This is a genomic window from Frankia sp. ACN1ag, from assembly GCF_001414035.1.
Lineage (GTDB): Bacteria > Actinomycetota > Actinomycetes > Frankiales > Frankiaceae > Frankia > Frankia torreyi.
In genome coordinates this window covers 1-83,818 of record NZ_LJPA01000033.1, presented here as the reverse complement: position 1 = coordinate 83,818, position 83,818 = coordinate 1, and the positions used below count along the sequence as shown (strand labels likewise).

The window sequence follows — 83,818 nt, the reverse complement described above, 5'->3', positions numbered from 1 at the left end:
CACCACGCCCTTCACCCGCCCCGAGAACACCCCGCAGCCCGGACACGCCCGCGCCGCCTCGTCTGCGGTCACCAGCCACGCCACCCGCGACCCGTCGGCCAACCGCTCGACCCGCTCCACCGCCATCCCGTCGAGGTCCAGCAACAACGTCGCGTCACTCGTATGATCGTCCAAGCCCGTAACCCCACGGTGTCCTGATTGCGTCAGAACAACCAAGATCACCANGGGTTGNGGGTCTTTTCACGCCACGACACGCCAGCGTCCTACACCCAGGCCACACCAGACCAGCATCACGCACAGCCACCAAGCCGGACGCGAGCCCCACACCTCNCCCCGGTCAACTTCGAAGACCCATATATGTAGCTGGTCACGGGTGACATCCTCGGCCTGCGCGCGCTCGGTGGACTTGAAGTCGACGATGGAGATCTCGTCGGTGTCCAGGCGGCGGATGAGGTCGATGCGGCCGTCGACGGTAATGCCGGGGGCGATGCGCACCTGGACCTGCTGCTCGCTGTGAAGGGTGCGCGGCAGCGCCTCGGCATTCTCGACAAGGTAGCGCCGGACAGCCTTACGCGCCGCGTTACGCAGGTCCTCGCGCAGTGCGGGGTAGGCGAATGGGACGGACAGATGGCGGTCCACGAGCTCGGCGACCTCGGCGTCGGTAGCGAACGTGCCCTCGATGGCTTTCTTGTGGATTTCGGCCATCACGTCGTGGACCGACTTGCCGTAGCCGAGCGCCTCGTGCAGCGGCGGGTTGAAGCCGTAGAGGAACCGGAGCTTGAACTGGTAGGGGCACTCGAACAGGTACTTCAGCTCGCTGAAGCTGAGCGTCACATCGGGCAGTTCGTGGCGGGGACGCGGCTCCAGCCGCAGGCCGCGGTACGGGACAGCCGCGGTGAGGACCTTGTCGTTGCGGGTGGCCAGGTCGAAGAACGGCGAGCGAGCGTTGTACAGCCGCGATCCGCCCGGCGAGAATGTCAAGGCGAGGTACTTCTGCGCCCTGGTGAGCGCGACGTAGAACAGCCGGGCCTCGTCTTCGGAGGTGCCGCGGTAGCGGTCAGCGTCAGGAACTGTCGACGCCGGGATCACGTGGAAGACGTTTGTCCCTCCCTGCCGCTTCGAGGGGAATCTGTTCCTGCGCAGCGCCGGGATGAACACCGCTGGCCACTGCATGCCCTTCCCCTGGTGGACGGTCGCGATCGTGACCGCGTCGGGGGTGGCGTAGCCGACGTCGGCGTCGCTTTCCGCGTAGTAGTCCGGCGCGTGGAAGCGCAGCCACTTCACGAAGGTCTGGTACTTCTGTGCCGGGTCGGACTGGAAGTAGATCTGCTCGAAGTCCGAGATCGCCTGGCTGAACTTGCCGAGGTTGTAGAAGACCAGCTCGCCCCGCACGGCGCCGTCGGTGGACGGCACCGTCTCCTCCCGCAGGCCGAGCGCCTCGAGAAAATTCAGGTAGGTCCGCTGGATGTTGTAGGAGCCCCACCGGCTACCCGGCTGCCAGTCCTTCGCCTCGTCCAGAATGCGCAGCCCGGCGGCAAGTGCGGCGTCACCCAAGCCGAGGTCCGCGGCCCGCCACGCGGCTTGGACCGCCGCGGCGTCGGTCTCGTCGGTGATGTACTCGAAGCAACTGACGCAGGCCTGAATCTCCGGGGCGTCGAATAGCCGCGCCAGCCCCTTGATGATGTAGGGGATGCCGCGCCGCTTGAGCTCGTCGACCAGGGGGTCGGCGTCCCTCGACACACTGCGGAACAGCACCGCCATGTCCGACCAGCTCAGCCCGCGGGGCGGCGCGTCGGCGGTGTCATGGAAGGCGGTGCCGCGCAGCTCGGTGATCCGGTCGCAGATCCAGGCCGCCTCCGTCTGCGGGTCGGCGAAGTCCAGCGCGAGCAGGTCGCCGCGTTGGAAGACCTGGTGGCCGCCGCCGACCATGTTCTTCGGCAGCCGCTCCGCGACGAGCGATTCGATGGCCGACTTGGCGAGCGAGACGACCGCGGGGCTGGAGCGAAAGTTGGCGTCCAGGGTCACACTGCTTACACCCGGGTAGCGTCGGGTGAACGTCTGAATGTTGCCAACCGTGCTGCCACGCCACTGGTAGATCGTCTGATCGTCATCGCCGACGACGCACAGATTCGCCCCGAACCGGCACAGTCCACGGATGATCCGCTCCTGGATGTGGTTCGTGTCCTGGTACTCGTCAACGACCACATAGCGGATCGTGTCCCGGACGTGGCGCACAAGCCCTCCGGCCACATCGTCGTCGGGCTGCGACTCGAGCATGTCGACGGCCGTACGCAGCAGCTCAGGGTAATCGAAGAAGTCATGGTCGTGGATCAGTTTGCGGTAGAGGCCGAGTGCCTCGTCCAACGATTCGGGGACCTCGTCGACCTTGACGTCCTCCTCCCGCAGGATGCCCATCACGTGCAGGTACAGCCGGGACTCGACGTAGCGCTTCATAGACCGCGACGAGCCGTTCGCGACGACCCGCGCCGTAGTCATGCCGGACTTCCGGTAGTTGCGATCCGCGAACAGCCGGCCTTGGATCTCGTCGAGGATCGAGTACTTGAAGGTCTCGGACACCTTGTCCTGCAGGATCGCCCGGGCGAAGCCGTGCATGGTGCCGATGTACATGTCGGCCAGGCCACGGACCTCGCCGAGCTGCTCGGCAATCAGGGTGAGTGTCCGGTCCTTCAGCTCGGCCGCAGCCTTCTCGGTGAACGTGAAGGCGACGATGTTCCTCGGCTCCACGCCGGGCTGGCGCAGGATCTCGACGATCCGCTGCGAGATCACCTGCGTCTTACCGGACCCTGCGCAAGCAATGATCAGCAGCGGGTCGTCCAGAGTGGCGATCGCCTGCCGCTGCGCGTCGGTGTACTTCATGCGCTGTTCAGTGCTCCCCCCGAGAGGCGCCGGCCGGTCGGCCGGTCAGAGCTCGATGACCTTGAGGACCTCGTCGCCGTAGTTGTTGATGACCTTGACTGCGAACCTGCCGGTGGAGGGGATCGGGAACGGGCGAGAGCGGGTCGAGTTCAGGCTTGCCCAGGCGTCCGCGTCGATGTCGGCCTTCAGCGCCTTCGACAGTCGCTCGTAGGGGTCTCTACCACCAGTGAAGTAGCAGTGCCGGACGAAGAACGCGTCCTCGTTGTACTCGGTGTCGATCATCCACAGCGCTATCCGCGACGGGTCGCTGGCCCGGATCTGCCCCGTTGTCGGATCGTAGACATCGACGCCGAGCAGTTCGACGACGACCGACCCATCGTCAGTCCGGTCCACCTTGATGTCAGGCTCACCGAAGATCGTGAACAGGTTGGCGGCACGGGTCTTCTTCAGTAGCTCGCTGCCCATCGCCAGGTCGGGGTTCATTCGCACCGACTGAACCTCGATCTTGCCGATCTGCCGAGTCCGGCCGGTGGTCGCGAAGTCACCTCCGTCGGGACGGAACTCCGATGCGGTCTCACCCACCTGGCTGTCGAACACGAAGCCGAGGACAAGCAGCAGATCATGGCCCTGGCCGCGTAGCGCTTCCCGGGCCGCGCGCCGGACGAAGTCCGCCGTGACCGTGCCGTACTGCGGACCGATCGCGACGGCAATCCGCTCCGGCGCCCCGTTCCCCGCGCCGGCCCGAGTACCGACCGCCTGGATGTAGTCGCCGCCCTGACGCTCCAGCGTGTCGAACTTGAGACGCTCCTGCTTCACCCCGTTCTGTACACCTGCCGTGCGCAGGTTCTCCAGGATCGTCGTCTCAAACGATTCCGCCTCAGCGGCCTGCGCGCCCTCACGCTCGCTGCGTGGCCGCTGATCGTCGTTCGCGGGGATCAGCGAGCGGTACGGCGAGAGGCTCTCGACGGTGAAGGGGCCGGCGACGCGAATCTTCTTCTTGTCCTCGTACGGCCGGTCGTAGAGCAGCTCGGNCTCGGCGTGCCGCGCGATCGCCGCGTCGATCTCCTCCCGACTCATCCCCGCTTTGATGTCCGGGTTGTTCGCGATCGACTTCAGCGTCACGTGCGGAACCCGCTGGTAGACGAAGCCCTGCCGAATATCGCCCACATTCGGACCGCTAGATGGCGCCCTGCCAGCGAGGTCTGCTTCCTTTCGCCGCCCGTCCGAGGAGTCCGAGAGGAGGTAATAGGGCAGCCTCGTCGACATAATTCGCTGGCGCGCAAGGGCGATCGCTACCCGAGATGTATCAACAGTGATCCACCGTCGACCCCATTGCTCGGCCACCACCGCCGTCGTACCTGATCCACACGTTGGGTCGAGGACGAGATCTCCCGGATCGGTGGTCATCAAGAGGCAGCGCTCGATGACTTTGTTGCCAGTCTGGACTATGTAGATCTTTTCGTCGGTAAAACTACCCGTTCCAGTGTCATCCCAAATATTTCCTCTTGCTACAACGGGAAAATCGTCTAGGAATCGAACATATCGCAGCGTTTGACCCGTCCGGGCAACCCGGGAAGCGAGTTTAAGTTTCTCAAACCCTTCAGCCCCGGTCTTCCAATACCCCGTGGTCGGCCGGTGAATTCTTCCTTCAAATTCTACAGGAAAGTCGCCCGGAGGTCGCTGGCTTGTCAGATTATCGTTGGTATAAAATCGAATTTTGTCGCCCGAACGATCCGCCGGAAGAGCCTTGCGTCGACGACCGGACGGCTCTTCGATAAAATTGTAGGATGCCGCCCCCTCCTCTCCGGGGATCTTTTGAGTATACAGTTCTCGATACTTGACGGAGTCTTTTTCCTTGGCATACCAAACTAGATAGTCGGATACATTTGCCAGTAGATCACTACTGGCTCCAGAAGTCTTTCGAATGGTAATAATTGAGACGAAGTTTTCCCGCCCTAGAATCTCATCAAGAAGGCTCCGTACGAGATGGACATTTTCGTCGCCAATCTGAACAAAAATACTGCCGGATGCCGCCAGTAGGTCGCGGGCAACCGTCAGACGATCTCGCAGGTAAGACAAGTATGAATGAATTCCGAGCCGCCAAGTATCCCGAAACGCCTTGATCTGTTCTACTTCGCGGGTCACGTCTTCAAGATTTCCATCTCTCGGCTTACTATTTTCGACCGAGGGCTGCCAGTTGGAGTTAAACTTGATGCCGTACGGCGGGTCGAGAAAGATCATCTGGACCTTGCCGCGGAGATCCTCGCGTTCGGACAGGGACGCCATCACCTGCAGCGAGTCGCCGAGGATCATGCGGTTAGACCATTTGGCGGGGTGCTGGTAGAACTCAACGCTCTCGAACGAGTCGTTGTCGAGGCCGTCGAAGTCGGCGAACAGATCCGGCTGGTCGCGGCTGGTTCCGGCCCGGCGGGCGGTATCTGCACGCAGGTCCTCGATCAGGTACTGAGGCTCGACCTTCTCCTGAATGTAGATCGGGGGTGCCGCGATCTCCAGGTCGGTCGCGTCCTGCTCGTCCTTGCCTTTCCAGACAAGCTGCGGATCGAGCGTCCGGTCACGCGCGGCGCGGTCGGAAAGCGGCGGGGTGCGCGGGTAGACCACCGGGATCGGCCGCTCGACCTCTTCGGTAACCATGTCGTGCGCGTGCGCGTCGGCCGTCGGGATGTTGAGCCGCTTGTCGGCATGCCGGATCGCGCCGACCTCCTGGCCGGTTGACGGGGTCGGTGCTTTGGCGGGCTTACGCGGCGGCATGGCGGTGGTTCTCCTCGGCTGCTGCCTGGCCTACCAGGCGGAATTCTCGTGACGGCTCGTACGCGCGGGCTCTCACGTGGGCAGCCCGGTGATCGCGGCGTCTGCGTACAGCGCTTCGATCGCCTCGCGCAGGTCGGCACCGGCCGTCACCGGATTCTTGATTTCCATATAGCCCCAGCGACCGAAGCCACCGTGGTTGTTGACCGCCGCACACCAGCGCTCGCGGGCGGTCAGCGCCTTGCTCGACGTCATCGCCGCCATCGTCGTGTTGGACGACTTGAACGAACCGGACACCTCGACGATCAGTGTCCGGTCCACGTCGCCCTCGCGGCGCCTGAGCCGGACCAGAAAATCTGGCCGGTAACGACGGGTCTGGGCACCGTGCAGGTAGGGGATCTCGAACTCAAGGTGGTCGTTTTTGACGTAGGAGGCGACCTGCGGTAGCATCTCGAGCTCCTGTGCCACCTCCTGTTCCCAAGTGTTGCCCTCGCCGTGCATCCCATCGAGCACGACGTAGTTCACCGGGGACTTCTTCGGATCGGTCGGCCACACCTTGCGTGAGGTAAAGAAGTCGACGTTGTCTGTCGAGCCCTCCGGGTCGAAGGCGCGGAAGATCGGGGTGATCCGCGGCGCCTGGCCGCTGGTGTCCCAGTTCACCGCAAGCTGGATGAGGTTTGCTGCCTGCTGGGCGCGCTCGGCGAGTAGTAGCTGGCCGAGGAAGGCGTCGGGCGCGAGCGTCACGCACTCGTCCAGCCAGTCCCGGGCGATGCGCGCCATGTGCGGGAACATCCACGTCCGCACGCCGCCGGCGCCGTCGGTGAAGTGGCTGTGGACCAGGCGTCTTGCCAGCTCAAAGGCGATCTGAGCCGGCCGGGTGGAGCGGTAGTCGTCCAGGTCGTGCTCGGCCTGCGCGCCGACGATGCCGCTGCTTTTCGTCCACGACGCGACGTCCGGTTCAAGCCGCATCAGATGTTCGTCCCCGAACTCCGCGTATGGCCAACTGTCGGACTCCTCCTGCCGGTAACCGTCCAGGCGCGGGAAGCGGATCCGCAGCTCAGAGCGGTCGTCCAGCGCCCGGACGTGCACCGGGGTCCGGCGCGGCGCGGTCTCCCTGGGGTCCGCCTCGGTACGGATGAACGAGAACGGCACGCCGTATACCTCGGCGTACTCGGGATCAAAGAAGCCCTGCGCGTTCACCGTGTACGAACGGCGGCGCAGGCCGCGACCAACGACCTGCTCGCACAGCAGCTGCGATCCGAACGCCCGCACGCCGAGAATGTGGGTGACAGTGTTCGCGTCCCAGCCCTCGGTCAGCATCGACACCGACACGACGCAGCGCACTCCGGAGCCGAGTCGGTCCGACTTGCCGACGGTGTTCATCACCTCGCGCAGCAGGTCACCGTCGTCGAGGTCCTCCACGTCCCGCCGAGTGCGGGCTGCGTACTCCCGCTTGAACGCCTCGATCTCGGCGGCGGCCACCTCACGGAAGTCCTTCTGCAGGCCTTCCCCGGACTCCAGTTGGACGGAGTCGACCAGGATCGTGCGCGGACGCTTCACCCACCGCCCGTGCTCCGCGTTGGAGAACAGTGGAAGCTGGCCCGGCGTGAGTGACTCGCCGTCTTCGCCGGCGGTGGCGTAGCCGGCGATGTAGTCGAAGACCAGCTTCGAGACTGCGGTGTTGTTACACACGACGATGAAGACCGGCGGTGTCTCCCCGGCGATGCCGTCCCGTTCCCATCGCTGGTACGCCTTCTCATAGTGGCCGTAGAGGCTACGCAGCGCACCCTCGAGCACGCCCGGCAGGCCCTGCGCCGCGGCAGGCGGCTGGCCGCCCTTCGGCGCCCGCTTCGGCAGGAGAGTGCCTACCTTCGACCACAACTGTCGGTAGGCGACGTCGTCCCCGGCCGCGTTGTCGTCCACCGGCACCCTTGGGATCTTGACGATGCCAGCCTCAATCGCGTCCATCAGCGAGAAGTCCGAGACCACCCACGGGAACAGGTACCCCTCGGGGTAGCCGGAGCCTTTCAGGAAGAACGGGGTCGCGGACAGATCGTAGATCGTCTTGATCCCGGTCTTGCGCTGGACGTCACGCAGGCCAGCGAACCAGCGCTTCGCCTCGTCGTTGCGGGCCGTCGCCTCCTTCTTGTCGTCTCCCTTCAGCTCCTGCTCGATGGTCGCCGACTCATCGACCGGGACCGTGCGGCCGCGGTAGCAGTGGTGGGCTTCGTCGTTGATGACGATGATCTCGGACGACCGGCCGCCGCTGAACTCGCGCAGCACCCTGTTGACCATCTGCTCCGAGGTCTCGGTGAACACCCCGGCCACGTCACCGACCGGCCGGTCGCCCTTGAGGTAGAGCTTGGTGTTCGTCGAGATCGCCTTCCCCTCCTTCGTCGCCCTGTACAGGAAGGAGTGGAAGTTGGTGATCACGATTTCGGCTCGGCGCAGCGGCACCACGAGGTCACCCGGAACAAGATCACGCAGTTTGTAGTAGTTGCCCTCGTCNCTCGGTATCAGCACCCGCAGCCGGTCACGGATCGTGATACCCGGAGTGACGATCAGAAACCGGCGCGTGAATCGGGCATCCTGCGGGCTCGCCACCTTGTTCAGGGTCTGCCAGGTGATCAGCATCGCCATGACCACGGTCTTGCCCGAGCCGGTCGCCATCTTCAACGCGACACGCGGCAGCCCGTCGTTGTGGTCATCGTTGCGCTCGGTGAGGTGGTTGCGCACCCAGGTGTCGCCTTCGCGCTGCGCCGCCTCCGCGATGTAGATCGCAGTCTCGACGGCCTCCCGCTGGCAGAACAGCACTTTGTTGTCCCGCTCGGGGTCCGACCAGTACTCCAGCAGCCGCCGCGTCGTCGGCGTGACGTTCGGGTACCCGAGCGCCCGCCACCGATCCACCCGAGTGCGGATCTGGTTGATCTCCTCGTTGACCTTCCGGCGCTCACCGGTGACGTTGAGGTCCAGCTCGCCCTGGACGGCCTTGCCCTTGACCTTGCGCACGCCGGGTACCGGGCTCCAGTACTCGCTCGGACGCCGGCCAGGCACTGTCTCATCACTGATCAGCCCGTTGTCGTCGAACCGCCAGTGCAGAGCGGGCGCCTCATATGGCTTATTGATGATCGGGTTGTCGATCACCGCGCTCACGAAGCCCCCACCTCCTGATCAGTCCCCCTGATCGGTCCCCACCCCTGCGGAGCCGCAGCGTCATCCGCTGCGTCACCTCCTGACCGGCCGATCCATGCTGAAGCTAGAGCTTAGTGACCCACTGCGACAAAACTGCAACCCCTCCGACGGCCGCAGGACCGGCTCGAGCACATCTCCGAGTGCGACGAGTCCTCGGCTCAGACGAGGCCGACCCCTGCTCTTCCTCCCGCAGCCGCGCTTCCTCCCGCGTCGACTCCGCGTTCATCTGCTCCACCGTCTCCTGCCGAAAACACCGGAACTCCTCGTCCTCCCACTCGCGTTCCTGCTCGGCGGTGAGCTGGTTGGTCCAGCCGCGGCCCGTAGCGGGAGTTCCAGGTGCGGCTGAAGGAGCCGTCCCAGTCGAGCGGGCGGGTGGACTTCCGGTCGTCGTCCGTCGGCTCGGGCGCGCCAGGCTCGGCGTCCGGCTCTGAGTCCGCGTCCACCGGCGGCGCCGCGGCGGCGTCTATGGCCGGCTGGGGATCAGGCGGCGACGGACGGCCCGGATCGCGTCCGGTGGCGGCGTCGCCTGTCGGGTCAACCGGTTCCGCTGACATCGCCGTCCTCTCCCCACTCAGGGACCTTGCCCGGCACGGTCATCTGACTGCTCTCCGCCCTGCGATCACCTGCGGCTTGATCGGTGACGGTAGCCGGTCACACCGGAATGTTAAGGGGTGGATCGTCTGCGCGATCGGGCCTGGACGGGGACGACATCGTCAGCGGCCATAGGGGCCGCTACGTGAAGGTGCGCAACGTGGAACGCGATCCCCGCGTGGTGCTTTCCTTCTCCGCGCCGAGGGCGCCGGAAGCCTACCTGGCCGAGTACACCGTCCTGCGCGCGACCCTACCGTCACGACCGGCGGCGCCTGGGACCTGCTGAACGACCTGGCGAAGGTCTACCTAAGCCCGGAGGCCGAATTCCCAGGCTCGAAGGGCGAGGGCCTCATCCTGCGCTACTCGATCGACCGCGTCGGCGGCATCGACCCCCGGGGCGGCGACGCGCTGAACCTCGGCCGCCGGTATCAGTCCGGCGGATGAAGGACGGCATACCCGCGCCCTCACCGAACTCATCGGCCAAAACCAGGAGCCGCGAACGAACTTTCGTTGCGACAGGTCCATTCCGCGGGAAACAACATTGCGCTCGTCCGGAGCGGACATCAGCCCGCGATAGCTTGCCGACTGGCAGAATACTGATGTTCCCGACAAGGAGGCTGGATTCATGTCGAATCTCGCCGACGGCGACGCGCCCCTGGCCGCTATCCAGTGGACCGTGCGCACCGATCTACGACAATTACCGAATGAGCCAGTTTCGCTATCAGATGGTGACCGGTGATGCCGAGAGTCTCGTGGAGACACTGAACTCGCTGGGCCAGGCGGGTTGGCGGCTGGTGGCCGCGACGCCGACGGGCGGGGCCTGGTCGGCCCTCCTGGAGCAGGAGGTGGAAAGTCTCTCGCGCCGCGCGGCTGGACCGCGGGCACGGGTGGAGGTCCGCGTCAGCGGTGAGGTGGTGGAGAAGTTCGTCGAGGCGGACGCGCTGTCGGTCCTGGACGGTGTGGTCTACCTGCGCCGGGACGACGAGGTCCTGGCCACCCATCCGGTGGGCGATCTCGTCGCGGTGGACTGGTCGCCCGCGCCGTCGTCCACGCAGGCGCTGGATCGGAAGCGACGGGACCATCCCCGTCACGGGGAGCCGTGGTCACCCGAGGAGGACGACCAGCTCCGCCAGGAGCATGAGGCGCACTGGACGTTGCGGGAAATGATCGCCGGCCATCAGCGTGGCCGAGGCGCGATCGCAGCCCGGTTGGCGAAACTCGGACTCGACGGCCCTGGAACGCCAGGCTGGTCCGGCCAGGGGACCAGGCCACGTCGCGGCCATGATCTCCCACGTGGCCCTCTGGCAGACGGCAGTGACGATGCCTGAAACTCCCCGGTGGCCGCGGACGGCGGCGGTGTGGACGTCTTCCGCGGCAGCGCCGAGGGCACTGGTGTGGTGGGATTCCTCATGACGGCGGAGCCGGGCACGCGTGACGTGGAGATCAAGGTCCTGATCGACTACACCGCCGACGAACTCGACCATGGCAGCGACTACTCGACGACGTCCTCGGGATCGGCGGCCTGCTCGTGCGGCGGCACTGGCGACTGCCACCGCATGAGGACCACGGGCCGCCGGAGCAGCCTGACCCGACTCGCGGACGTTGCTACGGTCCAGGAGCGGACCGGGGAAGCCCTCACCGTCGAGGCCATCTGCGGGTAGGCGCGGGAGGACCAGGCTCGGCGGCGGCTGGACGAAGCCAGCCGATCGTAAACGCCTAAACCAGGGCGTGGTTCTGCCGGCCATCATCCNCGGCGAGCTCTACGAGGCACCCCCAACCAGGTGACGCGGGCGGATACCGCACCCTGTCGCCTTCGATCCCGAGCGCCGTGCGGTCCCGTCCCCGAAGAAGCACCAGAGGTTTTCGCCTCGGCAGCATTGTCCTTCTTCGGCGCGGGCATCAATGTCGCCATGCGCGGAGGTGATGCCTGATGCTGAACTACGACCTCGACGTGTCCGAGGTGGATAGCGGCCCAACCGCGCTCGGTGCTTCTGCACCGGTGGCGCGCCGGCCGAGCCGGCGTGCAGGCGGCCCTGCAGGACGTACCGCCAGACCACGAGTTCCCCTGGTTCGGGTCCACCCTCACCCCGGCGCTCATGGCACCGCTGCGCCTGATGGAAACCTGGGCCCATGGCCAGGAGGACGCCGCCCAACGCGTGCAGGGCAGCGCGTTCGACTTCTGTCTCCGCGTCACCCAACGCCGGCCCCGCGGCGACACCGACCTGACGGCAACCGGCGAGGACGCGCGGACCTGGCTGGACATCGCCCGCGTCTTCCTCTGAACCGAGGTCGCAGCAGGTCGGTCACCTGATCAGGCGCACACCCAGCCCGGCGACGGCCAGGCCCCGACGGCGAGGAGACCGAGGATCCCGGAGGCGGGGCCGGCGAGCGAGACGTCGATCCCCTCACCGAGGCGCTGCGAGAGTCGCCGCCGACGGCGGCGGCGGCGCATCCGATCACTCTCAGCTTGCGCACAGGTTGCACAGTGAGTATCTGACGTATGACGCAGCCAGAGGACACCTCCAGCGCGACGGTCCTGCCCAGCGCCGCGGTCAGCGGCGACGCCCCGGCGGTTCCGGCGACGCGCGACGGTCGCGACGGCGATCACGGCGATCACGCCGCTGCGCCGGGGGCGCCCGTCGGCGCGGGCGATCCGCCGCCGGGGAGCCGGTGGCGGCGGGCGGTGCGCGGCCGGCCGGCGGATCCGGTGTGGGCCCGGCCGGCGCTCGTCGGGCTGCTCGCCGCGGCGGCGGTGCTCTACATCTGGGACCTGGGCGCCTCGGGCTATGCGAACAGCTTCTACGCGGCGGCGGTCCAGGCCGGGACGAAGAGCTGGAAGGCGTTGCTGTTCGGATCGCTCGACTCCGGGAACTTCATCACGGTCGACAAGCCGCCGGCGTCGCTGTGGGCGATGGCGCTGTCCGGGCGGATCTTCGGCTTTTCGAGCTGGAGCATGCTCGTTCCGCAGGCGCTGGGCGGCGTGGCCGCGGTCGGCCTGATGTTCGCGGCCGTGCGCAGGTGGTTCGGCCCCGTCGCCGGCCTGCTGGCCGGCTCCGCGCTGGCGCTCACCCCGGTGGCGGCGCTGATGTTGCGCTTCGACAACCCGGACGGCCTGCTCACCTTCGTCCTCGTCCTGGCCGGATACTGCCTGGTCCGCGCGCTCGAGGAGGCGTCGACGAAGTGGATGGCGGCGACCGGCGCCGCGCTCGGCCTGGCCTTCCTGACGAAGACGCTGCAGGGTTTCCTGGTGCTGCCCGCGTTCGCGCTGGTCTACCTGATCGCCGCGCCGACCGGCTGGTGGCGGCGGGTGTGGCAGCTGCTCGCGGGCGGGCTGGCGATCGTGGTCGCCGCCGGCTGGTGGGTGGCGACGGTCGAACTGTGGCCGAAGGGTTCGCGTCCTTACATCGGCGGTTCCACCGACAACAGCGCGCTCGGCCTGGCCTTCGGCTACAACGGCGTGGGCCGGATCTTCGGCGGTGACGGCAACCGCGGCGGTGGCGGCGGTGGGTTCGGCGGCGGCCGGGCGAACCTGAGCGAGCTGGCCAGGCGCGATCCGCAGCTGACCGAACGGGTGCAGGCCGCGCTGGGCGGCCGCGGTGGTCGTGGCGGGGGCGGCGGCGGGTTCGGGGGCGGCGCCGGCTGGGAGCGGCTGTTCGGCGACCAGATCGGCGGCCAGGTCTCCTGGCTGATCCCGGGCGCGCTGATCCTGCTCCTCAGCGGCCTGTGGGTGACCCGGCGGGCGCCGCGCACGGACCGGACACGGGCCGCGCTGCTCCTGTGGGGCGCCTGGATGATCGTGACGTCGATCGTGCTGAGCTTCGCGCAGGGAACCTTCCATCCCTACTACACGGCGTCGATCGCGCCGGGCATCGCCGGGCTGGTCGGCGTCGGTACGTGGACGCTGTGGGACACCAGGCAGCAGTGGACGAGCCGGCTGCTGCTGGCCGCCGCGGTCGCGGCGACCGGAGCCTGGTCGTTCACCCTGCTGGACCGCACCCCGTCCTGGTATCCCTGGCTGCGGGTGGTGGTGACGGTGGCCGCCGTTGCCGCAACGGCGGCGTTGCTGATCCGGCGCGCGCTCGTCGGACGGATGGCCATCGCTGTCGCGGTCTGCGGAACCGTCGCCGTCCTCGGTGGCCCGGCGGCGTTCGCGGCCGTCACCGCCACGATCCCGCAGTCCGGAGGCCAGCCGACGGCCGGGCCCGTGGTCCGCGGCGGCCGCGGTGGAAACAGCGGTTTCGGTCGCCTCGGCGCGTTCGGCGGCTCCGCGGCGGCGGGCGGCCGACGCGCCGGCGGGTTCGGTGGCGGGTTCGGCGGGTTCGGCGCCACGAACGCCCGGCTGGCGTCGCTGCTGAAGGCCAGCCACGGCTACCGGTGGGCTGCCGCAGTGCAGGGATCCTCGGCCGCGGCCAGCCTCGAACTCGCCTCGGACACCTCGGTGATGGCCATCGGCGGCTTCACCGGGCGCGACCCGGCGCCCACCCTGACCCAGTTCGAGAACGACGTCCACGCGGGCCGGGTGCACTACTTCATCGGCGCCAGCCAAACCGGCGGCGCCAGCGGGTTCGGCGGGTTCGGTGGCCGGTCCGGCGGGCCGGGCGGCACGATCAGCACCTGGGTCCAGCAGCACTACAAGGCGACGACGATCGGCGGCGAGGCCGTCTACGACCTCACCGCTCCCGCGACAGCGTCGTCCGCCGGCCCGGCACGATCGAGCACGTGAGACGAGTTCCTCGCGCGTTCGCCTACGCCGAGCGTCGTCGGAGGCGGTGCATGGCTGTTTCCGAGCCTGGCCTGAACCGGCCTGAGCTTCACCATCCCCGGCGACAATTGTGTGGTGCCGAACCACCATGACCGCGCCGACATCGGGCAGATCGTCGATCTGCTCGTCGGCCGGCTCGTCGCCCGCCTGCGCACCGAACAGGGCATCGATCTCACCCTCGGCCCGCGCGCCCGTGCCCGCCTCTTCGTCGAGCTCACCGCCGACCCGCACCTCGACGACCACAGCATCGGCTCCGCACTCGAGGACATGCTGATCACCCCGCTCGATCAGGCCCTGAGCACGCACGACCCGACCCGGTCGGGCACCCTGACAATCACCGACGTGGCCCGCGAGTACGGCGCCTGGACGGTGTCCCTCAGAGGTTGAGGCAAGGGCGAGGCTGCTCATAGCGGAGAACCGCGCACATCGGCTCGCCGAGATGCGCTGGCGTCAGAGCCTCACCCAGGCGGATGTCGCCGACCACATGCACGTCCCACGGCAGGCTTGAGGCTTGCTCTCCCACGCATCCAGCCCGAACACCCACCCCCGGTCGCCACGCTCCGCGATCGCCCCCAGCGACCCGCTCGACCCCGGATACCACCGACGCGCCGCCGGTGACCTCGGACCGGTCCTCCCACCGCACCAACCCACCACCTCGACCACGACCACTTGACATGGTCATGCAGATTCCACGGAACCGCGGCGCGCCCTGATGACCCAGAGGATGTCGCTGAGGGGATGACAGCTCGTCGCATCCCTGGGAGCTCGGCGAAGCGGGCTCGACATAAGTCTGACTGAAGGAACAGGAGGGATCATGACCACACCGTCGAACTGGCGTGATATCAAGGCCCGCGCCCGCGCGACCGATCCCGAGTGGGACAGCGCCGCGCGGACAGCCCGCCGCGCTGAGATGCGAAGCCAGATGCTCGCCTCCGTCAGCGGCGCGCAACTCGCCGAGATCCGCAATCAACTCGGCCTCACCCAGGCACAGCTCGCCGAAGCCACCGGCCTGACCCAGGCGAGGATCAGCCAGATCGAGAACGGCACCGCCACGGGACTGGATGTTCTGCGCACCTACATCACCGGCCTCGGCGGCCACCTCGACATCGTCGCCCGCATCGGCAACATCCACCTCAACATCGCCTAACCAGCAACCGACGCACTGGCGGACCGGGACGGCCTGTGCCCGCGCGTCGATCCGATCCTCCGCGCTCGCCATGGTCGGGTTAAGATCGACTCTCGAAGATCTACTGGTGGGCCGCGAGCGCCAGCATAGACAATGCCCGGGATCAGCGTTGAGCCACGTCCACCGGACGGGGCGACATCGCCACGGTCGCCTGGACCAGACCTGCCTGCGGGCAGCGCGTCAGCGGTGGGTGGGCCGCTGGTCGGCCCACTCGGCGGCGGTGAAGAACGCCCCCGGCGGCGGGCGGAAGCCGAGGGTGTGGGCCAGCGGGGTGGCGATCACCGTCTCGTCGCGGAATGGGCTGAGGGCAGGGGCGTCACCGCTCAGCGCAGGCCGGTGGCGGCACACGCCTCGGGCAGCGTCGACCAGCCGGTGCCGAGCATCAGCCAGCCGTCGTGGCCGGCGAGACGGTTGGTCGGATCGTGGACCTTGACCTGCCAGCTCCCGGCGCTGGTCTCCCGGGCGTAGGCGGTTTTGCCACGGTACGTTCCGTAGTAGCTGCCGAGCTCCGCTAGCGGTTCGGGCCGCACTGAGGTGGGCACGTGTTCGGACGGCATGGGTGGCTCCCGCGGGGCGGTCACCGGGATGCCCGGCGGTGAGCAGTCATGCTCGCGGGGTGCGGCGTGGGCGGCAGTCCCCGACCCGGGTCGGCTGGTTCTCAGCATCCTCAGGCTACGCCCCCTCCTCCACCCGAGACGTTGATGGCCTTCGCGCTCGGTGACGAAGGTGCCTCGTCCGGCGCCGCGTGCGGGTGACTTTCTGGTCTACGGTTCGAGGCGCGGCGAGGTGATTCGGCGCTGACCGGTGAGGGGCTGCTGCTGTGGACGACGATCTGGCGGCGAGCCTGGCGGGACTGTCGGGGCTGTTGGCGGGGCTCCGGCCGGTGCGCGAAACGCTGATCAATATCGCGGAGTTCGCGGTACAGGCGATTCCGGGGGCGGAGGGTGCCGGCCTCACGATGCTGGAGGACAACCGGGCCCAGACGGTGGTGGCCAGTGCCGAATTCGTGCAGGCGGTGGACAACGTGCAGTACCGGCTGGGCGAGGGACCGTGCCTGCTGGCGGTCCAGTCGGGGCGCACGCAGTGGTCGGGGTCGCTGGGTGGGGAGACACGCTGGCCACGGTTCGGCCCGCGGGTCGGGCGGATGGGAGTGCACAGCGTGCTCTCACTGCCGTTGCTGCTGCCTGCTCGGGTGGTGGGAGCGATGAACGTCTACGCCCATGCCAAGGACGCGTTCGGGCCCAAGGCGATCCGGATCGGTGAGCTCTTCGCCCAGCCGGCGGCGGTATCGGTACACAACACCCAGGTCCTGGCGCAGTCGCAGCGACTGGCCGCCCAGTTGCAGGAGGCGTTGACCAGCCGTGCTGTCATCGACCAGGCGCTGGGGGTCATCATGAGCCGCACGGGGAGCGACCCCGAGGAAGCGTTCGAGCGGCTGCGGGCGATGAGCCAGTCCCAGCACCTCAAGGTTGCGCAGTTGTCTCGGATGCTGGTGGACGAGGCGGTGCGCCGCGCCCGCGCCCGGAAGGCCCCCGGGGTGCAGGACAACACCGCGCCCTGATCCCCGGAGACGCTGGACGTCGGCCGGTTCGGAACGGGATCGCCGCGATCGGCACCAGCCAGTGAACACGGCACGGACGTGTCCGTGGCGGCGTTACGGTCGGCAAGTGACGGTGCCTGTCTTCTACGCACGGCCCCACCCCGGGGACAGCACGCTCGGTGTTGATCCCGCGCTCGCGAGCTGGGACAGGGCGGGGTCGCCCGGCCAGGCACGGTCGGCCGCCTTCATCGACGGTGTGTACGCGGCCGTCGCCGAGAACGTCCGCGCGACCTCCGGCCCGCTCGCCTTACGACTCGATGTCGGGCTGGCCGACACCGTGCCGCTGTACGCGCTGAACGATCTCGACAACTACCTGTTCCCGCTCGTGCCGAAGCTGACGGAACGGACGGGCCGGGCCTTCGCCTCCATATGGGCGACCAAGCGTCACGCGGCGACGTCGTCAGTAGGAGTTGGTGCGGCGGTCCCCGTCGACGACCCGTGCGGGACGTACACGTTCGAGGTGACCACGACGGCGTCGGCCGACACAACCGCTTTCAAGGAGCAGGTACGCGACCAGATCACCGCCGCCAGCCCGTTGTCGGGCCGCGGTGTCGCGCTCCAGCTCGCGTTTGTCGTCGGTCCTCGCCGCGCCTGGCCCAACCTGTGGAAGGCGACGATCGACGCGCTCGGCTCGATCCTCGGCCGCGACGACGGCGCCCGCGAATGGAACGCCCGCGACGGCCGCATCATCGACCTCGGGCTGCACTGCGCCGTCGATCCAGCCGCGGGCGACGGGGTCACGATCGCGATCCGCGCGTCAGCGATCGGCGAGGAGGTGACTGCGTGACGGAGATCCTGCCCGAGGTGCCAGCCGGCGATACCGCCGCGGTCGACTGGACGGCCGGCAAGTCGGGCTGGCCGGCCGAGCCGGGTGCCGAGCGGCCACCCGGCTCGGCCTGGTCACTGCGCGAAGTTCAGGTCACTGCGCGAGGTTGATGAGGTCGAACGGTTGGTCCTGCCAGTGCTCCGGGGTGGCGGTCGCGACCGCGGCGCCGTCGATGCGCTCCGGCGTCGGCGTGGCCGCGTAGCGGGTGTGGGCGGTGGCCCAGTTCTCCTCGCGGGCGACGGCGAGGGCGGCGGGCAGGTCGAGATCCAGCACGATCACCGCCGCCAGGGAGGCGATGTGCTCGGCCACGCCCCGACGGGCCCGGTCCGCTTCGACCAGTGCGCACGCCGGGGCGTACAGGTACAGATCATCCCCGCGGTCGGCCCGGGCGACCAGACGCGAGGCGGCGACGTTGCCGCCGCCGAGGGCGAGCATCGCCGTCTGGTCGAGCACGACGTGTGCCGGCGCGCTCACCGGCGGACTCGGTCGAGCATCGGATCGAGCTTGGCATCGATCTCCGCGATCTCCGCCTCCGTCGGGTTGTAGCCGTTCCAGGCACGCAGGATGTCCCGCGTGCGCATGGACCGCTCGGCGCGCTCGCCCGGGGTCATCGCGGAGTCGGAGAGGCGGGTGAGGTAGGTCCGCAGGGACATTCCCTCCGCAGAGGCGATGCGGGCGAGCCGGTCACGTACCTCGATGGGAACCCGGATGTCGGCGTCGGTCAGGGCCATGTGTCCTCCGGTCATGTCTGCAGACGGACAGTGCTCGGTCAGCGTACGCCGCGTCGGAGCCATCTGGATCATCTTTGAAGCAAATGCTGTCCGCCGCCTGCAGACCACCAAGAGCAACAGGGAGACCACCGCTGCCGCCAGATCACCGCTGCCGCCAGACCGGCGCGGTCGCGCTATCCGCGTGGGTCGGCGGTCACCTCCTCGCGGGTGTGCAGGGAGGCGAGGTCGGCGGCGGCCCGGCCGGAGGCCCATCCCTCGCCGTCGGTCGCGCTCACCGCGCGGGAGATGATCTCCGGGAACATCGTCTCGGTCGCCTCCCGGACGGAGTCCGTGCGGGCGGCGAGCACGGGCAGCAGGCGGCCGTCACCCGTCTCGGCCGCGGCCTGCTCGCTCGCCTGCTCGGTCGCGGCCATCAGGCGTTCGCCGATGCGGACCGCGAACGAGGCGAGGAACGACTGGCGGAACGACCGGGTGCGGGATCGTCCCGCGCGGTCCTGGCGGGACCCGGCCCTCATCATCGCCGCGGTCGCCTGGACCAGCAGCGACGTGTAGAGCAGCTCCACGGCGTCGAGGTCGGGCTGGAAACCGACCACCGTCGCGAACCCGAGCTCCTTGGCCCACACCGAACGGCACCGGTTCGCGCCGGCGACCACGTCGAGCAGGCTGGCCTTGGCCGCCTCGTAGGGATTGTCGATGCCGACCCGGCAGCCGGCCGGCTGCTCGCGGGACCCCTCCCCCGCCGCGAGCAGCGCCTCGTCGATGCTGTGCCGGGCCATGAACTCCTGCGCCTTGGCGGTGAGCGCCTCGGCCTCCTCGGCGAACTCGGTCGACTCGGCCTTCGCCAGCAGCGCGCGGACCTTGTCGAGCATGCGCGGGTTGGCACTCGGGTCGGCGCTCGGGTCGGACGTCGATCCGGCCGGCTGGCCACCCTCGGCTCGCCGAGCGTTCCCGTTCCCTTGGCCGTTCCCGAGGCCGTGGGGGGCGCGTCGCGCGGTGCCAGGTAGGGGGCAGAGAAGTTCGATCCTGGGCAGGGAGTGCAGTTCGGCGAGCAGATCGAGCATGTCGACGAGCACCTGCGCCCGGTCCCGCCCCTCCCGGTCGCCCCAGGCGTCCAGCCACGCGTCGTCGTGATCCCACCACACGGTGGCGTCGAGCACCTGAAGCTGCGCCTTCCACCGCTCGTCGACAGTCGCGGCCGCGTACTGACGCATCTGCAGAGCGATGGCGTCGACGACGAGCCGCGCGGGCCGCTGGCCAGCCCGACGGGTCACGATCCGGTGCAGGTCCACCGGCTGCCAGCCGCCCTGCCAGAGCCCCCCGACGGCGCGGTCGACCCAGCCGGTCAGGGATCGGTTGACGGCCCGGCGTCCGATCGGCCCGCCCGGCGCGGCGACCAGCGCCCCCAGGCACTCCGCCACCACCGCGTCATCCTGGTCGCTCCTGGCGTTCAGCGTCGTCGCGACCANCATGTCGATCGCCTCCGCGAGCGACTCCCGCTGGCTGCGTTCCTGCTGGAAGAACGCCCCCGGGCCAGAGCCGGCCGCCTGAGCGCGGCCGCGGCTCGCGCGGGCCTTCTGCTTGGCCTTACGTCGTTCACGGTTGCGGCTGCCCACCATCACCTCGCATGCTCTGGCGCCCTGGACCAGCCTGCCGGTCGCTCTCGGACCCACCTGCCGGCTCCGCGTGCTTCAACCTTCGCATGCCGGCCGGAAGCAGGTCAGCGGCGGGATACCTGTGCATGCACGTGCTCTCGGTACTGCTCCGTCGAGGCCGCCACAGGCTCAGCTCGGAGCCCTCCAAATCCCTGCCTTGAGGCCCTCCAGCCTGCCTTGAGGCCCTCCAGCCTGCCTTGAGGCCCTCCAGCCTGCCTTGAGGCCCTCCAGATCCGGCATTCGAGCGGCTCCAAGTCCGTGAGTCCACTGGACTTGCGGCCATGGGCACCCGGCTGCACGGACTGGTGCCGCGACGACTGGCACGGATCGTCGCGAGCAGGATGGCGGCGGAACCCGTCGTACTCCTCCAGGGTCCTCGATCCGTGGGGAAGTCGACTCTGCTCAGGAGCCTCGCCGCCGATATCGGTGCGGAGCTGGTCGATCTCGACGACCTGGCCAACCGCGACGCGGCGGTCAGAGATTCTGCACCGGCTGCCCGTCTACCCGCTGTCGCAGGGTGAGCTCCGCGGGATTCACGAACATCTCCTCGACGACCTGTTCGCCGACCCGGCCGCCGCCGTGGCCGCAGCGCGTCCGTCGGCGACGACCCGCGAGGAGTACATCGACAGCGTGACCGCGGGCGGATTCCCGTCCGTGCTCGCGCGAGCCTCCCTCACGTCGCGCAACCGCTGGTTCGACGACTACGTCAGCCTCAGCCTCGAACGCGACGTCCGCGACCTCAGTAAGATCCGTCAGGCCGCCTCGTTACCGGGCCTGCTCGAACGGCTGGCCGGCCAGACCGCACAGATACTCAACATCACCCGAGCAGCCTCAAGCGCCCACCTCGACGAGAAGACCGCGCAAAGCTATGTACGACTTCTCGAGGCGGTGTTCCCTATCTGTCAGCATCCCTCGGGCCGCCGCGGCACCGCCCGGACCAGACCACGACCACGGGCCCTTCGGGGGAGGACGATGGCGGCGTCGTTAGCATCGGCGTTCATGGGTGACGCTGAACTTCGGGATCGGGTGTCCGCGCTGCGCGGCGAGGGGAAGTCGCCGAAACAGATCGCGCGCATCCTCGGGGTGCCGCCGTCCGTGGTGGCCCCGCTGGTGCGGGCCGCCGCGGCGCAGGCCCAGGCCGTGGCCGGTGAGCCGCCGGTCGTCGGGTGCTGGATCAGCGCGGGTTGGAGCCAGGGCCTCACGGTCGACCCATCGCGCGGCTGGGTGGACGAAGCACCCGAGCCCGATGGCACCGGCGGGCTCGTCAGTGTGCTGGTCGCCCGCAGGCACCGCTGGGACAAGGTGTCGACGTGCGGGTACCTGGCGGACGTCTACTGCCTCGGAGTCAAGAATGCCCTCGGTCCCGACATCAGGACCGAGGTCGAGCTGGCACGCTTCGTACCCGAGTACTTCGCCGCCCACCCGGACGGCTGGCAGGCCGCACCGATCGAGCTGGCCGCCGACCTGGTCTTCGGCTCCGTCGAGTACGNCCGTGGGCTCGGTTTCGAGCCCCACCCCGACTTCGCCCCGGCCGCCGGCCACCTCGGACCCTGGGATGGGCCCTCAGCGATCACCTTCGGCAAGGACGGCAAGCCGTTCTACCTGTCCGGCCCGTACGACAACCCCCGCCGGGTCGTGGAGACCCTGCAACGCGCGGTCGGTCCTGCGCCCAACTTCGACTTCGTCATCGGCCAGGCAGTCTGACGGCCAACCTTACTGACGAGCCATGTAACTGACGGCAGGTGTAAGTTACAGGAGATGTAAGTTGTGGCCGGCGGAGCTGAGGCAGGCATGGCATTCGTGAATCGCACCGAGGAACTCGCCGCCCTTGATGCGTGGTGGAACTCGAGCGATCCACGGCCCGCGGTGATCTGGGGACGGCGCAGGGTGGGCAAGACCGCGCTGGTACAGCGCTTCGCGGAGGGCCGGCGGTCGGTGTTTCACACCGGGGCCGGCCGGGCGGCCGCCGGGGAGCTGGCGCAGCTGTCCCGTCAGGTGGCGGCCGCCGCGCCCGGGCGCATCCGGGACCTTACCGCCCGTCCCTACATCGACTGGGACGACGCTCTCGACGACCTCGCCACCGCGGCCGAACAGGAGCCGCTTCTCGTCGTCCTGGACGAATTTCCGGAGATTGTCACCACCTCACCCGACCTGCCGGGGATCCTGCGAGCCTTCCTCGACCGGACGATCGGCAGGACCAGGCTGCGGCTACTGTTGTGCGGGTCGGCCGTGCGGCACATGACCGCTCTGCAGGAGGAGCGGGCACCCCTCTACGGCAGGTTTGACCTGTCACTTTCGCTGTATCCGTTCCGTCCGCACGAGGCCGCGCTCATGCTGCCGGGTCTCACCCCGGCGGACCGGGCGCTCGTGTACGGGCTGGTTGGCGGAATGCCGCTCTACCTGTCGTGGTGGGACCAGGATTCCGGCGTCGCCGACAACCTGCTACGGCTGGCCTGCCGGCCCGGGGCGCCCCTGCTCACCGAAGGACAGTTGGTGCTGGCCACCGAGGTGGAGCACGGTGAATTCCCGGCGGCCGTACTGCATGCCATCGCCGCGGATCGCACACAGTACAATGAGATCAAGGACTATATCCGCGCTGAACCGGCCCGCACCCTGGATCGGCTCGTCGAACTACGGCTGGCTGAACGGATGACTCCGGTCACCGACACAGCTCGCAGTCGGCGACGCGTCTACCGAATCGCCGACAATTTCCTGGCCTTCTACCTCGGCGTGCTCTCTCGCTTCCGGGCGGAGATCGAACGCGGCCTGGGAAAGGCACTGCTTCCAGTACTGATCGACAGTCTGGACGATCATCTCGGCGCGCCGTGGGAGGAAGCCTTTCGCGAGCATCTGCGCCGGCTCGCCGTCGGCGGCACACTGGGCCCCGACGTCGTCGCCGTGGGGTCGTACTGGAGTGCCGGCGGCCAGGACGAGATCGACGCGGTCGTGCTCGCGGGCAGGGACAGACGTCCCGTGCTGGTAGGCGAGGCGAAGTGGGCCCGCACGGCCGATGGCCACAGACTCGCGGGCAGACTTCGCCAGAAGGCCCACGCTCTGCGGCCCGCCGCGCCACCGGCCATTCCAGCGGGTTCGGACGGTTCGGAGGGGACGGACGGGACGGACGACCCCGGCTCGGTTCGCCTCTCCCTCTGCGCTCGCGAGGAGGTCCGCGACGCCCCGCCGGGGACCCTGGTGGTCACCGCCGCCGACATCTTCTCCTGACGGAGATCAAGCATCGCGCGACGACGGCCTCCAGGGATCATGTTTCCGCTGTCCACGGCGGCTGTCCACGGCGGCTCTCTACGGCGGCGAGGTGCGTATGGTGATGGGCACGTCGAGACGATGTCCGCGTCCGCCGAGGTGGTGTCTTTCGTGAGCGAGGGGTCCTCGGACGAGCGCCCANGACTTGGCCTGGTGCTCGGTGGCGGGGCCGCCCTGGGTGCCGCGCATGTCGGCGTGCTGGAGGTTTTCGAGCAGGCTGGTATCTCCTGCCCTGTCGTCGTGGGTACCAGCGCAGGCGCGCTGATCGGCGCCGGCTACGCGGCCGGACTGAGTAGTGAGGTACTCACCGCGACGGTCCTGTCCGCGAACTGGGCCGACTTCGCGCAGTTCAACATGCGGCGACGGTGGGGCCTGCTGGACACCTCTCCGCTTGAGCTGAGCGTCGAGAAGCACATCGGTGTGGAGAGGCTGGAGGATCTCGGTCGCCGTTTCGGCGCGCTGGCGTGGGACATCCGGGCCAGTGAGGCGGTCCTGCTGACCGAAGGGCCGTTGAGCAGCGCGTTGCGGGCGTCCAGTGCCGTGCCCGGCCTGTTCCCCCCGGTACGCATTGGACGCCGCCTGCTGGTCGATGGGGCGCTGGCGGACAACGTGCCGGTGTGGGCGGCACGCGCACTGGGAGCTGATCTGGTCATCGCCGTCAGCCTCAACGGTGACACGGACAGCAGGGTGCAGACCGCCGGGCGGATGTTGGAGACGCTGCGTGCCCCGCGCGGCGAGCATGCGGCGGTCAGGCGAGACGAACGTGCGCCGGAGGTGCTGATCCACCCGGCCACGGTCGGGGTTTCGCGTTGGTCACCCAAAGGTGTGCAGGGGCTGATCGCCGCCGGACGCCAGGCCGGCGAAGCTGCGCTGCCTGCCGTCGCCGCGGCGGTCGCAGCCGCCGACATCCCCCAGGGCTCCGGCTAGATCGTGTGAGGTCATAGCCGGGATCAGGTCATAGCCGGGATCAGACAGCTACGCGGGATCAGACAGCTACGCGGAAGCCGATGGTGCCGGCGGGAGCCCGAAACGCCTCGCTCAGCCGATGGGCGCCTCGTACACGAGCAGTTCGGTGCCGGCGGTCTCTTCGCCGTCGTCGGGCGCGGCGAGCAGACGCAGCTTGTCGCCCACCTGCTCCAGGGCGACCGGGTTGCGGGTCACGGCGTGCCCGGCCATTGCACAGGCCGAGTGTGCGGGTCCGTCCTGGCCAGGCGATGGCGCGCAGATGTCCTCAGCCTGTCCGCTTACCCCGCGGCCACTCATCGCGGAGACGGCAGCAGCCGCGCCACGGCACTCCGCCGCAGGACGACCCGGCGAGGACGATGGTCATGGCCGTCGCGACAGCGGTTCCCCAAAACGCCGGCAACACGACTCCGCCTGGCCGTTTGGCCAGCTAGCGTTCGACCTGACGTCATGCCATCGACCGCGCGCGGGGAGCGACGGTGGGCACGGGACGGGGGATCCGTGGACGACGATGTGGCCGAGCCATGGCCGGATGTCGGCTCGTTCGGCGAGGCCGATGAGCCAGCGGCGGCCGCCTGGCCCGAGCATGGCCCGGACCGTGGCTTCGGGGACGGGTCCGGGACGCCCCCGCGCCTCGATCGTCCGGGGCTCGGCCGCCGGGTCGGCGACCTGCTGATCTTCCTTACCGGCACGCCGCCCGGCACGGTCGAGGCGGACGACCGGTCCCGGTTCGTCACGGCCGGCGTGCTGATGCTGCTCACCGCCGGGCTCGCGGTCTACGCGGGCGCGAACGTCGCCGCGCTCGGCTTCCACACCTCGCTGGTCGCGACGCTGCCGTTCGGCCTGGTCTACGCGGCGTTCATCCTCTTCATCGACCGGTCGGTCCTGCTGACGGTCGCCGGCTACCGGGCGCGCCGCAACCGAGTCCGGATCCGCCACGTGAGCGGAACCCACTGGGTGCGGATCCTCATCGCCATCTGCGCCGGGCTCCTGGTCACCGAGTCGATTCTGTTGTCGTTCTTCGCCGACTCGATCGAGCCGAAAAAGGACGAGATCAAGTCCGAGCGCCTGGCCGAGGCGATGGCGAAGTGGGACGCGGGCCGCGCGGCAGAGGACAAGGTGCGCAGCAAGGAGCGGGACGACGCCGTCGCCGCAAAGGAGAAGGCGGACGGCGCGGTGACCGACGCCCAGACCTGGGTGAACTGCCAGCAGGTCGGGGGCACCTACAAGGGTCAGCCGTGTGAGCGCGGCCCGGGCCCCATCTTCCAGCAGGCGCTGGACTCGCTCCAGAAGCGGCAGGGCGAGCAGACGACCGCGCAGGATGCGGTCACGGCCGCACAGAGGAGCCTCACGACGTTCCGAGCCACTCGTGACACCGACCGGGCCACCTACCTGAAGACCGAGACAGCCAAGATCGACGGTGGCGACGACCTGCTGTTGCGCGAGGCCGGATTCTGGCGCCTGACGATGGACGACCACTCGGTGCTCGCCTGGCGGATCATCCTCACCCTGCTGCTTTTCGGTATCGACCTCGCCCCGCTGATGTTCAAGCGGACCCTGGACAGCACCGCGCAGGCCGAGCGGGAACGCAGCGTCCTGTGGGCCCGCCAGCTCGACGGCAAGGCGAACGCCCTGCAGCTGTGGCGCAACCACACCGCGCACCGTGCGAAGGCAAAGGACATCGCCGCCGGGCTCCTCGAGTACTACGAGAAGCGGGCGGTGAACGCCTTCCTGGCCCAGCAGAGGATCGCGGAGGCCCGGCAGGAGGCCGAGGCCGAGCTCGAGCTGATGAGGATCGAGCTGGACAAGGCGGCGAGGCTGCGTGACCTGGCGTACCGCTACCGGATGCCCCTGCCGCCGACCAGGCCGATGCCCACGCCGATCCCGACGATCCCGAAGCCGACACCGCCGCCGGATGACGACGTCCTCGTCGTCCCGATGCCGCCCCCGGAGCCAGGGCCCGACCCCGACCCCGGCCCCGGCCCGGAGCCGGAGCCTTCCCCTGTTCCGATGCCCGGCCCGGACCCTGCCCCGGACCCCGGCCCGGACCCTGCCCCGGATCCCGGGCCGGACCCTGCCCCGGACCCTGGGCCGATCCCCGACACGGTGCCGGAGCAGCCGCTCATCGGTCAGGTGATCAAGAATCGCTGGCGGATCGACCGGCCGCTGAGCAACGCCGATCTGGGTGGCCAGGGGGTGGTCTGGCACGGCACCGACCTGCAGGGCCGCGAGCCGAAGATTGTGATCAAGACGGTCCATGCCGTCGACAGACGGCAGAGCAGCGCGGCGGAGACTCAGCTCGCCAAGGCGCGGGCGCTGCAGCGGGAGATGGACGTCGCGGACGAGATGCCGGGCGGCGCGGGCCGGAATCGGAGGTTCATCGGCGAGATCCTCGACTACGGGACGTTCACCGACAGCGTGCAGGGGCAGCGCTACCTGTTCATCGTCATGCCCGAATACCATCCCGGGAGCTTGGAGCGGCACTGCACGCTCCGGCCGACCCGACCGCTGGGCTGGTGCCTGCGGACGACCGACCAGATCCTCGCGGGAATGGCCGCCGCGGCCGAACGCGGCCTCGTCCACCACGATCTCAAGCCGGCCAACGTCGTCCTCGACGGGGAGACACCGCGGATCATCGACTGGGGGCTGGCCCGGTTCTACCAGCGCACTCCGGGACCATCCGCCCTGCTGCGGATGGGAACCCCGTTCTTCTGCGCACCGGAACAGCTCTCCCACGAGGGTGACTGGTCGACGCCGCTGGCCGACCTGTTCTCGATCGGCGGGATCCTCTATCAGCTTGTCGGCGGCGAGGCGCCGCTCCTGCGGGAGTACCTCGCGGCCGGCGTGAGCGACTTCGACCTGTTCTCCTACTACCAGCTGGCCGAGCGCGTCCGGCCGGTTCGCCTCGACGCGATCCACCGGGAGCTGCCGGCCCCGGTCGCGGACCTCGCCGACCGCTGGCTGTCGTACGACCCCGACCGCCGCGCGGGTCAGGGGGTCGTCCCGAGACGGGCGCTGGAGGCGGCCCGCGCCGACCTCGGCCGCGTCCACGCGGCGGTCCGCAGCGCGCGACAGACGAATCTTCCGGTGGGCCGCGTCGGTCGGTAGCCGCGCCGGGCACACTGGGATCATCCATGCCGACAGGACGCCCCGCCCGCGCCGGCCGGCGCGGGCCCGCGGAGGGAGTACGCCATCAATGCCGTCCTGGTCCTCGTCGCCCTTGGCGTCCTCGCCCTCGGCGCCATCGTCGTTCTTGTCGTGCTGCGCGGCCCGCGGCTGCCGGACGGTCCCGTCGACCTGACCCTGCTACGGCCCGGTCGCCGGCTCCGGACGGCCAGCCGGCCCAGGGCCGCCCTGCCGACGGCCTACCGCCCCGCGCCCCGGACTGACACCGCGACGGACGGCGACGCGGACGGTCACGACGCGGATGGTCACGACGCGGACGGTTCGGCCGCGGACCCCGCCAACCCGTTGCCCGGCGGCCGAAGCCTCGCAACAGCCGATCTGGGTGCCGCTCCCTCGCTCCCGCCGCCCCCGTTCACGTCCCGCGTCCCGCGCGTCCCGCGTGCCCCGGCGGTCAGCCCGGCCGTCACGAAGCCGCTGGCGGTGGCGGTGGCGGAATCCGCCGGCCGGCCGACTCCCGCGCCGTCTGCGCCCGGAGCCGTCGTCGCCGGCGCGGCCACCCGTGCCGGCGGCCGGACGAACGAGGACTTCCACCTCGTCGGCGACAACTTCGCGGGCGTGGCCGACGGTGTCGGCGGCGAGGCGGCTGGGGAAATCGCCTCGGCACTGGCGCTGACGACGATCGCCGCGCTGCGGCCGGCGCGCCAGGTGGACCTGGCCACCGCCCTCGAGCAGGCGGTCCGCGCCGCGAACACGGCGGTGCGTGCGCGGGCCCGGGCCGATGCCCGTCTGGACGGGATGGCAACCACCGTTGACGTGCTGGTCGTCCGTCCGTCCGGCCGCCAGCGGACGGCGGTCGTGGCGCACGTCGGGGACGGGACCATCTGGCACCGTGGCCCGGACACGCCGTGCGCGGTGATCACCCGGCCGCATGCCATCGACGGCGGGCCGCTGCTGCGCGCCGTCGGCCAGACGGACGCGCTCACCGTAGAGACGATCACGGTCTCGCTCGGCGCTCACGACCGGTTCGTGCTCGCCACCGACGGGCTGACCGAAATGCTCACGCCCGAGGGTGTCGCCGCCAGGATCGACGGCATGGGGGCGCTCCCGCCCGCGCAGGCCGCGGCCGCGCTGCTCGCCCTCGCCGAAGCCGCCGGCACCCGCGATGACACCACGGTCGTGGTCGTCGACGTCGGCTGACAAAGCCGGAGTCCGACACCGGTGTCGGGCGGGGACGGCTACCCACAGCCGGATTGTGCGGGCCCGGCTCCCACTGGCGAGGGCCGGGCGGTCGGGCTGGTCGGTGCTTCACTTGGCACAAGCGTCAAGAAAGGGCAGTGTGTGGTGTGGGGCACGTCGAGCGGACGGGCCGGGTGGACGAGGAGAGTGCGTTGCGGTTCGTGTACCAGTATCCCGAGACCAACGGCACCGAGGGTGACCTGCTGGACAGCGGCGACGTCGGCGAGCTCGCCGTCGCCGCCGAGGCCGCCGGTTTCGACGGGTTCGCCTTCACCGAGCATCCGATCCCCGGCGCCCGCTGGCTTGCGTCGGGTGGCCACCAGTCGCTCGACCCGTTCGTCGCGCTCAGCGCCGCGGCCGCCGTCACCACTCGGCTGCGGTTGCTGACCTATCTGGCCGTGGTGCCCTACCGCAACCCGTTCCTCCTGGCGAAGTCCGCCGCGACCCTGGACAAGATCTCCCACGGCCGGCTCACGCTCGGTGTCGGCACCGGTTACCAGAAGGCCGAGTTCTTCGCCCTCGGCGTCGACTTCGACGAGCGCAACGAGCTGTTCGACGAGGCCCTCGAGGTGCTGCCGCTGCACTGGAAGGGTGACCCGTTCAGCTACACCGGCAAGCACTTCTCGGCGCGTGACGTGATCGCCCGGCCCCGGCCGGTGCAGGACCCGATCCCGATCTGGATCGGTGGCAACTCGAAGCTGACGCTGCGCCGGGTCGCGCAGAAGGTCCAGGGCTGGATGCCACTCGGGGGGCCGGCGGAGCTGTTCACCACCACCAGGACCGCTCAGCTCGCGACCACCGAGGCCATGGCCGCGAAGATCCGCGAGCTGCGTGATTTGGCCGGCGAGCGCGGCGCACAGCTCGACATCGCCCCGGCCTACCTCGACGCCACCATCAACCGCCCCGACCAGGAGGCCGACCGCCACCGCGAGGCATTCCAGACCCTCGCCGACGCCGGCGTCACCAACCTGATCATCTCCGCGCCGGGCGGGTCACCGAAGGAGTCGCTCGAGTTCATCGAGGCCTTCGGCGCCACCTACCTCTGAGACGTGCCCTCGTTCCGTCCGGCCCGGCGGGCGGAACGAGCAGCACACCGGCCTTGCCGCGTCGCTTCGCCGCTCTTCTCGCCGCCGTCTCCATGCCGCAGGGGCGCTGGAGGCGGGCGGAGAGTCCTTGATCTGCCGAATTGTGCTGCGCGAGAAGGTCCTTACCGTATGTCCGCGGAGGTGGCGGACCGGTGATCGGCTTAGGGGTGGGCTGCGGTGGACGCGGGAGCATCGGTGTTCGGGCGGGACGATGTGCAGGGGGATCCGCCCGACAGGCTGCCCGCCGGCAGCGCTGGGACAGGGAGCCGAGCGCCGCAGAGGAAGCCCGGGTGGGGGAAGGCGCAGCTCCTGACCGCGCGGGCGAGCAGGCGACAGGTGAGGCGCACCATTGTCGCCGCCGCCGTCTTCACCGTCGGCCTGGCGGGCTGCGGTGGGTCGAATGGTGGCGAAGAGCCGAACGGGCGGCCTGCGGCCCCGCCTTCGGCGACGGCCAGCCTCGCGGCGTCGGGCGACACCTCCGGCCGGGGAACGATCGACGCACGGCAGCCGGCGGCGGTGGCCGCGTCCGCAATCCCCGCGCCCGCCGCGGGGGGCGCAACGCACAGCGCCCCGGCCAGGGGCAGCATCGGTACAGGCAGCGTCGGGGCCGGCAGCGTCGGGGCCGGTACGCCGGTACGCCGGGCCGCCGCCACCCAGCCTGCCCGGATCCCACCGTCTCCGATCCCGGCCGGTAGCGGTGGCGCCGCGCCGCCTCCGGCCGCCGCCGCCGGCACCGGCACCGGCACCGGCACCCCTCAGGGAATCAGCCGGACCTTCTACGGTGCCAACAGTCCGGGCGAGAACCTTCCGCAGCGCACGGCCGGGCCCAACGCGAACTCGGGTGGACCGGGGCTGGTGGTCACCTACCCGCCGGCGTCGCCGTTCGTGGTGCCACAGTGCTACAAACCCGAGCGGTGCCACGGCGACTCCGAGCGGCAGCCGACCCCCGCCCCGTCATCCCCCACGGGGGCGACCACCCGATGAGGCTCGCACCACGCCCTGGGCGTTGATGCGGACGAGCTCATCGCCCGCCTCGTACGGGCGGGCGATGAGCTCGGGCATGTCCGCGGGCCCGGAGGTCCGGGTGCGGTCACTGAGCTGACGGTCGGTCAGCCGAGGAGCGCGAGGGCCTCGTTGAAGCTCTTCGAGGGGCGCATGATCTCGGTGGCCTTGACCGGGTCGGGCTGGTAGTAGCCGCCGATGTCGGCGGGGTTGCCCTGCACGGCGAGCAGCTCCTCGGCGATGGTCTGCTCCTGCTCGGTGAGGGTCTTCGCCAGGGTGGCGAAGGCCTCGGCGAGGGCGGCGTCGTCGGTCTGGGCAGCCAGCTCCTGGGCCCAGTACAGGGACAGGTAGAAGTGGCTGCCGCGGTTGTCGATGCCGCCGACGCGACGGGCGGGCGACTTGTCCTCGTTGAGGAACGTCGCGGTCGCCCGGTCGAGGGTGTCGGCGAGGACCTTCGCCCGGGTGTTGCCGGTGGACAGGGCGAACTGCTCGAAGCTCACCGCGAGCGCGAGGAACTCGCCGAGGCTGTCCCAGCGCAGGTAGTTCTCCTTGACGAGCTGCTGGACGTGCTTGGGCGCGGAGCCGCCGGCGCCGGTCTCGAACAGGCCGCCGCCGTTCATCAGCGGGACCACCGAGAGCATCTTGGCGCTCGTGCCGAGCTCCAGGATGGGGAACAGGTCGGTCAGGTAGTCGCGCAGCACGTTGCCGGTGACGGAGATGGTGTTCTCGCCGCGGCGGATCCGCTCCAGCGAGAACGCGATCGCCTCCTCCGGGGACTTGACGAGGATCTCCAGACCCGTCGTGTCGTGCTCGGGCAGGTAGGCCCGAATCTTCTCGATCAGCCGGGCGTCGTGGGCGCGGGTGGCGTCGAGCCAGAACACCGCCGGGTCGCCGCTGGCGCGGGCGCGGGTGACGGCGAGCTTCACCCAGTCCCGGACCGGGGCGTCCTTGGTCTGGCAGGCGCGGAAGATGTCGCCGGCCCCGACCGCCTGCTCCAGCACGGCCTCGCCGGCGGCGTTGACCACGCGGACGGTGCCGGTGGTCGGGATCTCGAAGGTCTTGTCGTGGCTGCCGTACTCCTCGGCCTTCTGCGCCATGAGGCCGACGTTGGGCACCGAGCCCATCGTCGCCGGGTCGTAGGCGCCATGGGCGCGGCAGTCGTCGAGCACGACCTGGTAGATGCCGGCGTAGCTGGAGTCCGGCAGCACCGCGAGGGTGTCGGCCTCCGCGCCGTCCGGGCCCCACATGTGGCCGGAGGTGCGGATCATCGCGGGCATGGAGGCGTCGACGATGATGTCGCTCGGCACGTGCAGGTTGGTGATCCCGCGGTCGGAGTCGACCATCGCCAGGGCCGGGCCCTCGGCGATCTCGGCCTCGAACGACGCCTTGATCGCCGCGCCGTCGGGCAGGGACGCCAGGCCCTTGAGGATGCCGCCGAGGCCGTCGTTCGGGGACAGCCCGGCGGCGGCGAGCGCCTCGCCGTGGGCGGCGAACGTCTTCGGGAAGAACGCGCGGACCACGTGGCCGAAGATGATCGGGTCGGAGACCTTCATCATCGTGGCCTTCAGGTGCACGGAGAACAGCACGCCCTCCGCCTTCGCCCGGGCGATCTGCGCGGTGAGGAACTCGCGCAGCGCGGCCACCCGCAGGACGGCGGCGTCGACGACCTCGCCGGCGAGCACCGGCAGGGCCGGCAGCAGGACGGTGGTGCTGCCGTCATCACCGGCCAGCTCGATGCGCAGGGTGTCGTCCGCGGGCAGGATCACGGACTTCTCGGTGGAGCGGAAGTCGTCGGCGCCCATGGTGGCGACGTTCGTCTTCGACTCGGAGCTCCACGCGCCCATCCGGTGCGGGTGCGCACGGGCGTAGGCCTTCACCGAGGCGGGGGCGCGACGGTCGGAGTTGCCCTCGCGCAGCACCGGGTTGACGGCGCTGCCCTTGATCTTGTCGTAGCGGGCGCGGATGTCGCGCTCGGCGTCGGTACGCGGGTCGTCGGGGTAGTCCGGCAGCGCGTAGCCCTGCTGCTGCAGCTCGGCGACCGCCGCCTTGAGCTGCGGGATCGACGCCGAGATGTTCGGCAGCTTGATGATGTTCGCCCCGGGGGTCTTCGCCAGCTCACCGAGCTCGGCGAGCGCGTCGTCGATGCGCTGCCCGGGTTCGAGATGCTCGGGGAAGCTGGCGATGATCCGCCCCGCGAGGGAGATGTCGCGGCTCTCCACCGGGACGCCGGCCGTCGCCGCGTACGCCTGCACCACCGGCAGGAACGAGTACGTGGCCAGGGCCGGGGCCTCGTCCGTGTGGGTATAGATGATCGTCGAATCAGTCACCGAGACTCCGCTTCACGTCTACTCCGTCTGGGTATCAACATATGCCGCGCCGGGACCCGCCACCGTGATCACAGCGATGGGTGCGGGCGGGTGCTCGTCGACGGGCCGGCGCCGCAGTGGTCACGATCAGGCCGTGGCCGGGCACGCCATGGCCGGCGCGCAGGTGGAGCGCGTCGATCGAGTTCGAACGCGGAATCGACACCGAGAGGGTCGGCGAGTCGCCGCCGGGATTCTACGGCACCCGGTTCGCTCGGGTGTCGTCCCAGACGGCCGACCTGCGGCATCCCGGCCCCCGATGGCTGCCTTCGTGGCGGTTCGACCGGGCTGACGTCACCTGTGGGTGCCTGTCCCGGGCGACGAGATGAGCACGTGGGCTGCCGATTTCCAGCCCACCACCCGGTGTGAGCTAGTTCACTGGGCGGATGAGTGGACGGCCGTCGCCCGATGGGCCATGCACCCGGTCGGCCGGTTCGTGTGGGGCGGGGTCAGCGGGGTAGATCGTCCGCCATGACCGCCAGCACCGACCCACCCGATCTGCCCGGCCCGGGCCGGCGCGCCGACCAGGAGGACGCGGAGTCCGCGCAGGAGCGACGCAACCGCAACTGGGCCGACATCCTGCAGGAGCTGCGGGTGGCCCAGACGGGCGTGCAGTTGCTGACCGCCTTCCTGCTGGCCCTGCCGTTTCAGAACCGCTTCGCCGACCTCACCGACGATCAGGAGTGGCTCTACCTCGCGATCGTGCTGCTGTCGATCACGGCCACGGGGCTGCTGATCATGCCGGTGAGTCTGCACCGCGCCCTGTTCCGCAGGCGCGAGAAGGAGACGCTGGTCCAGATCGCCAACCGGCTCGCCCAGGTCGGGCTCGCCGTGCTGGCCCTGGCGATCTCCGGGGTGGTCCTGCTGATCTTCGACGTCACCAAGGGCCGGACCACGGCCGTGGTCGCCGCGAGCGCCACCCTGGTCGTCCTGACGGTGCTGTGGGCGGCGATCCCGGCGCTGATCACCCGGGTGGGCACGGCGGACTGACGCCGCCCACCGCCGGCGTTTGCGCAGGTACGGCCGGGACACTGGCGACAATGACGACCGAGGGTGTACGGACGGTCGGAGTCGAGGAGGAGTTCGTCCTCGTCGACCCCGACCGGCACGCGGTGCGCGCCGCCGCGTCGCGGGCGCTCAGAAACCAGGGCTCAGAAACCAGGGCTCAGGGGCCGGGGCGGAACGAGGCGAAGATCGTACGCATCTGGCCGACGGCGGCGTCCCAGCCCTGCTCCGGGACCCGCCAGCGCAGCGCGTAGCCGTGCCCGTTGCGGACCACCCCGAAGTCGAGGACGTGGATGGTCTGCCCGCCGGAGGTGAAGGTGAACTCCCAGATCGCCGCACTGGTCCCGGCGCCGCCGTCCGCGGGGCGGATGGACAGGCGGCGATAGCCGGCGGAGCTCCCGCGGACCGCGGGCTCCTGGTCCTGCCAGGCGCCGATGGCGGACGGGCCCGCCTTCGGCTGCACGTCGATGAACAGATCCGGGTGGCCGGACAGCGCGGTGGTGATCACCCGCCCGTTGCCCCGCTCGGAGATCCGCCAGCCGGCGGGTAGCGCCGCCGACCAGCCGCTACCGTCCCGGTGGAGGGTGTAGCCGTCCGGGGCGTCGGCGGGGTCGGTCGTGTCCGGAATGAGCGCGCCGAGGTTGTCGCCGACCTGCGCCACGGCGGGCGACGCGGTGGACGCCGCGGACGGCGTGGCTGCCGGCGTCGGGCCGGTCGCGGGCGCCGACGTCGCCGTGGCCGGCGTCGCCCCTGCCGTGGCCGTCGCCGAGGCCCGCGGTGCCGGCGACGTGGCGGGGGCGGCCGGCGACGTCGCGGCGGCCGGCGGGGACGCCTGCGAGCCGTCGTCCGCGAGGACCAGGCCGAGCACGATCGCCGTGGCAGCGATCACCACGGCCGCGACGGCGGCGAGCACAGCGATGCGCCGCCGACGCGCCGGCCCGGCCGGATCGCGGCGCGCCGCGGCCGGGTCGACCCCGCCCGCGGCTCCGGACGCAGCGGCCAGACCCGCCGGAACAGCCTGGTCGGGTTCACCGGCGGAACCGGACCGGCCATCCCAGCTCGCTCCGGCATCGAGGCCGCCCGGCCCAGCCAGGCCAGGCTGGTCGGGCGGGCCGGGCGGGCCGGGCGGGCCGGGCGGGCCGGGCGGGCCGGCGGGGGCGGCCAGAGCGGCGGAGGCAGGCTGATCGGCGGGAGCGTGCTGGTCGGCGGGGGCAGGCTGGTCGGCGGGGGTGGATCGGGCGCTCGGGGCAGGCCGGCCTGGCGGCTCGGCTGGCGACCCGGCAGCGGGGGCGGGGGCGCCCACGGCGGGGCCGGGGGCGCCGGCCGCAGCGGGGAGCGCGGCCGGACCCGAGGTCGCCGCCGGCGGCGGAGCCGCGCCATCCAGGCCATCCAGGCCGTTGAGTCCGTCCAGGTCAAGCTGCGGGATCTCCACCAGCGTGCCGTCGAGGGTGTGGTCGGTCTCCTCCAGCCGGTCGGCGATCTCGCGCAGCCGGCCGCGGGCCTCGGCGAGCGACGGGCGCCGCGCCGGGTCGGAGTCGAGCAGCTCGGTGAGGACCCCGCGCAGAGGGCCGCTGTGCTGGAACGGCCGACGCCGGTCCTCCACCACGGCCGCGAGGATGGCCAGCGGCCCCTCGCCCTCGAACGGCGGCACTCCCTCGACGGCCGTGAACAGGGTCGCGCCGAGTCCCCACACGTCCCCGGCGGCGCCGACGCGGGCGCCGCGGGCCCGCTCGGGGGCGATGTAGGCGGGCGACCCGACGAGCGTCCCCGCCTCGGTCAGGGTCGCGTCACCCTCGGTGACGGCGATGCCGAAGTCGGTGAGCCGCGCCTGCCCGTCGACGGTGACGAGGACGTTGCCGGGCTTGACGTCGCGATGCACGACACCACCACGATGCGCGGCCTCCAGGGCGTAGGCGAGGCTGACGCCGATGCGGGCCACCTCCAGTGGCGGCAGCCGGCCGGCGCCGCGGATGAGATCGGCGAGCGAGGTGCCGTCGACGTACTCCATGACGATCCACGTGTGGTCGTCGGCGTCGAGGACGTCGTAGACCGTCACCAGACCGGGGTGACGCAGCCGGGCGGCGGCGCGGGCCTCGCGCAGCACCCGCTCGCTGAGCAGCGCCCGCTCGGCCGGGGACGCGACCGGCGGTCGCCGGACCTCCTTGATGGCCACCCGGCGGCGCAGCAGGGTGTCCTCGCCCTCGCGGACGACGCCGCCGCCGCCGCTACCGAGCACCCGCCCGAGCCGGTAGCGACCGGCGAGCCTACGTTCCTGGCCCGCGGCGCGGTCGGTCGCCATCGCTCGCACTGCCCCCTGATCGTGAGGATTTCCCCGCTCTACCCATCCTCTGACGTCGAAACCGGGAAGATGGGTGAAATGGCGCGTGGAGTTCGCCCACAATCCCACAGCCCGATCGTGTCGGGCCCCGGGCCGGCACCGCCGAGGCCCGGCGGCCACCGGCTTCGGCCGGCGCGAGAGGCGACCGGCGCCGCGCAACCCGTCCCGTCCGTCCGGGCAGGCCACCGCACCGGGTGCCCATCGGTGCTGAGCGCTCCCCGGTCGGGCGGGCCGATCTTCGGGGGTCCGGACGTTGCACTGCGGCGCGCTCGTGCCGCAGGGTGGAGGCCATGCCGAAGCACGCGCCGCCGCGGCCCGCGCCGCCACTCCCCGCGCCGCTGCCAGTCCCCGCCGCGGCGGATCGCGCCGCGGCGGCCGCGCTGCGCCGTGCCTTCCGGCGTCACGCCGCCGGGGTCACGATCGTGACGTTGAACGGCGCGCAGGGCCCGGTGGGGTTCACGGCGACGTCGGTGGCGTCGCTGTCGCAGAGCCCGCCGTTGGTGTCGCTGTCGCTGTCGGCGGGCTCGTCGATCGTCCCGACACTGCACGCGGCGGACACCCTGGTCGTGCACCTGCTCTCCCATGACCAGCACGACCTGGCCGCCCGTTTTGCGGCACCGGGCGCCGACCGGTTCGCCGCGCCGACGCGATGGCGGACGTTGGGCACCGGGGAACCGCTGCTGCTCGACGCCGCGGTCTGGCTGCGCTGCCGGATCCGTGACCGGATCCCCGCGGGCGACCACTGGCTGGTGGTGGCCGAGGTGGTCGAGAGCCGGGCGGAGCGGTCCGTCGCGCCGCTGGTCTACCACGACGGTGGCTACGGCACGTTCGTCGGTCCCGCCACCGGCGTCCCGCCCGTCGAGGCCGCCACTCCCGCGGCGCCGCAGGACGGGGGCGGCGACGGTGACGGCAGCGGCGACGGTGACGGCAGCGGCGGCAGCGCCGGCAACGGCCGCGCCGGCAACGGCCGCGCCGGCAACGGTAGAGGGGACGGCGGCAGGAGCGTCGGTGGCCCGCCCGCACCCGACGAGGGCGATCTGGGTATCCGCGCACGCCAGGCGACCCGCCCGGTCCGCCCGGGTCGGTCTACGCCGACGAAGGACGGTCGATGACGGTTTGTCTCCCCGTCGGCGGGCACCCAGCCGGCACGCACAAGGCACCGGACGCTGACGTGGGAGGGCATCGCCCGTCCCACCCCCGCCCTTCGTCTTTCCGGTAGCAGCCAGCCCGCCTTCTTGATCATTTTGAGTCCGCCGGCGATTCGTCAACAGCGTTGATTATCTTGTGGTTCCGGAGTCCGATCCTTCCGGCCACACCGGCCCGATCCTTCCGGCCACACCGGCCCGTGCCGCCCCGGTCACCCCGCCGGCACGGGGGCTGGCCGGCCGGCGGGTCCTTCTGCCCATCGAGGGCGACCCGCCCGTTCGGGGGCCCTCGGCAGGCCCGGCCGGGCACCATCATCGAAAGCGCCGACAGCCGCCCTCACCTGCCGTCCCCTTCTCCGCGCCTGGAGAAAGCCTGCGCGATTGGGCTACTCCCTTTTTGTGGGCTCTTTCCGGTAGCCACTTTCAACCTTCATCCCTCGGTCCATGGCGGACCAACAACCGGCGCACGGCGCACGGCGACGGGCCGAAATCCGAGAATCTCGTTGATTGACAGCCCGAAAGGGCTCTGTTCGACCCGTGCGGACGGCACTTGACACGCCTTCAGACGGAAGAAGGTTGCGCCACCAAGGGCGCGACTTCGATCGCAGTTTTGACCGAGGGTCGCCCCGGACGTCCCTCGTATCGCCCCCACCGCGGGGTACCTCGTCCGTCTGAGACGCCGGTTCGACCGTTCTGACCTGGCATTTCACTCTCGAACGGCCAGCGAAGTCCGCGCGACCGACCTCGCCTCACACTCCTGGCGAGGCCGTCTGCACGCGTGTGCATCTTCTCGAGCCGGAGTAGCGGGGAGCCCAATCTTCGTCTCGAGCCCGTCGCGGTAAGGTGCAAATGCCCAGATTTCTGGATGACGTCGCCGGGAGCTCAAAGTAATGCAATGGATCACACGCTCTCATCTGAGAGCGGGCGCTCGAACGATCGGCGCCGTGGCGGCGACGGGATGTCTGACGCTGGGTCTGCCCGGCGTGGCGTCAGCGACCCCAACGCCGAACAAGGATGCCGGACTGGTGACGCTGGTTCAGGGGCTGCCGGATATGAAGGCGGACGTCACCATGGACGGGCAGACCCTGATCAAGGACCTGGTGGCCAAACAGGTCGCGGACCCGAAGCCGCTGGTTGCCGGGGCCCACCGCGTCGAGATCCGGCCTGTCGGCCAGCCGGCGAGCGCGCCGCCATCGGCAGCCGCCGACGTTGCCATCCACCCTGGCACCCGGCTTTCGGTCGCAGTGGGTCTCGACGGCGCGGGCAAGCCTCTCGCGCGGGTCTACGACGACACCACCAGTAAGGCCTGGCCGACCAACGTGTCGGCGATCGTCGTCCGTGACGTCGCGGCGCTGGCGGCCGGCCAGATCAAGATCGACGGCAAGTACGTCGGCGACGTCCCGAGCACCGGTCAGGTCGTCCAGACCTTCCCTTCCGTCTCGCCTGAGGTCGCCGTCAACGCGCTCCCCTGCCTCATCACCGGCAAGACCAAGGACGGCCTCCCCTGCGTCTACGTCGGTCCGCCCGTCGTCGACGTGCCTGGTGTCGGCACGCCTGGTGTCGGCACGCCTGGTGTCGGCGGCGTGGGCGTGCCCTGCGTCACCGACAAGCCCAAGGACAGCGTCCCCTGCGTGCCCGGCGTCGGGGGCGTGCCGGGCGTCGGCGGCGTGCCCGGAGTCGGGGGCGTGCCCGGCGTCGGCACCGTGCCCTGCGTCACCGACAAGCCCAAGGACAGCGTCCCCTGCGTGCCCGGCGTCGGCGGCGTCCCCGGCGGCACTCCCGGCGGAGGCGTCCCCGGCGGAGGCACCCCTGGCGGCGGCACTCCCGGTGGCGGTGTCCCCGGCGGCGGCACCCCCGGTGGCGGCGTCCCCGGCGGCGGCACCCCAGGTGGCGGCGTCCCCGGCGGCGGCACTCCCGGCGGCGGCACCCCAGGTGGCGGCGTCCCCGGTGGCGGCACTCCCGGCGGCGGCACTCCCGGCGGCGGCACCCCAGGTGGCGGCGTCCCCGGCGGCGGCACCCCAGGTGGCGGCACCCCCGGCGGCGGCGCCCCAGGTGGCGGCGTCCCTGGTGGCGGCACCCCAGGTGGCGGCACGCCAGGGTCGGGGGGATCGCACACGGTCACCGTGACCGACACCACGGGCAAGCCGCTGGTGCCGGCCCAGACGGTGCCGACCAAGCCCGGATCGACGACCAACCTCTACATCGTCGGTGGCCCCGGCTCCTACAGTTGGCTGTCCCACCAGGCCGCGAACTCGCCCACCTCGGTCAACGCCGGCAACAGCGGACTGGCCGCGGATGACGACCACCCGCCCGTGCTGGCCATCGGGGCGCTCGGCCTCGCGGTCGGATCGGCCGGGGTCCTGTTCGGGTGGCAGCGCCGCCGAGCGTGGCTGGCCCGCCGACAGGGATGATCGAGTCTCGCCGACGAACGGTGACGGCCGGTCCGCCGCCCGAGGACGGATCGGCCGCACCGGCCGCGAGCCAGGAGCCGATCACGGGCGGGCCTGATCGGCCCAGACCACCGGGCACCCGGCTGGCGCGGACCCGTCGACGTCGCCGTGGCCGCCGCCTACTGGTGGTCACGGCGACGGTCGCGGGCGTCGTCGGCGGCAGTGGCATGGCCGGATGGGTGGCGTCGAGACCCCCCGGCGACGTCGGTTCGCTCGCCGCGGGCGCGACGGCGGCCGCCTCCCCGCGGGCGGCGGCGTCGCAGGGGCCGGCGGCGTTCGCGAGTTCCACCCGAACGGGCGCCGCGGCGGGCACCGCGTCACCGTCGCCGTCCACCGATCCGGAGGCGGTCCTACGACGCCGGCCGACGGCCGTCGCCGTGGCGAGCCTGGGCATCTCGGCGCCGGTGACGGTGGCCTCCGTCAACGCGACCACGCGCGCGCTCAACGTGCCGGTCGACCCGGCGACGCTGGGATGGTGGGCAGGAGGCGGGGCCCCGGGTGCCTCATCGGGGACGGTCGTGCTCGCCGGGCACGTCGACTACAACGGCCGCCCCGGCGCCCTCTACCCGCTCAGCCGGGTCGAGATAGGGGCCTTGGTCGTCGTCACCAGCGCCGACGGCACGAAGCACGACTACCGGGTGGTGACCCGCCGGCACGTCGTGAAGACCAGGCTCGCGGACACGGGAGTCTTCCGGACGGACGGCCCGCCCCGCCTAGCCCTCATCACCTGCGGCGGGGCGTTCAACACCGCCACGCACAGCTACCGCGACAACCTGATCGTTCTCGCCCTTCCCGTCTGATCGGTGTCTCGCGGATCCGGTATAGCTGGGACGTGAATGCTCCCGACCAGACCAGTCCCAGCGTGACGACCCGCTGGGAGTCACTCACCGCAGGCAGGTCGGGCCGGCGTTACGCGGACCGGTTCGTGCAGCTTGCCGCCGCCGGGGTCGATGTGCACGGCGAGGCGGCGTTCTGCCACGCGTTGGCGCCCGCCGAGTCCCGGATCCTGGACGCGGGCTGCGGCACCGGTCGGGTGGCAATCCGGCTGGCGGAGCTGGGCCACCGATGCGTCGGGGTCGACGCCGACCCCTCGATGCTCGGTGTGGCCCGAGACCGGTCCGCCGCCGTCAGCTGGATCCTCGCCGACCTCGCCGACCTGGACGCACCCGTCGCGTCCGGGGCGCCCGAACCGGCCGGCGCGCCGCCCGCCACCGACGGGCCGTTCGACCTCATCGTCGCCGCCGGCAACGTCATCGCGCTGCTCGCCCCGGGGACGGAGGCCGCGATCCTGCGCGGTCTCGCCCGCCGCCTCGCCCCCGGCGGCCTGCTCGTGGCCGGGTTCGGGCTCGACGCCGCGCACCTCCCCCTGCCCGCCGCTCCCTTCGAGCTGGCGGACTACGACGGCTGGTGCGCCGCCGCCGGCCTCACCCTCGACCGCCGGTTCGCCACCTGGCAGCGCACACCCTTCGAGACCGGCGAGACCGGCGAGACCGGCGACGCCCCCCTCGACCGCGGCGAGGGGCGGGCCGCTGCCCCCGGCTACGCCGTGAGCGTCCACCGCAGATAAGCCCTGATCAGCCATTTTGTAGCATCAACTAGTACAAATTGAACGTAAACGGATGATTCGCCTAATGTTGCGCCTATGAGAACGCGGATGTGGAGACGGCGGATCCTGCTGCCCTCGATGATCGCGGTGAGCACGCTGGTCGGCCTGGCCGTCGGGGGCTCCCCGGCGCAGGCGGCGACGTGCCCGGCGACGGGGACCAGCAGCGACGACGGATCGTCGATCACCTGTGTCACCTCCCCCGTAGCCGGCGACGCGCGCCTGGTCGACCTCACGATCCACTCGACGGCCATGAACGCCGACGAGTCCGTGCGCCTGCTGCTGCCGACCTCCTACGACACCCAACCCGACCGGACCTGGCCGGCGCTGTACCTGCTGCACGGCGGGGCGAGCAGCAGCGACATGGCGTCCGACCACACCGACTGGTCGGAGAACACCGACGTCGAGAGCCAGACCGCCGGCCGCAACGTGATCGTCGCCATGCCCGACGGCGGCAGTGCCGGGTGGTACAGCGACTGGGTCAACGACCCGGCCCGCTGGGAGACCTTCCACACGGTCGAGCTACGCCAGCTCCTCGAACGCAACTACCGGGCCGGCTCCGACCGGGCGATCGCCGGCCTGTCGATGGGCGGATTCGGCGCGCTGTCCTACGCGGGCCGCCATCCCGGCGACTTCAAGGCCGTGGCCGCCTACAGCGGCGTCGCCCACCCCTTCGGCAACCCCCAGCAGTTCCAGATGCTCCTGGCGGGGTCCGGGAAGGACATCAACGCCCTGTGGGGTGACCCGACGACCGCGTCCGGGGCGGCGACCTGGCAGCAGCACGACCCGTACTACCTGGTCGACAACCTGACCTCCATCCCGGTCTACATCTCGTCCGGGGACGGCACACCGGGCCCGAACGACGCCGACCCCGGTGTGGTCAACCTGGAGAAGATCACGAACACCGAGAGCCAGGCGGTCGCCCAGCACCTCACCGACGCGTACGTCGCCGCGCACCCCGGCGCGACCGGCGATCCGCTGCTCACCACGCACTTCTACAGCCCCGGCGTGCACACCTGGCCCTACTGGTCCCGGGAGTTCGACGCCTCCCTGCCCACCCTGCTCACCGCGATCAACGCCTGAGCGCCGACTCGACCCGCCGAGCTCCCCGGCGGATGCGCTGACGATCGATACTGGCCCGGGCCTGGCCGCACCCCGTCAGTCCCGGGCCGGCGGCGTGGCGGACCGGTAGGCGGCGAGCAGGTGGGCGCCGATGAGGGCATTGCCCCGCGCGGAGGCGTGCAGTCCGTCGGGGGCGAACAGGGTCGGGTCGGCACCGAAGCGCCGTGACACGGCGGTCCGCAGGGTCACCGGCGTGCCGCCGGCCGCGGCGACCGCCGGCGTCTGCGCCCGTTCGAGCAGCAGGCCGAGCAGCCAGAGGACCTCGCGCAGCGGCGAGCGGACGGCGGAGATGACGCTCAGGTCGGGCGTGGTACCGACGATCACCTGGGCGCCCCCGCGGCGCAGGTCGGTGACGGCGCCGGCGAGGTGGCGGGCGGCGGCCGCCGGGGAGGTGCGATTGCGGATGTCGTTGACGCCGATGGAGATGACGGCCAGGTCGGGTGCCGCGGGGGCGACCCGGGCGACCTGGGCGGCGAGATGCTCGGCGCGGGCGCCGTCGCGGGCGGCGCTGATGACCCGCACATGCCGGCCACCACCGTGATCGCCGCCGACACCGCCACCGCCGCCCTCGCCGCCACCGTCACCGCCGGCGAGGGCGTCACCGCCGGCGAGGGCGCGGGCCAGCCAGCCGCCGAGGGTGTCGTCGTAGTCGTGCACACCGGTGCCCTGGGCGCTGGAGTCGCCGAGGATCCCGAGGGTGAACGGCGGATGCGTCGGGTTGCCATAGAACTCGCGCACCGGCGGCGCGGGGGTGGTCAGCGGCCGCACCCGGCCGTCGGCCGCGCCGCCCTGATACAGCGCCAGGCGCCACACCCCGACGCCCGCCCCCACGAACGCACCGCTGCCCGCGGCCCCCGCCGACAGCAGCAACCGGCCTCGCCCGATCATCGCTCCCCCCTCCGGCCACCGACGGGTGGCGCGTCCCCCGGCGATCGATCCCCGCCCGCGGCACCCGTGCCCGACCGGCCGGCGTCGTTCGTCACCGGCGGGTCGAACGGCTTCGCGACGCGAGGCCGGCGACGTCCCGCGGGCGGTGCTCGGCGAACGCGACGCGGGCGGCGGGCAGCGTGCCGCGGGCAGGCCCAGATTTTACCCGCGAGAGTCGTCGCCGCCAGCCGATCCGCCGGCACCACCGGGTACCGCAGGCGGCGCCGGAAGGGACTTCCGAGCGGGCGACCGCCGTTGTCCGGCCCGGTGCCATCGCCCGCCGCACGCCGGGGCGACGACCATCACCAAACGTGCCCGACGAATACCCGAGACCGCCACCGGCGGTGTTTACCGCGCCGTAACGGAGAATCGATCCCCGACCTCCGGACAGATATGGTTTGCTTCCCTCATCCCTCTCGCCGCGGAAACTCCCGCCCGGGTGGGGCGCGCGGATCCGGTCCAGCTACCGCGTACCGACCGGCGAGCCCGTGAGCGGCGACGAACGTGCCGCCACGCCGCCGGCCTCCTCGACGGCCCCGGTCGCCGCCGACGTTCCGCCCGGTCACCGGCCTGCCCTCGGCGCCCGGCCTGCGCTCGGCGCCCGGCCTGCGCTCAGCCCCAGCCTGCCCCGACGCCCGACCGGCGCCCATCCCTCCATCCACGCCCAACTCCCGCGGACGGGTGCAATGACTCGACACCATTCGTCGGCGGTCGCCGACCTCACCATCCTCCCCCTGGCACCGAGGCTCGGCGCGGAAGTCAGCAGAATCGACCTGCGAACGGGCCTGACCCCGGAACGGCGCGCGCTGCTCCGTACACTTCTTTTCCAGCACGGAGTGTTGGTCTTCCGGGACCAGGCGCTGGACACCGCCGGTCAGGTCGCGTTCGCCGAGGCATTCGGCCCGATCCTGGTGTTCACCAGCGTCGTCGACCCCGAGCCGGCCCGTCCCGGCGTGCACGAGGTCCACGGCGGCAGCGTCGGCTGGCATTTCGACGCCAGCAGCCTGCCCGCACCACCGGTGGCGACGGTCCTGCGGGCCGTGCGCGTGCCGCCCGTGGGCAACGACACCCTGTGGGCCAGCGGCGTGGCCGCCTACCAGGCGCTGACCCCCGAGCTGCGCGCGCTGGCGACCGGCCGGTACGTCACCCACGGCCGCGGGGTGGCGCGCGAACCCGGCGACGAACGCCCCATCGTCGCGCACCCGCTGGTCCGCCGGCACCCGCACACCGGCGAGCACTACCTGTACATCAACCTGCCGGACTGGGACAGCCCACTGATCCTCGGGATGAGCCCGCCCGACAGTGACGCGCTGGTGGCCGAGCTGCGCGCCGCGTACCTGCGCCCGGAGCACCAGCTCCGCCTGCACTGGACGCCGGGGACGATCGTGATGTGGGACAACCGGGCCGTCCTGCACAGCGGCACCGGTGACCACGATCCCGACACCCGCCACCTCGTGCGGATCTGCCTCGCCGCGCTGCACCCGTGACCGCCCCGGGCGGACCGGGGGAATCGATGCCCTTGACTTGAAGTCGGGTTCAGCTTTCAGGCTGGGTGCACGTGATCGGATGACCACCGCGGCACCCGACGCGACGCCCGGAGGAGACCCGCGCCATGCCACCCTCGACGCCGCCGTTCGCCCCGACACCGCCCGCCCCAGCACCGGCCGCCCCAGCACCGGCCGGCCCGGCACCCGCCACTCCGACAGCCACCACCCCGACAGCTACCGACGAGGCCTCCCGCCCGCTCGCGCTCGCCCTGGTCGTCGGCAGCGTGCGGGCGGGACGGCTGGGGCCGGCGGTCGCGGACTGGTTCGCCGGCCACGCCCGCGACCGCGACGACGTCCACCTCGACGTCCTCGACCTGGCCGCCTTCCCGCTGCCCGCCGACATGGCCGCCGCCCCCGGTTCGCCGCCCGAGCGGCTCGTCCGCGCGCTCGGGGAGCGCCTCGCCGCCGCGGACGGGTTCGTCGTGGTCACCCCGGAGTACAACCACAGCTACCCGGCGGCGTTGAAGAACGTCATCGACACCTACCGCCAGGAGTGGTTCGCCAAGCCCGTCGGGTTCGTCTCCTACGGCGGGGTGAGCGGCGGCCTGCGGGCCGTCGAGCACCTGCGCGCCGTCTTCGCCGAGCAGCACGCCGTCACCGTCCGCGACGGCGTCAGCTTCCACGGCCCGAGCGCCGAGGACTTCGCCGCGGGCGGCCCGGCGGGCACCGCGGGCTCGCCGGCGTCCGCCGCGGCGAACCGGCTGCTCGACCGACTGGGCTGGTGGGGCCGGGCCCTGCGCCACGCCCGCGCCGCCGAGCCCTACGCCGACTCCTGAACCCACACCCTCACCGGCCACACCGCCCGCGTCTGGTCGGCAGATTTCTCCCCCGACGACACCCGCCTCGCCACCGCAGGTACCGACGACACCTGTCGGCTGTGGGACGCGGCCACCGGCGATCCGATCGCGATCATGATCGGGCTGCGGGACGGGGGATGGGCCGTGCATCGGCCGGACGGGACCTCCACGGTGGTGGGCAGCGTGGCCGGGGAGTTCTGGTGGTCGATGGGGCTGTGCCGGTTCGGGCCCGGCGAGCTGGATGCCTACCTGCCGGCGGCTCAATCGGCTCGGTAGCGCACGGTGCTCCGAAGCAGCGGGGAGTTGGACGACGGGCGCCTACGGCGACCGCCTCCTGCTCCACCGGCACGGCTCCACGGTCCGCCGCGCCCGCCGCGGCGGGCGGCGCGGACGGGGCCCGGCGCCCCCCGACCGCCCGGCCGGGCGGTCAGGGGCGCCCGGCCTGCCTTGCCCTCGCCAACCGCGGGACATCACAGCGTCCAGAGCGCGGCCTGGGGCACGAACGCCCCGGCGACCGCGGAGCTTCCCACCACCGTCTGGGCCCCGGTGATCGCCGCGGCGAAACTGTAGTCGCCGCCGAGCGTGCCGAGATCGGTGGTGGTTCCCCGGTACCAGCGGATGGCATGATCGTTGCCGGCGGCGTTGAGCGCGGTCGCGCAGACATAGCCCCGCGCACTGATGCCACCCGGATCGACGCGCAGCCCGAAACCCGTGATCGGAGTGCGCCGGCCGCGGCTCCAGACGAACGCGTTGGTCTGCGTTCCGATGCTGCGCACCAGGATGTCGCCGTTGTCGTTGATCCCGACCGCCTCGCTCTGCTGGTCGCCGGAAAGAACGCCCAGGTCACACAACGCCCCGCGCTCCCACAGGAAGGCCCGACTCTGCCCGCCCACCCTCTCGCTCGTCCCCGCCACCTGACCCCGGGCATTCAGCCCCACCGCCCGGCTCCAGGTGCCACCGAGGGTGCCGAGATCGTAGATGTGCCCGTTCGACCAGACGAAGGCATGGCTGTGACCGGTCGCTGTCACGCTGGTTCCGCAGACCTGCCCCAGGTCGTTGATGGCCACTCCTTCGCTCGACGACCCGCCGAGCGTCCCCAGGTCGGTCATGGCGTTGCCGGCCCAGACGTAGGCGTGCCGGTCACCGCCTGCGACACTGGTGGTGCCCACGATCCGTCCGCGGACGTTGACGCCGACGGCCTGGCTCCACCGGCCGCCCAGCTCGTCGGTCCCGCCGAGGTAGCCCAGCGGCTGGTGGGTGCCATGGGCCCAGCGGAACGCCTGCCGGGTGTAGTGGCTGACGAGGTCGCCGACGACGACGCCCGACTCGTTGATGGCGTTGGGACGGCTGCTCAGCGGCAGGACCCGCAGCACACCGGCCCGCCAGACGAAACCGGCCACCTCGAAGGCGGAACGCTGCCAGAAGCCGGCCATCAGGCCGTCGACGTCCCCGCAGGTCACCTGGCCGGGTCCCACCCCGGTGGGGTCGGGGATGCCCGTGGCGGCCAGGGCGCGCGGGGCGGGCCGAACGCCCGCGGACGGCTGCACGGGGATCATCGCGGCCGAGGCGTCGCGGCCACCGGCCCCGTCGAGGGCCGCGCCGGACCGCGACCTCGAACGGGTGCCGCCGCGGCCCCGGCCGACCGGCAGGACGGGCGTCAGCGCCGACAGCAAACCCATCTGTACAAAGACACGTCGATTTCCCACTCAGGATTCCCTTCACGCCTGTTGCCGACGTAGCCGTTGCTGCGCGGAGGGCCGTCGCGTGCAGCGAACTCACCCCGACCCCCGGCCCGTCCCACGGGTCGGCACTATCCCACGCGACGATCAGATGGCCGGCCGCGACACGACTCCGCAGGCCCGGCGACGGATCCGCGTCCGAGGAATCCAGATACCCCAGGCTGGCAATACAAGCTGTCCATGACCAATATTTGACCAGGCACTAGTTCGCCGTATCCGACGAGTCTTCCGCGGAGCCCACCCGCGGCGCGCCACACGGGACCTCGGGACTAAAGTCCCGGCATCGTGTCTCCGCCGGTGTGCGTCCTCGCCAATGTCGTGCGGAGCGGTCAGACTTCCGGACGGCAGCTATTGTCGGTTGCGGCAGGACCAGGGGCCGACGCAGCCGACCCATCCGATCCGCTGGACGCCGATAGCACGCCGGTCACCGCCGTCAGGCCCGCCAATCGGCCCGCAGTGGCTACCGAGCGGGGCAGGGCACATGCCTTTCGATCAGGATGTGGCGACCGGGGAACCAACGGCGCTCCCCGGACGGGGCGGCGCGACGCCGCCAGGCCGGGCCGTGGCGGCGGCGACTGCGCGCCCGAATACACCGGAACGGATATTCCTGAACGGCGACCAAACCTACCCTCGCGTGAGAGTTTCGGTCGGTGGCCGCGAGATCCGTGTTCCTGGTCGATGTCGAACGCTTGGCGGGTGACGCCGCGATCCCTGCCACGCCGCGATCCCCGCCACATTGCGCGGCGACTCGACGCGGCCCAACGTCCAACGCCCGTACGACCGCGTGACCACCCGCCGGGTGATCACGAGTCGTGGACGTTGTCGTGTTTACAGAGCGACGATCTGCAGGGCGTCGCCAACGCGGTCCCGGTGGCCCGCTCGCTCGTGGACGAGCACGTCCTCCACCCTCGCCAACAGGTCCTGCGGAATCGCCAGCAGTACCACGGGATACTGCACCGAAAGCCCGGCGAGGAAGGGCTGGAGCCGCTGGACTTCCACCACCGTGTGACAGAGCTGGACCACGCCGACCCTGCCGTCTTCCAGACAGACCAGGCCGTCCGGATCGGGCATGTCGTACTCGACCTTCCGCATGTTCTCCACGCGCCATCGACGTGCGCTCACCCAGGTCTGCACGGGTGTTCCCGTCACACCGCGCGCCTCGATGCGCAGCCGGGCCCGCGCCACCAGGGCCTGATGAATGACCTCCATGACGGGAGAATCGGCGACCGGGGCGGTGTCGAGATCGGCTCGGATGACCAGGCGGGTCCCCGCCTGGGTGAGGTGGACCAGCCGACCCTGGTAGGTGAGAGCATGCCCCGCGTGGACGATGCCCGCGCTTTCCCACCGCCGGACGATCGCCCGCACGGCGTTCCTCGTGATGGGCTTCTTCGGATCCAGGAGATGGGGAATGTCCGACTCGAAGATGGCGGCCATATCATAGATCCACTCCAGCGCGAATAGGTCACGTCGATTGAGTCGGATGGACCCTTTGTCCGCCCTGGTCCGACGCCGGATCTCACTCATCGGCGGCTACCCCGCGGGCGGCGGAATCGGAGAAACGAAGCGGACCGGAGCGCGCCGCCGAGCCGATGGCGCCTGCTGATTCATGCGCGGAACTATACCCGACCCAAGCCCGGAGAATCGGCCTGGCATCCCCTCTCACGTAAGGAACTCAACGCAGCGGATCACAGCCAGGTCGTCAACATCGATGCAGGTCCGCTAGACGCCTTACAGTGGCTGTATTCTGCCTGATCACCGGGCTGGCAGATTCCGAAGCAAAAGACAAATCAGCGCAAGGTTTCCTTTTCGTAGGCGGAATCGTGAAGCCCATCGAGCCCCGGCCACGCACCTTCTTGTCGCGGTGGGGAGCGCTTCGGGATGCCCGCGCCGACCGCCGCGGCGAGATCCTCGATGGCCGTCGTCGTCCGGTCGAAAACGGGTTGCGTAGGCGGATCGGGACGGTGCCCGCGCTGGCACTGGGCCCGTAGCCGCCCTCGCGGCCGGCCCTCACAGCCAGCCCTTGCGGCGGAACACGACGTAGAGGATCGCCGCGGACAGCACGAGGATGACCAGGTCGACGGAGAACCCCCAGCTCTCGCCGTTGCCCGGGTAGGGGACGTTCTGGCCGAAGAAGCCGGTGATGAGGGTGGGCACGGCGATGATCGCCGCCCAGCCCGTCATCTTCTTCATCACGAGGTTGAGCCGATTGCTCTGGATCGTCAGGTTGGTGTCCAGAATCGAGTTGATCATGTCGCGCAGGCTGTCGGTCCACTCCGTGGCGCGCAGCACGTGGTCGTAGACGTCCTGGTAGGAGGCGACCAGGCCGTCGGTGACGAGGCCGGTGTCGCGGCGCATGAGGCCGTTCACCGCCTCGCGCATGGGCAGGATCTCCCGGCGGAGCTGGACCAGGCTCTTGCGCAGCTCGAAGCTGCGCCGGTGGACGGTCTGTTCCGGAACGTCCTCGTCGAAGAGCATGTCCTCGAGGTCCTCCAGCGCGCCGTCCAGGGCCTGCACGGCGGTGAAGTAGCCGTCGACGACGACGTCGATGATCCCGTGGACGAGGTAGCCGACACCGTGCGCGGCCAGGTCGGCGTCGTTCGAGCGGCGCAGGACCGCGCCGAGGTCGAACGTGTCGTCGGGGCGCACGGTGACCAGCGTCCGCCCGGCGATGAACGCCGAGATCTCCTGGCTGACCAGCTCCCCGGAGGCCACGTCGAGGCGCACGGCGTAGGTGTTGAGGAACAGGTGGGTCGGGTAGCGGTCCAGCTTCGCCCGCTCGCCGGCCGACAGCGCGTCCTCGACGGCGTGCGGGTCCAGGCGCAGTTCGTCGGCGACGAGGTGGATCTGCTCGGCGTCCGGGGCGCACAGGTCCAGCCAGACCACCGTGTCGTCGTCCCCGCGGAAACGGTGGACGTCGGCGAGGGGGAAGTTCTCCTCGGTCAGCACGCCGCCGCGGAAGGCTCTGGTCCGCACCTCGCCGCCGGGGTGGCGCGGGGGCGCGCCGGCCAGCCCCACACCCCCGGAACCGCCCTGATCGACCATGGCCTCCACCACCCCTTCGCCTGCCTGCGACCCCGCGACCGCTCCGCTGCGAAGGCGGTACCCGCGCCAGCCGGGTCACTCCCACCGCGGTGCTGAGGAATCGGACACCGCGTCGCGGTGGGAGTCGGACTGCACCTGTTCGGATCCGGTTGGCGGGTTCACCCGCGCCGCAGCCGCCGGGCGCTCCCCGTCGGCGGGGAGCTCAGCGCACGTCGCGCGGGCGGAACTGGACGCTGATCCGCGGACCCACCGGGCGGGACGACTTGGGCACGGCGTGATCCCAGGTGCGCTGGCAGCTACCGCCCATGACGATCAGGTCGCCATGGCCGAGCTCGAAGCGCAGCGCCGGGCCGCCGCCACGCGGGCGCAGCAGCAGCGGCCGGGGGCAACCCAGCACGACGATCGCCACCATCGTGTCCTGCCGGCCACCGCGCCCGATCCGGTCACCGTGCCAGGCGACGCTGTCGCGCCCGTCGCGGTACAGGCACAGCCCCGCGGTGACGAACCGCTCCCCCAGCTCGGCCGCATAGTGTTCGTCGAGGGCGTCCCGCGCTGCCGCCAGTGCCGGGTCGGGCAGCACCTCGCCGCCACCGTAGAAGGCCAGCAGCCGCGGGATGTCGACCACCCGCTCGTACATGGAGCGCCGCTCGGCCCGCCAGGGGACCCCGTCGCGCAGCCGCTCGAACAGGGCGTCCGCCCCCTCGATCCAGCGCGGCCGCAGATCCACCCACGCGCCCGCGGACAGCGCGCGCCGGCGCACGTCCCCCGCGAGCGGACCAACCTCGACCGACGCCGCCGCATCGAGCAGCGAGGCCTGGAACGGGGCGACGTCCACCACTCCAGACTATCAAACACCCGTTCGATCAGGACGGGACCGGCGGCGGCGCTGCGCGAACCGCCCGGGCCCCGGCATGCACGCCGGCGGCGAGAAGGAAGGGCCGCCGCCGTCGACTCCGGCTGCGTCCGCACCGTCGAGACGACCGCGGACCACCGGCGCCGGTCAGTACAGGCCCATCGCCCGGTCGACAGCGATCTCGATGACGATCAGCCCGGGCAGGTCGGGCGGACGCGACCGGTACCGCCGGGTGTATGCGCGCACGCCCGCGGCGACCCGGCCCGGCTCGTCCGACACCGCGGCGGGGCCCTCCAGGGTCAGCCAGCGGCCACCGTCGACCTGGCAGACGGACACCCGTCCTCCCGGTCGCGCCCGCACGTTGCGTGCCTTGCGCCGGGAGGCCACGGTCATGACGCGGGCGAGCCGGGCGGCGGGGTCCCAGGTGAACCGGACCGGGGCCGCGTGCGGCGAGCCGTCCGGCCGCAGCGTGCTGAAGATACCCGAATAATCCTCGGCGAGGAACGCCACGGCCTGGGGGGACAGGATCATGCCCGCTCCTCTGTCACTGCAGCATCAGCGTGCCGCCGGGTCGGGGGCGTCGCCGGGTCGGGTGAGAGGCAGGAGCACCAGCGTGATGAGGAAGGCGGCGACAACGAAGATCACCCCGACGAGGAAGGCGTCATGGAAGACGTCGGCCCGCGCCTGGTGGACCAGCTCGGGCACGCCGTGCGCCCGGTCCGTCAGCTCGGCGAGGTTACGGAAGGCGTAGGTGGCGGCGACGGCCAGGCCGATCGCGCCGCCCACCTCCTGGCTGGTGTTGATCAGGCCAGCGGCGAGGCCCGACTCGTGTTCGCGGACGCCGGTGAACGCCACGACCTGGATCGGCACGAAGGACAGGCCAAGCCCGAAGCCCGTGGCGAGGAAGGCGGGCAACAGGTCGACCGGGTAGGAGGCGTCGACGGGCGCTCGCCGCAGCAGCAGCATGCCGCCGACGGTGAGCAGCAGCCCGACCAGGAGAACCAGTTTGGCGGGCATCCTGGTGACGAGTTGTGCGGCGATTCCCGCGCCGACCGCCACGATGACCGCGAGCGGCACGTAGGCCAGCCCGGTCCGCAGCGGCGAGTAGTCGAGGACCTGCTGCATGAAGAGGCTGGCAAAGAAGAACAGCGTCACGACGTTGCCGAGCAGGAGCACCGCGGCGAGGTTCGCCGCGCGCAACGACGGCCGACGGAAGATGCTCAGCGTGATCAACGGTTCGCGGGTGCGGCGCTCGATCAGCAGGAACGCCACGAGCAGCAGCGCGGAGACGATGAACCCCGCCGCTATGCGCCCGACGGGCGGATCGGAATCATCGACGGTCTGCCCTAGCGAGAAGATCAGCAGGACCAGACCGGCGGTCAGGGCGACGGCACCGGCGAGGTCGAACGAGGAGCTGCGTCGGGCGGCCCGGCTCTCGCTCACCACGCTCGGCGCGAGCAGCGCGCCGAGCAGGCCGATCGGCACGTTGATGAAGAAGATCCAGCGCCAGCCGGGGCCGTCGGTCAACAGGCCGCCCAGGGTCACGCCGGCCACCGACGCCAGGCCGCTGAGCGCACCCCACACACCAAGTGCCCTGGTGCGTTCGGGCCCCTCGGGAAAACTGCTGGTCAACAGGCTCAGCGCGGAGGTGGCGAGGAACGCCGCGCCCAGGCCCTGCAGCCCGCGCGCGACGATGAGCTGGACCGATTCCTGGGCGAGCCCGCCCAGCAGAGACGACAGCGCGAACAGCGTCAGCCCGGTCTGCAACATCAGGCGACGGCCGTAGGTGTCCGCGAGACGTCCGCACAGCAGCAGGAATCCACCGAGCAGCATGCCGTAGGTCGTCACCACGTACGGTAGCTGTGTTGCGGAGATGTCGAGCTTGTCCTCGATGGTCGGTAGGGCGACGTTCACGATGGAGACGTCCAGGAAAGTCATGAAGCCGGCGATACAGAGAAAGGCGAGGATGAGCCCGGGCCGGCGGCCGGAACCGGCCGGCGGCGAAGAGACGGCGTCCGTGTTCCGCACGGATTCCGGAATGGACATGAAAGCGCTCCTGCCTCGATGGCACACGCGGCGAACAACGTCGGATCGAGGACTCCAGGGCCCCCGGCACACGCCGGTTCGACACCGTTTGGCGAATGCAACGCGAAGCTAGCATTCCGGCTACTTTAGGAACCTAGTAGAAAGCCACTATCCCGGAGGTGACCGTGCTCGACACGTCCCAGGCCCGGCCTTCCCCGGCCGCGCCGGCGACCTCGCTGCACCCGGAGCGGGCATGCCCCGTCTCGCCGGTGGTCGACATCGTCTTCAGCCGCTGGACCACTCCCATCCTGTGGGCCCTGCACGCCTTCGGCCGGCAGCGATTCGTGGAGCTGGAGCGGCGGATCGGCACCATCACGCCCAAGGTGCTCACCCAGCGGCTACGCCAGCTCGAACGCGACGGGCTGGTGGTGCGCACCTACCACCAGGAGGTACCGCCCCGGGTGGAGTACGAGATCAGCGAGCTCGGCGCCAGCCTCGCTCCGCTGTTCGCCACGCTCGCCGGCTGGTCGCAGGCCAACCTCGATCGGGTCGAGCAGGCCCGGCGATCCTTCGACACGGCGCAGCAGAACCGCGAGGTCCGCCGCCGGTAACCGGGCCTCCGCGGGCGGTTCGGTCGGCCGGGCGTCACCTTGGTGAAATACAGGACAACTCCGGCCACGTAGGGTCGCCGACTCTCTACCCTGGCAGAGCACCGGTGGAGGAACATTCGGACCGAACGTCGTGGGAGTCGGGCAGGGTGAGGTACGGGCTCGGAATCGATCTCGGGACCACCTTCACCGCGGTGGCCGTCGGTCATCCCGTCTCCGCGGAGGTCGGCCGCTGGGNCCACACCGAGATGGTGAGCCTGGGCAGCCGCAGCGTCGTCACCCCCGCCGTGGTCTACGCCGGCCCGGACGGCCGTCTGCTGACCGGCGAGGCGGCCGTGCGCCGGGCTGCGCTGGCACCCGCCCACGCGGCCCTGGGGTACAAGCGCCGGCTCGGTGACCCCACTCCGCTGGTGCTGGGCGGCGCCCCGTTCTCCCCGGCGGCGCTGCTGGCCGCCTCGCTCGGCGACACCGTGCGCGCGGTCACCGACCTGCAGGGGGCGCCGCCGGAGACCATCGTGCTCAGCCGACCGGCCGTGTGGGGCCCCTACCGGCTGAAGCAGTTCGACGAGGTGCCGCGGCTGGCGGGGATCGGCGAGGTGCGGATGGTGACCGAGCCGGTGGCCGCCGCGACCCACTACACCGCCGTCCGCCAGCTCCCGCCGGGGGCGGTCATCGCCGTCTACGACCTGGGCGGGGGCACGTTCGACACGGCCGTCCTGCGGTTCCAGGCGGGCTCGATGGAGATCCTGGGCCTGCCCGAGGGCGTGGAGTGGCTCGGCGGTGTCGACTTCGACGAGGCCGTCGTGCACCACGTCGACCTGGAGCTGGGCGGTGCCGTCAGCGACATCGATCCGCAGGACCACGCCGGCGCCGTCGCGCTGGCGCGGCTGCGGCAGGAATGCGTGCTCGCCAAGGAGGCGCTGTCCTTCGACGAGGAGACCGTGATCCCGGTGTTCCTGCCGACGGTCCGCGCCGAGGTCCGGCTCACCCGCGCGCGGTTCGAGGACATGGTCCGCCCGGCCATCGACTCCACCCTGGATGCGCTGCACCGCACCCTGATCTCCGCCGGGGTCGAGCCAGCGGACCTGTCGGCGGTCCTGCTGGCCGGGGGTTCCTCCCGCATCCCCGCGGTGGCCCGCACGGTCGAGTCAGCCCTGGGACGCCCGACCGTCGTCAACGCGCACCCCAAGCACCTGGTGGCGCTCGGCGCGGCCCGGATCGCCGCCCAGCTCCTCGAACCGGCCACGCCCCACCGCCCCACCACCACACCGCCGCCTGCGCCGCCGGCCGCGCCCCACCGCCCGACCACCACGCCGCCGCCGACCGCACCCCACCGCCCGACCGCCACGCCGCCGCCGACCGCACCGCCGCCGACCGCGTCCCACCGCCCGACCACCACCACGCCGCCCTCTGCGCCGCCGACCGCGTCCCACCGCGCCACCGCCACGCCGCCGGCCGGGCCCGGGGTTCCCGCGGCCGTCGGGCGTCCCGCCCACGGGTCCGCGGACGGCGGGCTCGCGGGCAGGGTGCCGGCAGGCCCCCTGCGCCGGCCGGCGGCGGACCCCGCACCCCCGCCCCGCGATCCACTGCGTCCGGTGGTGATCGCGGCCCTGGTCGTCGCCGTCCTGCTGCTGGCGGCGCTCGTCGCCGTGCTGCGCGGCTAGGCAGGGGGCCTGCGGCATGACACCGTCCGCTCCCGCGGGGCCGCCCGACCCCGGCGCCTCGCTCGCGCCCGGCGTGCTGCGGTTGGCCGCCGAACTGCCCTCCGCCGGACCGCGCGGCGGCGACCTCACCCCGGTGGCGGCGTGGATCGGCGCCCAGGTCGGAGCGGAACTCGTCGTCCTTCGGGTGCTGGACCCGCAGGATCCGTGCGAACACCGATGGTCGGCGCCGGGACGGCCCGACGTTCCCGCGGCCACGACCGTCACCTCGGCGCACCCGATCCGCCATCACGGAGTCGAGGTCGCCACGCTCCTGGTGACCCTGCCTGCGCCCCATCCCCTGGACACGCCCCACCACCTGGACGCCCAGCGACACCTGGACGAGGTCGCGGCCGTGCTCGGCGTCGTCGTCGCGGGCGCGGCGGCGCAGACCGGGGTGCGCGCGGCCCGCCGCTGGGGCCAGGACGTGCTCGCCTGGATCGCGGACGCCCGGCAGCGGGCGGCGTCCCGGATGGAGAGCGAGCGGCACGCCCTCGAACGGGATCTGCACGACGGCGCGCAGCTTCACCTGGTCTCGCTGCAACTGGCCGCGGCCGTCGTCGAGCACCGGCTGGCCACCGCGACCGCGGACGAGGACACCCTCACCGCGGCGGTGACCGATCTCGGCGCCCGGCTCGACCGCACCCACCAACTGCTGGTCGACACTGCGGCGGGGATCACGCCCGTGCCGCTGCAGGATGCCGGTCTGGCCCCGGCACTGGCACTGAGCTTCCGCGAGGCGCACAACGTCACGTTGGACATCGGAAGCGACGTCCGGGCCCGCCGCTACCCGCCGAGCGTCGAGAGCACGGTGTACTTCACCTGCCTCGAGGCGGTGAACAACGCGCACAAGCATGCGCCGGGCGCCGCCGTGGTCGTCGCCGTCCGCAACACGTATCAGGGGCTGTGGTTCGAGGTGGCCGACTCCGGACCGGGCCTGGCCGACGCCGCCAGCACCGGCCTGGCACAGCTTCGGGCCCGACTCGCCGCGGTGGGCGGGACGCTGCACGTCACCTCGGCGCCCGGCGAAGGCACCAGAGTCGCCGGCACCGTGCCCCTCTGACGCCACCCGGCGGGTCGCCNCTCACTGCCACGGGACCTGTGGGGCCTGCGGGACCTGTGGGGCCTGTGGGGTGGTCTGCGCAGGACCGGGATCGTCGTCGCCGGCGAGCCGCTGCGGCAGCCAGACGTCGACCAGCGCCGCCCCGGTCGAGGACGCGTGGCAGCGCAGTCCCCCGCCGAGCGCGGCCAGCAGCCGGGCGTCGTCGGCGAGAGCGGCACGTAACCGCTCCGCCGAGTCGGCCGGATCGCAGACCCGCACCGCGAGGCGGTCGGCGACCCGGGAGAAGTGGACCGACAGCGGCGCGTCGGCCGTCGCGGGCACGGCGGCGAAGACCACCGCCGTCGCGTGGTAGATCCCGGACTCCACCTCCCAGCCGACCCGCCGGCCGAGGTCGCCGGTGCACTGCACCCGCCGGGGCAGACTCGCGGCCAACTCCCCCAGCGCCGCCGCCGTCCCCCGGCTGCGCAGGGTCGAGGGGTGCACGGCCCGCACCACCGTCCGAAAGTCGTCGATCAGTTCGTCGACGGCCGCCCGCAGCTCGCGCAGGGTGGCCAGGGTCCGGCCCGGATCGTCGCGGGCCGCCGCGGCGAAGTCCCGCCAGCGGCGGGTCACCTCCGCGAGCCGACGAGTCGTCCCGGTCAGCACCCAGCCGGCCAGGCGGTGCCGCTCGACGTCGAGCACCGCGGCGAGGTCCGCCTCGACCGTCGCCGCCCGCCGTGCGAGGCCGGCCGAGTGGACCGCCTGCTCCCGCTGCGCGGCGTCCGCGCGAACCTCCCGCAGCAGCAGTGCCACGCAGTCGGCCGTCTGGGCCAGCAGCTCGGCCGGCACCGCCGCAGCCGGACCGTCCTCCCCGTCGGTGATGACCAGGGCGCCGACCTGCTTCCCGCCGTCCCGGACCGCCGCCACCGCCCGCACACCCGGCCGGCCCGGAGCGGAGTGCGCCGGAACGGAGGCGGGGGCGCCCTTGGGAGCGGACACGGGGCCGTCTGGCGGCGGGTCGTCGGGCAGCCAGAGGTTCGCCTGGCCGCTGCCGGCGGCCAGGGCCAGGTTGCGCAGCAGCGGCGCGACCCGTTGCCCCAGGGTGGCGCCGGCGGGCAGGGGGGCGACATCCTCGGCGAGAACGACCCACGCCGGTCGCGTAACCACGGCCGGTCAGTCTCCCGGCGCCCGGGCGTCCAGGTAGCGCAGGACCGCCAGCACCCGACGGTGATGCGCCGCCGAGTCGGCGGGCAGGTCCAGCTTGGTGAAGATGCTGGCGATGTTCTTCTCCACCGACTTCGCCGACAGGTACAGGGCGGCGGCGATGCCGTTGTTCGATCGGCCCTCCGCCATCAGTCGCAACACGTCCGACTCGCGGGGACTGAGTGTCGCCAGCGGACCGCTGGGGCCGGCGGGGCGGTCGACGAGGCGGCGAGCGAGCACCGGTTCGATCACGATCTCCCCGGCGTCGATGCGGGCCAGGGTGTCGGTGAGGACCTGCACCCCGGCGATCCGCTCCTTGAGCCGGTAGCCGATCCGCTCGGTGCCGATCTCCAGGAAACGCATGAGGTACAGCGTCTCGGCGTAGTGCGACAGCAGGAGCAGCCCGGTGTGCGGGTGCCGGGCCCTGACCCGCGCCGCCGTCGTGAGGCCGCCCTCCGCGCCCGGCGGCATGCGGATGTCGACGATGGCGACGTCAACCGGTTCGACGGCCAGCAGCTCCAGCAGCGCGTCGCCGTCCGCGACGCAGCCGACGACCTCGTACCCGGCCGTGGTGAGCAGCAGCAACAGCCCCTCGCGGAACAGGGCGGCGTCGTCGGCGAGCGCTACCCGCACGACGCCCCTGCCCCCGACCTCGCCTCTGCCCCCGCCGGCTGTCCTCGGGGGACCAGCCTCCACAGCGCACCGTCATCTCGCCGGGAGGCTGCGCGGGCAGCTCCGATCAGGCGGCGGGTCAGTGCCGAACTCGCGTGGTCCACGTGCGGATCGTTCCACGTCCACAAGATCGACGCGCACCTTCGCACGTCACCTTTCCGGCGGTCGTCCGACGACCACCGGCGATGGTCTCACCAGTTGCATCCGACCCTCGCGGGTGACCGCGAGGAGCGTGGCCGGAACCGGGATCGGACCCGTGGGAACGTCGTCCGTGGGCGGCCCCGGCGGCGCCTCGGCGGTTCCCGGCGCACCCGAGGCGGCGGGTGGCGGCCGTCCCTCGGCTTCGGCCGCCACCTCGGCCGCCACCTCGGCCGCCACCTCGGGCGTCACCTCGGGCGTCACTCCGCTGTCTCCGCCGACGACAGCGGACGTCATCCACCATTCGTCCTCCGGTCGATCCTCCACCGGCTCTTCCTCCACCGGCAGCTCCCCGACCGGCCCTTCCCCCGCCGGCAGCTCCCCCGCCGGCCTGGCGGAGTCCGCCGGCGTGGTTGTCGACGCACCGGACCGGGCCTGCTGCGGCGCCGGCACCGCCCAGCGCAGGCGCAGTGCCTGCCCCTCGGCCAGGTCCGCCGGGAGCACCACCCGCAGCCGCAGCCGGGCCGGGCCGGGCAGGGCGTCGGCGAGCCGGCCCAGCGCGGTGAGCAGACCGTCGGTCAGCCCGGCGGCGAGACCAGCCGCCGGCGCGTCGAGCAGCAGATCGAACCGGCCGGGGTCGTGCGGCACGGCGTCGACGTCGGGATCGGCCGGCCACCCGGCGTGGCGCAACGCGATCCCGGCCGGGACGACCTGGACGAGCCAGTCGTCCAGCAGGCGGTAGTAGCCACCACCGAGGTCGGTCAACCGGGGCGCGGGCGCCCGCCAGCGGACCGCGCGCGGCGGCCCCGCCGGCGGGTACACGGACTGTTCGGCAAGCGGATGCCACCAGCCGCCACGACCAAGGTCGATCGCGGTGACCCGCGGCCAGCCGTCGGCGCCGGTCAGCAGCAGGCCGTGCTGGGCGAGTACCGGACGATCCAGCCGGTCGGCGAGGCGCTGCGGCAGGCAGGGTCCGTCCGCCGGGTCGGCGCCGTAGCGGACCACGTGGATCCCGTCGGGGTCGGCGGCCGGCATCGCGCGCAGCAGCTCCGCGACGGCCGTGACGTCCGGCACGGGCTCGCCCGGCGCGCCGACGATCACGCCGATCCCCCCCGACCGCGGCGGCAGGGCGTGCAGGGCCGGCTCGTCGGGCGCGGGGGGCACCATGCCCGGCGCCCGCGCCCACAGCCCGGCGGGGACGGGCACGACGTCGAGGACCGCCGGGTCCAGCCCTCGTGGCACGCCGGCGGGCGACCGGACGACGGGGCGGGCGGGCCGTCTGCCCATCAGCCGCCCGACCCTGCCGCCGCACCTGCGTGTACCGCTCGCATGCTCTGCCTCTCCTGCCTCGCCCCGCCGCGCCGCGCCGCGCCGCGCCGCGCCCCTGACGGCATCACGTACGGGCGTACGCCGCGGTTCACCCAGCGTCAGTCCGGGAACGGGGCGGCGGCGACGCGTCCGAGGAAATCCAGGTTGCGGATGTGCGCCGCGATCGTCGACGCCGGTTTCGCGGCCGCCTCGGCCCGCAGGACGTCGATGATGAACGCGGTGAAGCCGGCCCGCGGATACGCCGTCAGCACCTCGTCGACGAGCGCGGCCGGCACGTCCGCCAGGCCCACCCCCAGCACGTCCACGAGTGCGCCGAGGATCAGCCCGGCGACCTCGGGACGCGGATCGCCGACGGTGGCGGGGTCGAGGTGCCCCGCGATCGCGTCGCGGACCACGTCGGCCAGCTCGACATCCGCACCCCAGCGGAGCAGGTGCTCCTGGGCCACCGCGGCGCCGCGGACCTCGAACGGCTGCGCCGGGTCGTCCCAGGCGGCGGTGAGCCCGAGATCGTGCAGGGCGGCCGCGAGGAACAGCGCGTGGGCGTCGTGGTCGCGCCCGGCCTTGTCCAGCAGCGCCGAGCCGAAGAGGTAGCTGCGGTGACAGTGGGCGACCAGGGTCGGCGCGCTCGCGGCGACCAGCAGGTCCTCGGCGGCACGGGTCAGCGCGGTGTCGGGACGGGTGCGGGCGGCCATGCCCATCGGTNTCCCCTTTCCGGAGAATGGTGATCTGCGTCGGCCCCGGTCCCGGCCGCCGCGTCGGCAGGCAGGCGGAAACGCCGCCGGTAGTCGGTCGGGGTCATGGCGAGGTCGCGGCGGAAGACGCGGTAGAAGGTCTCCGGGGAGCCGAAGCCGCAGCGCTGCGCGACGGCCTCCACGGTGTGCCCGGTCTGCTCGAGCATGCGGCGGGCCGCCTCGGTGCGGACGGACTCGACGTAGGCCGCGGGCGTGACGCCGGTCTGCGCGGTGAACACCCGGGAGAAGTGCCGTTCGCTCATGCCGACCCGCCGGGCCAGGGCGGCGACGGACAGGTCTGCGGCCAGATGGTCGGCGATCCAGCGATGCAGCTCCCCGATGTCGTCGCGGGTCGGCGCCGGGTGGGCGAGCGGCACGCTGAACTGGCTCTGGCCACCCGGGCGCCGCAGGTACATCACCAGCCAGCGCGCCGTGGCGAGCGCGAGGTCGTCCCCGCAGTCGTCGGCGACCATCGCCAGCGCGAGATCCATCCCCGCGCTGACCCCCGCGCAGGTCCAGACGCGCCCGGAGCGGATGAAGATCGGATCCGGATCGACCGCGACCGCGGGGTACTCGGCCGCGAGCCGGCCCGCGGTGAACCAGTGCGTGGTGGCGGGCCGGCCGTCGAGCAGACCGGCCGCGGCGAGCATGTGGGCACCCGCGCAGACGGAGGCGATCCGCCGCGGGCGCCCGCCGACCTCGCGCAGCCAGTCGACGATCTGTGGCACGACGACGGGGCCCGCCTCCGGTCGCGCGCCCAGCGCCCCCGGCACGAGCACCGTGTCGGCGGCGCCCGCCACGTCGGCGAGCGCCACGTCGGCCACCAGGCGCACCCCGCTCGCCGTGCGGACCTCCCCCGACCGCGGCGCGGCGATCTCGACCACGTACGCCGGATCGACGCCCACGCCCACGCCCGTGGTCGCGCCCGTGGTCGCGGCGCGGTCCGGTCCCGGGCCGTCGCCGTTGCCGCCGTCGCGCCTCCGCGCCTGCAACACGCGCGACGCCGTCGTGAACACGTCCGCCGGCCCGGTGACGTCCAGAAGCTGGACGCCGTCGAAGGCCACGATCACGACACGCCGGGGATCCACACAGCGCAGCATCGCCGCGGGCCCGTCATGGCCGCAATGACACGTCTCTGTCAGATCCGGCCATCCGCCGCACGGTCGGACCGTTCGGCCGATCGCGCGTATGTGCGCACGACCTCCGTGCAAGGACGTTCCTTCACGGAGTCGGTCTTCCACGTCGACTTCGTCGGCGTTCACCTGGCGGCACAGGACCAGGCGGCACAGGATCAGGCGGGCACGGACCCCGCCGCTGGCCGGGCGGCCATCGATACCGCTCCGTGATCGGTACCGAGCTGACGATCAACTCATCGAATCGGTGCTCTCCGGTGCGGGGTCCCGGCCGGTCGGGCCCGCGGCCGCGGGCGCCGGTGCGTCCCCGAGCGGGATCTGACGGGTCAGCAGCACGGTGAGGAAGATGACCGCGACGCCGATCGCGCCGACGGTGAACGCCTCGGCCACCCCGTGCGCCAGGACGTACCTCGCCAGCTCGCCGGGGGCGAGGCCGGCCGGTGCGTCGCCGCGCGCGTGCCGGGCGGCGCTGCCGAAGACGGTGACGAGGACGGCCAGGCCCAGCGAGCCGCCGACCTGCTGGGTCGTGACCATCATGCTGGCGGCCGCGCCGGAGTGCTCGGCGGGAACGCCCGCGACGAGGCTCACGCTCAGCGGCACGAACAGCAGGCCCAGACCGGCGCCGAACAGCAGCAGCGGCCCGAGCACGACCGAGGTGTAGCTGCTGGTCACCGAGACCTGCGCTAGCCACAGCATGGCCCCCGTGCTCAGCGCGGCCCCCACCAGCATGAGCGGCTTCGGACCCACCCTGGGCAGCAGTCTCGACGCCCGCGAGGCCGACACCAGGATCCCCAGGGACAGCGGGAGGAACGCAAGCCCCGCGCGCAGCGCGCTGAGCCCGAGGACCTCCTGCAGGACCTGGGTGCCGAAGAAGAACATGCTCAGCATGCTTCCGGTCAGCAGCAGCAGGAGAAGATAGGTCCGCGCGCGGCTGGCCTCGGCGACCAGCCGCAGCGGGACGACCGGCTGCGCGGCCCGCGACTCGACGACCACGAACGCCGCGAGTGCGACGACGGCGAGCAGGAAGGCACCGAGGGTCCGCCCGTCGGCCCAGCCGTTCGAGGAGGCGCGCAGGAACCCGTAGACACCGGCTGCGAGCCCGACGACGGAGCTCAGCGCCCCGGCCACGTCGAAACGGCCCTCGCGACGTGGCGGTGTGCGCAGGTAGCGCGGGGCCAGCAGCAGGATGGCGAGCCCGAACGGCACGTTGATGAACATGACCCACCGCCAGGACAGCCAGGTGGTGAGCATGCCGCCGGCGATCAGCCCGATCGAGCCGCCGACGCCGGCCACCGCCGCCCACGCCCCCATCGCCCGGGTGCGGGCGGGGCCCGGCGGAAAGTTGGCGGCGATGAGCGCCAGCGCGTTCGGCGACGCGCACGCGGCGCCGACGCCCTGCCCGACGCGGGCGGCGATGAGCATCCACGGCGCGGTGGCCAGGCCGCCGAGCAGTGAGGCGGTCGTGAACAGGGCGATCCCACCGAGCAGAGTGGCGCGGCGCCCCAGCAGATCCCCGGCCCGCCCGCCGAGCAGCAGCAGTCCGCCGTAGGCCAGCGTGTAGGCGTTGATCACCCACGCCAGGTCGGTGGCGGAGAAGCCGAGGGTCTCCCGGATCCTGGGCAGCGCGACGTTCACGATCGTGATGTCGAGGACGAGCATGAGCTGGCAGGTCACGATCGTGACCAGCGCGATCCGGGCGCGCCTCGCCTCCTGCGTCGGCGGCCCCGCAGCGCTCTGCCCCGCCGACGACGCAGCGGACGCCGAGAAGGCCGACGAAGGCGACGAGGCTGACGAGGGCGACGTAGGCGACGAGGCCGACGAGGGCGACGACGAGGACATGGCGGCCTCCCGACCGGGGCTCCGTAAGATACGGATCAGTATCCAATTCGGGAGGGTAGCAGAATGCCGTCGACCGATCACCCACCTCTTCGGCAAACTCCTCGCCGACCTCGCTCCGCCCGCGCCATCCCCCTGCCCGGGTACGCTCGAGGCCGGACCGATGATCGGCCGCCCGGGTGTCGCACCTTCGGCGACGGACCGGCGGCCAGGGCAAGCGGACCGGCGGGCAGGGCGGCGGACGGGAGGCGGACGATCGTGGGCGTCGTTCCTGCCGACCAGCAGCACGCGCAGGTGTCCCAGGGCCCCCGCGCCGGTGCGGTCGCCACCCGCCGCCGCGGCGACGCACTGCTGGGAGCGATCTTCGATGCGGTCTTCGACCAGCTCCGGACCGTCGGTTACGCCAACCTGACGATGGACCGGGTCGCGGCCGCCGCCGGGACCAGCAAGACCGTGTTGTACCGCCGCTGGGCCGCCAAGGAAGACATGATCGCCGACGCGTTGCGGCACCGACTGCCCACTCCGGGTGACATACCCCTGACCGGCGACCTGCGCGCGGACGTCCACGCACTGTTGCGCTGCGTGCAGGCGTCGTTCAGCTCCACCCGCGGCACGGCGTTCCAGCTCGTGTCGGCCGAGGCGGGCTGCGGCCGTCCCGTCGTCCGCCAGACGATCATCGACCATGTGGTCGAGCCGTGCGTCCAGCTCATCGCAGAGGTGCTGCGCCGGGCGGCCGAGCGCGGCGAGATCCGGCCCGAGGCCGCCAACGAGCTGGTGGCCGCCAGCGGACCCGCCATGCTCGTGCAGTACTCGCTGATCCGCGAACCCGTCGTGCCCGACGAGTTCGTCGCCTCGGTCGTCGACCAGATCGTCCTGCCGCTGACGACCAGGTCCGCGGCCGCCGAGCACGGCTGAGCACACCCAAGCGAGGCGGCCACCGCCCGGCGCAGAACGGAAGGGAACCTAGGCAACCCGCGAGGCGTATCCAGGTCGTGTCCTGACGCCTTCCGCTCTGCACTAGTTTGGTCATGACCGACGGGCGTCGTCCTGAAACAACGTGAAACGCCTCTGGTCGACTCCTTGTCCCTGACCCTTGCCCGCGAGCTGGCCCCTGTGACCCTGACCCTTGCCCATGGCGGAGTGTGATGAGTTCTGCGGACGGACGCGTCGATGCAGAATCTTGAACCGGGGGATCCGTCGACGATCGGCCCCTACACCCTGCGTGCCCGGATCGGTGAGGGCGGCATGGGACGGGTGTTCCTGGCCCATTCGCCCTCCGGTCGGCTGATGGCCGTCAAGGTGGTCCGGCCGGAGCTGGCCGGCGACGGCGGGTTCCGGGACCGCTTCCGGCGGGAGGTCGCGGCGGCGAGGCTGGTCAGCGGGGCGTTCACCGCCCCGGTCGTGGACGCCGACCCGGACGCGGCGACGCCGTGGCTGGCCACCCTGTACGTGCCCGGCCCCTCCCTGCACGAGGCGGTGACCCACTGCGGGCCCTTCGGGCCAAGCGTGCTGCGGCGGCTGGGGGCCGGCGTGCTGGAGGCGATCGTCGCCGTGCACCAGGCCGGCGTCGTCCACCGGGATGTGAAGCCGAGCAACGTCCTGCTCGCCGCCGACGGACCGCGCCTGATCGACTTCGGCATCGCTCGGGCCGCCGACCACACGGAGCTCACCCGGGCGGGCGACATCGTCGGCACCGCCGCGTACATGTCGCCGGAGCAGGCCGCCGGCGGTGCCGCCGGGCCGGCGGCCGACGTGTTCTCCGCCGCCGCCGTACTCGTCTTCGCCGCCACCGGGCGCGGCCCGTTCGGCCGGGGCGACCCGGCCGCGATGCTGTTCCGCGTCGTGCACGGCTCCCCGGACCTGACCGGGGTGCCGGCCGATCTGAGCGAGGCGCTGCGGTCCTGCCTGGCGAAGGACCCGGACACCCGGCCCGACCCCGGCGCATTGTTGCGCTGGCTCGCCGACGGAGTGGAGGTTGCGGCCGAGACCTGGCCGCCCGCGGTCACCAGACTGGTGGCGCAGCGCGCCGCCGAAGTCGGCGAGCACCTGCCGCCGACGCGTCCGGACCCGCCCGCCTGGTGGGCGACCCCGGACGCCCCCCGCGCACCGACCCGGGTCATGGCCCCGACCTACGTCCCGCCCCCGCCGACCCCACAGCCCCTGCAGACTCCCCGACCACCGCAGGCCGGCCCACCTGCACGGACACCACCGACCCCGCAGACACCACCACCGCCACAGACACCACCACCGCTGCAGACACCACCAGGCCCGCGGACGCCTCCCCCGCAGCCGGCCCAGGTGCCCCGCCACCTTGCCGCCGACGACGCCGTCTTCCTGGGACGGCGGTGGAGGTTGCTGGTCGTCGGCTCGCTGCTGGTGGGCGTCGGCGTCGTCCTGCTGGCAGCGGCGTTGATCGTCCTCGTCGACCTCCTGTTCACCTACCGGGGCTACAACTCCAGTGGTATCTCCGCCGCGTTCCTGGGGGCCGGCATCTTCGCTGTCGTCGGCGCCGCCGCGCTGCTCCCGGGCTGGTGGCGGCTGCGCATCGGCCTGCGGCCGCCGAGACTGACGATCGGCCCGCACAGCCTGCGCGCGGAGTGCGGCGGCCAGCGCTACGAACGCGCCTGGCCGCAGGTCGCCCGCGCCGACGTCATCCGGCTGGGCCGCCGGGAGGTGCTGGCGGTCTGGCCGGCCCGGCCCACCGGGCCCTGGGGCGCCGGGCTGCCCCGGCCGGTTCGCCGGAACCCGAAGGGCCGTTACCGGTTCGCCTGGTACAACCCGGTGTTCAACTGCGACATCGTGATGGACATGGCACTGCTGCGGGGACGTCCGGCACGGGGCGTCTCCGCGGCGCTCGGCGAGGTCAGCGCCGCGACGGGCAGATCCGCCCCCGGACAGGATCCTCGTCGCGCCGGGCCCACCGGCGGGCCCACCCGCCCCGGGCCCGGCTGGTGACACCGACCGGGCTCGGATCGGCGCTCGGCGCGCCACGGGACACTCCGTCCTCGCGACTCACTGTGGTCATATATGCACGCAGTCGTGCCGAGGGGTAGTGCCACTTTTCGTCCGAAAAACCGTACCTAAGCCTCGGCACGATCTGGCCGCGTTCTGGCCGCGTTCTGGATGGACATCGGCGGGGCGGCGGCAGCGGTCACACAGGCGACAGCGGCCCCACAGGCAACAACGGTCACACAGGCGACAGCGGCCCCACAGGCAACAGCGGCCCCACGAAGCAGACCGGGTCGGGAGGCGGCGCAGACCGGGTCAGGAGGCGGCGCGGGTGGCCGCGGGGGCGTCGTCGGGGGTGAGGGAGGGCTCGTCGGGGGCGGAGAGGCTGAGCACGGCGTCGACGACGGCGGGCGAGGCGGACAGCTTGGCCTCCACCCCGCGCAGGCGCAGCGCGACGTTGGGCTCGATGTCGTCGCCGATCAGGTCCACATCCCCGACCACGGTGATCATCCGCGGGCCGACGACCTCCAGGCGCAGGCGGGTGACCCGGTCGACCTCGGGCAGCGCCAGCAGGGCCCGCAGCGTCGCCGCCCGCACCTGCGGGTCGGCCTCCTGCCCGATGAGGAACCGCCGGTTGCGGCTGATGAGCACGATGGCGACCACCCCGAGCAGCACCCCGACCAGGATCGAGCCGAGCGCGTCGAAGGCCGCCACGCCGGTGATCTGGTGCAGCGCCAGCCCGAGCGCCGCGATCACCACGCCGGCGAGGGCCGCCGAGTCCTCGGCGAAGACCGCACGCAGCGTCGGGTCGGACGTCTCCACCACGTGCTCGATGACGTCCCGGTTCATCGACGCGGCCTCGGGCCTGGCCTGGCGCACCGACTGCAGGAACGAGGTCCCCTCGAGCAGGAACGACACCGCCAGCACGATGTAGCCGATCAGGTAGTCCCCGCCGGACTCGCCCGCGAACAGCTCCTGCACCCCGTGGGTGATCGAGACCGCACCCCCGGCGACGAACAGCCCCATGGCCGCGAACAACGCCCAGACGTACGCCTCGCGGCCGAACCCGAGGGGGTGACCCGGCTCCGGCGGGCGGCGCGAGCGGCGGTTGGCCATCACCAGGAAGACCTCGTTGCCGGTATCGGCCCAGGAGTGGGCGGCCTCGGCGACCATCGAGGCGGAGCCGGTGAGCAGGGCCGCCCCCGTCTTCGCGATCGCGATGACCAGGTTGGCCACGAAGGCGACGGCGACGGTGAGGCCGCTCTCGCTCTTGCCGGCGCCGCCGTCCTGCTGCAGCGGGATCGCGTCGCGCGCCTCGGGCGGCAGCTCGGCCGGGGCGGGTGGCGTCGTCAGGCTCTCGCTCGCCGGCTCGCACTCCGCCGAGGCTGCCGGCGCCGCGGATGATGCCGAGGTGGGCTGGGTGGCGGCGGGCGCGTCATCCGTGTCAGCAGGCATGCGTTGGTCCTTAGCCCGGATGACCATGTTCTAACCCGTCAGGGCCGGATGTGTCGCACGGATCGCCGCCGACCACCGTGGTGCCGCTCGCAGGAGGGTGCCGCTCGCATGAGGGTGCCGCCGGTGTGCCGGTGTCGCTCAGGTGACCGGTCGGACGCCGTCCACCCGACGTGGGAACGAGCCGCGCGCTGTTAGCGTGCCCCGGTGGAAGCAACGGGCGGACGGGGCCTGCGGGTCGACGCGGCGCGCAACTACGAGCGGATCATCGCCGCGGCCGACCAGGCCTTCGAGGACGTCGGGCGGGCGGTGACGCTGGAGGAGGTGGCCCGGCGCGCCGGCGTCGGGGTCGCGACGGTGTACCGCCGGTTCCGCAACCGCGACCAGCTCCTGCGGGCCGTGTTCGACCACCTCGTCAGCACCGAGATCGTGCCCCGGCTGACCCGGGAGACCGACGACCCGTGGCACGACCTCGTCGGCGCGCTGGAGGCCACGGTGGCGGCGCTGGCCGGCCGGCAGGTGATCCTCGCCCTCGCCCGCGAGACCGACGCCTTTCACGTCGAGGGCGTGCACCGCTACCTGGAGTCGATGGAACGGCTGCTCGGCCGCGCCCGCGACGCCGGCGTGGTCCGTCCCGAGCTGGAGCGCCGGGACCTGTCCGCGGTCGTCGTGATGGCCCTGGCCACGGTGCGCCCCGAGGACCCGGCGGGCCTCGACCGCCGCCGCTACCTCGCGCTGCTCGTCGACGGGCTGCGCCCCGCCCCGCGCGTGCTGCCGCCCCCGGCCCCCGGCGGCCAGCAGACCTCCGCGGCAAGCTGACATGTCCTACCGTCTGGGTGTCCGGATGGTCGAGAGGGGACGTCGTGCGGCTTGGCAGCGCCGTTGTGTGTGGGGTCGCGCTGGTGGCACTGGCCGGATGTAGCTCGACCAAGGACGGGGCCGAGGCCGGGAAGGTCGCACCTGCCGTGGGTGCGCCCGTCACGGCGGACCCGTTCGGGACGTTCCGGCAGCGGACCGGGGTGGCCGCGTTCGTCGCCGCGTTCCGTACGACGTTCCCCGATCTGGCCGACGGCCGATCCGACGAGGCCATCGCATCGGACGTCACGCATGTCTGCCTGGACGACCTGCGGGATCCGACCACGGGTCGGCCTGCGCCCGACGGGGAGGCCGCCGCGCTGCGGCGCATACCGAGCAGGTTCGAGCGGAACGGAATCACGCCGGACACGGTCTCCGCCAGGCTGATCCTGGCCCTGGCCAGGGGCACGGCGTGCAGCCGGGTGCGCGTCATCGAGGAGTGGTAGGGCTCCTGCGGGCCGGCCCCGCCAGGCCCGCGCGTTGATCATCCATAATGGCTGCGATGACCCACGCCAGTCCTGCCGACCGCGGTCGACCCGTGACCACCTCGGCGGGCCGGTTCACCTCCGCGGTCGAGACCGCCTTGGACGCCGCCGCCGCGCTGCTCGCGGGAGCGGGCGCGCTGCTGGTGTGCGCGGGCGCCGGGATGGGCGTGGACTCGGGGCTGCCGGACTTCCGCGGCGACGCCGGCTTCTGGCGGGCCTACCCGCCGTACGAACGCCTCGGCCTGTCGTTCGTGGAGCTGGCCGACCCGGTGCACTTCCGCGACGATCCGACGCTGGCCTGGGGTTTCTACGGCCACCGCCTCGGCCTGTACCGGTCGACCGTGCCGCACGAGGGTTTCGCCGTGCTGCGCCGGTGGGGTGCGCGGCTGCCCGGCGGCCTGCACGTGTTCACCTCCAACGTGGACGGCCAGTTCCAGCGGGCCGGCATCGACGCGGTGGCGGAGGTCCACGGTTCCCTTCATCATCTCCAGTGCGTCCGGCCGTGCGACGGGCGGATCTGGCCGGCCGACGGGGTCACGGTGGACGTCGACCCGGGCACGATGCGCGCCGACGGGCCGCTGCCACGCTGCGCCTCGTGCGGGGAGCTGGCGCGGCCGAACATCCTCATGTTCGGTGACGGCTCCTGGCTGAGCTCGCGCACCGACGCCGCGCTGCACTCCTGCGAGTCCTGGCTGGCCGCGGTGACGGCGCGTGGCGGGGCCGGCCCGCTGGTGGTGGTCGAGATCGGCGCGGGCACGGCGGTGCCCACCGTGCGGCGCACCGCCGAGTCCGTCGCCGACGGCCGCCTGATCCGCATCAATCCCACGCAGCCGGCGATCCGCCCCGGGGCGGGGGTCTCCCTGCCGCTCGGCGCCCTGGCCGCCCTGACCGCTCTCGACGCTCGGTTGTCCTGAGCCGGGTTGCGAAGGTAGCCGTACGATGACGGCGGCACGTGCAACGCCCTCGGCCCGACGTGATCGCCCCGGTCGTGACCCCGCCCCGCAGTCGGACCATCGACCCGGCCAGCCGTGCCCGTCGGGCGCTCGACCACCTCGGCGGCGGCTGCCGGGTGGGCCACTGGAGAGCCAACAGTCGAGGTAGGCGATGTCAGCCACCCCAAGGATCGGCGTGATCGGTGGCGGCGCGTCCGCGGTCTGCCTTCTCGACGCGCTGGCCCAGCAGCAGGACCTTCCCGCCGGGGCACTGACGGTCTTCGACGGCGGGCGACACCTGTGGCGTGGTCGCCCCTATCAGCCCGATCTGGACGCGATGCGGGTCAACGCGATACCGCAGGACATGTCGGTACGGGCGGGCGACGACGGCCATCTCGCCGCCTGGCTCGCCACCCGTAGGCTCTTCGTCGACACCGAGCCGTCGTTCCTCGATCCCATCTCCGGCGCGCAGTTCATCCCGCGGGCGCTGTTCGGCGACTACCTGGAGCAGTCCGCCGGGGCGGCGCTGGTGACGCTGGCCGGCCGCGGCTGGCGCGTCGAACTGAAGCGGCGGATGGTGCATCGCGTCGTGTCGACCCGCCACGGACTGGTCCTGCGCGCCGCGGACGGCGAGGATCACGAGGTCGACTACGCCGTCCTCGCCCCCGGCGCGGGACGACCCGCCGACCCGTACGGGCTGGCCGGTTGCGCCGGGTTCGTGCGCGATCCCTACCCGGCCGCCGAGATGCTGGCTTCGATCCGCCGCGACGACGACCTGGCCGCGATCGGCAGCGGGCTGACCGCGGTCGACGTGGCCCTCGCCCTGGCCGCCCGCGGACACACCGGCAGGATTGAGTTGCATTCCCGGCAGGCGGTCCTGCCCGCCGTGCGGCAGCGGCCCACCAGGTTCACGCCGCGCCACGTCACCGCGGCGCGGTTGCGGGCGCTGGCCGCCTCGGGTCGATCACTGCCCCTGGCCGATCTGATCACCATGATCGGCGACGAGCTCGCGGCGGCGGGCGAGGACGTCGACGCCGTACGGACGGAGCTCGACGCCACGCGCCGGGAGGAGCCCACGCACCGGCTGCGCCGGCAGCTCGGCGAGGTCAACGCACCGGGCGGCCCGCTGCGCCTCCTGCAGCAGATCATGCCCGACGTCGGACCGGATGTCTGGCCGCTGCTGCCCGAGCACGACAAGGACCGCCTGCTGACCGAGCACCACCGCGCCCTCATGAGCCTGTGCTGCCCGATGCCGCCCGCCAGCGCCGCCGCGCTGCTGCACCTGCTGGAATCCGGGCAGCTCGAGCTGATCGGAGGACTCCGGCGCATCGTGCCGGGCGCGGGCGGCTTCGTGGCGAGCACCGCCCGCGGCGAGCATCGGGCGGTCGTCGTCGTCAACGCCGTCAACGGCCGCCTCGGCGGCGTCAGCGACCTCGCCCCTCCGATGCTGGCGTCGCTGGTGGACGCCGGCCTGGCCGAGNGACATCCGCGCGGCGGGTTCTGTCTCGAGCGGGCCACCAGCCGCCTGACGGTGAACGCACGCCCGGACCGGCGGCTGTACGCGCTCGGGGATCTCGCGATGGGCAGTCTCTTCTTCACCTTCGGCATCCAGTCCCTGGTGGACCGGGCCGTCGATATCGTCACCTCGATCCGGGCGGACATCGTGCACAGGGCACGCCGCCCCTTCCGCCACGCCGGGCGCGACGTCCTGCAACCGATCTGACCCGCGTTCCACGCCGGGCACGATCCACCCAGGCTCGTTCTCCTCGTCCTGCTCCGCCGTCTCGTCATGACCACAGATCGGCAGGAGCTCAGTCGGCGCGAGCGGCCTCCAGGGCAAGCCGCCGGATCTCCTCGACCACCTCGTTGGAAGGAGGTGGCAGGTGATCCGGGCTTTCCGGAGACACCTGGGGCAGGTACCGGGCGATCCACTTCTGCTCGGGATCCGTGCGCCGCTTCCAGTTCCTGACCGTGACGCGCCGGGCTGCCGCCAGGACCTCGGGATGTTCCCGGACGTGCTGGGCGAGAAAGGTCAGTTCAAGCTTGATGAAGCTGAAGAAGTAGCCGCGGTCCCGGGTGGAGTCCAGTTCCAGCCGGCGCAGCACCGCGTCACAGGCACGCGCGTCCCCGACCGCGATAAGCGCGAACAGCGCCGCCACCTGCGTCTGCTCGCTCCTCACCGCCAGGGCGTCGACGAGCCTCTCCGTACACGATGCGTCTCCGCGCTCAACCAAAGCCGCAATGCTCGCCAGGCGAACGCTCAATGACCTGTGGTCGACATAGGGAGTGAACAGGCCGACGTCGAGCGGCCCCGTTCCGTTGGCCAGAGCAAACAGATAAAGGTCCAGACTGCCCCCGCGGGCGTCTGCCAGCGAGTCGACAAGGATCTGTTCCGCCTCGCCTCCCCAGGCGGCCAGCAGAAGTGCTGCCGACCCAGGAACCAGCAAGCTCCGCGACCGCAGAAGTCCGGCGATCGGAGCAAGCGGAAGATGGCTGCATTTCTTCGTCTTCATGGCGGCGAGGAGGGCGACCTGGCGGGCCTCGGCACGCTCGACCAGCAGAGTGCGATGGAGTAGATCACATGCCTGCCGGCATCCTTGGGCACCGAGTTCACCAATCTTTCGCACTCGGCTTTCAAACTCCTGATCCGACAGGGATTCCAGATATCCAGACTCAAATAACTCGCGATCGACAGAACTCCCGCCGTCCGACATCAGTCGATTCCGATCCTTGAAGATAGTTCATCGACAACTCCACACAGGAGAGGAGCATGCCAGGTCGTCACCCCGCCGACGGTCTGGACAGTGAACACCGTCTTCGTGCCGTCGGCGTCGGTGTGGGTGAGCCGCTCGGAGCCGCCGTGACGCCCGAGCGGAAAGCCTGGCATGAAGATCGAGCCGGAACACCAAATCGGCCATCGGTCGCCGCCTGCACGAGTCGTCAGATCCTTGCTCGTCACGCCCGACCTCGGCGGACTCCACTCACATCGACTCCCCGTGTTCGATCAACCATCTTTCATCCTCGTACTCCGGCGGCAGTGCAGCGTCATCCGGATCGAGTCCGATCCGCTCGAGAGCATCGAACCACCTAACGCGAACGGAGTCTGGCAGTCGTGCGCCGCACCACGGGCAGTATGCGATACCTACCCGGGATGAACCGCCATCATGAATCCAAATCCCGNACTCCTGATACTTCGGCGTGAAGCCAACGAGGACGTCCGGGCAGTCCTGTGGCTCCACATGACCATCCTCACAGATGAAGGTGACCTGTCCATGCATGTCGGCGCAACAGTGTGGGCCGTTATGGCCGATCGGCACACTTTTCATACTCGACCAGTCCACGTTTTCATTTTACACCTGCCCGCTTGCGAGAATTTCTCTGGAGGTCGTTCACCACGTCATCCACGAAGCCGTGCCTCCCAGCATGCGGGCAGCACTGGTTCGTTGCACAGCCCCTTGAGGACGGTCTGGAGGAAGCCCGACCACGACTGCACCCGTCGCGCCGGGATCGGCACTTGGACTAGACTCAATCTGCATCGAGATGGCGAGACTCCCACGGTGCAGGATCTCGCGCCCTTCGCGAAGCGGCATAAGTCGTCTCGTCAATGATGAAATATATTGTGAACCGCCGCCCGAGCCAGGACTTTTCCAGTTTGACGGAGAAGGTGTCCTCGGCAAACATTCTCACGAATTTGATCACATGCTCAGGTCGGACGTCGTCGATGGTATATCCCTCGAGCAGCATTCGCGCGCTTCCAGGTTTCGTCAGATACCAGATCGACAGGAAGCAGTCATCGTCTCTGTCGACCTCGATATCCACCAGGTTCGGGCTCGCGCCGGGCAGCTTCCACGAGATGGCGACGTTCTCCGGAATCGCTTCTCTTAGATCTACTACTATCTGCGGCACTTTCATCGTGTGGGGCTCCAGAATCCGGGTTTCGGCCTGTGAGCTGGCCTTTTGCGGTTGAGGTGATCCTCCGCGGGAGGGGTCAGGCGGCGTTACGGTACTCGTTGATCAATCCGCCGAGGATGCGGGTGCGCCGGACGGTGGAATTCGACGTCGGGGCGACCACGGGTGACGAGTCGGGTGGGTGCTGGCTGAGGGAGCNGTGAGGCCGATGGGTGTTGAAATACTCGGCGTAGCTGTCGAGGACCGATGTCAGGTGCCGTTCGGAGACGATCAGGAGTCTGTCGGTGCACTCACGGCGGGCGGTGCCGACCCAGCGTTCCGCGATCGCATTCGCCTGTGGGGCTTGCGGGGGTGTGCGTACCACGTCGATACCGGCCCCGGTGAAGACTGCATCGAACGAAGCTGTGAACTTCGTATCGCGGTCACGGAGGAGAAACCGGAACCGGTGGCTGCGCTCCTCGAGATCCATCAGCAGGTTCCGTGCCCGCTGGGTGACCCACGCTGCGGTCGGCTGCTTCGTGACCCCGAGAACATGAACACGGCGGGTGGCGTGTTCGACGACGAAGAACACGTAGATCCGCTGCAGGAACACGGTGTCCACCGTGAAGAAATCGCAGGCCAGCAGGCCGGACGCCTGGGCGCACAGAAACGTCCGCCCAAAGGCGTCGGCCCGCCGCGGTGCAGGATCCGTGGGTCTGTTGCGTTACGGGATGGCAGGGCATGACTGACCCTGCCGACCAGTTGATCAGATCGCCCTGGATCCGGCGGTGGCCCCAGATCGGGTTCTCCCGTGCGAGACGCAGGACCAACTCGCGGATCTCCCTGCAAACCGGCGGCCGACCGGGCGACTTCCGTGGCTAGGTCCATTTGCGTGCGAGGAGGTCGCGGTGCCAGCGCAGCAGGGTGGCTGGGGTGACGAAGAACGAACCCCAGCGGGCTCGGGAGAGCAGTCGGGACAGGGCTGCGAGGATCACCCGATCCGCCGGTTCCAGCGTCGGACGATTCACCTGCCGTCGTAACACTGCCACCTGGTGTCGCAGGATGAGGAGCTCCACGTCTTTCGCGGTGTCGCCGCGCACCCGGAGCAACATCAGTCCGAGAGTGTTGCGTGTCAGGGCGTAGAGCAGCGACCACACCATGACCATCCAGCCTGCCCGACACAGGCCCCGTCCGGCGGGCAAACGTGCAGGTCACCGCCCAAATCGGGGTTCTGGAGCCCCACAGGGCCTCTAACGAGGCGGCAGGCTTCGCTTCATGCTACGGACCGTCCAGTCGCTCCCCCTTGCAGGGCTTTTGACACTGGGCTTCGACCCGGCCAGTTACCCGACCAAGCCGCCAGTCTGCTACCGGGCCTTCCTGGCAGCTACCCGGACCGGACTCACACCGGCAAGCGACGACGAGCTTACGAATGGTGGATCATCCGCTACACGGCGTCACCTCCAGTCTGCTGGGCGCACGAAAGCCCGAGGCTAGTGATGCCAGGTCAGCACGAGAAGGGGTTCCTCCTCCGTGGACTCCCAGAGTCCGGCTGTCAACGCCGATCCCCTCGCCGCGTGAGATGGATCGCTGGTAACGGAGGAGCGATGCGCTTTCCAGGCCGACAGCGCGTCCGTGCCATCGAACCACTCCACGCGAGTCTTGTCGGGCAGGACCCCGGGCCAGTAGACGAGCAACGGACAACCGCTGGCTGCAAAAGCTGCAGCTTGTTTCCGCTTCATGCGCGTGCCGCGCCTCACGTACCTACGGCCGTCCGGCCCCACGACTGCACCGGCTTCGATGGCTTGCCACTGGTCGCGAGCCAGATCGTAATGCATGTTCGGACACTACGCCGCGCCCAGGAGTGAACCGTTCCGGGTCCGGTGGAGACCGGGATGCTTACGCTTCGGTGACTATATCAGCTTCGTCTTGGATGTAGAACAGTGATTCTGAATCCGCCCCGGGCCTCCTGGAGGCCCGGGGCGGATTCAGTCGTCGCACTACGATCAACTTGCCATTTCCCTAAACCACTTTCACGCGCGTCGAGACCGTCGCCTATTCGGCCCACCTGCTAGATGACGAGATTCCCATTCGACAGGGCCCCACACCCTTCTTGAGGCAGAATAGGCGGTCCCATCAATCTCAAACAGTGCCTTCAAGACCCGGTATCCTTTATCGGATAGGGCATCTTTAGCACACCCAGGGCTGCAGCCGCATAAGGACAGCGGTCATCGAATTGCATACCTCTGCAGGCGAGCAAGCGATTCGACCAGGGCCATGTCAGGGAGGTCAGCGAGATCCAGATGGGCCGGCTCGTATCGCGCGAGGAATGCATGGGCCCGGCCCCTCAGGGCGTCCCCATCGCCGTCGTCCGCAAGTCGAGCCTGCCAACCTCCTCCCTCTGCGTTCACAGTCACCATCCGCGCAAGGGAATCGAAACAGCCGTTCGATTCTTCTTGCATGAGAGGCTCGTACCATTCAAGTAGTGCGTGGACCGACGAGAAACTATAGAGGAAGTCATCCACATCGAACAAGACGATGGGCGGCTGGACGCCGACAGAGTTGGCACTCATGTTCCGGACTACCACCCTTCCCAAGGACGGTGGCGACCGATGCCCGGTCTGCGGTGGTAGTGGATCGAGAAGGGCAGCCGCCTGCCAGGCAAGCGGTGCGAATGGATGGCGAACTTTCTCGATCCGTTCCAGAGGAAGTCGGTGCCACGCCCTCCTTTGCTGCTGAAGCGAACTCCCAGCCCAGAAGCGTTCTTGGAGCCGAAGCGCCAACCGATTCGGCTCGTAGCTCCGCCCCAGGTCAGACCCGATAGCCCACCAATGCCCGTAGCCAGTCCAGCACCGCGCCAACTCCACGAGCTAGTCCCGGCATGGCCGGCGCTGTACATCGCGAGGCCCGCTGCAGCGCCCACGGCCACACCACAGACCACGCTCGCACCGCAAGCGAGGCCCCCGACCACAGCGGTTACGGCTAGGGCGCCCTTCGCCCACTTGCGCCAGCCCCATTGTCCACTGAGGTCGAAGTCGTTGATGGGGTCCTGCTGGGCGTAGTCGTAGGGGTTGTCGGAGCCGCCGGGGACGGGGTCGGTCTGGAGGAAGCGGCCGAGGCTGGGATCGTAGAGGCGGACGCCCATCAACGTGAGGCCGGAGAGGGTGTCGCGGGAGCGTTCCTTGGCGCCGAGCCAGCCGTAGCGGGGGTAGGCGGTGGAGGGGAAGTAGGGGCTGCCGAACTCGGTGGATTCGGCGTAGCTGGCCGGGGAGGTGGCGGAGGTGTTGTCGTCGACGGTGGCGACGACGTCGCCGTGGAGGTTGGCCAGTTGCAGGGTGACGGTGCCGGTGTCGGTCTGGGTGGCGGCGAGGTCGCCGCCGATCCCGGTGATGTTACGGGTCCAGGCCGTGCCGACGCCGATCCACGCCGGGCTGTCCCCGGAGCTGGTCGCGTAATGGTTGACGCTGGTCGTCGAGCCGTCGGCCCAGGAGCGGATACGCCGGGCCGGGTCAAGAGCGTAGGTCCGGGTCGCGGAGCCCACGGTTTCGGAGGCGACGAGGTCGTTCACGTAGTAGCCGAGACTCGCCGAGCTGCCCGCCGGCGGATACGGATCGATGGTGGTGCGGCCGAACAGATCATAGGCGTAGCCGGTGTTCGTGAGCCTGTCGGCCTGATCATAGGAGAAGGAATATACCGTCGGCGACGTCGACGTGGAACAGGTTCCCGCGTCGCTGCCCCCGGCGTCGGGGTAGCTCGACAGACTGTTGCGGTTCGATTCGGCGTCGTAGGCGTAGACCCGGGTGGTGCACTGCGCTGGACCACCGTAACTCACCGTGTCCGCCACCGACGTCAGGCGGCCCGACAGGTCATAGCCCAACGCCTTCGACGATGCCGGGGTCGAGTCGATCCGGACCTGGCCGTAGACCGAGTTCGCCTGGGCGAACGCCAACCATGGGTTGCCGGCCATCGCATAGGTGAGCGTGGTCGGTTCGCCGTTGTCGTCGTAGCGGGTCGCCGCGACCAGACCGTTCGGATACGTCTCCGACGTCACCTTCCCATCCGCGTTGTACCCCGCCGTGAACGTCGACGGAGCCGAACCGGCGCCGACGTTCAGGCTGGTGACCAGGCCGCGGTGCTCGCCGGTGGTGCCGTCATAGGTGTAGGTATAAGTGCCCTTGCCATCCCCCGTCGTGGCGATCCGGCCGTCAATGTCGTAGGTCGTGGACGCGGTGTTGCCGTCAGCGTCAGTCTGCGAGGTCGTCCGACCCCACGAGTCATACCCGCTGGTCAAGGTGATGCTGTTCGCGGTCGTCGTGGTCGGCAGGCCGGTCGACGAGTCGTAGCCGTAGGTCGCCGTCGGCAGCGTCGTGCCGCCGTCGGCGGCCGGACTCGCAGTGATGGCCTCCGAGGTCTTCCGGCCGGCGGTGTCGTAGGTGAAGGTGGTGGTGCGGGTGGTGGTGTTGACGGTTTCGACCTCGGTCAGGGTCTGGTTGAGGTCGTTGTAGGTGTAGGTCGACACCGGCAGCGGGTTGCCTGTCGACGGCTGCGCCGCCGGGCCGGAGGTGCAGGCCAGGCCCGTCCAGGAGGCGTTCACACACCCACCGGTGCCCGTCGCCGTGAAGTACGACGTCACCGTCGTGAACGCATCGGTGCCGGCGCTGTTCGCCTTCGGCTGGCGCGACTCCACCGTGTTGCCGGCCGCGTTGTAGTAGGTGGTCCGCACGATGTCCGGCGTTGACCCGCCGCCCATCCACGTCGTCACCGTCGTCGGCTTACGCAGGTTCCACCCGGAGGTCGCCGCGTCCGCGCCGGTCTTCGCCTCGTAGCCGTTGACCGTCTTGCGGGTGTCGACGTCGGTGCCGTCGGGCAGGCGGACCGTGGTCGTCACCGTCGTCGGCAACCGGTACGGCGTCGGTGACGACGGGGCGCCCTGGTCGTAGTCGGTGTGCACATGCTCGCGAGCGGAGTAGCGGGAACCGCCGTTGTCCACGATCCGATGCGTCGGGCCGTAGGTGTCGGTGACCGACACCCCATCGGCCGTGTAGACGGTGCGGGTGTCGAGCAGCTGGGAACGCGCCGCCGACGTCGTCAGCGAGGTGACCAGCGGATCGGTGTCCGCGGTCGGGGCCAAGGCCTGGTTGCGGTTCTCCGCGGTCAGGGTGCGGATCGTGTTGCCGTTGGTGTCATGCTCGGTGGTGGTGATCTGCCAGGCGCCGTTGCCGTAGGAGGCGCTGTTGACCTGTCGGCCGTCGGTGTTGAGGTAGGTGAGGTCGGCGTACGGCCAGTCCGACGATGTCGGCGTCGCGGCCGGCACGTGGTCGGCGGGGAACACCCCGGCGCCGTAGAGCGGCAGGTCCTGCTGCGCCCAGCCGGCCACCGCACCCGAGGACAGGTCGATCGGCGCGCCGCTGCCCGACACGGGAATGTCGTAGGCGATCGTCTGCGTCGCCGTCGGCCCCGCCGGCGTCGGACGCGACACCGTCGAGATCCGGCCCGACCCGTCGTAGGCCAGCGTCCAGGTCGCCTGGCCGGGTGGGGTGAGCGTGGACAGGCGGCCGGCCGTGTCGTAGCTGTAGGTGGTGGTCAGGCCGGTGCGGGGGTCCTTCGCCGAACGCAGCCGGCCGTTGGCGTCGTAGGCGTAGACGGCCACGTTCACCGGGCTGTTGCCGTTGAGCGCGAACGCGAGCGAGCTCAACCGGCCGGTGTAGTCACCCCAGGTAGCCGGGTCGGTGCCGGTACCCGTCGCCGTCGTCGACGACGCGTAGGTCAGGTTCAGCGCCCGGCAGCCGGCCACCAGCGTCGTGCACGACACCCCGGCCGGTACCGGCCCGAGGATGCGGGTGGTGCGGCCGGCGGAGTCGGTGGTGAAGGTCGAGGTGGTGTTCGAGCCGGGTTCGACGACCTGGCTGGGATGCCACACCGTGGTGCCGCCGACGGTCTGCGCGACGAAGACGGTCTTCGAGCCGTCGACGTCGGTGTGGGTGAACTGGGTGGCGGAGTCCTTGGTCAGGGTGCTGCCGTCGACGGCGTCGTCACCGACACCGGTGTAGGCGTACGGGTAGCCGCCGGTGCCACTGCGGGCGTAGACGTCCTGGACACCGGTGTCGTCAGTGAAGGTGACATACCCACCGGAGTCGGTGCTGTCGGTGAGGGTCTCGTCGGCGGCGCCGGCGTCGGGGCCGGGCATGCTCGCCGTCCACCCCGGACCGAAGATCCCGTTCGACGCACCGGCGGGCAGCACCTCGAACATCGCCCACGAGTTCGTCGCCCCGGACGGCGCCGTGGTGGCGACGGTCAGCGCCTGGCCGGGGGCGGTGGACGCCGCCGTCTTGTACAGGGCGGCGCCGGTGAGGTCGTACTGGTTGTAGGTGCCCTGCAGGGTGACCCCGGCGGCCGGGGTCGGGGCGCCGGCGGCGTTCCAGTCCGCGACCGCGGCGACCGCCATCGACCCGGCCACCGTCGAGGTCACCGACTGGTTGAACACCCCGGCGGTCGTGTTCCCCGACGGGCCGATGTTCGTCGCGCCGATCGGCGTGGTCAGGTTCGCGTTCATCACCACCAGGACCTGCAGGAACTTCGAGCAGGTGTTCGTCGACGACGTCAACGTCACCGTCCGGGCGGCCGAACTCGACGTCTTCGCCCACCAGGCGAGCGCCTCGTCCTTGGTACCGTTCGCCCCCGAACTGCCGATCCGGGTCCAGGTCAGCCCGCCCGAGTCCGACACCGACGGGCCGGTGCTCGCACCGGAACCCGTCGAACCGGTGTCGGCGAGCGCGAGCAGCAGCGCGTTCGCCGGCGCGGTGAACGACGCGGTCACCGCGTTACCCGCGGACGTGCAGCCGTTACCGAACCAGCCGGCCGCCGCCGGGGTCGACGGGTCGACCGTCAGCCCGGCGCCGGCCGGCGCGTTCGCCGACAGGGTGGTGAACGTGCGCCCGACGGTGAGGCTGCCGGTGTACGTCGGCATCGACACATCCGTGGCGGACACCGAGTAGTCGCCGGTCAGCAGGGCCACCGAGCCCGGCCCGACGGCCTGGGTGGCCTCGGCGTCGGCGAACGCGCGCCGGGTGTACTGGATCGTGTGCGCCGGCACGCAGGTCACCGTGTTGGAGGCGTCCCGGAAGCAGGCCTGCACCTGCACCGGCCCGTCGGGGGCGCCCGCGGCGGTCATCGTGGCGGCGAGGTCCCAGGTCAGCTTGTCGAACAGGCCGGAGCCGTTGCGGACCATCGGCCAGGACGGATGCGTCGACGTACCCGCCACGACAACGGCGCCGGTGGGAACGTCCGTCCAGCCGGTGGCGGTGTTCGTGCCCAGCCGGTACTGGAACGTCACCTGGGTCTGCGCCGACGGCGCCTGCCCCTCCAGCGTGGTGAACCGCTGGACGCGGGCGCCGTCCGCCGGCTGCGCGAGCGCCCCCGCGCCCACCCCGAAGCCGTAGGAGACGACCGGCGACAGGTTGCCCGCCTTGTCCTTCGTCCGCACGNAGAAGGTGTGCAGGCCNGCGGNCGNGGTCAGCGACGGGGTCGTCGTGGCCGTCGTCTCCGTCGCCGGGGACGGCTGGTCGAGGCCGTAGAGGAACGACTGGGTGTCCCCGCCGGGCGANGTCCAGGTGAACGTGCCCGAGGTCGCCGACGCCCAGCCACCGGACGCCCACGCCGCCGAGCTCAGTCCGGTCGGGGCCGCGGGGGCGGTCGTGTCGACGGTGAACGGGATCCACGACGACCAGGCCTGCGAGTAGTCGACGCCGTCGTAGGCCCGGGCCCGCCACTCNTACGCCGTGCCGTTCGTCAGCAGNCCCGANGGCACCGTCCAGTACGCNGGCGAGTTCGACGGNGTGTTCGCCACCGACCCNCCGGTGATCTTCGTGGAGCCGTCCGAATTCCACACCTCGACGTCGACCCGCACCTGCCCGCCATCAGGATCACGCGAGGAACCCGACAGGGTCGGCGTGGTCGTGTTCGTCAGCACCATCGCCGGNCTGCCNCCNCACTGCGCCGAACACGGNCTGGTGAACCGGCCCGCGACCGTGCCCGGGTAGGAGTTGTANGTCGTGGAGATGTGCGGGGCGAGCATCGTGTCNCCCGAGTAGAAGTACTTGAACTGGTTCGCATCCGACTCGCTCGGCGCCCGGATCGTCAGCGCCTCCGGCGACGGCGCACCGTTGTGCGCCCAGGCGTCCACCAGCCCGGTGATGTCGATGTTCGTNCCNCCCGAGCCGGTGCACGAGCCGCCGTTGTTGAACGTGGCACTACCCCAGTTGTGACCGTCCGCGCTCGGCTGGGAGTTCCACGTCGTCCCCGCCCCCATGCCGCTGGCGCCCTGCACGANCGTCGGCTCGACCGTGCACGTCGCCGACCCGCCCTGCCACAGGTTCAACACCGCCGACGTCACATGCCGGTTCTTGATCGCCGAATCGTCGAACCGCAGGAACGACCGGTTCACCGCCGCACCCTGATAGTTACCGACCCGCAGAATGTCGTTCGTGTCATAGTTCGTCGTCGGATTCGCGTCGTTCACATCAGTGTCGAGGTTGTCCGCCAGGGTCGCCGCCGGGTCGATCGTCACCGGATACTGGCGGGACGGGTCAGTGAGCCATGCCTTGTCCGGCTTGAGCGCGAGGGTCGGCGCCGCGCCGGCGCCCTCCAGCGCGCTGTCGACCCCNCGGGTACGGTCCGGCAGCTTCACCTTCGGATCGACGTGGGCATCCCACATCAACGGCGACGGCGAACGAGCCGCGACCTTCCCCCCCGCCGACAGCCGCAGCTCCCCCGCCGACGTCCGCNCGGCGGTCAACCCCTTCAACCGCAACGGCAACCGCAACGCCGCCTGCGCCGCCGCCGCGGTGTGCGCGACGATCCGCACGTCGTAACCCGTCGGAACGACCTTGACCACCAGATCGGTGCCGGGCGCCACGTCGGCGTAGGTCGCCGTGCTGCCGGCAAGCGTCGGCGCGGGCAGCGCGCCCGGCCAGGCAAAGGCGAGCTCGCGGCCACCGTCGACCAGGGTCGCCACGTCACCGCCCGCCTTCCCCCCGGCCGACAGCACGATCCCCGCC

General features: G+C 71.1%; 61 protein-coding genes and 11 pseudogenes. 35 read left to right on the top strand and 37 right to left on the bottom strand.

Annotated elements, in window-relative coordinates:
- Positions 1–331: 331 nt before the first annotated feature.
- From UK82_RS43295 to UK82_RS43285, 4 genes and pseudogenes are all read right to left on the bottom strand, one after another.
- On the bottom strand, positions 332–2,877 hold a 2,546-nt coding region (locus UK82_RS43295; RefSeq protein ID WP_396230636.1), incomplete at its 3' end, for an ATP-dependent helicase.
- A gap of 1,032 nt (positions 2,878–3,909) precedes the next feature.
- Positions 3,910–5,646 (bottom strand): site-specific DNA-methyltransferase (locus UK82_RS39925; protein ID WP_236706386.1); only part of this gene is annotated, 1,737 nt, incomplete at its 3' end.
- 72 nt (positions 5,647–5,718) lie between these two features.
- Positions 5,719–8,151 (bottom strand): annotated as a pseudogene (locus UK82_RS43290) (BPTD_3080 family restriction endonuclease); the annotation flags it as partial.
- A 1-nt stretch (position 8,152) separates the two neighbouring features.
- A partial coding sequence (locus UK82_RS43285; protein WP_396230635.1) for a DEAD/DEAH box helicase family protein occupies positions 8,153–8,796 on the bottom strand: 644 nt, incomplete at its 3' end.
- A 1,334-nt stretch (positions 8,797–10,130) separates the two neighbouring features.
- Here UK82_RS43285 and UK82_RS33130 point away from each other — a divergent pair.
- The 3 genes and pseudogenes from UK82_RS33130 to UK82_RS24495 form a co-directional block, all read left to right on the top strand.
- Positions 10,131–10,754 carry a hypothetical protein gene (locus tag UK82_RS33130; protein ID WP_055409576.1) on the top strand — a complete coding sequence of 208 codons (624 nt, stop codon included), beginning with the start codon at positions 10,131–10,133 and terminating at the stop codon, positions 10,752–10,754.
- A gap of 9 nt (positions 10,755–10,763) precedes the next feature.
- Positions 10,764–11,087 (top strand): hypothetical protein, encoded by a 324-nt coding sequence (locus tag UK82_RS34435; RefSeq protein ID WP_201784238.1) that lies wholly within the window; start codon positions 10,764–10,766, stop codon positions 11,085–11,087.
- A gap of 306 nt (positions 11,088–11,393) precedes the next feature.
- Positions 11,394–11,708, top strand: a pseudogene (locus UK82_RS24495) (maleylpyruvate isomerase N-terminal domain-containing protein); the annotation flags it as partial.
- A 29-nt stretch (positions 11,709–11,737) separates the two neighbouring features.
- On the opposite strand, the gene UK82_RS33770 reads toward UK82_RS24495, so the two are convergent.
- Positions 11,738–11,878 carry a hypothetical protein gene (locus UK82_RS33770; RefSeq protein ID WP_161849164.1) on the bottom strand — a complete coding sequence of 47 codons (141 nt, stop codon included), beginning with the start codon at positions 11,876–11,878 and terminating at the stop codon, positions 11,738–11,740.
- Positions 11,879–11,926: 48 nt separating this feature from the next.
- On the opposite strand from UK82_RS33770, the gene UK82_RS24490 reads away from it, so the two are divergent.
- The 3 genes from UK82_RS24490 to UK82_RS24480 all read left to right on the top strand — a co-directional run bounded on the left by UK82_RS24490 (position 11,927) and on the right by UK82_RS24480 (position 15,335).
- Positions 11,927–14,149 carry a glycosyltransferase family 39 protein gene (locus UK82_RS24490; protein ID WP_055409572.1) on the top strand — a complete coding sequence of 741 codons (2,223 nt, stop codon included), beginning with the start codon at positions 11,927–11,929 and terminating at the stop codon, positions 14,147–14,149.
- A gap of 114 nt (positions 14,150–14,263) precedes the next feature.
- On the top strand, positions 14,264–14,575 hold the full coding sequence (locus UK82_RS24485; RefSeq protein WP_152990008.1) for a hypothetical protein: 312 nt from the start codon (positions 14,264–14,266) through the stop codon (positions 14,573–14,575).
- 427 nt (positions 14,576–15,002) lie between these two features.
- The gene (locus UK82_RS24480; RefSeq protein ID WP_055409568.1) at positions 15,003–15,335 is read left to right on the top strand and encodes a helix-turn-helix transcriptional regulator; all 333 of its coding nucleotides are present in this window, start codon (positions 15,003–15,005) and stop codon (positions 15,333–15,335) included.
- 362 nt (positions 15,336–15,697) lie between these two features.
- Here the strand turns inward: UK82_RS24480 and UK82_RS24475 are convergent, their stop codons facing one another.
- Positions 15,698–15,931, bottom strand: coding sequence for a hypothetical protein (locus tag UK82_RS24475; RefSeq protein ID WP_044887958.1), 234 nt, complete (start codon positions 15,929–15,931; stop codon positions 15,698–15,700).
- Positions 15,932–16,194: 263 nt separating this feature from the next.
- Between UK82_RS24475 and UK82_RS24470 the strand changes: the two genes are divergently transcribed.
- The 3 genes from UK82_RS24470 (at position 16,195) to UK82_RS33765 (ending at position 17,910) form a co-directional block, all read left to right on the top strand.
- Entirely contained in the window at positions 16,195–16,935 is a 741-nt protein-coding gene (locus tag UK82_RS24470) for a GAF and ANTAR domain-containing protein (protein ID WP_044887957.1), read from the top strand.
- 106 nt (positions 16,936–17,041) lie between these two features.
- The gene (locus UK82_RS24465) at positions 17,042–17,761 is read left to right on the top strand and encodes a hypothetical protein (RefSeq protein ID WP_055409565.1); all 720 of its coding nucleotides are present in this window, start codon (positions 17,042–17,044) and stop codon (positions 17,759–17,761) included.
- Positions 17,758–17,910 (top strand): hypothetical protein, encoded by a 153-nt coding sequence (locus UK82_RS33765; protein WP_157866996.1) that lies wholly within the window; start codon positions 17,758–17,760, stop codon positions 17,908–17,910. The genes UK82_RS24465 and UK82_RS33765 overlap by 4 nt, the downstream gene beginning before the upstream one ends.
- Here the strand turns inward: UK82_RS33765 and UK82_RS24460 are convergent.
- The 3 genes from UK82_RS24460 to UK82_RS39920 all read right to left on the bottom strand — a co-directional run bounded on the left by UK82_RS24460 (position 17,894) and on the right by UK82_RS39920 (position 19,400).
- A complete protein-coding gene (locus UK82_RS24460) occupies positions 17,894–18,274 on the bottom strand; it encodes a hypothetical protein (RefSeq protein ID WP_173667348.1) in 381 nt (126 codons plus the stop codon). The genes UK82_RS33765 and UK82_RS24460 overlap by 17 nt on opposite strands.
- Positions 18,271–18,531 carry a hypothetical protein gene (locus UK82_RS24455; protein WP_044887955.1) on the bottom strand — a complete coding sequence of 87 codons (261 nt, stop codon included), beginning with the start codon at positions 18,529–18,531 and terminating at the stop codon, positions 18,271–18,273. The genes UK82_RS24460 and UK82_RS24455 overlap by 4 nt, the downstream gene beginning before the upstream one ends.
- Before the next feature lie 173 nt (positions 18,532–18,704).
- Positions 18,705–19,400, bottom strand: coding sequence for a DUF2786 domain-containing protein (locus tag UK82_RS39920; protein WP_236706388.1), 696 nt, complete (start codon positions 19,398–19,400; stop codon positions 18,705–18,707).
- Between the two features lie 1,041 nt (positions 19,401–20,441).
- On the opposite strand from UK82_RS39920, the pseudogene UK82_RS43280 reads away from it, so the two are divergent.
- From UK82_RS43280 to UK82_RS43275, 3 genes and pseudogenes are all read left to right on the top strand, one after another.
- Positions 20,442–21,672 (top strand): annotated as a pseudogene (locus UK82_RS43280) (DUF4143 domain-containing protein); the annotation flags it as partial.
- 302 nt (positions 21,673–21,974) lie between these two features.
- Positions 21,975–23,405, top strand: a complete 1,431-nt coding sequence (locus UK82_RS24440) for an ATP-binding protein (RefSeq protein WP_055409563.1) — start codon at positions 21,975–21,977, stop codon at positions 23,403–23,405.
- Between the two features lie 192 nt (positions 23,406–23,597).
- Positions 23,598–24,371, top strand: coding sequence for a patatin-like phospholipase family protein (locus tag UK82_RS43275; RefSeq protein WP_396230639.1), 774 nt, complete (start codon positions 23,598–23,600; stop codon positions 24,369–24,371).
- Positions 24,372–24,482: 111 nt separating this feature from the next.
- Here UK82_RS43275 and UK82_RS41705 read toward each other — a convergent pair whose 3' ends face one another.
- Positions 24,483–24,605, bottom strand: coding sequence for a hypothetical protein (locus tag UK82_RS41705; protein WP_255354353.1), 123 nt, complete (start codon positions 24,603–24,605; stop codon positions 24,483–24,485).
- 303 nt (positions 24,606–24,908) lie between these two features.
- Here UK82_RS41705 and UK82_RS24430 point away from each other — a divergent pair, with 303 nt between their 5' ends.
- The 4 genes from UK82_RS24430 (at position 24,909) to UK82_RS24415 (ending at position 30,838) form a co-directional block, all read left to right on the top strand.
- Entirely contained in the window at positions 24,909–27,515 is a 2,607-nt protein-coding gene (locus UK82_RS24430; protein WP_055409559.1) for a DUF4407 domain-containing protein, read from the top strand.
- Between the two features lie 150 nt (positions 27,516–27,665).
- The gene (locus tag UK82_RS24425; protein WP_052681485.1) at positions 27,666–28,730 is read left to right on the top strand and encodes a PP2C family serine/threonine-protein phosphatase; all 1,065 of its coding nucleotides are present in this window, start codon (positions 27,666–27,668) and stop codon (positions 28,728–28,730) included.
- A 173-nt stretch (positions 28,731–28,903) separates the two neighbouring features.
- Positions 28,904–29,815, top strand: a complete 912-nt coding sequence (locus UK82_RS24420) for an LLM class F420-dependent oxidoreductase (RefSeq protein ID WP_044888039.1) — start codon at positions 28,904–28,906, stop codon at positions 29,813–29,815.
- A 375-nt stretch (positions 29,816–30,190) separates the two neighbouring features.
- Positions 30,191–30,838, top strand: a complete 648-nt coding sequence (locus UK82_RS24415; RefSeq protein WP_044888023.1) for a hypothetical protein — start codon at positions 30,191–30,193, stop codon at positions 30,836–30,838.
- Between the two features lie 125 nt (positions 30,839–30,963).
- On the opposite strand, the gene UK82_RS24410 is transcribed toward UK82_RS24415, so the two are convergent.
- Positions 30,964–33,183: an NADP-dependent isocitrate dehydrogenase gene (locus tag UK82_RS24410; RefSeq protein ID WP_044888024.1), complete on the bottom strand. Its 2,220-nt coding sequence runs from the start codon at positions 33,181–33,183 to the stop codon at positions 30,964–30,966.
- Between the two features lie 507 nt (positions 33,184–33,690).
- Here UK82_RS24410 and UK82_RS24400 point away from each other — a divergent pair.
- Complete coding sequence (locus tag UK82_RS24400) at positions 33,691–34,209, top strand: DUF6328 family protein (RefSeq protein ID WP_055409556.1); 519 nt, start codon at positions 33,691–33,693, stop codon at positions 34,207–34,209.
- Between the two features lie 175 nt (positions 34,210–34,384).
- Here the strand turns inward: UK82_RS24400 and UK82_RS24395 are convergent, their stop codons facing one another.
- Positions 34,385–36,523, bottom strand: coding sequence for a serine/threonine-protein kinase (locus UK82_RS24395; RefSeq protein ID WP_055409554.1), 2,139 nt, complete (start codon positions 36,521–36,523; stop codon positions 34,385–34,387).
- 329 nt (positions 36,524–36,852) lie between these two features.
- On the opposite strand from UK82_RS24395, the gene UK82_RS24390 reads away from it, so the two are divergent.
- From UK82_RS24390 to UK82_RS24375, 5 genes are all read left to right on the top strand, one after another.
- The gene (locus tag UK82_RS24390; protein WP_055409591.1) at positions 36,853–37,674 is read left to right on the top strand and encodes a flavin reductase family protein; all 822 of its coding nucleotides are present in this window, start codon (positions 36,853–36,855) and stop codon (positions 37,672–37,674) included.
- A gap of 1,058 nt (positions 37,675–38,732) precedes the next feature.
- Positions 38,733–40,118, top strand: coding sequence for a DUF4397 domain-containing protein (locus UK82_RS24385; protein ID WP_236706385.1), 1,386 nt, complete (start codon positions 38,733–38,735; stop codon positions 40,116–40,118).
- A gap of 218 nt (positions 40,119–40,336) precedes the next feature.
- Positions 40,337–40,957, top strand: a complete 621-nt coding sequence (locus tag UK82_RS31880) for a class F sortase (RefSeq protein WP_236706384.1) — start codon at positions 40,337–40,339, stop codon at positions 40,955–40,957.
- Positions 40,958–41,019: 62 nt separating this feature from the next.
- Complete coding sequence (locus tag UK82_RS24380; protein ID WP_236706383.1) at positions 41,020–41,724, top strand: bifunctional 2-polyprenyl-6-hydroxyphenol methylase/3-demethylubiquinol 3-O-methyltransferase UbiG; 705 nt, start codon at positions 41,020–41,022, stop codon at positions 41,722–41,724.
- Between the two features lie 87 nt (positions 41,725–41,811).
- A complete protein-coding gene (locus tag UK82_RS24375) occupies positions 41,812–42,843 on the top strand; it encodes an alpha/beta hydrolase family protein (protein WP_236706382.1) in 1,032 nt (343 codons plus the stop codon).
- Positions 42,844–42,918: 75 nt separating this feature from the next.
- On the opposite strand, the gene UK82_RS24370 is transcribed toward UK82_RS24375, so the two are convergent.
- Positions 42,919–43,770, bottom strand: coding sequence for an SGNH/GDSL hydrolase family protein (locus UK82_RS24370; protein ID WP_044888032.1), 852 nt, complete (start codon positions 43,768–43,770; stop codon positions 42,919–42,921).
- 725 nt (positions 43,771–44,495) lie between these two features.
- On the opposite strand from UK82_RS24370, the gene UK82_RS24365 reads away from it, so the two are divergent.
- The 4 genes and pseudogenes from UK82_RS24365 (at position 44,496) to UK82_RS39910 (ending at position 46,429) form a co-directional block, all read left to right on the top strand.
- The gene (locus UK82_RS24365; RefSeq protein WP_044888033.1) at positions 44,496–45,296 is read left to right on the top strand and encodes a TauD/TfdA family dioxygenase; all 801 of its coding nucleotides are present in this window, start codon (positions 44,496–44,498) and stop codon (positions 45,294–45,296) included.
- 125 nt (positions 45,297–45,421) lie between these two features.
- Positions 45,422–46,132 (top strand): NADPH-dependent FMN reductase, encoded by a 711-nt coding sequence (locus tag UK82_RS24360; RefSeq protein ID WP_313949833.1) that lies wholly within the window; start codon positions 45,422–45,424, stop codon positions 46,130–46,132.
- A gap of 15 nt (positions 46,133–46,147) precedes the next feature.
- Positions 46,148–46,228, top strand: a pseudogene (locus tag UK82_RS41700) (WD40 repeat domain-containing protein); the annotation flags it as partial.
- A gap of 39 nt (positions 46,229–46,267) precedes the next feature.
- Complete coding sequence (locus tag UK82_RS39910; protein WP_236706381.1) at positions 46,268–46,429, top strand: hypothetical protein; 162 nt, start codon at positions 46,268–46,270, stop codon at positions 46,427–46,429.
- A 194-nt stretch (positions 46,430–46,623) separates the two neighbouring features.
- Here the strand turns inward: UK82_RS39910 and UK82_RS24355 are convergent, their stop codons facing one another.
- The 6 genes from UK82_RS24355 to UK82_RS24330 all read right to left on the bottom strand — a co-directional run bounded on the left by UK82_RS24355 (position 46,624) and on the right by UK82_RS24330 (position 53,833).
- Positions 46,624–47,832 (bottom strand): HAF repeat-containing protein, encoded by a 1,209-nt coding sequence (locus tag UK82_RS24355; protein ID WP_236706380.1) that lies wholly within the window; start codon positions 47,830–47,832, stop codon positions 46,624–46,626.
- An 888-nt stretch (positions 47,833–48,720) separates the two neighbouring features.
- Entirely contained in the window at positions 48,721–49,326 is a 606-nt protein-coding gene (locus UK82_RS24350; protein ID WP_236706379.1) for a hypothetical protein, read from the bottom strand.
- A 573-nt stretch (positions 49,327–49,899) separates the two neighbouring features.
- Positions 49,900–50,934, bottom strand: coding sequence for a magnesium transporter CorA family protein (locus tag UK82_RS24345; RefSeq protein WP_236706378.1), 1,035 nt, complete (start codon positions 50,932–50,934; stop codon positions 49,900–49,902).
- A 202-nt stretch (positions 50,935–51,136) separates the two neighbouring features.
- Positions 51,137–51,769 (bottom strand): alpha-ketoglutarate-dependent dioxygenase AlkB, encoded by a 633-nt coding sequence (locus UK82_RS24340; RefSeq protein WP_044888044.1) that lies wholly within the window; start codon positions 51,767–51,769, stop codon positions 51,137–51,139.
- A gap of 165 nt (positions 51,770–51,934) precedes the next feature.
- On the bottom strand, positions 51,935–52,318 hold the full coding sequence (locus tag UK82_RS24335) for a pyridoxamine 5'-phosphate oxidase family protein (protein WP_055409550.1): 384 nt from the start codon (positions 52,316–52,318) through the stop codon (positions 51,935–51,937).
- Positions 52,319–52,342: 24 nt separating this feature from the next.
- Positions 52,343–53,833 carry an MFS transporter gene (locus UK82_RS24330; protein WP_055409548.1) on the bottom strand — a complete coding sequence of 497 codons (1,491 nt, stop codon included), beginning with the start codon at positions 53,831–53,833 and terminating at the stop codon, positions 52,343–52,345.
- Positions 53,834–53,997: 164 nt separating this feature from the next.
- Between UK82_RS24330 and UK82_RS24325 the strand changes: the two genes are divergently transcribed.
- The 3 genes from UK82_RS24325 to UK82_RS24315 all read left to right on the top strand — a co-directional run bounded on the left by UK82_RS24325 (position 53,998) and on the right by UK82_RS24315 (position 57,183).
- Positions 53,998–54,423 (top strand): helix-turn-helix domain-containing protein, encoded by a 426-nt coding sequence (locus UK82_RS24325; RefSeq protein ID WP_082122323.1) that lies wholly within the window; start codon positions 53,998–54,000, stop codon positions 54,421–54,423.
- 245 nt (positions 54,424–54,668) lie between these two features.
- On the top strand, positions 54,669–56,084 hold the full coding sequence (locus UK82_RS43270) for an Hsp70 family protein (RefSeq protein ID WP_396230638.1): 1,416 nt from the start codon (positions 54,669–54,671) through the stop codon (positions 56,082–56,084).
- Between the two features lie 16 nt (positions 56,085–56,100).
- Positions 56,101–57,183, top strand: coding sequence for a sensor histidine kinase (locus UK82_RS24315; protein ID WP_052681554.1), 1,083 nt, complete (start codon positions 56,101–56,103; stop codon positions 57,181–57,183).
- Between the two features lie 21 nt (positions 57,184–57,204).
- Here UK82_RS24315 and UK82_RS24310 read toward each other — a convergent pair whose 3' ends face one another.
- The 5 genes from UK82_RS24310 to UK82_RS24285 all read right to left on the bottom strand — a co-directional run bounded on the left by UK82_RS24310 (position 57,205) and on the right by UK82_RS24285 (position 64,027).
- On the bottom strand, positions 57,205–58,329 hold the full coding sequence (locus UK82_RS24310) for a hypothetical protein (protein ID WP_044888328.1): 1,125 nt from the start codon (positions 58,327–58,329) through the stop codon (positions 57,205–57,207).
- 6 nt (positions 58,330–58,335) lie between these two features.
- On the bottom strand, positions 58,336–58,998 hold the full coding sequence (locus UK82_RS24305; RefSeq protein ID WP_044888327.1) for a response regulator transcription factor: 663 nt from the start codon (positions 58,996–58,998) through the stop codon (positions 58,336–58,338).
- 189 nt (positions 58,999–59,187) lie between these two features.
- On the bottom strand, positions 59,188–60,462 hold the full coding sequence (locus tag UK82_RS24300; RefSeq protein ID WP_055409542.1) for a hypothetical protein: 1,275 nt from the start codon (positions 60,460–60,462) through the stop codon (positions 59,188–59,190).
- Positions 60,463–61,207: 745 nt separating this feature from the next.
- On the bottom strand, positions 61,208–62,335 hold a 1,128-nt coding region (locus tag UK82_RS24290; RefSeq protein WP_396230634.1), incomplete at its 3' end, for a GlxA family transcriptional regulator.
- A gap of 264 nt (positions 62,336–62,599) precedes the next feature.
- The gene (locus UK82_RS24285; protein ID WP_044888323.1) at positions 62,600–64,027 is read right to left on the bottom strand and encodes an MFS transporter; all 1,428 of its coding nucleotides are present in this window, start codon (positions 64,025–64,027) and stop codon (positions 62,600–62,602) included.
- A gap of 435 nt (positions 64,028–64,462) precedes the next feature.
- On the opposite strand from UK82_RS24285, the gene UK82_RS24280 reads away from it, so the two are divergent.
- Both UK82_RS24280 and UK82_RS24275 read left to right on the top strand, forming a co-directional pair.
- Entirely contained in the window at positions 64,463–65,119 is a 657-nt protein-coding gene (locus tag UK82_RS24280; protein ID WP_052681559.1) for a TetR/AcrR family transcriptional regulator, read from the top strand.
- A 255-nt stretch (positions 65,120–65,374) separates the two neighbouring features.
- Positions 65,375–67,159, top strand: a complete 1,785-nt coding sequence (locus UK82_RS24275) for a serine/threonine-protein kinase (RefSeq protein ID WP_055409536.1) — start codon at positions 65,375–65,377, stop codon at positions 67,157–67,159.
- Between the two features lie 309 nt (positions 67,160–67,468).
- Here the strand turns inward: UK82_RS24275 and UK82_RS24270 are convergent, their stop codons facing one another.
- Positions 67,469–68,608 carry a cation diffusion facilitator family transporter gene (locus tag UK82_RS24270; RefSeq protein WP_083507339.1) on the bottom strand — a complete coding sequence of 380 codons (1,140 nt, stop codon included), beginning with the start codon at positions 68,606–68,608 and terminating at the stop codon, positions 67,469–67,471.
- Between the two features lie 204 nt (positions 68,609–68,812).
- Here UK82_RS24270 and UK82_RS24265 point away from each other — a divergent pair, with 204 nt between their 5' ends.
- The 4 genes and pseudogenes from UK82_RS24265 to UK82_RS24250 all read left to right on the top strand — a co-directional run.
- Complete coding sequence (locus UK82_RS24265) at positions 68,813–69,424, top strand: TetR/AcrR family transcriptional regulator (protein ID WP_044888321.1); 612 nt, start codon at positions 68,813–68,815, stop codon at positions 69,422–69,424.
- 44 nt (positions 69,425–69,468) lie between these two features.
- On the top strand, positions 69,469–69,906 hold the full coding sequence (locus UK82_RS24260) for a hypothetical protein (protein ID WP_128423417.1): 438 nt from the start codon (positions 69,469–69,471) through the stop codon (positions 69,904–69,906).
- 92 nt (positions 69,907–69,998) lie between these two features.
- Positions 69,999–70,859 (top strand): Sir2 family NAD-dependent protein deacetylase, encoded by an 861-nt coding sequence (locus tag UK82_RS24255; protein ID WP_055409533.1) that lies wholly within the window; start codon positions 69,999–70,001, stop codon positions 70,857–70,859.
- 190 nt (positions 70,860–71,049) lie between these two features.
- Positions 71,050–72,357, top strand: a pseudogene (locus UK82_RS24250) (FAD/NAD(P)-binding protein); the annotation flags it as partial.
- 331 nt (positions 72,358–72,688) lie between these two features.
- On the opposite strand, the gene UK82_RS24245 reads toward UK82_RS24250, so the two are convergent.
- From UK82_RS24245 to UK82_RS39890, 12 genes and pseudogenes are all read right to left on the bottom strand, one after another.
- Positions 72,689–73,591, bottom strand: a complete 903-nt coding sequence (locus UK82_RS24245; RefSeq protein ID WP_152990005.1) for a HEAT repeat domain-containing protein — start codon at positions 73,589–73,591, stop codon at positions 72,689–72,691.
- Positions 73,591–73,836 (bottom strand): hypothetical protein, encoded by a 246-nt coding sequence (locus tag UK82_RS33125; RefSeq protein WP_128423415.1) that lies wholly within the window; start codon positions 73,834–73,836, stop codon positions 73,591–73,593. Before UK82_RS33125 ends, UK82_RS24245 begins: the two co-directional genes overlap by 1 nt.
- Positions 73,837–73,858: 22 nt before the next feature.
- A pseudogene (locus UK82_RS43265) lies at positions 73,859–74,057 on the bottom strand (DUF6980 family protein); the annotation flags it as partial.
- Position 74,058: 1 nt separating this feature from the next.
- Positions 74,059–74,203: DUF6980 family protein (locus UK82_RS43260; protein ID WP_396230637.1), on the bottom strand; the 145-nt coding region annotated here is incomplete at its 3' end.
- A gap of 199 nt (positions 74,204–74,402) precedes the next feature.
- Entirely contained in the window at positions 74,403–74,789 is a 387-nt protein-coding gene (locus tag UK82_RS24240) for a hypothetical protein (protein ID WP_128423414.1), read from the bottom strand.
- Between the two features lie 76 nt (positions 74,790–74,865).
- A pseudogene (locus UK82_RS39905) lies at positions 74,866–74,984 on the bottom strand (integrase); the annotation flags it as partial.
- Position 74,985: 1 nt separating this feature from the next.
- Positions 74,986–75,967, bottom strand: a pseudogene (locus UK82_RS31865) (integrase core domain-containing protein); the annotation flags it as partial.
- A gap of 288 nt (positions 75,968–76,255) precedes the next feature.
- Entirely contained in the window at positions 76,256–76,600 is a 345-nt protein-coding gene (locus tag UK82_RS33760) for a hypothetical protein (protein WP_128423446.1), read from the bottom strand.
- Positions 76,601–77,343: 743 nt separating this feature from the next.
- Positions 77,344–82,246, bottom strand: a pseudogene (locus UK82_RS31860) (RHS repeat-associated core domain-containing protein); the annotation flags it as partial.
- 597 nt (positions 82,247–82,843) lie between these two features.
- Positions 82,844–82,968 (bottom strand): annotated as a pseudogene (locus UK82_RS39900) (hypothetical protein); the annotation flags it as partial.
- Between the two features lie 4 nt (positions 82,969–82,972).
- Positions 82,973–83,090: pseudogene (locus UK82_RS39895) on the bottom strand (hypothetical protein); the annotation flags it as partial.
- A 1-nt stretch (position 83,091) separates the two neighbouring features.
- The coding region (locus UK82_RS39890) for a DNRLRE domain-containing protein (protein WP_236706387.1) at positions 83,092–83,280 on the bottom strand (189 nt) is incomplete at its 3' end.
- Between the last annotated feature and the right edge of the window lie 538 nt (positions 83,281–83,818).

Excerpts from the sequence above, each read along its gene's own strand:
- UK82_RS33130 (WP_055409576.1), top strand. The coding sequence starts at position 10,131 with ATGAGCCAGTTTCGCTATCAGATGGTGACCGGTGATGCCGAGAGTCTC.
- UK82_RS33770 (WP_161849164.1), bottom strand. The coding sequence starts at position 11,878 with ATGCGCCGCCGCCGCCGTCGGCGGCGACTCTCGCAGCGCCTCGGTGAG.
- UK82_RS24490 (WP_055409572.1), top strand. The coding sequence starts at position 11,927 with ATGACGCAGCCAGAGGACACCTCCAGCGCGACGGTCCTGCCCAGCGCC.
- UK82_RS24480 (WP_055409568.1), top strand. The coding sequence starts at position 15,003 with ATGACCACACCGTCGAACTGGCGTGATATCAAGGCCCGCGCCCGCGCG.
- UK82_RS24475 (WP_044887958.1), bottom strand. The coding sequence starts at position 15,931 with ATGCCGTCCGAACACGTGCCCACCTCAGTGCGGCCCGAACCGCTAGCG.
- UK82_RS24455 (WP_044887955.1), bottom strand. The coding sequence starts at position 18,531 with ATGGCCCTGACCGACGCCGACATCCGGGTTCCCATCGAGGTACGTGAC.
- UK82_RS39920 (WP_236706388.1), bottom strand. The coding sequence starts at position 19,400 with ATGCTCGACAAGGTCCGCGCGCTGCTGGCGAAGGCCGAGTCGACCGAG.
- UK82_RS24440 (WP_055409563.1), top strand. The coding sequence starts at position 21,975 with ATGGCATTCGTGAATCGCACCGAGGAACTCGCCGCCCTTGATGCGTGG.
- UK82_RS24400 (WP_055409556.1), top strand. The coding sequence starts at position 33,691 with ATGACCGCCAGCACCGACCCACCCGATCTGCCCGGCCCGGGCCGGCGC.
- UK82_RS24395 (WP_055409554.1), bottom strand. The coding sequence starts at position 36,523 with ATGGCGACCGACCGCGCCGCGGGCCAGGAACGTAGGCTCGCCGGTCGC.
- UK82_RS24390 (WP_055409591.1), top strand. The coding sequence starts at position 36,853 with ATGCCGAAGCACGCGCCGCCGCGGCCCGCGCCGCCACTCCCCGCGCCG.
- UK82_RS24375 (WP_236706382.1), top strand. The coding sequence starts at position 41,812 with ATGTGGAGACGGCGGATCCTGCTGCCCTCGATGATCGCGGTGAGCACG.
- UK82_RS24370 (WP_044888032.1), bottom strand. The coding sequence starts at position 43,770 with ATGATCGGGCGAGGCCGGTTGCTGCTGTCGGCGGGGGCCGCGGGCAGC.
- UK82_RS24365 (WP_044888033.1), top strand. The coding sequence starts at position 44,496 with ATGACTCGACACCATTCGTCGGCGGTCGCCGACCTCACCATCCTCCCC.
- UK82_RS24360 (WP_313949833.1), top strand. The coding sequence starts at position 45,422 with ATGCCACCCTCGACGCCGCCGTTCGCCCCGACACCGCCCGCCCCAGCA.
- UK82_RS39910 (WP_236706381.1), top strand. The coding sequence starts at position 46,268 with ATGATCGGGCTGCGGGACGGGGGATGGGCCGTGCATCGGCCGGACGGG.
- UK82_RS24355 (WP_236706380.1), bottom strand. The coding sequence starts at position 47,832 with ATGGGTTTGCTGTCGGCGCTGACGCCCGTCCTGCCGGTCGGCCGGGGC.
- UK82_RS24350 (WP_236706379.1), bottom strand. The coding sequence starts at position 49,326 with ATGGCCGCCATCTTCGAGTCGGACATTCCCCATCTCCTGGATCCGAAG.
- UK82_RS24345 (WP_236706378.1), bottom strand. The coding sequence starts at position 50,934 with ATGGTCGATCAGGGCGGTTCCGGGGGTGTGGGGCTGGCCGGCGCGCCC.
- UK82_RS24335 (WP_055409550.1), bottom strand. The coding sequence starts at position 52,318 with ATGATCCTGTCCCCCCAGGCCGTGGCGTTCCTCGCCGAGGATTATTCG.
- UK82_RS24330 (WP_055409548.1), bottom strand. The coding sequence starts at position 53,833 with ATGTCCATTCCGGAATCCGTGCGGAACACGGACGCCGTCTCTTCGCCG.
- UK82_RS43270 (WP_396230638.1), top strand. The coding sequence starts at position 54,669 with ATGGTGAGCCTGGGCAGCCGCAGCGTCGTCACCCCCGCCGTGGTCTAC.
- UK82_RS24315 (WP_052681554.1), top strand. The coding sequence starts at position 56,101 with ATGACACCGTCCGCTCCCGCGGGGCCGCCCGACCCCGGCGCCTCGCTC.
- UK82_RS24300 (WP_055409542.1), bottom strand. The coding sequence starts at position 60,462 with ATGGGCAGACGGCCCGCCCGCCCCGTCGTCCGGTCGCCCGCCGGCGTG.
- UK82_RS24285 (WP_044888323.1), bottom strand. The coding sequence starts at position 64,027 with ATGCTCGTCCTCGACATCACGATCGTGAACGTCGCGCTGCCCAGGATC.
- UK82_RS24275 (WP_055409536.1), top strand. The coding sequence starts at position 65,375 with ATGCAGAATCTTGAACCGGGGGATCCGTCGACGATCGGCCCCTACACC.
- UK82_RS24270 (WP_083507339.1), bottom strand. The coding sequence starts at position 68,608 with ATGCCTGCTGACACGGATGACGCGCCCGCCGCCACCCAGCCCACCTCG.
- UK82_RS24245 (WP_152990005.1), bottom strand. The coding sequence starts at position 73,591 with ATGTCGGACGGCGGGAGTTCTGTCGATCGCGAGTTATTTGAGTCTGGA.
- UK82_RS24240 (WP_128423414.1), bottom strand. The coding sequence starts at position 74,789 with ATGAAAGTGCCGCAGATAGTAGTAGATCTAAGAGAAGCGATTCCGGAG.
- UK82_RS33760 (WP_128423446.1), bottom strand. The coding sequence starts at position 76,600 with ATGCATTACGATCTGGCTCGCGACCAGTGGCAAGCCATCGAAGCCGGT.